Annotated in this window: 88 protein-coding genes and 1 tRNA gene (1 of these 89 running past the window's edge); 43 read left to right on the top strand and 46 right to left on the bottom strand. The window is 49.7% G+C overall.

Going from position 1 to position 115,343, the window contains the following annotated elements; all coding sequences use genetic code 11:
- Positions 1–601, bottom strand: partial view of a sensor histidine kinase gene (locus JMI88_RS29900; protein WP_201365685.1) — the beginning only. It extends 1,334 nt beyond the left edge of the window; only the first 601 of its 1,935 coding nucleotides appear in the window; its start codon is at positions 599–601; its stop codon lies off the left edge, out of view.
- Positions 602–1,050: 449 nt separating this feature from the next.
- On the opposite strand from JMI88_RS29900, the gene JMI88_RS29895 reads away from it, so the two are divergent.
- Positions 1,051–1,656 (top strand): hypothetical protein, encoded by a 606-nt coding sequence (locus JMI88_RS29895; protein ID WP_201365676.1) that lies wholly within the window; start codon positions 1,051–1,053, stop codon positions 1,654–1,656.
- 211 nt (positions 1,657–1,867) lie between these two features.
- Here the strand turns inward: JMI88_RS29895 and JMI88_RS29890 are convergent, their stop codons facing one another.
- From JMI88_RS29890 to JMI88_RS29875, 4 genes are all read right to left on the bottom strand, one after another.
- Positions 1,868–3,208, bottom strand: a complete 1,341-nt coding sequence (locus tag JMI88_RS29890) for a glycoside hydrolase family 3 protein (RefSeq protein ID WP_201365675.1) — start codon at positions 3,206–3,208, stop codon at positions 1,868–1,870.
- 780 nt (positions 3,209–3,988) lie between these two features.
- Complete coding sequence (locus JMI88_RS29885) at positions 3,989–5,128, bottom strand: FAD-dependent oxidoreductase (RefSeq protein WP_201365673.1); 1,140 nt, start codon at positions 5,126–5,128, stop codon at positions 3,989–3,991.
- Between the two features lie 38 nt (positions 5,129–5,166).
- The gene (locus tag JMI88_RS29880) at positions 5,167–5,886 is read right to left on the bottom strand and encodes a TetR/AcrR family transcriptional regulator (protein ID WP_201365671.1); all 720 of its coding nucleotides are present in this window, start codon (positions 5,884–5,886) and stop codon (positions 5,167–5,169) included.
- A 471-nt stretch (positions 5,887–6,357) separates the two neighbouring features.
- Positions 6,358–7,341 carry an NAD-dependent epimerase/dehydratase family protein gene (locus JMI88_RS29875; RefSeq protein WP_201365669.1) on the bottom strand — a complete coding sequence of 328 codons (984 nt, stop codon included), beginning with the start codon at positions 7,339–7,341 and terminating at the stop codon, positions 6,358–6,360.
- A 266-nt stretch (positions 7,342–7,607) separates the two neighbouring features.
- On the opposite strand from JMI88_RS29875, the gene JMI88_RS29870 reads away from it, so the two are divergent.
- Positions 7,608–8,240, top strand: coding sequence for a hypothetical protein (locus JMI88_RS29870; RefSeq protein WP_201365667.1), 633 nt, complete (start codon positions 7,608–7,610; stop codon positions 8,238–8,240).
- Positions 8,241–8,315: 75 nt separating this feature from the next.
- On the opposite strand, the gene JMI88_RS29865 is transcribed toward JMI88_RS29870, so the two are convergent.
- Positions 8,316–9,722: an MFS transporter gene (locus tag JMI88_RS29865; protein ID WP_201365665.1), complete on the bottom strand. Its 1,407-nt coding sequence runs from the start codon at positions 9,720–9,722 to the stop codon at positions 8,316–8,318.
- A 627-nt stretch (positions 9,723–10,349) separates the two neighbouring features.
- On the opposite strand from JMI88_RS29865, the gene JMI88_RS29860 reads away from it, so the two are divergent.
- Positions 10,350–11,567, top strand: a complete 1,218-nt coding sequence (locus tag JMI88_RS29860; RefSeq protein WP_201365663.1) for a S53 family peptidase — start codon at positions 10,350–10,352, stop codon at positions 11,565–11,567.
- An 85-nt stretch (positions 11,568–11,652) separates the two neighbouring features.
- Here the strand turns inward: JMI88_RS29860 and JMI88_RS29855 are convergent, their stop codons facing one another.
- Positions 11,653–13,476, bottom strand: coding sequence for an N-acetylmuramoyl-L-alanine amidase (locus JMI88_RS29855; protein ID WP_201365660.1), 1,824 nt, complete (start codon positions 13,474–13,476; stop codon positions 11,653–11,655).
- Positions 13,477–13,802: 326 nt separating this feature from the next.
- On the opposite strand from JMI88_RS29855, the gene JMI88_RS29850 reads away from it, so the two are divergent.
- From JMI88_RS29850 to JMI88_RS29800, 11 genes are all read left to right on the top strand, one after another.
- Positions 13,803–14,090 carry a hypothetical protein gene (locus JMI88_RS29850; protein WP_201365659.1) on the top strand — a complete coding sequence of 96 codons (288 nt, stop codon included), beginning with the start codon at positions 13,803–13,805 and terminating at the stop codon, positions 14,088–14,090.
- Positions 14,091–14,467: 377 nt separating this feature from the next.
- On the top strand, positions 14,468–15,826 hold the full coding sequence (locus JMI88_RS29845) for an MFS transporter (protein WP_201365657.1): 1,359 nt from the start codon (positions 14,468–14,470) through the stop codon (positions 15,824–15,826).
- A gap of 317 nt (positions 15,827–16,143) precedes the next feature.
- The gene (locus JMI88_RS29840) at positions 16,144–16,653 is read left to right on the top strand and encodes a pyridoxamine 5'-phosphate oxidase family protein (protein ID WP_201365655.1); all 510 of its coding nucleotides are present in this window, start codon (positions 16,144–16,146) and stop codon (positions 16,651–16,653) included.
- Between the two features lie 473 nt (positions 16,654–17,126).
- Positions 17,127–17,846, top strand: coding sequence for a GntR family transcriptional regulator (locus JMI88_RS29835; protein ID WP_201365653.1), 720 nt, complete (start codon positions 17,127–17,129; stop codon positions 17,844–17,846).
- Between the two features lie 22 nt (positions 17,847–17,868).
- Positions 17,869–18,699, top strand: coding sequence for an amidohydrolase family protein (locus tag JMI88_RS29830; RefSeq protein WP_201365651.1), 831 nt, complete (start codon positions 17,869–17,871; stop codon positions 18,697–18,699).
- Between the two features lie 161 nt (positions 18,700–18,860).
- Positions 18,861–20,231, top strand: coding sequence for an ABC transporter substrate-binding protein (locus tag JMI88_RS29825; protein ID WP_201365649.1), 1,371 nt, complete (start codon positions 18,861–18,863; stop codon positions 20,229–20,231).
- 125 nt (positions 20,232–20,356) lie between these two features.
- Complete coding sequence (locus JMI88_RS29820; RefSeq protein ID WP_201365648.1) at positions 20,357–21,331, top strand: carbohydrate ABC transporter permease; 975 nt, start codon at positions 20,357–20,359, stop codon at positions 21,329–21,331.
- Positions 21,328–22,197 (top strand): carbohydrate ABC transporter permease, encoded by an 870-nt coding sequence (locus tag JMI88_RS29815; protein ID WP_201365646.1) that lies wholly within the window; start codon positions 21,328–21,330, stop codon positions 22,195–22,197. Before JMI88_RS29820 ends, JMI88_RS29815 begins: the two co-directional genes overlap by 4 nt.
- A gap of 41 nt (positions 22,198–22,238) precedes the next feature.
- The gene (locus JMI88_RS29810; protein WP_201365644.1) at positions 22,239–23,336 is read left to right on the top strand and encodes a mandelate racemase/muconate lactonizing enzyme family protein; all 1,098 of its coding nucleotides are present in this window, start codon (positions 22,239–22,241) and stop codon (positions 23,334–23,336) included.
- A gap of 49 nt (positions 23,337–23,385) precedes the next feature.
- The gene (locus JMI88_RS29805; protein WP_201365642.1) at positions 23,386–24,393 is read left to right on the top strand and encodes a Gfo/Idh/MocA family protein; all 1,008 of its coding nucleotides are present in this window, start codon (positions 23,386–23,388) and stop codon (positions 24,391–24,393) included.
- Between the two features lie 21 nt (positions 24,394–24,414).
- Positions 24,415–26,502, top strand: coding sequence for a DUF6259 domain-containing protein (locus JMI88_RS29800; protein WP_201365640.1), 2,088 nt, complete (start codon positions 24,415–24,417; stop codon positions 26,500–26,502).
- Between the two features lie 347 nt (positions 26,503–26,849).
- Here the strand turns inward: JMI88_RS29800 and JMI88_RS29795 are convergent, their stop codons facing one another.
- The 3 genes from JMI88_RS29795 to JMI88_RS29785 all read right to left on the bottom strand — a co-directional run bounded on the left by JMI88_RS29795 (position 26,850) and on the right by JMI88_RS29785 (position 28,614).
- Entirely contained in the window at positions 26,850–27,800 is a 951-nt protein-coding gene (locus JMI88_RS29795) for an SDR family NAD(P)-dependent oxidoreductase (protein WP_201365638.1), read from the bottom strand.
- Between the two features lie 20 nt (positions 27,801–27,820).
- The gene (locus tag JMI88_RS29790) at positions 27,821–28,282 is read right to left on the bottom strand and encodes a MerR family transcriptional regulator (RefSeq protein WP_236023120.1); all 462 of its coding nucleotides are present in this window, start codon (positions 28,280–28,282) and stop codon (positions 27,821–27,823) included.
- 155 nt (positions 28,283–28,437) lie between these two features.
- On the bottom strand, positions 28,438–28,614 hold the full coding sequence (locus JMI88_RS29785; protein WP_201365636.1) for a DNA adenine methylase: 177 nt from the start codon (positions 28,612–28,614) through the stop codon (positions 28,438–28,440).
- A 192-nt stretch (positions 28,615–28,806) separates the two neighbouring features.
- Here JMI88_RS29785 and JMI88_RS29780 point away from each other — a divergent pair, with 192 nt between their 5' ends.
- Positions 28,807–29,025 carry a hypothetical protein gene (locus tag JMI88_RS29780; protein WP_201365634.1) on the top strand — a complete coding sequence of 73 codons (219 nt, stop codon included), beginning with the start codon at positions 28,807–28,809 and terminating at the stop codon, positions 29,023–29,025.
- A gap of 137 nt (positions 29,026–29,162) precedes the next feature.
- On the opposite strand, the gene JMI88_RS29775 is transcribed toward JMI88_RS29780, so the two are convergent.
- Positions 29,163–29,333, bottom strand: a complete 171-nt coding sequence (locus tag JMI88_RS29775; RefSeq protein WP_201365632.1) for a hypothetical protein — start codon at positions 29,331–29,333, stop codon at positions 29,163–29,165.
- Positions 29,334–29,400: 67 nt separating this feature from the next.
- On the opposite strand from JMI88_RS29775, the gene JMI88_RS29770 reads away from it, so the two are divergent.
- The 4 genes from JMI88_RS29770 (at position 29,401) to JMI88_RS29755 (ending at position 34,295) form a co-directional block, all read left to right on the top strand.
- Positions 29,401–32,601 (top strand): winged helix-turn-helix domain-containing protein, encoded by a 3,201-nt coding sequence (locus JMI88_RS29770; RefSeq protein WP_201365630.1) that lies wholly within the window; start codon positions 29,401–29,403, stop codon positions 32,599–32,601.
- 185 nt (positions 32,602–32,786) lie between these two features.
- Positions 32,787–33,002: a DUF8691 family protein gene (locus tag JMI88_RS29765; RefSeq protein WP_201365628.1), complete on the top strand. Its 216-nt coding sequence runs from the start codon at positions 32,787–32,789 to the stop codon at positions 33,000–33,002.
- 94 nt (positions 33,003–33,096) lie between these two features.
- Positions 33,097–33,633 (top strand): dihydrofolate reductase family protein, encoded by a 537-nt coding sequence (locus JMI88_RS29760; RefSeq protein ID WP_201365626.1) that lies wholly within the window; start codon positions 33,097–33,099, stop codon positions 33,631–33,633.
- A 215-nt stretch (positions 33,634–33,848) separates the two neighbouring features.
- Complete coding sequence (locus JMI88_RS29755) at positions 33,849–34,295, top strand: YdeI/OmpD-associated family protein (RefSeq protein ID WP_373323988.1); 447 nt, start codon at positions 33,849–33,851, stop codon at positions 34,293–34,295.
- A 51-nt stretch (positions 34,296–34,346) separates the two neighbouring features.
- Here the strand turns inward: JMI88_RS29755 and JMI88_RS29750 are convergent, their stop codons facing one another.
- The 14 genes from JMI88_RS29750 to JMI88_RS29685 form a co-directional block, all read right to left on the bottom strand.
- Positions 34,347–34,574, bottom strand: a complete 228-nt coding sequence (locus JMI88_RS29750; RefSeq protein ID WP_201365622.1) for a hypothetical protein — start codon at positions 34,572–34,574, stop codon at positions 34,347–34,349.
- A gap of 88 nt (positions 34,575–34,662) precedes the next feature.
- Positions 34,663–35,082: a cupredoxin domain-containing protein gene (locus JMI88_RS29745; RefSeq protein ID WP_201365620.1), complete on the bottom strand. Its 420-nt coding sequence runs from the start codon at positions 35,080–35,082 to the stop codon at positions 34,663–34,665.
- A gap of 75 nt (positions 35,083–35,157) precedes the next feature.
- Positions 35,158–35,592 (bottom strand): DUF6220 domain-containing protein, encoded by a 435-nt coding sequence (locus JMI88_RS29740; RefSeq protein ID WP_201365618.1) that lies wholly within the window; start codon positions 35,590–35,592, stop codon positions 35,158–35,160.
- Positions 35,593–35,818: 226 nt separating this feature from the next.
- On the bottom strand, positions 35,819–38,914 hold the full coding sequence (locus JMI88_RS29735; protein ID WP_201365616.1) for a winged helix-turn-helix domain-containing protein: 3,096 nt from the start codon (positions 38,912–38,914) through the stop codon (positions 35,819–35,821).
- Positions 38,915–39,664: 750 nt separating this feature from the next.
- Complete coding sequence (locus JMI88_RS29730; protein ID WP_201365615.1) at positions 39,665–43,444, bottom strand: NACHT domain-containing protein; 3,780 nt, start codon at positions 43,442–43,444, stop codon at positions 39,665–39,667.
- A 903-nt stretch (positions 43,445–44,347) separates the two neighbouring features.
- Complete coding sequence (locus tag JMI88_RS29725) at positions 44,348–44,980, bottom strand: tetratricopeptide repeat protein (protein ID WP_201365613.1); 633 nt, start codon at positions 44,978–44,980, stop codon at positions 44,348–44,350.
- 23 nt (positions 44,981–45,003) lie between these two features.
- Positions 45,004–46,215 carry an IS256 family transposase gene (locus tag JMI88_RS29720; RefSeq protein WP_201365611.1) on the bottom strand — a complete coding sequence of 404 codons (1,212 nt, stop codon included), beginning with the start codon at positions 46,213–46,215 and terminating at the stop codon, positions 45,004–45,006.
- Positions 46,216–46,400: 185 nt separating this feature from the next.
- Positions 46,401–49,160 (bottom strand): tetratricopeptide repeat protein, encoded by a 2,760-nt coding sequence (locus JMI88_RS29715; protein ID WP_201365609.1) that lies wholly within the window; start codon positions 49,158–49,160, stop codon positions 46,401–46,403.
- Between the two features lie 149 nt (positions 49,161–49,309).
- The gene (locus JMI88_RS29710) at positions 49,310–50,341 is read right to left on the bottom strand and encodes a CHAT domain-containing protein (RefSeq protein ID WP_201365607.1); all 1,032 of its coding nucleotides are present in this window, start codon (positions 50,339–50,341) and stop codon (positions 49,310–49,312) included.
- Between the two features lie 253 nt (positions 50,342–50,594).
- Complete coding sequence (locus JMI88_RS29705) at positions 50,595–50,963, bottom strand: helix-turn-helix domain-containing protein (protein WP_201365605.1); 369 nt, start codon at positions 50,961–50,963, stop codon at positions 50,595–50,597.
- Positions 50,964–51,091: 128 nt separating this feature from the next.
- Positions 51,092–52,252: a tyrosine-type recombinase/integrase gene (locus JMI88_RS29700; RefSeq protein WP_201365603.1), complete on the bottom strand. Its 1,161-nt coding sequence runs from the start codon at positions 52,250–52,252 to the stop codon at positions 51,092–51,094.
- A gap of 91 nt (positions 52,253–52,343) precedes the next feature.
- The gene (locus JMI88_RS29695) at positions 52,344–52,574 is read right to left on the bottom strand and encodes an excisionase family DNA-binding protein (RefSeq protein WP_201365601.1); all 231 of its coding nucleotides are present in this window, start codon (positions 52,572–52,574) and stop codon (positions 52,344–52,346) included.
- Between the two features lie 127 nt (positions 52,575–52,701).
- On the bottom strand, positions 52,702–53,322 hold the full coding sequence (locus JMI88_RS29690; RefSeq protein WP_236023119.1) for a 3'-5' exonuclease: 621 nt from the start codon (positions 53,320–53,322) through the stop codon (positions 52,702–52,704).
- Positions 53,323–53,885: 563 nt separating this feature from the next.
- Positions 53,886–54,755, bottom strand: coding sequence for a DNA adenine methylase (locus tag JMI88_RS29685; RefSeq protein WP_201365588.1), 870 nt, complete (start codon positions 54,753–54,755; stop codon positions 53,886–53,888).
- A 104-nt stretch (positions 54,756–54,859) separates the two neighbouring features.
- Between JMI88_RS29685 and JMI88_RS29680 the strand changes: the two genes are divergently transcribed.
- A complete protein-coding gene (locus JMI88_RS29680; protein ID WP_201365586.1) occupies positions 54,860–55,132 on the top strand; it encodes a hypothetical protein in 273 nt (90 codons plus the stop codon).
- Positions 55,133–55,213: 81 nt separating this feature from the next.
- Here JMI88_RS29680 and JMI88_RS29675 read toward each other — a convergent pair whose 3' ends face one another.
- The 13 genes from JMI88_RS29675 to JMI88_RS29615 form a co-directional block, all read right to left on the bottom strand.
- On the bottom strand, positions 55,214–55,648 hold the full coding sequence (locus JMI88_RS29675) for a tyrosine-type recombinase/integrase (protein WP_201365584.1): 435 nt from the start codon (positions 55,646–55,648) through the stop codon (positions 55,214–55,216).
- Positions 55,649–55,715: 67 nt separating this feature from the next.
- A complete protein-coding gene (locus JMI88_RS29670; RefSeq protein ID WP_201365583.1) occupies positions 55,716–58,073 on the bottom strand; it encodes a DNA polymerase in 2,358 nt (785 codons plus the stop codon).
- Entirely contained in the window at positions 58,070–60,874 is a 2,805-nt protein-coding gene (locus JMI88_RS29665) for a bifunctional DNA primase/polymerase (RefSeq protein WP_201365582.1), read from the bottom strand. Before JMI88_RS29665 ends, JMI88_RS29670 begins: the two co-directional genes overlap by 4 nt.
- Before the next feature lie 14 nt (positions 60,875–60,888).
- The gene (locus JMI88_RS29660) at positions 60,889–61,797 is read right to left on the bottom strand and encodes an adenine nucleotide alpha hydrolase family protein (protein WP_201365581.1); all 909 of its coding nucleotides are present in this window, start codon (positions 61,795–61,797) and stop codon (positions 60,889–60,891) included.
- A 120-nt stretch (positions 61,798–61,917) separates the two neighbouring features.
- The gene (locus JMI88_RS29655) at positions 61,918–62,313 is read right to left on the bottom strand and encodes a hypothetical protein (RefSeq protein ID WP_201365580.1); all 396 of its coding nucleotides are present in this window, start codon (positions 62,311–62,313) and stop codon (positions 61,918–61,920) included.
- Positions 62,310–62,705, bottom strand: a complete 396-nt coding sequence (locus tag JMI88_RS29650; RefSeq protein WP_201365579.1) for a DUF488 domain-containing protein — start codon at positions 62,703–62,705, stop codon at positions 62,310–62,312. The genes JMI88_RS29655 and JMI88_RS29650 overlap by 4 nt, the downstream gene beginning before the upstream one ends.
- Positions 62,706–62,749: 44 nt before the next feature.
- The gene (locus JMI88_RS29645) at positions 62,750–63,997 is read right to left on the bottom strand and encodes a hypothetical protein (RefSeq protein WP_201365578.1); all 1,248 of its coding nucleotides are present in this window, start codon (positions 63,995–63,997) and stop codon (positions 62,750–62,752) included.
- A gap of 106 nt (positions 63,998–64,103) precedes the next feature.
- Positions 64,104–65,714 carry an ATP-binding protein gene (locus JMI88_RS29640; protein ID WP_201365576.1) on the bottom strand — a complete coding sequence of 537 codons (1,611 nt, stop codon included), beginning with the start codon at positions 65,712–65,714 and terminating at the stop codon, positions 64,104–64,106.
- Positions 65,715–65,770: 56 nt separating this feature from the next.
- Positions 65,771–66,427: a hypothetical protein gene (locus tag JMI88_RS29635; RefSeq protein WP_201365574.1), complete on the bottom strand. Its 657-nt coding sequence runs from the start codon at positions 66,425–66,427 to the stop codon at positions 65,771–65,773.
- Positions 66,428–66,480: 53 nt separating this feature from the next.
- A complete protein-coding gene (locus JMI88_RS29630) occupies positions 66,481–66,684 on the bottom strand; it encodes a type II toxin-antitoxin system HicA family toxin (RefSeq protein ID WP_201365572.1) in 204 nt (67 codons plus the stop codon).
- A gap of 17 nt (positions 66,685–66,701) precedes the next feature.
- A complete protein-coding gene (locus JMI88_RS29625; RefSeq protein WP_201365570.1) occupies positions 66,702–66,944 on the bottom strand; it encodes a hypothetical protein in 243 nt (80 codons plus the stop codon).
- A 12-nt stretch (positions 66,945–66,956) separates the two neighbouring features.
- Positions 66,957–67,352, bottom strand: a complete 396-nt coding sequence (locus JMI88_RS29620) for a hypothetical protein (RefSeq protein WP_201365568.1) — start codon at positions 67,350–67,352, stop codon at positions 66,957–66,959.
- Positions 67,353–67,380: 28 nt separating this feature from the next.
- Complete coding sequence (locus JMI88_RS29615; protein WP_201365566.1) at positions 67,381–68,133, bottom strand: hypothetical protein; 753 nt, start codon at positions 68,131–68,133, stop codon at positions 67,381–67,383.
- Positions 68,134–68,548: 415 nt separating this feature from the next.
- Between JMI88_RS29615 and JMI88_RS29610 the strand changes: the two genes are divergently transcribed.
- Complete coding sequence (locus JMI88_RS29610) at positions 68,549–68,758, top strand: helix-turn-helix domain-containing protein (RefSeq protein ID WP_201365565.1); 210 nt, start codon at positions 68,549–68,551, stop codon at positions 68,756–68,758.
- Between the two features lie 70 nt (positions 68,759–68,828).
- Here the strand turns inward: JMI88_RS29610 and JMI88_RS29605 are convergent, their stop codons facing one another.
- A complete protein-coding gene (locus JMI88_RS29605) occupies positions 68,829–68,993 on the bottom strand; it encodes a hypothetical protein (protein WP_201365563.1) in 165 nt (54 codons plus the stop codon).
- 367 nt (positions 68,994–69,360) lie between these two features.
- Here JMI88_RS29605 and JMI88_RS29600 point away from each other — a divergent pair, with 367 nt between their 5' ends.
- A complete protein-coding gene (locus tag JMI88_RS29600; RefSeq protein WP_201365561.1) occupies positions 69,361–70,725 on the top strand; it encodes a helix-turn-helix domain-containing protein in 1,365 nt (454 codons plus the stop codon).
- Positions 70,726–70,755: 30 nt separating this feature from the next.
- Here the strand turns inward: JMI88_RS29600 and thiO are convergent, their stop codons facing one another.
- Positions 70,756–71,910, bottom strand: a complete 1,155-nt coding sequence (thiO, locus tag JMI88_RS29595; protein ID WP_201365559.1) for a glycine oxidase ThiO — start codon at positions 71,908–71,910, stop codon at positions 70,756–70,758.
- Between the two features lie 240 nt (positions 71,911–72,150).
- Here thiO and JMI88_RS29590 point away from each other — a divergent pair, with 240 nt between their 5' ends.
- A complete protein-coding gene (locus JMI88_RS29590) occupies positions 72,151–72,417 on the top strand; it encodes a hypothetical protein (protein WP_201365557.1) in 267 nt (88 codons plus the stop codon).
- A gap of 290 nt (positions 72,418–72,707) precedes the next feature.
- On the opposite strand, the gene JMI88_RS29585 is transcribed toward JMI88_RS29590, so the two are convergent.
- Positions 72,708–73,028 carry a hypothetical protein gene (locus JMI88_RS29585; protein WP_201365555.1) on the bottom strand — a complete coding sequence of 107 codons (321 nt, stop codon included), beginning with the start codon at positions 73,026–73,028 and terminating at the stop codon, positions 72,708–72,710.
- Between the two features lie 197 nt (positions 73,029–73,225).
- On the opposite strand from JMI88_RS29585, the gene JMI88_RS29580 reads away from it, so the two are divergent.
- The 14 genes from JMI88_RS29580 (at position 73,226) to JMI88_RS29515 (ending at position 101,350) form a co-directional block, all read left to right on the top strand.
- Positions 73,226–74,272: a hypothetical protein gene (locus JMI88_RS29580; protein WP_201365554.1), complete on the top strand. Its 1,047-nt coding sequence runs from the start codon at positions 73,226–73,228 to the stop codon at positions 74,270–74,272.
- A 462-nt stretch (positions 74,273–74,734) separates the two neighbouring features.
- Positions 74,735–78,244, top strand: a complete 3,510-nt coding sequence (locus tag JMI88_RS29575) for a helicase-related protein (RefSeq protein ID WP_201365553.1) — start codon at positions 74,735–74,737, stop codon at positions 78,242–78,244.
- On the top strand, positions 78,241–81,054 hold the full coding sequence (locus JMI88_RS29570) for a DUF1156 domain-containing protein (RefSeq protein ID WP_201365552.1): 2,814 nt from the start codon (positions 78,241–78,243) through the stop codon (positions 81,052–81,054). Before JMI88_RS29575 ends, JMI88_RS29570 begins: the two co-directional genes overlap by 4 nt.
- Before the next feature lie 46 nt (positions 81,055–81,100).
- Positions 81,101–84,496: a Swt1 family HEPN domain-containing protein gene (locus tag JMI88_RS29565; protein ID WP_201365551.1), complete on the top strand. Its 3,396-nt coding sequence runs from the start codon at positions 81,101–81,103 to the stop codon at positions 84,494–84,496.
- Positions 84,497–84,946: 450 nt separating this feature from the next.
- Positions 84,947–85,291 (top strand): hypothetical protein, encoded by a 345-nt coding sequence (locus tag JMI88_RS29560; protein ID WP_201365550.1) that lies wholly within the window; start codon positions 84,947–84,949, stop codon positions 85,289–85,291.
- A 153-nt stretch (positions 85,292–85,444) separates the two neighbouring features.
- Positions 85,445–86,989, top strand: a complete 1,545-nt coding sequence (locus JMI88_RS29555) for a hypothetical protein (protein WP_201365549.1) — start codon at positions 85,445–85,447, stop codon at positions 86,987–86,989.
- A gap of 110 nt (positions 86,990–87,099) precedes the next feature.
- On the top strand, positions 87,100–87,492 hold the full coding sequence (locus JMI88_RS29550) for a (deoxy)nucleoside triphosphate pyrophosphohydrolase (RefSeq protein WP_236023118.1): 393 nt from the start codon (positions 87,100–87,102) through the stop codon (positions 87,490–87,492).
- Between the two features lie 126 nt (positions 87,493–87,618).
- On the top strand, positions 87,619–89,487 hold the full coding sequence (locus tag JMI88_RS29545; protein ID WP_201365548.1) for a DNA/RNA helicase domain-containing protein: 1,869 nt from the start codon (positions 87,619–87,621) through the stop codon (positions 89,485–89,487).
- Between the two features lie 244 nt (positions 89,488–89,731).
- Positions 89,732–90,163, top strand: coding sequence for a hypothetical protein (locus JMI88_RS29540; RefSeq protein WP_201365547.1), 432 nt, complete (start codon positions 89,732–89,734; stop codon positions 90,161–90,163).
- Between the two features lie 2 nt (positions 90,164–90,165).
- Complete coding sequence (locus JMI88_RS29535) at positions 90,166–96,015, top strand: HEAT repeat domain-containing protein (protein WP_201365546.1); 5,850 nt, start codon at positions 90,166–90,168, stop codon at positions 96,013–96,015.
- Between the two features lie 274 nt (positions 96,016–96,289).
- A complete protein-coding gene (gene glgA, locus JMI88_RS29530; RefSeq protein ID WP_201365545.1) occupies positions 96,290–97,759 on the top strand; it encodes a glycogen synthase GlgA in 1,470 nt (489 codons plus the stop codon).
- Between the two features lie 685 nt (positions 97,760–98,444).
- Entirely contained in the window at positions 98,445–99,305 is an 861-nt protein-coding gene (locus tag JMI88_RS29525) for a sigma-70 family RNA polymerase sigma factor (protein ID WP_201365544.1), read from the top strand.
- A gap of 231 nt (positions 99,306–99,536) precedes the next feature.
- Entirely contained in the window at positions 99,537–100,763 is a 1,227-nt protein-coding gene (gene larC2, locus JMI88_RS29520; RefSeq protein ID WP_201365543.1) for a nickel pincer cofactor biosynthesis protein LarC2, read from the top strand.
- A 35-nt stretch (positions 100,764–100,798) separates the two neighbouring features.
- A complete protein-coding gene (locus tag JMI88_RS29515; RefSeq protein ID WP_201365542.1) occupies positions 100,799–101,350 on the top strand; it encodes a DnaJ family domain-containing protein in 552 nt (183 codons plus the stop codon).
- Positions 101,351–101,438: 88 nt separating this feature from the next.
- On the opposite strand, the gene JMI88_RS29510 is transcribed toward JMI88_RS29515, so the two are convergent.
- The gene (locus tag JMI88_RS29510; protein WP_201365541.1) at positions 101,439–101,816 is read right to left on the bottom strand and encodes a hypothetical protein; all 378 of its coding nucleotides are present in this window, start codon (positions 101,814–101,816) and stop codon (positions 101,439–101,441) included.
- 197 nt (positions 101,817–102,013) lie between these two features.
- Positions 102,014–102,715 carry a hypothetical protein gene (locus JMI88_RS29505; protein ID WP_201365540.1) on the bottom strand — a complete coding sequence of 234 codons (702 nt, stop codon included), beginning with the start codon at positions 102,713–102,715 and terminating at the stop codon, positions 102,014–102,016.
- A gap of 792 nt (positions 102,716–103,507) precedes the next feature.
- Between JMI88_RS29505 and JMI88_RS29500 the strand changes: the two genes are divergently transcribed.
- Positions 103,508–103,783 carry a hypothetical protein gene (locus tag JMI88_RS29500; RefSeq protein ID WP_201365539.1) on the top strand — a complete coding sequence of 92 codons (276 nt, stop codon included), beginning with the start codon at positions 103,508–103,510 and terminating at the stop codon, positions 103,781–103,783.
- A gap of 98 nt (positions 103,784–103,881) precedes the next feature.
- On the opposite strand, the gene JMI88_RS29495 is transcribed toward JMI88_RS29500, so the two are convergent.
- Positions 103,882–104,835: a hypothetical protein gene (locus tag JMI88_RS29495; RefSeq protein ID WP_201365538.1), complete on the bottom strand. Its 954-nt coding sequence runs from the start codon at positions 104,833–104,835 to the stop codon at positions 103,882–103,884.
- An 83-nt stretch (positions 104,836–104,918) separates the two neighbouring features.
- Complete coding sequence (locus JMI88_RS29490; RefSeq protein WP_201365537.1) at positions 104,919–105,566, bottom strand: Het-E N-terminal domain-containing protein; 648 nt, start codon at positions 105,564–105,566, stop codon at positions 104,919–104,921.
- A gap of 502 nt (positions 105,567–106,068) precedes the next feature.
- Between JMI88_RS29490 and JMI88_RS29485 the strand changes: the two genes are divergently transcribed.
- Positions 106,069–108,252 carry a PAS domain-containing sensor histidine kinase gene (locus tag JMI88_RS29485; RefSeq protein WP_201365536.1) on the top strand — a complete coding sequence of 728 codons (2,184 nt, stop codon included), beginning with the start codon at positions 106,069–106,071 and terminating at the stop codon, positions 108,250–108,252.
- A gap of 86 nt (positions 108,253–108,338) precedes the next feature.
- Here the strand turns inward: JMI88_RS29485 and JMI88_RS29480 are convergent.
- Positions 108,339–108,410, bottom strand: a tRNA-Thr gene (locus JMI88_RS29480).
- Between the two features lie 203 nt (positions 108,411–108,613).
- On the opposite strand from JMI88_RS29480, the gene JMI88_RS29475 reads away from it, so the two are divergent.
- The 4 genes from JMI88_RS29475 (at position 108,614) to JMI88_RS29460 (ending at position 115,270) form a co-directional block, all read left to right on the top strand.
- Positions 108,614–109,228: an XTP/dITP diphosphatase gene (locus JMI88_RS29475; protein ID WP_201365535.1), complete on the top strand. Its 615-nt coding sequence runs from the start codon at positions 108,614–108,616 to the stop codon at positions 109,226–109,228.
- A 56-nt stretch (positions 109,229–109,284) separates the two neighbouring features.
- Entirely contained in the window at positions 109,285–112,356 is a 3,072-nt protein-coding gene (locus tag JMI88_RS29470; RefSeq protein ID WP_201365534.1) for an exonuclease domain-containing protein, read from the top strand.
- 134 nt (positions 112,357–112,490) lie between these two features.
- Positions 112,491–114,674 carry a molybdopterin-containing oxidoreductase family protein gene (locus JMI88_RS29465; protein WP_201365533.1) on the top strand — a complete coding sequence of 728 codons (2,184 nt, stop codon included), beginning with the start codon at positions 112,491–112,493 and terminating at the stop codon, positions 114,672–114,674.
- Positions 114,675–114,913: 239 nt separating this feature from the next.
- Entirely contained in the window at positions 114,914–115,270 is a 357-nt protein-coding gene (locus tag JMI88_RS29460; RefSeq protein WP_126597574.1) for a hypothetical protein, read from the top strand.
- The last annotated feature ends 73 nt before the right edge of the window (positions 115,271–115,343 follow it).

Genomic DNA, 115,343 nt, shown 5'->3' with positions numbered 1-115,343 from the left:
CAAGGTTCTCAGGGAGGTGCGCAATGGCTTTGGTCATGGTCAGCACAGCCTCGTGGACGCGTTGGAGATGGCGGGCTTGCTGATCCCGCTGTGAGATTTCATGGAAAACCGCAACCATCCCCCTCACATGCTTCTGTGCATCAAGCACAGGTGAGCAGGATACGTTCATGGCAACTCTTCGCTTGGAAGGAGTCTGGAGCATGAGCGTTTGTTCTGGTGGACTGGATGTCGCTTCTTCACTGCTGGGGGTTCTGAGCCATGCTTCCGGGAAAATTGGTCGTTGCTGCTCGTTACACAGTGTATAGTACGCAAGGAAGTCCCGATAATCTCTTCCTCGATACCTGGCTTCAGAAGACACTTCAAAGAGCCTTAAGGCCGCGGCGTTGAGTCGGAGGATTTTTCCATCCTGGTCGCAAGCGACGACACCATCCGGCAAAACCGCAAAGATAGCCTCAAGCTGCCGGAACAGCACCGTCTCGTTTTGCGCAGCACGCGGTTTTGCCGTAACTTTCAACGGGGTCGATCGGATACCATGCTTCCTTGCAGATGTCACATCTGGTCGCTGCTTTCGCTGCACGACATGCCGCTGGCTTTTACCCATCGTGTTTTCCTTTAAAGAAGGCTCAACTGTTCTACAGGTGAAGAGAAACCACAAGACGACAGGGCTATTGTACACGGCGGCAGAAATGGATCGCAATCTCATCCCTCTAGCTGCGTACGAGGCACGACCGCCATGTTTGATGGGATTCCCTATCATTTTGCGATATTGATTCTTTAGAGACTATCCTGGCGAGATAATCAGTGTACATCCCAACAGTATCCTGTGGAGTGAGAGCAAAAAGCCCTAATGCAAGTTCAAGAAAGCCCTTGTGTAAGGAGGGCAAAACTGCTAATATGAGGTCTGACCAGGTCACCTCTCCGAGATTTGCTTGCGCTACTTATCAAGCAATAAGGAAGGCAAGAAGAAAAGGAAAAACGAACCTCGCGGTGGTTTTCTTGGGAGAGATCGTTGTTTTGCTCCAACTCATCTGCAAGAAAGGGATTTTGAGGATGTATGACCTCTCAGGGAAGAATGATCGTGCGATTCTCTTACCACATCTCCCCCAACCTGCTGGAGGTCCCCCTCTTATCGTCGCCAGTGATATTGAGCTTCGTTTTGCTTACCCCATTGTTGGGGATTTCTTCCAGAAAAACCAGCCTGGCGGGTTCTCAGAAGCAGAACCTGCCGACTCGTTTGTCGAGGTTGTCAGAAGCTCCCCTCCTCAGGGAGATGCCACTGAGATGTATGCTCTCTGGGACACAGGGATCTGTCCTGGGCATATCTTGAGGCATTACTCTCGGCAAGAAGACTTACGGGCACATCCGCTGGCCGAAAGAGGGATGTTTCCTTGCGGGGTGTTTGAGGTGAAACCGTCCGCCTGGCTCCAGCACTTGCAGAGCACCGAACCGGAGAATCTGCTCGCAGAAATCATCAGCGAGTATATCGCGCCACTGACGCCAATCGTGAAACATGTCAGATACCATCATCTGCTCTTTGCTTTCCATGGAACTACACTCGAATTGATTACCGATCGTCTCTCCTACGAACTCTTCCCAACGGTTGAGCAGGTGCGACAGGAGATTCAGAGGATCAAATGGGGCGCAGATATCTTCTAATCTGCCTCCTTACACAGAATAATTCTTGTTCAGAGATATTCATCACTACACTACACCATATGATATGACATCTACAGCCATATTTCTTCTGCTTCCCTGCCGGTATGTACTCCATTCTGCATGACCGGGCTGAAAAAATCACAATGATCGATGTTGATGCTCCCATTTATTATTAATGGGAGCATCAACATCGAGTAGGATAATCGAGGCGCTACGACAGCGAGATAAGTCCCATTCTCGCTTTGAGGGCGATGATGCGCTGCAACGACTGGTGCAGGCGATCCTGCGAGATGCGTCCGGATTGCACGGCCGAGGTAACGGCATTGACGACTGCCGCCTGGCGATCAGGTGCCATTGGACATTCAATGATGTCGTTGCCCGCGAGAATAGCCTGGACAGTTGCCTCGGCGATCGCCTGCGAGGGATTGCTATATCCCTGCTGCTGCATGAATTGGAGCAACCCTCCTGCCTCCATCTGGTCGGTAACGACGACGCCTTGATAGCCCAGCTGGCCGCGCAGAACCTGGTTTATCAGTACCGGTGAGAGCGAAGCCGGTTTATGTGAGTCATAAGCGGGGACCATGACGTGCGTTGTCATGATCATTCCAGGTTGATGCGACAACAGGGCGCGAAACGGTGCGAAGTCAACGGAGTTGAGCTGGGCCTGGCTGTGCGTGATGGACGACAACCCATTGTCAGGATTAACCGGAGCCGAGCCGATACCGGGCCAGTGCTTCAGCGTTCCCTGCACGCCGTTCTGCTGTAAGCCGTCCAGAAACGCTCCGGCATACTTGATGACGTCGCCAGGTGTCGAACCAAACATACGGCTCTGGTCTATGGCACCCCCTTGATAGACATCAACCAGCGGGGCTAAATTAGCGTTGATGCCATTGGCCAGCAAGCGCTGGGCGTTTTGACGCGCCTGGGCATACACTTGTTTGGTATCACTTTTCGCAGCCAGGCTACTGGGCGAAGGCGTGGAGCCGTAATACGGGGCAAGCCGATCGACGGTTCCCCCCTCTTCGTCTGTTGCCACGATCAACCGCTGATTGGCGTGTGCCTGAAGGTCATGTCCCAGTTGTGCCAATCCGCTCTGTGTACTCGGCATGAGCGCCCCGCCGTACTGGGTAAAGATGATGACGTTGGCGATATCCCATTGTTGCAACGGCTGATTCAACACGGAATTATAGCCGTTAGTATAGACGGGCAGCATGAGCAACTGACCAATCTTTTGCGTCTGCGTCATGTGGTCGATATACGCGTCGATACTCTGGTTCTGCCCGCTAGCCTGATTGGCTAGGGGAGCATATGGAGATGATGAGGATCGCGATGATTGTGTAGAAGTTGATTGATGAGCATACACAGCGCCCAGGGCAGGAGATATTGGCCGCTCGGACGTATTTGAGATATGCCATATCTGCCCAATAGTAAAAATGCAGGCGATGTGTACCGCAAGGACCAGGAGCATGGCGCTGAACAGGATGTGCTGTAAGCTCCTACCAGGAGCCCTTGACTGCTGTTGTTTATGCTCTAATGGAGAAGGATATATCATAAAGGAAGCCCTTCGTTTCCAGAAATCACTGTCTTTATCTCTATCTCTGCTACTTGTTTCGCTTTACAATGAGGGCACAGGCTTTCATTACCTTCAATACAGGGATACACACACAATCTCACCGGCTTGTCTGTAGCGAGCTCTTTCAAATCTCTATTTAAATGTGTGGAGCGTGAGGACGTATAATTCGTTACCTGTTGATTGGTAATGGGGCCAGGATCAATGCGACTTTTATAGTCACGTTGTCTCGCGCAAGGAGGCTGGTACATTACTGAGGTCCTACAGGATCGGGAATATCGGCATCCCCTGTCTTGCCATCGTCCAGGCACTGCCGCCAGCAAAGCCATGCACGTAGTTAAGCCATGATGGCAGCGCTAGCCGCATTACAGCCAGATTGACGATAGCTTATCAAGGGCCTGCTATAGATGATTCTCATTACGAGCAGGCCGCGTTGCCCACAATTATACTACAATAAATAGGTATATTGTCACCACTGTTGGATTGAACTGGAGTGTAGGAAATAGTTGTGATCCTCCTCAGGCAAGCGCATGAGATCGCCCCTGCCAGAAGGCATCAAAGGAGCCATTGCCCTTGATGACCGCTTCGCTAGATGATTTTCTCGGGATGAAGCACGACGATGACCCGATGTGGGTCATTGGCTATACTTTTGAGTATTTCCTCGCTCCGGGCTTCTGGCACGTACTTTTCAATGATGGGACGCGTCAACGCGGCGATGTTGTGCTCAATAATCTCCGCCCAGAGCGCGTACCCCCTCGTTGGTTATCCTTTCTGGGATGCATACTGAGTCATCAGATCAAGCATGCCTTGTGGTGCATCGGGTTGGAAGCTGATCATGAGGTTCCTCTGGGCTTCCGAGGCAGCAGCTTCACTTCGAGGAAACAATGCTGCTTCATAGGAATCGAGAGCTGTTTCCACATTGTCCGGGTTCGCCAGAAGGGCTTCTGCTAACTCCGCCCCATCAAGCATGGCGAGATTGGCCCCCTCACCAGCGAACGGCGACATCAAGTGAGCGGCATCGCCCAGCAAGGTCACCCCGGGGATGCGTTCCCAGCGATGCCCAATGGGGAGCGCATAGATGGGGCGAGGAATCAGTTCGGTCTCACTCTCGGCAATGAGGGCACGTAATTGGTCATTCCAATCGGGAAAATGGTTGAGCAGATGCCGTCTGGTCGCCTCGGGATCGCGAACGTCGATCCCACTAGCAGCTGCCCACGATTCAGGGGTCTTGAGCGCGATATAGACGGTGATGCGGTCATTGCCGTCACAGTGCGTCATAAGACCCTTTTCGTCGGCGAGGGCAAACATCGAACCGCGACCCACCAGGGCAGCGATCTCAGGATGGCGGATACTCGCCTCAAGCAGATGCGTTTCCATGAAGGAGATGCCTGAGTAGATGGGTTGCGCGTCTGAAACGAGCGGCCTGACTTTTGACCAAGCCCCATCCGCGCCAATCAAGAGGGCGGCGGTGAACGTTTCTCCACTTACCAGGGTGACCTGATGTCTTCCCTCTTCCAGCTTGACGACACTCCTCACTTTGCTTCCCCAATGAATGCAGTGGTCTGGCAGTGATTGGAGCAAGATTTGACGGAGCGCCCCGCGCTCAACCTCTGGTCGGGTATCGTCACCGCTGTCTTCCCAGCAAACCGTGCCGGCCTTGTCAAGAACCCGCATCTCGTCGCCCGCTGGGATCACCAACGTGCGAAAAGCCTCAAACAGTCCAGCCTTGCGTAAGGCAAGCTGACCGGACTCTTCGTGCATATCTAGAATGCTTCCCTGCTCACGAGCTGTAGGTGATGCCTCCAGCTCGTAAATCGTGGCATCAATTCCATGCCGATGCAACACGCTGGCAAGCGTGAGCCCACCCAGACCTGCGCCGATAATCGTTACCTGTGGTTCCAAGAAAGTGTTTCCTTTCTGTTCTTCGCGATCTACTGTTCCTATATGGCGTCTGTTTTCTCCTGTTCTGTGGCTGCACGAGGAGTGCTCAGTGCCCCAGAGAGGAGAACGTCGATGCCCCACGCGAAGCGATCAGGACCGCTGCCGGAAAAAAGCTCATTGCCGAGTTGTGCAATATGAGGGTATACACTCGCGTCAATGGTGGTAATCGCCGCAACGAGGACTGAGTCCTCGTCGGCGGCCACCGATGAGGACTGACGAGTGCTTTGCTCCACGGCAGTCGCTGTCGCATACAGAAGCAGCAGGTCGACCACCCACGCGGCCTCTCGGTCTGGCATCCCCCCCTCCTTCAAGAGAGCGAGAAGCTGCTCCAGCAACGCAAGATAGTTCGGACCGCTGGGATGCATGGTCAAGGTCATCCGAGCGATCTCTGGATAGTTGAAGAGGACAGAGGTGTAGCGCATGAGCACCTGTTTCAACCGGTCGCGCCATGTCCCCTCCACGGTGAGTGGTGAAGTTGCCGCAGCCAGGAGGGCGTCCAGAATCTGCACATGCAGATCGGTTGTATTGCGCACGTAGACATACAACGAGGCTGGCCCTGTATCCAGCGCTTCCGCAATACGACGCATGGTGACCTTGTGAAGTCCCTCCTCGCGCAGAATGGCGAGCGCGGCATCGATAATGCCCTGCCGGGTCAAGGCCGGTTTGGCCGGACGTTCGCGTCGGCTGCGAGGCGGTGAAAAACGTTTGTGCGTCATCATGGAAACAGTATAGCACGAACATGTTCGTTACGCAAGCATTCGTAACGAACATGTTCGTGCTATACTGTGCTCGGCACAGCATGCGCCCGCAACGCAGACACGTTTCCTGTAGACCCACATAGAGCGAAGCTGTCATCAAGGGCAGAGGAGACTGGCTGTGCTGCTGGTTTCACGCGCCACTCGTCCCCTCGCAATAATCACTCTCGTCTCCGCTGTAAATCCCCTTTTCCCTCGCTTGCCTACTCACAACTATTTCCCACACCCGAGCTGAGCCTATATTTATAGGCATAGCTAAAATATGCTTCATTTTGAGCTCATATGTCGATAAAGGTAGCTGGAACATAGCAGAATATTCAGTACCTATCACGAGCGTAATCTTTACCCCTGGTAAAGCAGAAAATAGCGGGAACTACAAATTTGCCTGCCCTCGTATGACAACGAGGGCAGGCAAAAAGCAGTTGGAAGGGCGATTTATCGCCTTTGGCCCGCGCTGCTCATGCTCTCTTGCTGGTCGAACACCGCAAGCGCCTGTTGGATGCCCTGCTGATAGGTTGGGGCAACCACTGGTTTCCAACCTAGCTCACGCGCCGCCTTCGCGTTGGAGACACGCATGGAGGTCGAGAAGAAGTCGGTCGCCAGGGGGGCGAGTGGACGCATCATCCAGCCTGGGAGTGAAAAGGGCATCGGGAGATGAGCCTGCTGGCAGAGGAACGTGAAGAAGTCTTTATTGTGTACCGGTTCGTCATCGACGATGTTATACGCTTCTCCTGCCTTGCCCCGTTCGAGGGCTGCGACCGTGGCGGCTGCCGCATCTTCCAGATAAATCCAGGAGGTGACCGCGCGGCCCCCATCAGGGAGAGGAAGGCTTCGGCGGCGCAGGTTCTCCAGGATAGGGACGAGAGACGCTGGCCCATAAAAGTATCCATAGCGTAGCGATATCCCCTCGATCCAGCCCGCCTGGGTCGCCTCCCAGATCTGCTGCTCCAATGAGCGGAACCCGGCCATGTGCCGTTCTAGTTGGGAAGAGCTTCCAGCAGGTGCGAACGGACAGTCTTCAGTGATGACCTTTTCGCCCCAGTCCCCGTAGCCGTAGCCCAGCGTCATCGACTCCGCTACGAACCTGCGTGCTCCTACCTCCCTGGCGGCCGCGAGCAGATTCGTGGTCCCACCATCGCGCAGCGCGTTGGTGGCATACATATCCTGATGACGCAGAGGCGTCTTCTTGAGCGCGGTCAGGGCATGAATGACTGCGTCGGCTTGCACCCCCTTGACAGCTCTGAGCAGGTCGTCGCGATCCATCACATTTGCCAGGATCGGGTGAGCGCCAAGGTGAGAGAGGTGATCCCTACTCTCAGGGGAACGGGCCAACCCAAGAACTTCGTGTCCTTTTGCGATGAGGGCACGGGTCAAGGGGGTGCCCAGAGCCCCACTCGCTCCAGCAATAAGCACTTTCATGATAGCCTCCCTTATGCTGACTAGCTACGAAACTATATACAGGAGTGGTCCCGTTTCCAACTTCCTTTCGTTTCCTGCAAAAGAGACGGGCAAGCCATGCGATATGTGACAGTGGCAAGGTCCAGCATCCTTTAATTTACCAGGTGTTTTTCATAGACAGAGAGACAAATATACTTTAATACTGATATACTGAGTGGTAACGTTGCATTGTCATAGTGGAGTGAGAAAACGATGGATACGCTCCTCCTCTGATGAAAGGAAAAAGAATGATTCTCCCCCCTGGCAACTGCCCTGCCTGTAAGCGCAATGACCATGTTCAGAAAGTCCCGGCTATTCATCGCAATAGCTACTCCACCAGGATGGGGACCCAGGTCACTACCTCTACTTCTGTCACCTATGACGACAAGGGAAATCCTACCTATACCTCTTTTCCTCAGACGACCACCGTTCCAGTCATTCGCCAGACGAAACTTGGCGCTTTGCTCGCTCCTCCTCGGCGGAAAACGTTTCCTCTTCCTGTCGGCGAGAAGATCATCCTCTGGCTTTGTCCTCTCCCTGCCATCGCTCTCTATCTCTCTCTATTGTTTTTCCCGTCCTTTATGGATGGCCTCCTTCCTGCCGATTCCAGCGTTGCTAGTATCCTCCTGGTCATCTTGAGCACATGCAGTCTCTCTATCGCCCTTCCTGTGCTCCTTGGGATTCTGACTCACAAAGTATTTTTCCGTCAAGCTAACAAGCGCCGCCGTGAGCTACAACAGCAGGAGCAGGAGCGCTGGTACGATCTTGTGCGCCAATGGGAGCAATTCTGTTATTGCCATCGGTGCGATTGCGTCTTCTCTGCCAATACCGAGGAAATGGCTGCACCTGCGCACATGCAGCAACTCTACCGTCGCTGCTGACTCAAGAGCAACTCAGGTAATAACGACAGGTCAAAGAAGGAGCGGTCGCTTTGCTCTCTGAGGGAGGGACTGCTTTTATGATTTGCCCGCTTTTACCTCAGAGACATTCCCCAGATACGAAGGGGAGATCTGCTCCAGTGATTGCTTATGCGTCTGGACACCGTAGAGCAGCATCACGAGAGCACCGATAAGCAGTGGCGCGCCAAAGATGACCAACTCGATTTGTGCGGAGACCCCTAGGCTGAGCAACACACCACCAAAGAGTGGGCCGATGAAGGAGCCGATGCGTGTAAAGCCAGCAGACCACCCGGCACCTGTGCCGCGTACCTCGGTGGGATAGACCTCCGCACTGTAGGGGGGGAAGATCCCCAGCAGGGTGGTGCCGAAAAAAAAGATGATCCCTCCAACCAGTACCAGGAGCACTGGTTGCGCGGCAATCTGGGGCAGAAAGCTACCAAGAATGAGCATGAAGACGCCTGCTACCAGTGGATAGATCGTCAGTACCAGTTTGGACCCGCCTTTGCGCAACAAGGAGAGAGCCAGGAAAACGGAGGGGATGGCAAAGAAATTGATCAACATGGGATAGTTGATGCTCTCTGCGTCAGAGTAGCCCAGGTTCTTCAGTGTGGTTGGTAACCAGATGATGAAGGCGAACTCGAAAAAGCCAATAAAGAAACCAAAGAACCAGTTGGCAATTGTGCGCTGTCGGTAGATGCTGCACCAAAGCAGACGCAACCCATCGATGGGCGACAACCGTTTATCTTCGATGGAGAGGTCTTCCCGCGCATCGTCGAGGGGATCGTAGTTCCCTCCTGTGTGGTGTCGAATCTCAGAAGCGACACGCAGGGCTTCGTCTTCCTTGCCCGCAGCCAGCAGATAGCGGGGAGATTCGGGGAACTTGAAGCGGACTACGACCACGAGCAATGCTGGGAGCGCTTGCACATAAAATAACGATTTCCAGCCAGCGACTGGTAAGAGAAAATGGGCACTGAGGGCTGCAAAAGCATAGCCAAGCACAATAGCCAGGATACCGAGCACCATTTCGGTGCGCGTGCGCAAGTGAGCGGGCAAGAACTCCGCGAGCAAGGTGAAGGCCAGTGGAATTTCTCCGCCAACGCCAATGCCCATGAAGAAGCAGGTGATGGTAAACTGCGGATAGCTCCAGGAATGCGTCTGGATCAGGTTTGTGATGGAAAATAACAAGATGGTATACATCAAGGCCTTTTGTCGTCCAATACGGTCGCCGATAATCCCCCACAAGATGGCACCAACACAGGTGCCAAGTAAGGCAGCGGTGGGCATATAGGAACCCTGAATGTAGTCGAGGTTCCACTCCATACGCATCATGGGCAGGATAAATGAGCAGGTGACCTGGTCCATGTTATCAAAAGCGGTGCCAAGGAAAATGATAAGAAGCAAGATTTTGTAGAAGTTGGACCAACGAAACGTTCCTGGCAGAGATTGGGAGCCGGTATTGTGCATATTGTCTGCCCTCTTCTTTCTCTTACGGCGCGAGAGGCGTCCTCCAGCACTCTCATTTTCTAGACGAGCTTGCTCTTCTCATAAGCATTTTATCTTTCATGAGGATACAATTCTCGCAGCCATATGTTATTCTCTTAAAATAACCAACTGCTTACTTATATAGTATGTGTTACCTTTTGCCAACATTGCTGGTAAATAAGATGAAAAGGATAGCTATTTTGATGGAAAAATATATCGTAATGAAGCCATTTCCCAAGCTGATTTAGCGTCTATGAAAACTTCTTTGGCAGCTAATTTGGCAGCTATCTTCCCTAGAGATAATCACTTTTCTCTCTTACTCCCATCGCGAAGCGATTAGCCTATTTGGGCTACATTTTGTTTTGTATCAACATGCATCAATTTAATTCATGTTATGCTTTCCACAACAATAAGCAAGCAGAGATTATACTGTTTTCTTCAAGAAGAAGCCAGGAACAGTAGATAGCTTATTGTGAGGGCGATTACAATCAGCCGAAAGTGTTGAGTGCTTGATGGATCCGCCCTATCCTTTTAGTTCTCCGAGCCATACGGACTTGGGATGGTTATAAGGGCAACGAGGAGTAGTATTAGTATGTACAAGAGGTTATCATGTTTTATTTACGTCAGGACAACCGGTTGACGAGGAAAAATCCCCAAACCGCTTACAATGCCGTTAGCCATAACATGTGTTCAGTACTGCAAGGGGGGAGCGGGCATATTTCCGCCCGGATCTTGCTACTTGCGCTGATTACTGTTGTGTTACTGAGCTCTACTTTTCTCTACTCCAGACTAAGCAGTAGAATTACTACCGATCCTGGTTTTAAGCATATGGCGTTCCCGGGTGGACCAGGTGGACCAGGGGGAGCTGGCTCATCCACTTATTTGACGCCACAGGATCTCTGGAAGCAATATAATTTACCTGGTGCGAATGGTGGCGCTGGACAACTTGTGGCTGTCGTTATTGATGGCGGCGTTCCCTCTATTGAGTCTGATCTTGCTGCATACAGTCGGAGATTCGGCCTTCCGCAATGTACAGTTGCCAGCGGCTGCTTGACCATTAAATACCAGGGTGGTCACCCCATTGCCCCGGGTTCTGACGAGGCTGAAGGAACCCTGGACATTGAGACGATCCATGCTGTAGCGCCAAAGGCCAAATTGTTGCTGTACAATGTACAGCAGAGTAGTGCTGGCCTGGCCACAGGACCATCGGAGATTATCAAAACTCCGGGACTTAAAGCTATCAACATGAGCTATGATTTTGGTAGCAATAATGTACAACAATATCAGGCGTTGTATGCTAATAATCCTAACCATGTTGCGCTCTTTGCTTCCAGTGGTGATAATGGGCATGGAGCAATTGCTTATCCTGCCATCTATCCAGGCGTAATTGCTGTTGGTGGAACCGTGCTTAATGGAGGTGTCGAGACAGCCTGGAGTGGTGCCGGTGGTGGACTAACGAGCTATCCGGAACCAGCCTACCAGAAAACCTTCGGTATTCCTCAGGCTAATGGTCAGCGTGGTGTACCTGATGTGGCAGCGGTCGCTGGAACGCACATGACCATTTATCTTCGAGGCCAATGGAACGGAATGGTTGGCACCAGCGTGGCCACCCCAATCTGGAGTGGTATCGCAGCCCTGGTGAACAAACCTATCACACCTGATCTGCTTTATACCGTAGCGAAGCAGCACCCAGACGCCTTCCGCGATATTACCAGCGGTACCAATGGCAGCTGTGGCTTCCTTTGTACGGCTCACCCAGGCTATGATTACATCACTGGTCTGGGAACACCCCAAAACTTTGTCAAAGATGTCAATGCTATACCATAAGGCATAAGCTGCGATAAAAAAAAGGTGCATAGCCCTGAGCTATGCACCTTTTTACCCTATTCTTTTGCCTGGTTTCTTTCGTCGTTTACTGCTTTACCGTTGAGGTATGTACGATCGTGACATCGCTGGCCGGGACGAAGGCCTGGCGATGACTGAAGTTGATCTCATACCACAGGGTCGTGCTGTTATCCTGAACAACTGTATATCCAGAGACGAAGACTGCGCCATTGGGCACGCCACCAAGGATATATCCGGAAATAGGATCTCCATCCACAAATATTGTAGCCGAACTGCTGTTGATGCTAACCAATGTGCCAGTGCCCTCGGTCACATCAGCATCAGGAGGCACCGCCAGCCAGACCAGTTTCGCGTCCTGGAATTGGCTGCTTGGATTGGAGTGAACCTGGTCATCCTCACCGTACCAGATCTCATACAGGGTATCTCCCGTCCCTGCCGGATCCTTGACTTTGGCCAGATACGCATAGCTTATATCTGCTTCGACATTATTCGTTTCATCGGTAATATCTGTGGGATTGCTATATTGCGGGATCAACCCGGACTTGGTGCTGGGACCATTATAGAGGTAGAAGAAATTGAAATCGGCAGGTGATTCGACACCTCCCTTGTCGAGATGTTTCTGGGTGTGCAGTTCGATGGTGCCTTTTGTACTCTCTTCCTGAGGATAGGGCACACCCTGGCTATGAATCAGGCCAAAGTAGTAGTCCCACAGCCAGTAGGGACCTGGATCGACATGGTTAGGGCCGTATGGATACAAAGGCGGAGGCACTGTACCGTGGGACACTATGTGATTGTGATCCAGGGGCAGATTATATTTCTTGAGCAGATAGGCAACCAACTTCGCTGAGCCAAGATACTGAGCCGCATTGTACCACTGGAAGCCGGTCGCGTCATAGCCCACATTCTCAATGCCAACCGAGTGCTGATTATACCAGTAGTTCCCGCAGTTATAGGTAAAATCAACATCATGTACCATCTGATAGACAGTACCATCAGAATCAACAATGTAGTTTGCTGCGGCACCAGCAGAGGTTTGAGGATCGGTGTTTTGGAAAGCATTGAGGGCATCTTGCAGCGAACCCTCAGTATCATGAATTACCACGTAGTCGACTGGCAGCGGATAGCCCGCACCGGAGCGCTCCTCATAGTTGCAGGGAGGATAGAGCGTTGGCGGAAGTGTGCAGTCAAAAGTGTTGGGATCGAGAAGGCAGTTTACTGCGGCAGGATAGTCGCCTGTTGGGGTAGCATTGCACCCGGCAGGAATCGTGAATGGGCTCTTGACCGCATTCGCTGTCCCAGTATTGGGCTTGACTGTTTGTGCCGCGAGAGTGATAGTTTCACCAGCATCACTCTGCGCGCTAAAGCCCGTGTTGAGGATATGGTAGAGGGCATCCGCGTACATGATCGCGGTGGGGCGAACTGTCGCATGACTATACTCGGCCACAGCGCCATACCAGTCAGCCAGGTTGCTGGGCACGGTATGTGTGCTGGAGAGCTGCAAGGCTTCCGCGCGCAGGACGGCAGCGCCGCCACGGATATTGGTGGCGATATCAGTCTTGAGCAGGTTGGCGTTCACATGTAGCAGGCCAGCGGCTTGATCCAGCGTATCTGCGTGCTTGTTCTTGACCAGGTGCATGCAGCCAAAACCATCATCAATGCTGGGGCTACCTCCGTGATTGCTTAAACGCCCCTCCATATAACACAACGCCTTGAGCAGAGAAGAGGGCACGCCAGATTCGCGACTGGCCTGATCAAAGGCGGAGCCAATTTTGTCATTACTGACAGTCTGGGCGTTCGCTGTGGGCGATGACCCCATTAGGCTCGCAAACAGGACTAGCAGGGTAAATATTGCCGAGAGAGAGAGACGCGAAAGAGACATACTTCGATGCATAAAATAGATATACCTCCATGTAATATAATTCCAGACGAAAGACATGGGAGGCCAGGAAACAAAAGACAGGGTAAAGTGAGATTGGCACATTTAGCTATAAACACAGCATTTACGCTGCTAAATATAACATATTTAATGCCTCGATGGAAGAGCTAATACTTCTGTCCAGAGCTTTCCAATTCTAATAAACGGAACAGTGGCCAGTGAGAATGAGATCAAGCGCTTGCTCCACATGGGCATTGGTCGAACGCTTCTCTTCAACTTCTCACCATCGGTTCCAATGTACAACCTGCTCCAACGGAACACGAGGGCCAGGGCGAAAATCGTTGCCAATCGTAGCCAGGCAGCGAGAGACGCTCCACATCCTCCGGAAGAGCCGTCATCCCTCGTGCGCGCATGTGCACATAGAGCAGACGATCTCGCTAGACGAGGCCGAAGCAACCGTTAACATGGAGGTCAAGACTTCACCCGAATCCACAGACCCTACACCACAGGCTCCGACTGATGCTTCCGCAGGCACACCACCAGCAAAACCCAAACGGACCAGGCGTGGCGGGGAACCAAAACCAAAGCGCTATCCAGTCGGGGAGAAAGATCCAGAACAAGGCATGTAGCGTCGCGCCGAGATTATGCTGAGCACGCATTGTAGATCAAGACGGGCCAGCTCCTATGTGGAATGACATTTGACAGATGGGAACATTCTGTGCTAAAATTCAAGCATATTTTCAAACAGCTAACAACAAAGGATCGTGATGCAGCCATGATGAAACCACTTCACCTCTCCCTGACCTGCCTCATACGCGTCCTTGCTCACTCTGTCGGTGTGTTCGCGCCGCATGCGGCGCGAATCGAGGAGTGAGCGGAGAGGCAAGCTCTCCCCATTGTTTCCCCTGTTGGGACCTATTCCCCTCTTTTTCGCATCGCACCCCCTCTTGAGACAAGCTTGAACTGATCTCGCATCTCAACGCTCTGTGCGTGTGAAAGGATTCCTATGTTTCCTCGCTTTTCCAAACGCCTGCCCTCCTGGCCAAGGCTCGCACTGCTCATCAATCGCAACTACACCTTGTTGTGGTTTGGTGGGACGATCTCGCAGATTGGCGATGTGCTGTTCACGACGATGCTCATCTTATGGGTCGGGACGCTGCTGCAGAACCAGAGGGCAGCCCCCCTTGCTGTCAGCGGCGTGGTGTTGGCCGCCACGCTCCCAGCCCTCCTGATCGGCCCATTCGCTGGCGTGTTTGTGGATCGCTGGCCCAAACAACGGACGATGCGCATCATGGATGCACTCCGGGCCGTGCTGGTGTGCTCCCTTTTGCCGATCAGTGGACCGCTCCCGCTGCCACTTGCTGTCAAGCTCACCATCATTTATCTTGTCGTGGCAGCCGTCAGTGGTCTGAGTCAGTTCTTCACTCCGGCGACCAAGGCGATCCTCAAAGAGGTAGTCCCGGAAGAGCAGCTTACCCGCGCTTCGGCGCTGACCGTCGGGGCCGGCGTGTTCGCCTGGACCATCGGGTCTGCCTGTGCCGGCATCTGCTACGTTTCCCTGGGAGCCGGGTGGGCGATTGCCTTGAATGCGGCCTCGTATGCCTGTTCCTGGATGTTGGTCGGGCGCATGCGCGTATCTGCGGCAGAAAGGCGCGCGTCACCCCAACCCACATCACTGCGGCGCGTCTTGACTGAACTGCGCGAGGGGTTGCGATTCATCCAGGGCCAGCTCCAGCTCCGCACTCTTCTGCTTACTGAGAGCCTGTTTTCCTTTGGATGGGGCATTGTGAGCGTCCTGGCCTTCTTCTACATCACCCAGAATATTCATGTGCCCATGAGCCTGTATGGCCTTTGGATGGCTGTTACAGCCATTGGAGGCATCTTGGGGACCTCGCTCGTTGATCGTGCGGCAGCCAAAAGAGGAGCGACCAGAGTCTATGCTCGCGCCCTCCTCTTTGTTGGGGTGATGGTCGTCGTCTCAACCGTCCCGAATCAGGCGATCATCGCCCTGGTGGGTTTCACGCTTAATGGCACCGCCACGGTGCAGGCCGAGGCGCTGGTTGGCCCCCTGGTCCTCTTGGCCACGCCAGAGCAGATGGTGGGCCGCGTCTTCTCCACCCTGGGAACCGTCACGACCCTGAGTTCATTGCTCGCCACGTTCCTCAGCGGGTATGTGAGCAGTACGCTGCTGCAAGGGGTCGTCGTCCATCTGCCCACAGGCGAACTGAACGCGACCAACCTGCTTCAGATCGGGGCTGGGGTTCTCATCTTTGTGGGGGGACTGCACGCCTCTCGCCAGTTCAGAAAACTTCAATCGCGTACCCACATGAGCAAGAAGGCGGGCCACCACCCAGGCACATTGTGAAGCCTATCCTGGCAGTAGATCTTTTAACGCAAAAGCGCCCGGCCCACGAGCCACCCTCACCCCAGCCAACTTGAGAAAATCGGCGCGGGGTGAGGGACTTTTCCACGGACGCTCCTCACAAGCCGACTCAGATGGGAGGAAATCTCCTATTTCGACCTAAACCCCCTTTGTGAAGTATATCGTGCCGCTCTCCTTGTGAAGGATATTATTCGGAATACTCCTCTTTGCCTTTCCAGTTTTCCTTCGTGCAAAGAGAATGGACTGGTATATTCTCGCTTCCTGTGAGAGGAACGGAACGATTGAAAGGAGTTCTTAGGTTGAACGAACCCATCACAACACGACACGGCGGACCAGACGGAGTGGTCACGCCATGGGAGGAGACGCGTCGGGTGCTGGAAACCGCCGAGCTGTTCTGGCTCTCAACAGTGCGGGCCGACGGTCGCCCTCACGTCACGCCGCTCGTGGCCGTGTGGCACGACGAGGCCATCCACTTTACCGCTACCGACACCGCACAGAAGACTGTCAACCTGCGTGAAAACGCGCACGTCATTCTGACGACCGGCTGCAACCAGAGAGAGGGACTCACCGTGGTGGTTGAGGGCGACGCCGTGCAGATCACCGACCAGGACGTGCTCGAACGTTTAGCCTCGGTGTGGGCGACCAAGTGGGATGGAAGTTGGCCATACCAGGTACGCAACGGTTATTTTTACCTCTACGATGAAGACGAACAAAGAGTTCTCACAGATTCGAACCTCGTGTTCTCCGTCAAACCCACCAAGGTCTTCGCATTCGCCATAGGCCTCAGCCAGACCCGCCACCAGTTCTAACTACTCGCGTGGTTACGCGACATGCATTGGCCGCGTTCTGTCTCAACCGATGGAACGCGGTGGTGTTCGAACCTTCACACCATGGCTCATCCGTGATCCCCAAAATGGATGAACCTTGGGCTTATGTACCACAAACTATCGCGGGAAAGTGGGAAAGAAGGTCTATTCCAAATAACATATATCGCGCTCGATTTTGCCACAATATGCTGCAAAATCACAATGACGCGAATTCACTTCCCCTTGCATGGTGATCATTCCTCATCTGCAAATGTCATTCATCTTGAAACTCTTGACGCGTTAAAGAGATTATGTGGTTTCTCTCTGCCTTTGCATATTGCTCACAAATACGGGAGTATGAATGGGCATAATTTGCATTCTCTGCATTGAGAGATGTGCGAGATATAAGGTTGACAAATAAAATCGTGCATGATATATAATACATGATACATGAAAGATAGGGGAGTCTGGATGCTATGGCTGAAGAAGAAAGCACACAGGTACGGCATAATCCTACCTTGAAGACCGCATCGCCTCTATTGCGACGTCCACCGAGTCGGAGCCTGCCTGACCTCGCATACGAAGCTATCGTACAGGCGATAGTTGATCGCCAATATGATCCTGGTTCTCGATTGAACATTGATGCGTTGGCTGCGCAGCTTGAAATGAGCAATACTCCTGTTCGCGAAGCGCTGACACGGGCAGCTATGCAGCGGCTCGTGTTGCAGGACAACAATCGTGGTTTTATTGTCGCTCCGTTACTGAATGAAAGGGAATATCACCAGCTTTTTGAGGTGCGTGCGTTGCTTGAATTGCATGCATTGCAGTCTTCTCTACCAGATCAAGATATCATGAAGCGGCTCACAGAGCTTGCAGAGATCATGCCATCAATGAAGCATGGCGCGATCTATCGCGATTTTAAGCAGTTTAATCAGGCGGATCGAGAGTTCCATTATCTGCTCATCTCAAGTTCGCGGAACTCTTTTCTTATTCGGGCCTGGAGCGACTTGCATTTCCATCTCCATGTAGGTCGTCTCTATGCAGGAGAAGGAATTATTGATTTCAGCCAGGCACTATTAGAGCACAGCGCAATTGTTGAAGCGCTTCAGAAAAACGATCGACAGGCTCTAGTAGAAGCTGCAAGTCAGCATATCCAGCATGCTGAAGTCAGGCTCAGTCATTTATTGCCATCTTGATGAGAGGAGTAAAGAGTTTTCTATGCAAAGACGCATTGACGCTCATCATCACTTTTGGGCGGTTGCACGAGGTGACTATCATTGGATGCCAGACTCAGGCATTTTGCGGCACGACTACCTGCCGAACGATTTGGCGCCTCACCTTAAGTCAGCAGATATAGAAGGAACAATCCTTGTGCAGGCGGCACAAACATTCGAGGAGACTGAATTTCTTCTGCATCTGTTGTCCCAGCCTGGGAGCACTGTCCTCGGTGTTACTGGTTGGGTGCAACTTGATAGTCCACAAGCGCTCGCGCAACTCGATAAGATCGCGCCTCATCCGAAGCTTGTAGCTATCAGGCCAATGCTACAGGATATTCAGGCTGATGATTGGGTTATGCAGCCTCAGGTTATCGAGCACATGAGGCGACTACCGCAGTATCATCTACGCTTCGAGGTTCTTACCTATCCACAACAGCTACCCTACGCGTTGCGCGCTATTGAGCGGGTACCAGAACTTGATATAGTCATCAATCATCTCTCCAAGCCACGCTACGGCACGACATTGCAAAAAGAGTGGCGGGATTGCATGAAGCAATTTGCTCAGAATCCTCATGCGTACTGTAAACTCTCGGGCATGGTTACTGAAGTGGGGAAAGGCTGGTCGATCGCTGATTTTCAAGCCCATGCCGAATATGCACTCGAACACTTTGGGCCCTATAGGGTTATGTTTGGCAGTGATTGGCCGGTCTGCTTGCAGTGCGCCACATATGAGGAGGTAGTAACGCTTGCAGAGCTTTTAACCTCGCAACTCAAAGAAGAGGAGCGCAATGCGTTCTGGGGGGCGAATGCCGCTCGTTTTTATGGTGTCTGAGCAGGAATTGCGACATGAATGCTGTTTTCATCTCATCTGGGAAAAGATTGAAGGTAAGATTGTGTCGCCAATCATCCGAGTTGGGGATAGATAACCAGTGCTGGTGAGCCTCTCTTTTTAAGTGATGGCTTTATCTTATTCTGAAGGAACAGGAGAATAGCATGAGCATTGAAGATCTCACAACTGGCACATTTCATGACAAAACCCAAAAAATGACCCGTCGAACCTTTGTTGGAGCCTCTCTAGGGGCGGTAGCGCTGGGATCGCTTCCACTGCTGCAGGGCTGTGGTAGTAGCTCATCATCTTCTACTGGAAAAGTCACGATTGAGATGTGGGTATGGGAGACGGAAACACAGTGGAAAGAGGTTGCCCAAAAAGCAGGCCTGGCAAAAAAGTTCCCTAATGTCATATTTAAATGGACTGCTCTGCCTTATGATCAACTTCATCAGAAAGCTCTCACCGCGCTAGGGGCTGGGCTTCCTCAAGGTCTGCCCTCAATTATTCGCACAGGAATGCCTTATTACCGTGCCTTTGCCAACACGGGCAGCATTGTTGATCTCACTGAACAGGTAGGTTCTTATCAGAACGACATCCTTCCCGCTGTGTGGCAAGGCACGCAAATTAATGGGAAAATTTATCAGGTGCCTGATGACACAGGTGTCATGCTGTTAGGGTATCGTGAAGACCTGATGCAAAAAGCTGGGCTTCCCACTGATCCTAACCAGGTTGCTGATGCGATTAAAAGCTATGACGACCTGATTACTGTAGGCCAGACCTTAAAGCGGAAGATTGGTGCAGGTTTATTCAACGAGTTGCCAGGAGATGTATTTAATAATCTCATCTTACAAGACTCAACCGGCTATTTTGATAAAGACGGAAACGTTATCTTTGACTCAGATTACCATGTAGAGGTAGCAAATATCTCAAAGAAAATCTGGAATTCTGGTCTTACTACACATTATGAGCAGGTGCCACAGCAATGGCAGGCATACAAGAACGCTCAACTGGCAATGATGTTCTACCCCAACTGGCAGGACTTCACGGTATTGGATAACGCACCTGATCTGAAAGGGAAATTGAAGGTAACAAAGCTGCCAGCGGTGAAACCTGGAGGGAAGCGCGCCACCGCCGCTGATGGAGTTTGCCTGACCATCCCCAGTAGTATTCCCGAAGATCAGAGGAACATAGCCATCGAAGTCGCAAAGTTTCTGAAGCTTACAAAGGATGCGACGGTTGCGCACATGCAAACCTTCTCAGGGGCGTTCGTCTCCTATACCCCGGGCATTGACGCCATGACAAACGCAGTTTCCCCCGTTTTGGATAGTCAAAAGACTTATCAAGTGTATTTGAATGCCGCACGTGAAGAGAGCATTCTTCCCTGGTATCGTACCAGTGTCTTCTTCTCCAACGCGACCGAGGCAGTCTCAAATGCACTCTTCAAAATTCTTAAACAGAATGCGCCGATTCAAGCAACCCTAAAGAACGCAGCCGACTCTATCCGCCAATTGCAGGCCTCGAAGGGAACCAAGTAGCGTCAGAATGCTATCTTTGGCGCCAGTCGTGGTCAGCAAGTTACCTGGCATGCTAGAAACAAATCAATATATGGGTATGCAAATAGAGTAATACCATGTGCGTATTATCTGAACTGGAGTTGCATATGGCCAAATCTGATCAAGTATTTCACACGACCCAGGTAGGGGACTTCTCACCGCCACCTGGTAAGCGCAGCGTGAGAGCACACACATCCTGGTGGCAAATACTTCTGGGCCCGAAAGGCGTGCCGTATTTCTTTATCGCGCCTTTTTTCATCCTATTCCTGGGTTTCTGGGTCTTTCCAGCCACCTGGTCACTTATTCTGAGTTTTCAACATTGGAGCGCAACGAAGACCGTCTGGGTAGGGACATCAAACTACCTCTACGTACTGGGGTTACCGGCGGTGCGGCAGGCTTTTGCCAATGTTATCTGGTACGTCATTGTCAACAATGTCTTCCAGATTGTCATTGCTCTTGCCCTAGCCCTGTTCCTGGATATACGTTCTATGAGGCGTTGGAGTGGCATCTTTCGGATTGCCTTTTTCATGCCGAACATTGTCTCTGGAGTTACTGTCGCCATTCTCTTTTCGATTATCCTGGGAACAAACGGTGTGATGGATCATATTCTATCGACTGTCAATATACACATTTCCTGGTTGCAGTCCCCTGAATGGTCAAAGCCGGCGGTTATTCTTGCGGGAGGATGGCGTTGGATTGGCTACTGGGTTGTGATGCTGATGGCAGGATTGCAAGGTATTCCGGATGAATATTACGAGGCCGCCATTCTGGATGGGGTTACCTTCTGGCAGCGCGTCCGGTATATTACCCTGCCGCTGTTGCGCCCAGTGTTGCTCTTTGTAATCATCATCAACACAATGGGTACCATGAACATCTTCGAAGAACCGCTCCTGCTATTCAGTAGTAGTAGTGGTGGACCATTGAATTCCGCGACAACGCCCGTCCTCGAACTCTACAAACTAGGCTTTCTGAATTTTGATTTGGGATCGGCCGCCGCTCTTGGCTGGTTACTGTCGATCTTGATCATTGCGGTCAGTGTCGCTCAATTTGCTTTAGCTCAACGGAGGGATTGGATAGAATGAAGCAGGCTCCATTACCAACAAGCCATGTTGGTAGTTTGAAACGAACACTCTCCCACTGGCCGCAATGGGTAATTCTGTTGATCGTAACGGCGGCGGCATTGATTTTCGTCATACCGCTGTGGTGGACCATTGTTTGGGGAAGCTGGCATACAGACACTATTTTCTCCTTTCCACCGCGCTTTCTACCGGGGCCATACATGCTAGACAATCTGAAAAAACTTGAAGCGCAGATTTCTGTCTGGCGTGCCTTCCTCAACTCAGTCATTGTTACTGGGGTTAGCCTGGCGGGAGCGCTCTTCTTCTGCTCCTTGGCAGGCTTTGCATTTGCAAAATATCGTTTTCGCTTCAAGAATGCGCTCTTCTATATCTTGCTTGCTACCATGGCGGTGCCGGGGCAGATTACAGCGATCCCTCTGTTTGTGATCATGCTCAAGCTGGGGTGGGTAAATACCTATCAAGGTATTATCATCCCGGGACTGGTGCCGGCGTTTGGAGTTTTTCTGATGCGCACAAGTATTCAACAGGCGATTCCGGATGAGATCCTGGAATCTGCTCGTATGGATGGAGCGAACGAAGTGCGTATTTTCTTTCAGATAGCCTTTCCCAATCTCTTACCGTATATCGCTGCATTGTCGGTCTTCCTTTTTGCAGGGAGCTGGGGTTCTCTATATTGGCCCATTATCATGCTGCGTAGCTCGGATATGTTCACACTACCGGTATCTCTGGCGTCGATCATTGGCTCCTATTCGCAGCCTTACGATGAACTTATGGTAGGTTCGCTACTTTCGGTGATACCACCGCTCTTGCTTTTGTTATTCTTGCAGCGTTTCTTTGTCAAATCTCTTGTCGCGGCTTCTTTCCGGTAATAGCAGAGGATGAATGCTCACTTATAGGATTGGAGACAGGAATGAAAATCACAAAGGTAGAGAGCTTTATCATACGGACGCCGATTCGGCGCGATATTGGTGACTCCACGCATATGTTTACGCACTGGAGCACCCCTGGATGCTGGATTACAACGGATGAAGGCTTGATAGGAACGGGCTACACTGGTCTGGAGGGAAATGGCGAGGAACTGATCAAGCAGGTGATTGACCAGTACTATGCGCCGAAGCTATTGGGTCGCGATCCTTTTGAAGTCAAGCGCATATGGGAAGAGCTTCAGTGGGGTCGCCTGCATTGGATAGGGCGGGCCGGTGTTACGCAGATGGCCCTTTCTGCTGTGGATATCGCGCTGTGGGATATTATGGCGCAGGCGGCTGGCGTGCCTCTCTGGAAGTTGCTAGGTGGTGATAAGCCACAAGCGATTAAGACCTATAATACGGATGGGGGCTGGCTCAATTGGACGCTGGATGAACTGGTTACAGACACCCGCCGCTTTGTGGAGCAAGGCTGGCCGGGAGTAAAGATCAAGATCGGTAGCGCTGATCCCTGGGATGATTATCGGCGCGTGAAGGCAGTGCGCGAGGCTATCGGCGATGACATCCTGTTGATGGTCGATGCGAATATGGTCTGGGATGTGAATACTGCGTGTTTATGGGGCAAACGCCTGGAGGAATTCCATATTCACTGGTTAGAAGAGCCGCTGCATCCCGATGATATTGCAGGTCACGCGCGGCTGGCACGTGAGTTGGTCACGCCGATTGCTTTGGGAGAAAATCTCTATCACCGCTATAGCTTCCGCGATTATATTACCACAGGCGCAGTAGAGGTTGTGCAAGCTGATGTAACACGTGTAGGTGGAATTACTGAATGGGTGCGCATTGCAAATCTGGCCGCCTGTTTTAATGTGCCAGTTGTGCCTCACGTGGGAGATATGATGCAGATTCAGCAACACCTGGTTGCTGCTACTCCGAATGCCCCTATGCTTGAATATATTCCTTGGATACTTGATCTGTTTGAGGATCCGGTGGTTGTGGAACGAGGTCATATTAAGGTACCAGATAGGCCCGGAGCTTCTACACGCATGCGAAGTGACAGTGTGGAGCGCTGGCGCGTCTCGTGAGGGGAGGAAGGGGAATCACCATTATTTATTGTGTGTAAGGAGGAGACTAATGATGGCTGAGGCCATTGGTATTGCTTTTGTTGGGGCGGGTACAGTTGCCCATTTGCATGCAAATGCAGTGGCGCAGAATGAAGGTGCTCATCTGGTTGGAGTATACGATGTGAGGACGGAGCAGGCGCAGTCTTTTGCTCAGAAGTATGGGGGCCGAGTTTATGGGGACATAGATGAGTTACTTGATGATGCTGAGGTGCAGGCTGTTGCGGTGCTCTCGCCGCTGGAATTTCATCGGGAATATGTTGTGCGGGCGCTGGATGCTCAAAAACATGTGCTGGTTGAGAAGCCAGTGGCGTCTACACTCGAGGATGTGCAGTATCTGGAGCGCAAAGCACGGGCCAGCGGAAAGGTGTGTATGCCGGCGCATAACTATATTTATGCTCCAGAGTTGAGGCGCGCCCGACAGCTGATTATCTCACATACATTTGGGAAAGTGGTGAGCGCCTGGATCATCTATACGCTGCACCATCCCCCCGAGGTAGCGGCAAAGTATCCGGGAGTTTTACGTCAGATCATTACCCATCATTTCTACTCGTTACTCTATCTCCTCGGTAGACCAACGTGTGTGACCGCTTTGGCTAGTGAGACACGATCTCCGCAGGAGAAACTGGATCGCGAGGATCAGGTAGCCTTGTTGCTGAAGATGCCGGGGGGCGCACTGATCAACCTATTTGCCGGATTTGCTGCCGACGACCAGACGAGCGAACCTTGGACTGTAACCTACAAGATTTTGGGTACCGAGGGGGGGAGTGTCTATAGCTGGCGTGATAACGTCGTGATGACGCCGCGTGCCGGACTATCCTGGCGCTATCTCGCATATGAAGAGAGCTTCATGCACGAGATGGATTACTTTATTCAACGTTGTATTCTCAATGGCGAGGACCCCCTCTCAACTATGCGCGACGCAGTGGACGCACAAATGCTCCTTGAGGCAACCGAGGAGGCATTGCAAAAGGGGACGACTATCAATCTTACATGGGAGAGGAATGACGGCCAGGTATAGCATAGTCAGAAAGGTAGATACATGCATAATATCGTACTGGATAATGGCAAAGTGCATATAGAGATTGAGCGAGCCAATGGGCGCATTGTGCGGTTCTCACACCTGCCATCGGGTATTGAACTGGTGCAGGAGGAACGCCTGGCAGAGAATTTCCGCCTATTGTTGCCGCTTCCTGACTGGCGCGGACATTACATCTTTGGCAAAGATCAATCGCTGGTCAATACGGAGGTTAGCGATACTACCTGTAATTTACACTGGCGGGATGTGCACTCGGCTCGTGGGACGTTTCCAATAAATGTAACTCTGACCATAGAGATCCAGGATGATGATGCTCACTTCCGTATGGCAGTGGAGAACCATTCACCTTATGAGATAGAAGAGATCTTCAATGTTGCTCTGGGTGGTATGGCAAACAGCGCAGAACGGAACGATTGGCGTGTACACTATGCCGACTGGGGAGGCAAAGGTCGAGAATGGGCTTTTTATGACACATTTCCTGGTTCCTACCTTGGCCCCGCCGCTCCCGTTTGGATAGGAGGGTACCATGGCGATATGAGCATGCCCTGGATCGATATTTACAACGAGAGAACACGCAAGGGCGTTTATATCGGTAATCATACTCTTGAGACGCGTCAGAGCGCTGTCTGGATGCAACTCAATCCTAGCACTATCTATCGAGGTCCAGCTGGTCCCCATGCGCAATACTGGCCAGATGCTGATATCGTTGGAGATACGCCGGTAGGGCTGACCCTGGCTTGGAACAGTTTCCCTTTTGTTCCCCCTGGAGAGACCTGGAGTGGTCCACCCATCGTCTTTCACTTTCATGATGGCACGTGGCGCGAGGCTTGTGCTTATTTCCGCGCCTGGTATGATCAGCACTGGATAATCGATAAGAGCGGCTCGTGGATGTATGAAGAGGATGCGTGGCAGTCAACAATTATAAGCTACCCTGAGAGCACCATCGGGTATCGATTTTGCGACCTGCCTGCTATGGCAAGGGATGCACTACAATATGGTATTCATGTCCTGCAAATTGATGGCTGGGATATCGGCGGAATTGACCGAGACTATCCACAGTATAGTCCTGATCCACGTTTGGGAACATGGGAGGAACTGAAGCAGGCGCTGGCAGAATGTCGAGAGATGGGCGTTTATGTGATGCTTTTCAGCAACCTGCAGTGGGTCAACATCGAAACAGAGTGGTTCAAAAAAGAATTACATCGCTATGTTGTGCGTGATCCTTATGGCAATATGCGTGGAGGTATGGGATGGGAATATAACACAACGCTTGGCCTGCGCAACCAGACGATTTATCGCATGGTGGCTGCGAACCCTTCGCGGCCAGAATATCGGCAGATCATTCTGGAGCAACTGCAGCATGTTGTCCAATTGGGAGCGCCTGGCACGCAGATAGACAAACTGGGTGCTATGGGTGAGTTCGACTATGCCGAAGATAATCCAGCCCCGCGAGATAAATCGGTTGTGGATGGAGCATTGACTACGCTTGAGGCATTCTATCAGCAGGCACGGCAGGCAAATCCTGAATTCCGTATTGCTTCAGAGGTGCATTGGGATCGAGCCATGCCCTTTGTGGATGCCTCATACTCGCGTTTTTTTAGCAACGATCACATCCCAACCTTTGGAGTTACCTTTCCAGAATACCGGCAAAGCTGCTGTATTACTGGAAATTGGGATTATGGGCTGGTCAATAATTGTCTGCGTTTTGGTCATATCATGAATATTGAAGCGAAATGTCTGCATGGTATCGCCTCTGATACGCCAGAATTGAGTCGTTATGTGTCCGAAGCGCTGCGTTTACGCCGCGAATTGCGCGATGTGCTCTGGCATAGTCGCCTCATCGAGCCAATCATGGTGACGGTGAAAAGTGAGCCGGGACTTCTGTATACATTGCATCAGAGCCTGCGACAAGAGCAGCAAGCGCTGGTCATGAACCATTTCGGGGTGCAATCCATGCAGGTCGAGGTTGCACGGACAGATGGAGTCAACAAAGCCTTGGTCTATCGGCCTTATTGTGATCCCGAAGCAATCACATTGCCAACTTCAGTCACTGTAGAGCGAAATGAATACACGATTATTGTCTTTCAATAGAGGAAGAGCGAGTATGCATGATGCAACGGACACGTGATTTTTTGAGCGGACGGGGGTTGCCGAGTGGAGATGCCTTGAACTTGCCCGATTCACCGCATCGTTTTTACGCGTCCTTGTTGTTATAAATCTGGGAATGAAATGGCTCATACGCAGGTTCTATGATGAAAAGCGTGTGTGGGCGAAACATGATGAGCCTGCGACCATCTGAAGCGTAGACCTGTTCACTTGCCTTGTCTCTCCGCCATTCTCGAGTCATAGAACCTGCGTATGAGCCATTTCATTTTGGAATGTACACCCATAGCAGATGAATGAGAACTATTTGCCTGACGTACTGGATGTCGTGAACGTCATTGCGCTTCGTTGAGCATATTCTGGGATATCTTCCATAATCTTCCAGCGTTCTCAGGGTCGATTGCATATGCTGCTACCCCTCGACGAATACCAGGCTGATGTGGCCCAGCTTCGTTACAGTCTTCAAAATAGCGACCGCTTACGCCCTCGACCAATGGTGAGGCGGCCAGCAAAACAGAGGTTGCTGCGCCTTGCTCGATGTTCTTGATCGACACCCCCGTGCTTGCCGGGCCTGATGCTGCGGGATTCGCTGGTGCATCTTTCGTGTAGCGTCCAAGATTGGTACTGGCGATTCGGCCAGGGTTCAGCGCATTAGCAACGATGCCATCACCTGCCCAACGTCTGGCTGCTTCTACTGCAAACAGGATGTTGGCCGTCTTGGATTGTCCATAGGCGACCCATGCGTCATAGGGGCGAGAGTGAAAGTCGATGTCGTCAAAATTAACCTCGCCATTGATATGACCCACTGAACTGACCGACACAATACGAGCATGGCCCGTCGCTGCCATCGCATCATGCAAACCAAGCGCCAGCGCAAAGTGGCCGAGATGATTCGTGGCGAATTGCATCTCGTGCCCTTGTGCAGCGACCTCCCGCTTTGGAATGCCCATGACACCGGCGTTGTTAACGAGGATATCAAGTGACCCCTCCCAGCCTCTCACAAACGCACATACTGAATTGAGGTCTGACAAGTCGAGCTGCTCGACACGAATATGCTGGTTGCCTGTCGCTTGCCTGATGTTTTCGGCTGTCTGTTCACCTGCATCAGTATTGCGGACGGCGAGTATCACTTGAGCACCGGCTTGTGCCAGAGCGCGAGCGGTTTCCACTCCGATCCCGCTTGAGCCACCTGTGACAATTGCTCGTTTTCCACGTAAATCAATCCCTTCAATGACTTCCATGGCGGTTGTTGTCGCACCGAACGGTGTTGTTACTAATCCTGCCATTTGCTTCCCACCTTTCCTGGTTATCGTAAATCTTTCACAATACTCTCGTACTCTTGAGCGATGCGCGCGGCTTCGTCCAGATCACCACGGGCTCGAGCATCCCAGTAGGCGACTTTCCACGAGAGGTAGCGTTGACGTATTTGCAACTGCGCAATCTGCTTCCCCACTTCTTCGGCGTGTGCCTGAAAAAGTTCTCGCTTTTCGACTGCCGTCTCGTCGCCCCGCTGGCGAAGTACTAGATAGGTACGCATCTCTTCTATGCTCATGCCAACGGCACGCAAGTTTGCCAGTGACTCTAGAATCTGGAGCGTGCCAGCACTATAGCGTCGATGACCACTGCTTGGATCACGCCAGACATCAGGCACAAGTCCTATCTCTTCGTAGTATCTGAGGGTCGGAATGCTCAACCCACTTCTTTGAGCCACTTCGTGAATGGTATAGGTTTCTTGAGGTTGAATAGATGATGTCTTATTCATATCCATAGTATAAAAAACCTCAAGTGCTTGAGGTCAAGAGCTGCATTGTTTCTCTGACCAAAAGAAAGGTATTCCAGTCCAGACATGGATTGTTTTCTGCACAGAAAAGATCTGGAGGGAAAGTTTCCATCTGGAAACAGCGACGAGAGGAACCGTAGAGGTCAATATCTAATATCAATATCATTGAAGATCTCAATCCGGCTAAGCGGCTTCCCGAATAGGAGCGCCCCCGAGCCGCCAAACACCTCGCAGTATACTTGATGCCCGGGCAAAAGCGACACAAGCAATGGGGTAAGCGCAGCCTTGCCTCCATACCAGGCAAATGGCTTCTTTTCCATATGTATATCCCCTGTAGATTGACTTAAAAGTTAGGGTGTTCATGTTGGGATTTATGGGGTGAGTAACAGAAAAAACATTGGTAGAGAAAAAGGTGTCAACAAAGAAACATTTCCATCGTGATTCTTGGAGTGAGGAAAGATATCTCACGAAATGTTACCTCGACAACGATTGGTTAGAAAGGGTTGAGCTTTATGCAAGAAACACAATCAACTAGTACCAGCAATACATTGTTCGATCTCATCAGCACGCTCTATCATGAATTGCAAGCAGAGCAGACATGTGAAGCCTATATGCTAGATGCCGACCAGGAAGGAAAATCAGAAATATCCTCATTTTTCGGCGAAGTAAAGCAGGATGCGCATAAGCATGCAGATCGTGCAAAGCAGTTGCTTGGAATATCATCAAAGTAGAGCTGCGTACCGTATTGAACAGAAAAAACACCTGAAAAAACATTTCAGGTGTTTTTTCTCGTGGTCAGCCCGAACTGTCCTTCCTCTCTTTTCCTTCCAGCAGTGGGGGTCTGGGCCAATCCGTGTTGTCGATCTCGTCAGCGCGGAGAGCAAGCATGACCGCAGTGGTGGTCACGTGATTGATGGCGTCCAGGAGCGCGAAAATCCATTCCCTGCTCACAGGCCAGTGTATGGATCGTACGCCACTGCTCATCTGAGAGCATGTTGTCCAACTGGGCCAGCTCCCCTGCTCTTTCGCTGTTCAGCACATGTGTGGTATACTCCTCTCGTGTTGGGGATGGGAGGCGAAATACCCAACGACGTCGGAAGGAAACGATGCCTAGACCATTAGTCCATGCGCTCATCTGGTTGCACGAGTACCAACACTATCAACTGTATAGCCACGGCCAACCCGAGCAATGTTTTCTTCCAGAAGACCAGCCAGCATTCACTCGCTGGTTGGGCGACCACACTGCTTTTGCCTTTGTCGGACGAGTGGGACGGCTCTCGGTCAGAAAGGAAGATAGGGGAAGCGGCAGAAGCTACTGGTATGCCTATCGCAGGCAGGATCGACGCCTCCGTAAGGGGTATCTCGGACCGTCAGCCTGCGTGACTTTTGCCCGTTTAGAGGAACAGGCTAGATTACTCACGAATGTGTCGTCCTTCCCACCTCTTGCTCGCGATCTCGCGACCCCCTCGTCCAGGCTCTCAATCCCGCTCCTGACCTCCAAGCTTGCTCCTCCTCGTTTACCGCTCTGGCTCGTGGAGCGCACACGTCTGCTCCGCGACCTGGATGCTGTCTGCACTCATCCCCTGACCCTCGTTTCTGCCTCTGCTGGCAGTGGGAAAACCACCCTGCTCTCGGTATGGGTAGCTGCCTCAAGGCTACAGACAAGCGGAGCGAAAGCCCTCCAGGCTCAACGGGCTGTTGCCTGGCTCTCTCTGGATCCACTGGACAATGATCCCATCCGCTTTTGGATATCATGCATTGTGTCTCTGCAGCATTGTCTACCTGCGCTTGGAGGAGAAGCGCTTGCCCTGCTGCACGCGCGAGAGGCTCTCCCACTCTCAACCATCCTGGTGGTCCTGCTCAACGAGATCGCGCAGCTTGACTGGGAAGTGATCCTGATCCTGGATGACTTCCACCTCATCTCTGAACAGGCCATTCATGATGGGCTGCACTTCGCCCTTGATCACCTGCCTGCCAACTTCCATCTGGTCCTCGCCACGCGCACGGACCCACTCCTCCCTCTCTCTCGGTTGCGTGCGCGCGGCCAGTTGCTTGAAATCCGCTCCAGTGAGTTGCGCTTTACGCAGGAAGAATCAACGACTTTTCTTTTGCAACAGATGGGCTTGCCTCTCTCGGAGGAAGACGTCATCACTCTGCACTCCCGTACCGAGGGCTGGATCACCGGGCTGCACCTGGCAGCGCTCTCCCTGCGTAAGCAGCAGGACCTCTCCAGATGGGTCTCGGACTTTGCTGGCAGCCACCGCTACCTGCTGGATTATGTGCAGCAGGACATCCTGGCAGGCTTGCCCGCTCCACTTCAGTCCTTTTTGCTCCAAACCTCGCTGCTGTCCAGGATGAATGCTGCTTTGTGTCAGGCTATTACCGCAGGGCCTTCGCAAAAGGAGAGCCAGCACATGCTGGAGGAGGCGGAGCAGGCCAACCTCTTTGTGATCCCGCTGGACTCCGAGCGGCAGTGGTACCGCTATCATGATCTGTTTCGCGAGGCGCTGCACACGCAGTTGCTCGCTTCTCAGCCAGAACTGGTGCCGCTCTTGCACAGACGAGCAGCACGCTGGTACGAGAAGCAGGGTGAGTGGCGAGAGGCCATTATCCACGCGCTGGCGGCACCTGACTATCCCCTGGCCGCCTCTTTGCTAGAGCAGGCGGCTCCTCACTTCTGGCTCAATGGGCAAGCCAGAGCTATCCAGGACTGGGTCCTCGCTTTGCCTGATCCGGTTCTGGGCGCCCATACACGCCTGGCCCTTAATGCTGCCTTGCGCTTCCTCAACTCCGTCCATATCAGCACCGAAACGGCCCATGCCAGCATGGCCGCCCAGGTGCAGCGAACCATCAGGCGGATGGAAGCGATTCTGCACGGCCAGGAAGTCCATTCGCTTTCAGAGGCAGAGATGGCCATGATCGAGCGGCGCCTGTGCCTGCTGCATGCCTTGATCGAGGTCAGAGCCGTTATGGGACGTGGCGATACGGAGCGTCTGCGTCTTCTGACGCATGAGCTAGAAGTGCTGCCCCCTGATGACGAGGTGAGCTGGAAGTTGATCCCGCTCTCCTTCGCTTTCTGGCTGGCGTTGTCGCTCCAGCAATCAAGTGCATTGCTAGTGGAAAGGCTCTGTGAGGCCCGGCAGTGGATCAGTGAGGCCGGAGACTCCCTGGTGACGTTCCGCGTGATGACCTGGCTGGCCACAGCGTATTTTGAAGCCGGACAGGTGCACCAGGCCCACCGGGAATGCCTCGCTGCCCTCACCCTGCTTGAGCAGATCAGCGGAGGGACGCCAGTAGCAGGCTATCTGCTTTTCGCCTTGTTCAATGTCTCCTACGCCTGGAATCGACTGGAAGAAGCATCAGATGTGTTGCACCGTTTGCTGCGTATCGCGCAGGACTGGCAACAGGTGGAGCTGCTGATGATCGGGGAACGCTCGATAGCGCGGCTGGCTCTCGCACGAGGGGATCTGAGGACGGCACAAGAGGCGTTGCAACGGGCGGAGGCGCTTTTTGAGCGGGAGGAGTTTGCCAACAATGTGCGCTGGATGGAAGAGATCCGCGTGCGGGTGTGGCTGGCCCAGGGCAATCTGGCTGAGGCCAGCACCTGGGCCTCACAGACGACTCTCTCCACAGGAAACTGGGACCCCTTGCGCAAATGGGAGGTGCTGCTGCTGGCACGGGTCGCTCTCGCACAGCACAAGCCGGCCCAGGCAGTCGAGACGCTTGAGCGCTTCAACTGGTGCCAGGATCAGCCAGCAGATATTGAGAAAACGCTCGAATGGATGGCGCTGTACGTAGTGGCTCTCTTTCATGCAGGCAGGGTTGCGCAGGCACGAACGGCTGCGGCTCGCCTGCTCGCCATGACCGAGCCGGAGGGCTACATCCGTGTCTATCTGGATGCCAGCTTGCTTATGAAACAGGCGCTCAAGAGGCTGTTGGAGGCATCACCAGAGAGTGATAGCTCTCCCACCGCTGTCTCTCCATCATATGTATTGCGCTTGCTGGCAACCTTTGAGAAGGAAGAAAGCCGACGTGCGCGCAGAAGTGAAATTCCCCCTCCCGCAACGAAGGCCCTGCCACATCCACCACAGAACACCCTGCAACGAGGACTCACCGAACCGCTCTCTCGACAGGAGCACCAGGTACTGCGCCTGCTGGTGGAAGGGAGCACCTATGCCGAGATGGCAGAAGCGCTGATTGTTTCTCCCAACACGATTAAGACCCAGGTCAGCAGTATTTATCGCAAGCTGGGAGTGAGCCGGCGCGCCGAGGCCATTGCACGAACGCAGCAACTGCATCTCCTCTAATCGATGAGGGACTAGGACATCCGCACCATGTGGGTAACTGGAATTACCCAGAGAGGCCCAAAGACCTTTCACAAAATCACCCGCCCGGTCACGAACACCGGTGATGTTTCTTCTCCATCCGAAAGCTATACTCTTCTTAAACGATCTTCGGGAGAGTCCATCACCGTAGGAGAGGCAGGTGACGCATGCAGGTTTTGATCCGTATTCAAGGGCATCTCGATCCCTCGTGGCAGGAGTGGCTTGAAAGATTAGAGATTGTGCATGAGGAGGGAGGCACCTCCCGGCTTTCTGGAACCCTTGCCGATCAGGCTGCCTTGTATGGAGTCCTCACCAAGATCGATCACTTGAGCTTAACCCTGCTCTCGCTCGAACGCAGCGAAACCAGTCCACAGGAGGGCTAGCCTTGCTTCTTGCCGCAGGCCCGTCAGAAGCAGAGCGCCTTCCCACAGACAAGATGCAGGGGAAGGAATCACCATGAGCAAAGGAGAAGAGAGCATGAAATTACGCGTGTCCGAGATTGTGTCCCTGGATGGGGTCATGGAAGCCCCCGATCACTGGGTGTTTCCTTACATGGACCAGGAAATCGGGGAGTATGTCATGAGCGTGCTTCAGGAGACCGACGCAATGCTTTTCGGACGCAAAACCTACCAGGAAATGGCTGCAGCCTGGCCGGAGCGCTCGGGCGCCATGGCTGATATCTTTAACGGCGTCCCCAAGTATGTGGTTTCCACCACCCTCTCGGAACTGGCCTGGAACAACTCCCGCCTCATTCCAGGCAACATTGTGGAAGAAGTGGCGAGGCTGAAAGCGCAGCCCGGTCGGGTCATGTTGATCAACGGAAGCGCTGAGCTGGTTCAACTACTCACCCAACATCACCTCATCGATGAGTACATCTTGACGGTTGCTCCCCTGGTCCTTTTGAAAGGGAAGCGTCTCTTTCAAGTGGGGATGGAAGGGCAACTGCACCTGCTGGATTCCAAAGCCTACAAGACGGGGATCGTTCGTCTAAACTATCAGCCAGTCAAGCAGTGAGAGAAGCAGTCACAGAGCCAGGAGAGAAGCTGGCTCTGTGGATATGCACTCACTCCCAAAAGAAAGTTCGTAGAGAATCATTCAATGGAAGAGGAGAGAAACACCTTTTATGCCACAGGTAACTTCAAAAGATAGGACCACCATCGCTTATGATCGGATTGGTCAGGGACCGGCGGTCGTGATTGTGGAAAGTTGTCCAAAGACAGGAGCATATGATGAAATTTCGTGCGAAAATAGAGCTTCACGGCAAGACTGCTACAGGTATCGTCGTTCCGCTCGAGGTCGTTGAGTCCCTCAACTCGGGCAAGCGCCCACCAGTCTGTGTCACGATCAACGGTCACACCTATCGCAGTACGGTGGCGCCCATGGCAGGTGAGTTCCGGCTTCCCATCAGCGCTGAACATCGCACCAGGAGCGGTGTCGAGGCCGGCGATGAGGTGGAGGTCGAGATCGAACCCGACAAAGAGCCTCGCGAGGTGGACGTGCCGCCTGATCTCCTGGAAGCGCTTGAGTGCGATGCGGATGCCAAACGATTCTTTGACGGGCTGTCCTCCAGTAACAAGCAGCGGATTGTCCTCTCGATCGAAGGAGCCAAGACCACCGAGACACGGCTTCGACGAATCACCAAAGCCATAAGCGAACTCCACGAGGGCCGAGCTTAGCGCAGTTTTCGATGTGCATTGGGCAACCGGCTCACCCCGGCACGCGACCAGTCACAGTCGGGTGCAAACCGGACCGGAGGGCTGGCTGGCGTGCATCGCCAGGTGCTGCTCTGGCTGTTCCAGGATCTTGTCCTTTGGCTGCTGCACACCTAGCAGGTCGAGTCCTTCCGCCCCAGAAGAAACTAACAAAGTAGTATTAGAGGAGACGGCAAACTGAGAGCTGCAGCACTGATCTGCCGTCTTCGTCAAACGTTCGCGAACCGCGCAGCTTTCTTGCATGGCGGCTGCGTGCGGCTAGAAGCACCAGCTTTGTTGCCGCCATGCGTAAGGAGTTCTGCGAACAGTCAGAACGACGTACTCATGGCGTTTATTGAGCAATGACGGTGAGATTCATTCCAGGATGAACAGTACAGTAGAGGTGGAACGTTCCGGCTGTAGTGAAAGGACCGATAGCCTGCGAACTGTTCCCGTTTACATTGACATCGTTCACCGTAGGCGCGCCTGACTCTTTACTCGCTTTAGGCGTGCTACCTTCCCAACTCCCATTAGTGATGACATGAGGTGGAGCGGTGTCAGCGACCAGCGTGATACTCTCGCCTTTGCGGATAGTGATACTAGATTGAAGAAAATCATTGTTGCCCATATGGACCACATTTTTGCCGGTGGGGGGATTGCCAGTTTGAGGACCGCTACTCTCCCCACAGGACGATAATGCGATAGCCAGGGTGCTCAATAGCACGATCAAGGTACTCACTAATAAGAGCGTTACCAGAAACTTTTTCGACATTGTTGTATCTCCTTGATTGATTGATAGATGATCATGGATAAAGCGTCATTGTCGCACGCATAGCCTTCCATAAAATCAGGTGTGCAGCAGGCGCCAGATGTGCCTGTTCACAAAGAGAGACAGAGTGAAAATCGCCAGAGCGTTCACCGTGTGCAAGCCCGCGAGGATCGCTATGGCGGATGCGCGTACGTAGATCAGGACTGGCTGTAACGCGACGAGGACGAACAGCAGCAGAGTTAGCCATTTGAGAGCGCCTGGCAAACGAGCGGCAAAGCTGAGTGCCAGCAGCACGATAGGCAGCAAAACGAGATTGCTCCCTAGCGCCGCGTGAGCAATCATCCATGAACCTGAGACCAGTATTCCGACTCCCGCGAAGAATACCTGAATGATGATGCAGAGGATGAACAACATACCGAAGCCAAAGTAGCTCCAGGCCGCCCAGCGGCGTATGGGACGTCGTTGCCGGTGCTGCACATCGCCTGCATCAGAATGTGTCAATGTTGAACGCATAGATAGAACCTTTCTCGAGTAGATTGAAAAGAACAAAGACATATAGTGCGGAAAAGCATGGCACAGGTGCATTTGACTTTTCCCTAACACAAGCAGTTTACGAGGCAACAAGGGACTGTGCCATCACCCAATGAGGCGATTATGGGGGTGAATTCAGAAATGGCAACCGGAGTAAGTGACGTGAGGGAGGATGCCTGTTTCCCCTTTGCCCAGCAAAGGGAGCAGCTTATAAAAGGCCCAGACGGCGAGCGGCATCGATGGCGGAGACACGGTTATTGACGTGCAGTTTGCGATAGATGCTTCTGATCTGTGTCTTGATCGTATTGACGGTGACAACCAGTTCGCGAGCCATCTCCTGGTTAGACCGGCCATCTGCCATCAAATGAAGAACATGCTGTTCCTGTACGCTCAGAAGACGCGAGGGAGGTGCAGAACTGCCGGCTATCGTGCCAGGTCCGGAGAAGGCGAGCACGAGGCTACGGGTATAGGTGTGCAGCGCGACATCGTTAATTGCAGGAAGCACAGCACGTAGCAAGGAGGCCATTTTTTCCCCTTCGTCCAGAAAGAGGCGCTGAAAAGCTTCGGGCTGTGCCAGTTCTAATGCTTTCAGGAGTAACTGCCTGGCCTGTAACCAGTGGTAATCGGGGCCGTTAGCCTGTATCATCTCTGCTTGCTCTGACGATGAGAGCTGAGCATGTGCCAGAGCTGACAGCACAAGTTGCTCCAGTTCGCCCCTGGAGAACTCTTCGCGCTGCCAGCTATCGAGCAAAGCTAATGCTTTGTGACACGCTCCTTGCGCGAGGAGCAGATGCGCTTTGAATAACATCTCCTGTTCGCGCTGTGCAAAAGGGATGAGCGTTCCTTCAGGCATACTGATAGGAATCCAGCACTGCGCTGTTGCCAGGAACCCGCGAGCGAGCGCGAGCTGAGCCTGACCCAGCAGTAGTTCACGCAGCAGTCTGGGTCTGTGTATCTGAGCCGCCAGTTCCTGAAGTAATTGCTGGGCTTGTTCTCCTTCGCCCTGAGCAAGTAGTATACGTGCCAGGGCGAGGGCCGACCCGGTCTGGAGAGACAGGTTTTTAAGCCGCCTACCAATGGTCAGTGCTCGCGATGCCTTCTGCCTGGCGCTCGTTATATTGTTCCGCTCATAGTCAAGACGGGCCAGGCCAAGCAAGGAGAAACCATGATCATCAAGCGTGTTGTCCTGACCCTCCGTCTCTACCAAAGCCTGACGATAGTAGTGCTCAGCCTGCCGTAACGCACCCTGCTCGGAGCACAGGTTCCCCAGAGCCAGGATAGCAGCGAGCATGAGGTAGATGTTGTCTGTGTTCGCACTGAGCGAACACGTTTCCGCCATGACCTGTCTGGCCGAGTTGAAACGTCCGGCAAACAGTTCCTCCATGCCGGCATTCGCCAGGCTCATACTACGCAATCTGATCTCGTGTTCAGGTAACAATGCGAGGGCCTGGCGGGCAGCGGCAAACGACTCCGCGTAATTATCCTGCCAGTAGGCGGCCAGAGAACGTACAGTGAAGACCGCTCCGAGTTTTGGTCGATCTTCCGCGGTGCACCAGCTCTGCTCAGCCTTTTGCAGCAACTCCTCAAGGAACACTCGTGTTTCTGGCGCATAGCGGTCTTTGACGAAGAGGTGTGCCATTGCATACAGGAAGCAGAGCATTGGATGTGTCCTGAGAATCTCTTCGGGCAGTTGGGCCAGCCAGCGATGGAGTGCGTAGTGCCATCTCTCGAATAGTTGGAGGCCAGCGTACCGCTCAAGAAGAGAAGCGGCGTATGCATACTCGCGAATGGCGAGCGCCGTTTCGATGGCCTCGTCAAGCATATCATGGGCTTCATACCAGCGGCAGGCCCGCAGCGACAGAGTGTGCAAGACTTCTTCTCCCAGGCGATGCCGCGCTTCATGCCGCAGGGCTTCCATGAACAGCTCGTGATAACGATACCACTGTCCCGGTTCGTTCAGCGGTTGCAAGAAAAGGCCTGCCCGCTCCACTTGTTCCAGGAGCAGGCTGCTATCCTGTCTTCCAGTTATCGCCTCACAAAGTGAACCGCTCAGACGGCTCAGCACGCTGGTCTGTAGCAGAAAGTGTTGGAATGGTTCCTTCTGTGCGGAGATCACTTCGTTCGTGAAGTAATCCAGAATGGGTCGATGGTTACGGGCCAGAAGCAAATGGGACTGTTCAACATCTGGTTGTGTCGCATGTCCCTGGAGTGTGAGCGTGAAAAGGCGCAGACCAGCTGCCCACCCCTCCAGTTGAGCATCCAGCCTCTGGAGAGTCTCCTCAGTGAGGGAAAACGCCAGCGTTTGCTGTAAAAACTCGGCTGTTTCTGCGGGAACGAAACGCAAATCGCCTGCCTGTATCTCCTGTAATGCTCCGCCAGCGCGCCAGCGTGCCAACGGGAGCGGAGGTTCGCTGCGAGAAAGCATGATGACATGTAGCGAGGCGGGCAGGTGATCAAGGAAAAAGGCCAGCGTCTCGTGAATAGATGGCTCCGTGATGACGTGATAATCTTCCAGCACGAGCAGACCACGGCAGGCATACATGGCCAGAGCATTCAGAAAGGGGGTGAGCACTCTTTCCTGGAAATGTTGCTCAAAAGAAAGATGTAACCCGCCAGAGAGTTGAGCGAGGACCATATGGTCCTCGCGAGCATGAAAGTTCTGACAGGCAGTGATGACGTAGCGCCAGAAGCGCACCGGGTCATTATCGCCTTTCTCCAGGGAGATCCAGGAGACCGGCGGCATCTGTTCATGCGCGCTGCGACTGCTGATCCATTGACCGGCCAGTGTCGTTTTGCCAAAACCGGCCGGGGCCACGAGCAGGGTCAGAGGGTGCGAATACGCGCCGTCGAGCAGCGTCAACAGTCGTTCGCGTTTGACCAGCGAGGCCGGCAGGCGCGGGGGCTGGAACTTGGCGAGCAGCAAAGGCACATCGGAAGAAGTGGCATCCTGCTTCTCCTGGTGTGAAGGCAAGGCTGATGGAGGAGAAGCAAGGGCTTGAGCCGTTGTTTCCAGACAGGCTGTGGTCAGTTGAGCGCTGCGCCCAACGTATTTTTTGATGATGCGTTTCCCCTGGCGTCGATAGGCATACCAGTACCCCTTGCTTCCTCGCGGACGCGTTTCTTTGTGGAGATTCAGGTGTCCGTGTCGCCCCTGAAAGGAAAAGGAGGTATGGGAAGCAAGCCAGCGAAACCAGGCCGGTTCGTCTCCTTGCAGCAGGGCATGATCATTGTTGCACCGTTCGTAGAGCATATAAGCATCTTGTTGCGCAGACCAGATCAACAGATAGGATGCGATTTTCGACATAATGGCTTGCCTTCTTCTCTCGATTTCTGCTTCTCCCTTGAGAACTTGACAGAGACGTTCTTCAACAGCAAAAGCCAGTAGTACTCCCTTAGCGTATACCCGCTGTCAAGGAGAGTTTTCCGTTCAAACGGAGAATTCTCCGCTTGTACCATATAACCCATATTATATGGTACGAACATCGAGAATGAGAGAAGTTGATTGGTTCTCAACCAGCTTCTCTGGCTCATTTCTCCTTCGCTGTTACGCAATGACGTCATTAGAGACTGTGTGTAAAGAAAGACACCAAATCGACTTGCGTTCTGTGTAATATGCTAGATTGGCTGAACTGCTGATGGAGATGCAAAGAGAAGACGAAGCGCAGCTACTGAAGGCAAGAGCACGAGCAATCAGGGAAAAGTTTGTTGAATAGCAACGCTCGATAATGACACTTAGATTTTATGAATGGCCTGGAGAAGTAGTTTTACATACCTGGAAAAGTCGAAAATTCTGGCGGCCAATTTGACATCCAATCGCACCGATTCAGACAGATTTCAGCTGACCTCAACAGACGAATCGTGGCGAGTTTTGAGCTCGTCTGGACCCGGTTACCTTCCGCCCTACCATATCAACATGCTATAATGGGGTACATATTCCCCCTCTTATGAACCAGCTTATCAAGCTGGTTCACCGCACATGATGATTCATTTGGCAGCCAATTTGGCAGCTATCTTCCCTTTTGAAGTGTCTTTTATACCTAGCTTAGAGCATTCTCTATGCTTGATCTAACCAAAATTCTTGTTTTGCGATTTGCCCTACTGGGATAATGTTAGATGCAACGAGTTCTCTGTACTTTGCTTCTGCTATCATGACTAAATTTCTTGGGTATTTTTCTGGCGTGTCTGTAATCTTTTTAGCTACATTTAGAGGTAAAGGATTATTCTCTCGTTCTAGACTACGTTCGAATATTATGTGTTCAAATACAAAACCTTTCGCGTAGTTTTTTTCAATAATTATGAGGGCTTGCTGCCAATAGGAGACATCTTTTTTTGCAAGATTTAGTATTATATCTTGACAAAACTCTAATATAGTAGGGTCGTCTCCCGAATAATTGGTTAAATGTTTAATATAAAGATTCTCTGCTGCACTTACATCTAAACGAAATCCTATTGCCACTTTGAGCCGATAGGACATGTCTGTATTTAATGTTTCAAGATTTAATGCAAAAGATGGTTTGTTGAAAAATAAGAAATAGCCTTCTATAGCGTCTGCTAGTACTGTCCATTGATGCTCATTAAGACTACAAAGTAAATTGTCAATCATAGTTGCTAGTTCAGCAACAATATTAGAAGTGGCCCAAGTGAGGAATAGTAGGCAGACAAACATTTTATCATTAGCAGTTGTTGCTGTTGTAAACTGTTTTTTCCACCAATCGGAGGATCTCCTTTTCGATTTGGCGTAGTATGCTCTCAGGCATAGTGGTTTAGTGTGGTCTAGCAAATCAGAAAATTGTTGGTATTCTTCTTTGGGCGCATTTACTTTATTTGCCATACATGCAATATGAAATATTGCCCATTGTTCTCCCCAAAGCTCACGTAAATGTTCTGTTATTTCAATCCAAGGTTCTAAACTGGTTTTCCACTGTTTGAGATTGATATTATCAAATTTGCCGAAAAATTCTATTGTTCTGTTGCATTTTTCTAATACGTTATTTAGTTCTGATCGTTCGGACAATTTTTTTCTGCTATTATGCGGAGAAAACTGGCGACTTAGCATATTTATACTATCGCGTTCAGAAGCTACAAATATATAGCGGTAAAGAGTAGGATGAATCGTCGTTCCAAATGAGCTAATAATTGACTCACCCATTTGTGGTAATGATTCGATATAACCATCAAATATACTTTGTATTATTATACTACAGCGAGATGCCGATTTCTGGCAGAAAACCCAATGTCTAGTTTTTAATAATACATCTAACCTATCTATATTATTAGGATCATCAGATAGCAGCATTCCCAAATCAGCTTGAGCTACTCGTTGTAGTATGCCCAAACGAAGTCCATATTTAAACCATTGAGTTCGTTTATCCCCTTGTGTATTTGATGTGTTTTCTATCCATTTGGGTGTTAAATTATCTGTTTCTATATTAGCTTGAATAAGAGATATTAGCTCGTTTGCAAAATCTTGGGCTGGTAACGTTTTTAGAATGTCGAAGCAGTGTTCAACTAATTCATCCCGACCACAATTTTTAGGTAATGTTAATACATCTTCGGGATTATAAGAGCGTTTACTTGTTATCATTATAGATCTTAAGCCGAGTCCATCAATAATAAGCTTTATCACATTCCTCATGGATTTTTGGTTTTGCGTAAAAACCCAATCGGATAGTAGCATTGCAGCTAAAAGTCGAGGATGACTTATATTGCGGTATCCATCTGCTTCTATAAGATTTTCTAAAGAATCAACTAAAGACGGTAATTCTCCTTTGCTGAAACATCCTGCGTAAAATCTAGCAACATTTAACCAATAAAAGTTTCTTGCAATGGCATCGAAACGATCAGGTTTAGTGCCTTTACGTTCATGTCCTGGCGGTGAATATGGTGCTGTTTCGTATAAAAAGCGTGCAGCAAAATATTCTCTTAGTGGCTGAACTTCAAACTCATAGGTTCCTTGTACACGGGATACTAGTGCAACAACCCTTTCGACCATGCCCGTAAATAATTGTTCTGTTAATGATGAATCGTGTCCTTCAGCAATCAAATATTCATTTAGAATTTGTTGCAACCTATCACTGCTGATGCTTCCTCTGTCTTTCCCTTGCTCTGCTTCTGAATGAAGAAGCCATGCTAAATATCTGTGAATGTCAATTAGAAGATCTCTGTAATCTCGAACTACAGAACTTTTATCAGATTCTCTATTAAAAAAAAGCTCTACATAGCTATCGTAAAGGGCTGTCCTCTTGTCTGGTAAAGAGGAACCACGTGCGTGAATAAGACTTAATAAGATAGCCAGTTGCATAGGATTTCTCGCAAGTTCGCGTAGATGTGGTTGATTTAATTTTTCTTTTAATATTTTTTTTACATCAAAACTGTCTCGTGAGCTTAATCTTCTTGCCGTAATCCATTTGTTTGCATACTCTGTAATTAAAGATGGGGTTATCGAGCGTAGTTCAAAATGGGGATATGAACTTTCGGGAAAACCAGGAGAATTAGCAAAAGCTGTCGGCCGACTTGTTATTAGTACTTGTAAAGAAATGCAACTTGTTCTAAGGCGGTTTACACCCGTTTTTACAACATCGACAATTTCTTGTCTTTTATTAATTTCTGCTACTTCGTCAAATCCATCTAAGACAAGTAATAATGCGCTCAATTTTGCTATAGAATGTAAGTCTGATACAGTAAAATCAAATCCGCCGGAAAAAGTTTTTACCTGGAATGCCAGGAAACTTTCAAGCGATTTTTGCCAGTTTTCAGGAACACTTTCATCAGAAGCAAATGGATCTTGTTTATTTAACCATGTGGCAAGATCCCTTAAATCAACCCTGAAAGGAATACGTACAGGGGAATTCTTATGTGCATTTGGCAGGGATGCGAGATCAGAAGTCTTTTGGAGGAGATGCATACGGTGAACTTGGCATATATATTGTGTTATTGTGGATTTCCCTTGACCAGGTGCACCTTCTAGGACAATTTGAGGAATCTTTTCTTGAATCATTTGATGTAGCATGAGAGTCGCGGCACCTACCGACCTTGGGCTATCCGCGTTTAATAGTGAGAGCTCTGAATCATTTATTGCTAATGAACTCCTGTGAACTTCTTCTATAGAAGAAATGGCGTGCTGTTGCCTTAATTCAATTTGACGTAAAATCGCATGATACTTGCGTTCTTCTCTTCCATGGCTAAAGCTCGCAGGAACGTCAATAAATAGGTCAAGCAGCTTGTTATGTAATTCAATTTGTTTAAATCGGACTTCTTGATCATGATCATATTGTTGTTGCAGAAATGACTTGATTGCATCAAGACGCTGTTCTTTATGTTCTGATAACCCATTTTCAAAGATGTAACGAAGCATATCCAATCCTGTCATTAATTCTGGATAGGACCATTTTAAGTTCCATGCTTCATCTAGGCGGCGGCTTAAATCGTCACGCCACCAACATTGAAATGGTATTTTTATCAAATTGCTAAATGTTTGATCTAATTTGTCTATTGATCCTGAATCAGGGTGTGCTGTACCTTGAATGTTTGTAAGTAGATAGTATTTAGCAGCTCCAAGAGGAATATACTTTTCGATTTTCAATGCTTCCTCTTCCATTATTTTAACTAGCCATTTATGAATATCTGCTTCTGCCTGAGGTTTTCTTACAAATTTGATTTGAAAGATTATAAAACTTTTCGAATTTTTTTCGTTTGAAATATAAGCAATAGCGTCTCTTCCACCATCGGGCTGTCCAACAGGGAAACATTGAGTATGAGGATGTTCTCTTGCTATAAGTGCTTGACAGAAGTGTTGAAATCTTTCCGGTCCAAGATTTTCATATTGGTAATCCATTGACTTCTTCTCCAAAACGCTTAAGTTATCAATATAATTTTGCGTTAATGAAAGGTTGCATAGTGATATTTGATAATAATAAATTTAATACAAATGAAAGTCAATATATTTATATGTCTGGTTTTCATTTGTGTAAGTGTAACATATGTTGCATTGGTTAGTATAAGTATGAAAGAGCCAGAAGAAGCAATCTAAAAGATTACTCCTCTGGTTTTAAAAAGATTTAGCGATTAAAAAGATTATCCATTTTATCTACCGCTTCTTGATGCATTGCTGGTAGTACATGGGAGTAAACGTTCATTACAGAGGAAGAAAAGCGGCAGCTTATTCAAGAGCTTCGACTCCTTCAACTGGACCCCAACGTTACTGAGGAATGCAAACAGCGTACCCAGGCCATCTTATTAGCAGTTCCCTTTTCTAGTTATGAAGACAAAGCGAGCGCCATCAAAGCGATAGCTTTCCTGCTTTCACAAGAAAAGGCAAAACGCTGTATTGCAGTCTATTGGCACTTACCAAAAAGGGAGATGGAAGAAGACGAGACACCCTTTTTAGCGGAGCTTACCCAGCAAGAACTCCTACCTATTGAGGTACGCGATAATCTCTATCAATTACTTCTCTCATCAGTGCCTCGCTTTCATTAGAGATTTTTCTTAAAATACCTGTCCTCTTGAGAGATGTTTTGACCTACCCTATCTTTAAATGGGGCTGTTATATAATATGGCGGTCCCATTTTGCGGACGAGTGGATCCGCGGTTACAAAGGCTCTTATTAGGAGTGGAGTGACGCTCTTGTTAACCAACATCTGCAATGCGACGTGCAAGGGTCCCCTATTTAACTCATTATTTGGCGCCAACAAAAGTGAAACATACCAATAGGGACCTTGGGTTATTGTTCTTTCGTTATTTAATCTTCTGCTGGAAAAATATCATAGTAATCCTCCTCGTATTGAATAGCTTTGAACGAATTCGGCCCAAAGCCTAGCCTTGAAAGGTGTATTGCGCGCTCAAATAACTTCTTCCCTTCTTCAAGCCTTGGCTCAGAATCTGAAAGTAACATCGCCCAGTCATGCAATGTGATAGCAACATCAGGATGTTCAGGACCCAACAATTGTTCTTTGATATGCAGTGAGCGCTTGTAGAGCGGTTCAACTTCGTCAATCGCCTTATTCTGCAATTGATAGATAGCCGCTAATGCGTCTAGTGTTCCTGCAATGAGTAGATCAATCGCTTCTGGAGAATCATACGTAGTGTTTGGCGCCTCTAATATGCTCAAGGAATGCAGTAGCGTTTGTTCTGCTTTGTTGTAATTTCCTTGTTGTCTATACAATTGTGCTAAGTTATGAAGCGTAATAGCTGTGCTAGGAGATCCGGTTTCTTGGATGTTGTCACTATGGTTAAGCACATGCAGGAACAGTTGTTCTGCCTCTTTTTCTTTTCCCTGACCTTGATATATTATTGCTAAGTTATTAAGTACAGTAATAGTAGTAAAATGTAATGGCCCAAGTATTCGCTCTATAATATTTAATGAGTCTGTCAAGTATTTTGTGTATGTAATTTCGTTTATTGAGGAAATCGATCCCCAAATTCAATGGCAAAACAGTTGAGTGCTGGAACCCAATTCCGAATGGGCATGGTCCACTTCTTAGCAATGTTGTGCATGGCCAGGTACACCACTTTGTAGACTGCCTCATCAGAGGGAAAAATGCGATGATTGCGCGTGACTTTGCGTAAGGACATATTCACCGACTCAATCGCATTGGTCGTGTAGATGACCTTGCGAATATCTTCGGGAAAGGCGAACAGCGGCATCACATGGCTCCAGTTGGCTCTCCACAGCTTGCTGATACTGCCATACTGCTGATCCCATTTTTCCGCGAACAGGTCCAGGTAGACCAGGGCCTCACTCTCTGTGGCAGCCGAATAGACGAGCTTTAAATCGGCGGCGACGGCTTTGCGATGTTTGTACGACACATATTTGAGCGAATGGCGTACCATGTGGACCATGCACAACTGCACCCGTGTCTGCGGATAGAGCGTCTCAATCGCTTCAGGAAGCCCTGTGAGCCCATCGACACAAGCAATAAAGATGTCCTTGAGCCCGCGATTATGCAGTTCAGTGAACACCGATAACCAGAACTTGGCGCCCTCATGATGACCCAGCCACATGCCAAGCAATTCTTTTTGCCCTTCCACATCCACGCCCAGAGCCAGGTAGAGCGCTCGGTTAATGATGCGCTGATTTTCGCGTACCTTGACCACCAAACAATCGACGTAGAGAATGGGATACACACTCTCCAGTGGCCGATTCTGCCACTGGTGTACTTCATCGAGCACCGCTTCAGTGACGTTAGAAATGAAGGTCGGTGAAATGTCCACGCCATAGAGCTCATGCACTTGGGCCTGAATATCGCGGGTGGTCATGCCACGAGCGTAAAGGGCCAGGATTTTCTCCTCGAAGCCTTCCAGGCGCGTTTGATGCTTGGGGATCAGGACGGGCTCAAAGCTGGCATCACGATCCCGTGGAATGTCAACGGTCACCTCTCCTTGTGACCCTTTGAGGGTCTTGCGGCTGCGTCCATTGCGGACGTTGGTGTGCTCTTCGTTGCGCTTGCCATGCTTGGGATAGCCCAGATGCTCTTCCATCTCCGCTTCCAAACAGCGTTCGATCAACGAGCCGGTGAGTTGTTTGAGAAATCCACCTTCAGTCAGCAACTGTTTCGGGTCGCTGCATTCTTTGAGCAGTTCATCAATGAGTTCACGTCGAATGGTCATATGTTTTTCTCCCTCTTCCATCTTCATCATCCTATTATACTTTACGTCTTACGTATCACGTATTGCGTATCATTTACACAAAACTTTGTACACACTCCATTGTGAGCTAGCAATCGAATTTGCGTAGAGGTTGATACTACTCTTGCTGCAACATTTTTTAAGAGACATTGAGAGTATAGACTTGTTCAAGAGAGTTCATCCCTCGGATATATCTCCCTGGACTTTGCTTGATTAGCATCTGTATGTGCTTGAATCTTCGCGACTTCTCTCTCTCGCTTCACTTTGAGAATATCGTTGGAACTCCAGCCTTTCTCAATGAGCTCAAGAGCACGGCAATAATATTGCTCTGCTATTTCGTGCTTTCCTTGATATTGATATAGCAATGCAAGCGTGTTGAGGCACTCTACTACTTCGGAGAAGAGAATGGGCCATGTCTCTTGCGCATGGAGTTCGATATCAAGTTGAGGCTGAAAGACAGCGAGGGCACGTTGCAAGATTGGTTCTGCTTGTTCGGATTTCCCTTGTTGATAGTACAGGATCGCCAATTCTTTGATAGCACTCCCTTTTTCTTGTGTATTTGAGACAACGCTTCGTTCATAAAGGTCAACTACACGTAGTAATAATGTCTCAGCTCGTTCATACTCGCCTTTTTCCCGATAGAGTACTCCAAGCCGTGTCATCGCTAACAGTGTCCAATAGTGATGATCATCACCAAATATCTCTTTATAAAGAACAAGGCTTTGCTGTAAACATAATTCGGCCTGCTGGTACTGACCTTGTTCTTGATACACTAATGAGAGGAAACCCAGACAGCCAGAGATATGATGTGCCTGCTGGTTTCCAGGTACTCCTTTGCAGATCGCAATGGCACGCTGCAAGAGTTGTTCGGCCTGTGCATAGTTGCCCAGATAAAAGGAGATTCTTGACCAGCCATAGAGGCTTTCTGCCACATCGGGATGGTCAGGACCAAAGAACTGTTCACGGATGGTCAGTGCCTTCTGCAGAATCTGTTCTGCCTGTTCATAGTTGCCTCGATACCCGTACAAGACAGCCAGATCATTGTAACATCTTGCTACCTCAGGACGGTTAGATCCAGGAGTCAGTTCATAGATAGCAATAGCACGTCGATAAAGTGACTCGGCCTGTTTTGCTTTCCCCTCTTGTTGGGTAAAGTAAAGCCAGCCTAACGTATTTAAACCACATGCCACATCGGGATGATTCGGACCCAAGAGTTGTTTGCAGATATCCAGTGCCTGTCGAATCAATCGTTCTGCACTGTTGTAGTGTGCTTGCTCCCTGAGAAAGCTCCCTGCTCTAAAAAGTAATTTGGCTACTTCAGGAAACAACAGCTTTTGCTGCTCAATTATATCCAGGCAGTAGTATACATGCGGCATATATGTCTGGCACTTAGGCCAGTCTGTGAGTTGCTGAGGGTCGGGAAATGCATGATTCACTAAGCGTATGGCTCGTTCCGCCCATACTTTTTGCATCTTCTGGTTCATACCATTTCGAATGACTATTTGTACTAATCGGTGAATATTGAGTACCTCCTTTTCGACGTCGCGCTTGAGCAGCGAATACCTCCGCAATTCTCCAATTGCCTTGTCTAGCGCGAATTCATCCTGCGCAACGGATTGTAATATTCGACCCAATTCGGATGCGCCCTGCTTAATCATAGACACAGGAATTGTATCTGGGTACAGAAAGGCACATAAGCGTAACAGATCGGCAGCAGCAGCAGAAGATTCCTGGACGCGTTGAAAGGAGAGTGACCATGCCGTATCAACCGTATATAAGTATTGTGTAGTAGCTGCGCTTTGCCATTTTAATATATCTATCTGCCGTTCTTGGTAAAGGGCTAGATAATGTATTAAACTGCAACCTGTCTCTTCGATATAGGCTCCTGCCTGCTCCAAGGCCAATGGCAGGCCATCCATCTTTTGAACGATGGCTTGAGCCTGCTCGCGCAGAGAAGTCTGTATAAATATAGAATTTAACTCTATCAATCTAGCTCGTCGTAGCAGTAGCAATGTCCCTTCTTCTATCTCCATATTCTCTACTGCAAGAGTATAAGCAATCCTGCCAACTGATTGTAAACGGGTTGTTAAGAGAACATGTCCACTGTCCCCAGTTGGCAAAAAATCACTAATCATGTTCACGTTATCAACGTTGTCGAAGATGAGTAGCCATTCTGTGTGGTGTGTGAACCATTGCTTGACTGCGCCAATGATCTGGCGTTGATCATGTATATACCACTCAGGAAGGCGTAAGGATTCCGCGACTGATACAAAGTCCGTGATGATCGTATCGCGGGAGGCTGCCCGTATCCACCAGACGAAACGGTAAGCTTCACGGTGACGGTACGCATACTCGATAGCTATTTGTGTCTTGCCCACACCCCCTAAGCCACTAAGCGCTTGTTTTGTCACATGTGCAATCATGAAATGTTCATAGATTGTTTTGAGGAGTGGTTCTTGCCCAGAAAAGAAGGGATTGCGTGAATAAGGCAGAGACCAGATACTCGGAGGTGTACTAGCAGCAGGCTGCATAGAAGGATTGAAAATGCTCTCTAACCGGTCAATCGAGAAATGAACTTTCCCAAGTTTCTCTAGGGCTTCATCATGCGCCAGTTGACGCCTTTGGTCTCTCTGCTTTTGGTCACGATGAGCTAGGTAGGCAAAGAGCGTGAGCCCTCCTGCCCCTAGAAGAGTAATGATTGCTAGATGAGGATGAGTCAGGAGCAGACGAACTACAACCCAGGTGCGAGGGTCGCTGAGTCCGCTAGTCCCGGTCATGGCAAAAGAAGTGATTACTGTTACTAGCAGACCACCAACAAGCACGCTACTCCAGATCCACCAAATTGCTTGCCAGAGCCAGACTCCTGCGTGGAGAATTCTTTTCCAAAAAACGAAAAGAGGTACGAGTGATTGTGGGTCATGATCCATAAGAAGCCACCTTCAGCAAAGCAAAAGCCTTTTCTACGAAATGATACAATTGCTGCTACTCATGAATTTTTGAGACACAAGATACATGTCGCAGGAAACGAACGGTTCTGTTACTCTACAACATGCCTCAAAAAAGGTCATATAAGAGATCACTCAAATAACATCTGATCTGTTTTCCGACAGTACCCGGACGGCAATAGACCATCCACCCATGGATCATCACCATAGTCGGTGATTAAAGTGGCAGGAAGAGTGTAAGGAATTCCCGCTGCTTTTGTTAGCTCTATAAGTATTTTGATGATACTTGATTTTGATTCATCCACTTCATCAAAAAAATGAATTAGAGAATTTTTCTCTATTCTTTCGATATGATCCAATTCATTGATAATTCCCACAACTAATCGTTGCATGGTTTCGGGTGTTACAAAGACTACAATCTTTTGTAAGGCTATCCGGCATTGTTTAAGTGAATCAAACATAGCTTTTACAGATAACTCGCTGTGCTGATCAGCAAAGATCGCCCGGCGGGAGCATAATGCTAATACTTGGCGAACCTGCTCGAACGATATATCTTCTGCTTTGCTCTTCTGAAGGAGATTGATTTGAGAGGCATCAAGGTTTTTTTTGACATAAAGTCTAGGTGCCTTCTCCTCCTCAAAACCTTCTAGAAGCAAAGCTGCTTTGCCTTGGTCGTAGGCATTCCGGATGGAACAACCAAATCCTATCGCCTGATAAAGAGAGGCAGCAAAAACAATTGCAGCTTGATCCCCAATTGCTTGGTTCGTCCCTATAACACAGTCAATGGTCTTAGAAATTGCGATAGCTTGTGGTTGGGTATAGCAAGCGTTGAAGACAACAAGGCGGATGTTATCCTTCAACACAGTGAATACTGTTTTAAGTGTACGGACACTGACGAACGCTCCGCCTTTATCTGAATCTGCAAAAAGTAGATTTCCATCTTTGCTTCCATGGCCACTAAAATGGACTATATGCGGCTTATGAATGTTAAGCAGTAGAAGGATATCTCGAGGCTGCACGGCCCAAGCAGAGAATAATTCTAATGTATCGCGAAATTCCGTGGCTCGAATTCTCTCTGTAATGGTTCGAACTTCCTCATCTAAATGTAAGTGTGGGGTCAGTATTGGATTAGCTGATAAGAATAATATTTTGATTTTGTTCATGCTATCTCTTTTTGCGTTGTATAGGTATCAATCATTTCTCTACCGAACGATTTTGAGGCAACTCACCAATGGGTCCCTGTTCAATCTGGCCCAATGATGAGATTCTGACGCGCGGTCTCTACCACTTCTTTTGTGACCGCCTGGAGCCGTTCGCGACTAAGATATGCTCTACCTGCGTCATCAGACGTTCAATCGGGCGAATATTTCCTTTCGTAATGTGTAGAATTGTGGCAATCGCTTCCTTGCCCGTGAATCATCTACGCATTGACGTTTCCATCCTTGTTCTTTGGCGATCTAGGCGACCTGACGATGAATAAGCAACCGCTGAACGTAGAGGCGTCTGTAAGGCCAACCCCTTCAACATGGTAACTGTTTGTTCTGGCAGGCGACGAGACTTGCCTTTATCGGAACGCTTCGCAGGCTTAGTGAGTCCAGCGAGTCCCTTTTCACGATACTGTTTGACCCAGAGTTGGACGGTGCTGGTAGCAAGATGATGGGTGCGTGCCACTTGCGCTTGAGAGAGCTCCTTTTCCACAGCTGGACGGATAATCTCGAAGCGTTCGAGGGCTTGTGTTCGTTGTTGTTCTGAAAGTGCGATGAGTGGCAATGCAGCTTCCGCCATGATTCATCATATCTTTCTTGAAAGAACCGAACAACACTACGTTCTCGTAGTATATCTCATCACCAGGATAATTGTACAGATTCCACGTTTAATTTTGGGATTTACACCCTTGATCAAGAATTACTATTCTAGTGCTGTTTCCCAAAAAGATTGTCCATTTTGTCTACTACTTCCTGATGCATTGCTGGCAGTACATGAGAATAGACGTTCATAGTCATCTTTATATCAGAGTGCCCAAGTATTTCTTGAACTACTTTCGCCGGAATACCCATGCAGAGCAAGAGTGTGGCTGCACTGTGCCTAAGATCATGAAAACGCATGTCTGGGAGACTAGCATCTTTCAGGAGCTTTTTGAAATGTTTATGCAAGGTTGAGGGATTTGTATAATTTCCGGTTGCATTGGGAAAGACCAGACCTTTTTCTTCCCATTGTGTGCCTGCTTGTAGGCGCTGTTCTAGCAGGGCTGCACGATGCTGTTTGAGAACGTCAATGACAAAGGCTGGTAGCATGATGGTGCGCTTACTGGAGTCTGTCTTTGGCTCGGTCTCAACATAGCCATATGATGTGAGGGGCATGACTGTATAGCGGACCTTGAGTCTTCGCGCTTCTAGATCGACATCTTTCCAGTGGAGCGCCAGGAGTTCGCCTTTCCGCATTCCTGTAGTAATGGCCATGGCTAGAAGGCACTCGAGTTGGGTTCTCTTTGCGGCTTCGAGAAGAGCTTGGGCTTGTTCCATTGTCAGATAGTGGATTTCTAGCGGTCTATTTCTTGGGAGTTCTACACCTTTGCAAGGATTTTTGCTGATATAGTTCCATTTGACGGCGTCATTAAGTGCCGCGTTTAACTGTCTATGTATGAGGCGTATAGATTGGGGAGATTGCCCCTCCTGTTGTTTTTTCGCTAACAATGCTTGTACGTGGTTTGGCCTTAGTTTCTGAAGTTGTATTTGCCCAACAGTGGGAATGATGTGTTTATTGAAGTTGCGCCGGTAAAGTGTATAAGAGGTCAGTTTGATGGCAACTTTATGAACATCTTCGAGCCAGTACTCTAGATACTGCTTGACAGTTTGGCGCGGCCCGGTGGCAAGAGTACCGTGTTTCTGGTCGTAAAGGGCCTTCTGTAGCAAATCGTTCGCTTCTTTTTCCGAGTCTGCCTGGATATACCTTCTTTTTCCTGTATCTTCTTCGACAAAGGTGGCCACCCAGGGGTGTTTTTTACGACCTTTCCGCTGATAAACGCTCCCTGTACCGTAGACTCTACGTCCTACTTGCTTCTTCGACCTGGGCATGAGTACCTTCTTTCTCTGCTGCTTATTCGAATGAAGAATAAAAAAAGCCTCAAGCCAGATGCCTTGGCTCGAGGCTCAAACTACCAAACTATTAAGCTACTGATGATTTCTCCTGTTTTTCCAGCCATCTCTTTAGCCCTTCCACGGGGACCCGTAGCATTTCGCGGCCTTCGCCCAGATCTATGACTGGTAGGCCTTTGAATTTGATGAGGTGATATATTTTATCTTTGCCCACACCTAGAGCATGCCCGGCCTCTTCGACTGAAAGAGCTAATGGCTGAATGGGTCGTTTGTCCGCGGGGACAGCAGTGCGTTTTCGCATGGCAAATCTCCTTGTTTTTCTTATAGTAAAAAACCCTGAGGTTTAAGAGTGTGGTTGATGGATGCTGTAATTGATGTAAAATTTTTAGATAGTTGAGGACTGTATGAATATGCTGACCAGAAGTATCCTAAAAAGGATGATCACTGCTATCGGTGAGGTCTGATCGATCTTGCTGCTGGGGGGCCGATTGAATGGGGGCTAGGTGGAGATCCAATGACCCATGTCGCCTGGCCAGTGCTCTGAGTACTTCAAGGGCGTTGAGCGCATCTGCAGTGGCGCGGTGGAATGATCCCTGTGGCGGGATGCCTAGACGCTGGCATGCTACGCTCAGCTTTTGCCAGGTGTATGATTGATAGTAGCTACTCCAGGCTCCGTGATACTGCGCGTATTGCTCCATCAGGCAATCCCATATGGCAGATGGCAATTTATACCCGTAGCGCTGTGCTGTGACTGAGAGAAGATGGCGATCAAAGGACGCGTTATAGACCAGCACGCGTCTGTATCGACGCAGAATGGCTTTGATTGTCGGCCAGACCTGAGGAAATGTTGGCGCATCCCTTAACATCGCTGGTGTGATGCCGTGTATGTGCGTCGCCAGATCGGGGCGATTGGGATCTTGCGGTTGGATTAACGAGGAAAACAAGATAGCTCCGGAAGAGCTCATGATGGCCAGCTCTATGACTTCATCGCCACTATCGAGCCCGGTCGTCTCGCTATCGAGCACTATCCACTCTGATGAACGGCGCATGTATTCATCGGCCCACTGGCAGATGCTCGCCTGTTTTTCCCTGTGTCTTATCTCTCTCCAGCAGCCCCGGCAATACCCCATCCGGACTTTCACTGCATATCTCCCCTTTCCGTGGCTCGAATCATAATAGCCGCAGGTTCTGCAAGTGTACGCTTGGACAAGGCCGGTGCGCATCTTTTGAATCGCCTCCTGTTGTTTTGGTGTTGGAACGCGTCGGCGAATGGCGGTATGGATGTTGTAGAGGTATCGCGTATACGGAGCTTTTCTGATGAAGTAGCAACCCTCTGGCCCTGTACCTGGTTTGAGCTTGAGTCTTCGCAGTTGGGTATACGTGTAAAGGTAATCTGGCCAGTTTCCGTAGATGTAATGCTGTACGCCCGGGCAAGGTGATTGAGGATAATGTTTCCATGTCCAGTGGCACACAGAGCATGTATAAGTACGATCCTCATTCTGGCTAATCTCATGAGCAGTAGATGTCATATAAGGCTCTTCTCCTTTGCGGGCTTGTCTGGATTTTTTCATTGAGAAATTGGCTCTGGTTGAGGGGGTGTTTTTATTCTGGTTTAGCTTACCTCCTCTTCGAAGAGAGATGGCTGTCTGGTGGCCATCTCTGACTTTTGTACACATAAAGGATTCCGCCATATACATTCAGTCCTCAATGTCTGTTGGATAGCTTCTTTCTGTCCGCGACGGCTTTCTGAAGAGCATAGGACCTCTACCTTCTGGCATTCCCAGCCGCTTAATGCATCCATGTAAAGTGGGTGATCATAGCCTGAGAGTATTGCCATTCCTTGAATCTGAGTCATGGTTTTTAAGAGGCGCTGGTGGTCGTGTGCACTCATCTCATGGAGGTAGCACTGTGATTTCTTTCTTGTTTCTGGTAAGTAGGGGGGATCCAGGTAAAACAATGTGTCGGGACTATCATAAGCCAGGATAACCTGTTCAAAGTCTCTATGGTCTATCTGCACCTGGGAGAGCCTTTGGACGAAGCCTGTTAATGACGCCGCGTGATTAGACCACTTTAGCGCAGGATTTGATCCAGGTTTCTTGGAGGAGCTCCACCCGGTCGATTTGACCGAACTATTCATGCTCTGCATAACGGCGCAATACCACCGGCGCGCTTTTTCTACAAGATCCTCTGCCTGGTGCCAGTGCCGGAGACATTCGTAGTATTCTTCGCGTGAGTAGGGGGTGAGCATCAAGAGTTGCTGTAGCGCTTCTGCTTGTTGAGGATCACGCAATACCCGGAAGAAGTTCACAACGCCGCTATCAATATCATTGAAGATCTCAATTCGACTGAGCGGTTTCCCAAATAGGAGCGCTCCCGAGCCGCCGAACACCTCGCAGTAGACTTGATGCCCAGGCAAAAGCGACACAAGCAATGGGGTAAGCGTGGCCTTTCCCCCGTACCAGGCAAATGGCTTCTTTTCCATATGTGTATCCTCCTGTAAGAATGGCTTAGGAGTTAAAGCGTTCAGTAAGGTAACTAGTCGATGAATAAGGGGAGCTTGGTTTTCTAGATAGAAGGAAAAGTGATATGAATAATGAATCATTGCCGCCCGACGGGGACAGCCGAGAAATACAGTGGCTTCATTTACCCATTAGAATCCCTGCAAATGTTGTTGAGGATGTAAAGAAAGCCTACCGTGAGCTTCAGCATATCCGTTATGGAGCCTCCATGGATGAGCCATTACCCGATGATAAGGCTGCGGGTGGCCTTATTTACTGGATATGTATCGAGGCCATCGGCGATTATATTAATTTGCCAGAGTTAGAGCGAAGGTTTAAGTCTAAAGCCGAGCCCTCCTGATAAAGGGGAACTATTTTTATGTGACTGTAAGCTTTAGATAACTTTGTGTGAGCTCCCAAGAGCTCACACAAATCTTGCATATCAGCGGGCAAAATGCTTATAAGCAAATGTGAGGCGGAACGTATGGGCAGATACTGTATTTCCTCCGAGATCTGCTCGCTCCTGCAACGCTGCGATAAATTTATGGATATCTCCAGGTGTAAGAGGATCACCACTTTGAGAGAGGAACATGTGATCCTCACCCTCTTTTGCTGTACGATAATGGCTGGTGTGTAGCCGTATTTGGTCGTGCACACCTGGGGGCAACTGGATGCGCCGTTTTTTATTGGTTTTCCCTTGAACATAGAGGAAATCGCCGCTGAAATCCTCGAGTGTTAAGCTACAGAGTTCCGAAACGCGAATGCCGGTGTGGAGCAGAATAAGAATGATCGTGTAATCTTTTTGACCCAGTGGTGTTGTGAGATCACACGCATTGAGCATAGCTTTGATCTGCTCATCTGTGAGAATTGCTGTCATATGTATTCTCCTCTGAGAAGTTGAGCGTTTTTATCGGCTGATGGAATGCTGATACGATGTGGACTCTTTAATCTTTTTGCCAGTATGTTCCCACAAGGACATCTGGCTCTGGGATATGGACAATTTTGAGGTAATCGCGACAGGCCTGGATCATGGCATCTTTGAGCAATCTCGAGGCTGCTTCAACCAGTGGTTCTGGGCACTCCATAACGATTTCGTCGTGGACGGTGAGAATCGTGTGTACCTTTTCAGGCAGGGTTTCGTATAGCAAAGTAAGCGCACGCTTGATGATATCCGCATTCGTACCCTGAATGGGATGGTTCTTTGCGGATCTCTCAAAGGATCCGCGGATAGATGGGTCGGCGATGTTCGTTGGGAATGGGCGCCTGCGCCCAGCCAGCGTCACTGCATATCCCTGTTTCATCGCCTGACGCGCGGAGGACCGCAGCCACCTGGAGACGCCGGAGTAGGTGGCAAAGTAGGTTCCCATCAACTCCTTGGCGGCGTCGGCTGAAACTCCGATCCGGTTTGCCAGCCCCTGGGCTCCCATGCCGTAAGCCAGGCCGAAGTTTATGGTTTTCGCGACGTCGCGCATCGAGACCTGGCCTTTATACACCTGTTTTTTCGTGTCGGCGTTTTCGGGTAAGCCGAACATCAACTTGGCCGTTTCGGCGTGCAGGTCCTTGCCTTCCGCAAATAGCCGCAGCATGGTGGCGTCTCCCGATACCTCTGCTAGGATGCGAAGCTCGATATTGCTTAGGTCCGCTTTGAGGATACGGTACCCTGGAGGGGCGATGAAACATGTTCGGATATTCTCCCCCTCGTTCTTTTCCCGAGCGGGCATTTGCTGTAAATTGGGGTTGCGGCAGATGATCCGTCCGGAGACCGCGCCTATTTGCCCGTAATCTGTCCTGAGGCGGCCATCTGGGCCAATCATTGCCAGAATGTTCTCGCCAAAGGCACTGCGGAACTTTTGGAGCTTCTTCCACTGGAGTATCTGCCCGACGATTGGGTAGTTGCCGGCAAACGGTTCGAGGGCCGCCTCCTGAGTCGAGTGAATGCGAATGCCTAGGGCGCTGAGGGCTGCTTGAAGTTGTGCTGAAGAACTTAAATTGATCTTCGCCTTTGGTAACGCGGGTTTTCGTATCGGCGGATGGCTTTCTACCCACCGATTCACCCCCTCCTGCCGAAATGCTGGCCACGTCTTCTGTTTCGTGGATGCTTGATATGCCTGCATCAGGAGCCGCTCCTCCTCGCGGAGGCCATTCTGGTAACGTTTATAGGTATCCATATCTTTTTCGTAGGCTTTCTGGCGCGAGTCTCGCAGGGCGCCTTCCAGGGTTGCCGTGATATCGCGCTCCAGTTCGAGTTGGCGATCGTACTTTTGCTGCAGGATGCTGCGCCACCTTTCTGTGTCAATTAGGACCCCTCTGAGCTCCATCTCGGCAATGGCAGGGAGCGCCTGGTTTTCCAACTGGATCACGTGATCCAGACTCTGGGCTTTGATCTTCGCCTGTTGTTGTTGGAAGATCTGGTAGGGGACCTCGATGTCCTGAACGATGTAGGCGAGCTGCTCGACTGGTAAAGGAGCCGACCATTCTTTGGAGCGCTGGTCCAGATTGGGAAACCATAAGCGCTGCTCTTTGCTCACAGGGATGCGGTAGCGCGCTGCGGTTGCCTGGAGGTTAACGGGTGTGCCTGCGTCGTGAAGTCCGGTGCCCAGTATGAGCTGCTCCCCCAACATGGTGTCGTAGACGCGCTGTAGGTGGATGCCGAAGTGGGTGGCCAGGAAGATCCAATCGAACTTGAGGTTGTGCCCAATCCAGAGGAAGTCCTTCTGGCCGAGGACCTCCCCCAATGCTCTCTTCCAGTGTGCCTGCCACTCGGCGTTGAGGCTGTAGTAGGGTCGCATGTCCAGCACCGAAACTCTTCCCGGACTGCCCAGGGCGATCGTGACGATTTTATCTCGATGGGCATCCAGGCCGGTCGTTTCCAGGTCCAGTGTCCTGGGTTCGGGCCTGTCGCTGATCTCGTTGAAAAGCTCGACGAGATCCTGCAGAAAAAAGCGCGCCTGGGTGACGCGCGTAAGAGAGGGAGAAGCTTGACACTGGGTGTGCGATTGCATATAGCGATGTCGTTTGCAAAAGATGTTTAGACCGTCATCGCTATACGCGTAGATTTCCGCCCCGCATTGAGAGCAGGCTTCCACGGATGCCGCTGGCGTTTCCTGCGGCTGCTGTGGATAGGCCTCTTTCTCTGCTGGAGGTGAGAGCAATTCCAAAAGGCCCTGCTTCTGCTCAACTATCTGCTGCCGCAGTGGCGCCGTGAGGACGTCTCTGGGCGCGTCGATGGTCAGGCGCTCGCCGGCGGCTGATAGTTGAATATTGAGCTCCTGCAAGTGATGGAGGAGTGCTGATGCGGTCATATTTCAAACACCTCTCTGTCATCGTTGTTTGCGGGGAGTTGCTCGTCGCATCCCGCAATTTGCTCGTTATCCTGTGATGAGAAAAGCGTGTTCGCGGCGCTTGTATAGTCTGATGAGGCAGTTTCACCGGTGATGGCTTGCGGGGAGTGCGGGAAGTGGTTTTGGCCGCTACTATATATATGTTCGTTTTCCTGGATGGTTTGGGGATTTTCGCTGCGCGTAAGAGGGGAAGCACTCCCCGCACTCCCCGCAAAAACTCTCCAAAGGCTCTTTTTGTTGTGCTTATCAAGGGTCTTTTCGAGATGCAGGTTTTCCCTTCCATAACATGTGTCCACGCGCTTATCAAGCGCCTTCCCGATGCGTATTTTGAAGCTGGCTGACTTCTCTTTGAGCGCGTACTGTAATGCATCTGGAAGAATATCTGCGAAACAACTCCCCGCAGCGTTTTCTCTATCGGTGATAGCTTCAACCAGTTCCGCGACGGTGATCCACTCGCTCCCGAATCGCTCGATCCATGTCTGGAGGAACGCTTCCCACTGAGCGTTGCCTTCATCGGCTTCCTCATAGAGCTGCTCCAAATTCGAGAGAAAGCCAGTAACGCCAGCATGCGTTAAGACGGAGCCGATTGTTTTCGCCCAACCGGTAAACGTTCCACCGACAGTTGGCAGCCCCGCTGCCTCCGGTTGCCCATCGGCGTACCACGCGCGGGCCAGGGTCAAAAGCGCTTCGATGAGTACCCCGCGGTGCTCTTGAACCCAGGTTGCCAGGTCCTCATGTTTGAAGTCTCGGCGCAACCAGGGGCGAGAGTCGTGGGGGTCGAAGCGAATCCGGTAGCATCGGCGGCCGAGATCACCTCCTAACCTGATGTTGTTCCCTGTAGCTATCCAGGTCGCCCGGTTGTGGACTTTGACCATGGTGGACTGGCCAAGTAGGCGGCCTTCGTGGATATCGGCTGTGAGCACGGCGTCTAACTTTGCCGATTGGAGGCGGCCAGCGATATTATCGATGCTGATAATCGTCCTGCCCTGTATGAGCATGGCCGTGATGCGCTTGTCCCACTCCTCCTCATTGTCTGTGGCTGTCAGAATTGAGGCGCTGCCTCCAGTTGCGATAATGGATACGACATCGGCAAACAGCCCTTTGCCCGTACCCGGTTTGGGCGCGTCGAGTAACGCCAAGGGGATGTGGCGTTTTATCGCTGGCCTGAGGATAGGCGTCAGGAGGAGGCCGAGGGCGTTAGCCCGATCGGCCTCGCCGACGTAGTAGAAATCCCCGATGGTATCCATGATGAGTGCCAGGGCTGCTTGCCGTTCTTCTCGCGTTGGATGGTCTGGGACCTTGCACTGGCCCAACTGGGGGTGTGGGGCGTAATACAGCCGTGTCGCCGCATCGTATCCTGGCTGGTCCAGGATTGAACCATCGGGCCGGATAACTGGTGTTTCTACGATGGCTTGGAGCGCCGGGAAAGGCAAGTATGGCCGCTGTGTTTGCCTGGCCAGGATCTGCTCCGCTATTTCCTTCGCCGGAGAGCAGGGGATCTTGGCGAACTCGCCATCTGAGTTGGGGATTTTTCTCAGCCGAAAGTAATTTGCAGAGTGTGTCAACACCTCCTTCACTTCAGTGATGCCCATCTGGGTGACTACGGGGCGCTTGACTTCATCGTGCCCGATTCGGACCAGGCGCGACGACTGCATGAACAGTGATGGGGCCAGTTTCTCGATGCGCGAGACCGCATCGATGGCCTGGTTAGTCAGGTCGCGGAGTTGGTCCGCTCCTAAAATGATCTCTGGAAGCTCCTGGTTATCCCCTTGCGCCACTGCTGTCCTGGCCATCCCCTTGCCGTTTCCCCCGGAAGATCCCGCCAGCGGTGACTGAACCACCCACGCCTCGCGGGCCTGCTCTCGATAGGCGCTGCTGAGGCTTGCCAGTGCTTCTTCTATGGTGTAGGGCTCAATTTTCCCTTTAGTATTTTCTGCAGGCACTTGCTCTATGTAGCTCTGCATGACCTTCTGAGCAGTTTGCTGCGGATAGTGATTATCACGGAGCTGGCAGGCCAGCCAGAAGCCCGCGTCATTGCGGCCCGACCCCTCTTTCCGTATCATGGTGAGAGCGCGGCGAACTAGTGTGTTTGCAATAGCAAGGGCTGGTTTATTATCTGATGGCTCGGGAGCCGATGTTCCGCTTTTGACCATGGAACTCTTTGACGCAGGCGCATGGAGGATGCCTAAGAAGGACCTTAAATCCTCCGGAAGTATGGTCAAATCTTCTGGTCGAGGATCACGTAGCCAGACATATGCTCCATTAGTGTTTCTTCCGCAGAAAGCAGCGTACCCTCCATCAGCGCGGATATCAAGGCCGGGCCATCGGCGCCCAAGTTCCTTTTGAGATTTGCTATTGAGTGTCTGTACAGACCAACCAGGATGCGCGAAGTAGACATGAGCGCCGCCAGATCCGGTAATGAGATGAGGCCGAAGGTTCAATCGCTGGCATGTCTCCTGCCCAGCAGCACCATCAAAATCTAGAATGATGATGTTGTTGATGGTGCCGGTAATAACAGCCCAGGCAGCCGGCGTGTAGATATCCTGCCAGTTCTGTATCTCTTGCACAGAGGGTTTGCGCGTTTGGAATGTCTTCCATCCCATGCGCTTTGGAGTTCCATTTGGATGAATGCCACCTGTTTGCAATGGTTTTTTGTCTTCATCGATCGGGAAGACGGACCAGTGAAATTGTTGACAAGCTTCCTGTGCAGTTTGATGTGGGGATTGAGTATTCCATGCCGTGGCAAGTGAGGTGATAGTCATTGTCGCCTCTCTTTCTACGAAAGCATGTCCTCTAGAGATCTTCCGTGCTGAATAGTGTGGCCAATGGTGCGTTCGATTTCTATTCCGCGTTCAATAATGGGGCGCCCTGCTTCACTTTGGTAGCTGGTGCGCATTTGATCTTCCGATTTGAGAAAGCACATGACGCAGCTCATGCGCGGGCCACCTTCGACGTCCTGGTCATACATATCCTGCTCGCTCATTCCCTGAGCTTTATAGCAGTAGTGTGGCTTGATCTGGTAGTCGCGCATTTTGCGGAAGACATCAATACGGCGGAAGCTAAGCACTGGCCGCCATTCTTGAATCCATTCCAGGCCTGGGCGATTGCGTAGCACAGGGAGGCGAGCACGACCCTTTGATTCCTTCCAGCGCTCTCCGAGTGCTAACAGTGGGTGAGGGCCAAGGAGATCTCGATGTGCACGTGCCCAGCGATTGAAGTTATCCCGCTTGAAGTAGGAGGTACAGAATCTGACATCCAGGCTGGGCCATTTTTCGCGCCACTTAACCAGATCTAGGACAGAGGATACCTGGGTTAAAAAGCGTGCATCTCTGCAGGAACATTTACGACAGTGAGGCTCTGGAGCGCTAGTTAAGTAGTGGTTATGGCACTGTAGGCATTCATATCCTTGATAAATGGCTTGTGTCGCATAGAGTGGAATCTGCAGCGCCTCGCAGACCTCATGACAATATTCGACGGTCCCTGGCCAATCTTCAAGGATAATCTGATGATGGGCCATAACCTGTTGCCGGTTGAACGTCTCTATTGCCATCAGCAGGGTTGCTATACTATCTTTACCTCCCGAAATGGAGACCACAACTGTGGCGTCAGCTGGCAATATGCTTTTTGCTGGCTCAAGCTCTGGAAAAAGAAGCGGTTGCTTGGTATTTGAGGATGAAAGAGGCATGGTGGGTCTCCTTCCCATTAGAAAGCCCCGCGTGCTAGAATGGACACACGGGGCATGAATAGAATACTTTCCTCGTCAGCGGCTGCTCTGGTCAGGTTCGAATTGAGTCAGAGAGCCGCATTATTGTATATCCGGATAGCCTTTGCACGGGCAGTTTTCCATGCGGCACATATGTGGTTCTAACCAGCGGATGGGTATGCCGCGTGCGTGAGCGTACCTGATTTCATTGGCTGTCGAGGGCCCGATATAATCATTGACGTTGAGCACCAGTATCTCGTCGGCAATATCAATTTTGCGTAAGTGGAGCACGTCGAGGCGCTGTTTGTCTGTATCCGACAATCCGAGCGCTTCATCACTTTTGAAATCACAGCCAATGCTCAACACTATTTTCCCCTTCAACGTTTCATTTAAGTTGGCTTGATGGAAAGCCTCAGAAAATCGTGTGCTGCCGCAAAGACAGACAATAGTTGGGAAATCTTCTCCGACAGCGAGCAGATAGGTTTCATAAGTGGTCATAGGTGCACCTCAACTTCTGGAAGAAGAGCTTTAAGACGCTCAACAATTACGCGGCGATGACACATATCATAATTTTTGCAAGCACAAAGCAGTACAATATCGGTCCCCGATTGGAGTAGCTGGGCGAGGTCCTGAATGGCTTGGTCTGGATCCAACAGTCGGATGGGTTTGTTTGAGTCTCGAAAGTGGATATTACCTAATTGCTTTTTGTGGAGGTATCGTTCGCCCCAACGTCCTTGTAATGTTGATTTATTCCATTGCGGCCTCCAGCGCGACTGGGGCACGAGCCGTATATCAACGAGAAGCACATCGGGACGTTGCATGATCGCCTCAAGTGTCGGTTCAGTATTGCTGTCAGCGTATCCTAATGGATAGATTGTTCCAGGTGGCACGTGGTTTAATCTCCTCTGGTAAGAAAAAGCGACTTACGAGATGGTTAGTTGTGTATCACTGTGTTATTTTCGTTTTCCTCCTTGTCCTCTTTCTGAACACCTAGCGCATCGCGTCTATAGCGTATGGCTGTGTTTCGAGAGACATCACAATATTTCTCAATTTCTGTAAGGGATGGAACATGCCCCTGTGTTAACTGTTCAGAGATGTACCGAGAAACGCGGATTTCAGCCGGTTCACTGTACGTGCGTTCGGGTAGTTCAGCCCTGACGCGTGATTGAGATGATTGAACTACTTTTGATGGTTCATTCTCGATGACTTTTGTGGAGCCTCTGGTTGCTCTCGGAGATGGTTCAGAAGCATGCGAAACCTGCCTGACGGTGCGCACCTCTGTGATGGTTGTGTGCATTTGATGTACTGATGCTGAAACCTCTTGTAGCCTCTCTGCAAGCTCTTGCAGTGCCGTGGTATTGTTCCCCTCTTCCAGCACCTGAACCATGGCTTGTACCTGTCCTTCAATCAGTGGCTGTACTTGTTCCGCAACCAGAAATTGAACCTCTTTTTGAACTGTCTCTGGTATCTGGTGAACTACTCCTATCAACTCTGATTGAACCGCCTCATGAATCTCTGAGACGATAGTGTTTATGTGCGCCTGTACTACCGAGTGAACTACCTGGGGGATATTTTCTTGAACCAGTTGTATTTGCTGTGCCACCTGATTAACTGTGGTTCCGAAATCATTCAAGTGGGTATAAACATCCGATGACTTGACCATTGATGACTGATCCATCTCTTCTTTGTGCATAGAATAAATGACATAGCCGTAGATGACAGCCATCACCGCCCGAGCGATTAGCAACAGTGCTTCAATAACCTGCACTACATTTTCTGGAATGTTGAATGACCGTTGGGAAGAGGAAAGAACCACATTAGCGATCATCAGCCCAATAAGTGTAAAGCCAACACGCCGAGCTGTGGTCGCTATTTCTGTCTCTCCATCATGCCGGGCTTGCTGAGCCAGTTTAGTGAGGCTCATGCCACCGATATCAAGTGCGAGCTGCTGCCCGATGAACATAAATGCATCCCAACCTGGAGTAGTGTGTACACCAGGCAGTAACTTTGCGCCGGAATAAAGAACTGATGCACAGAGGAATGGTTCAGCTGCTTTTCCTGCCAGGCCTAAAAACCAATTCCAGAGACCCGATACATAGTTGCTCCTGGCAAAATGATAGAAGAAGAGTGTGCGATCATTCCACCATCGTGGTGCTTTGTCTTGGTTTTGGCTATTATCCATTACTTTAGAATTCCTTTCAGAATATGCGAGAGAGGAAATTATGGGGGGAGGGTCCGTGCTCAAGTTTCCGTCTCTCGCTCACTCTCTCGCTCACTCTCACTCATGCTTACATGCTGTCTGAACCCAGTTCTTGTCTAATGCGAGCGTTCAAAACCTTCGCATGATGTTCTGAGAGATTGAAAACTGGCATTAAATCGCGATAGCCAGTAGATTTTCCTATTTTTCGGAGTTGGACGGCTGTAAGAAATTGGTCTTTACTAATGGCTACATCTTTGCCGAGAACAATGAGATCATCAGCTTCCTCTTCTTGATCCTCAATGTTGTTACCTGTCATGGACCGGTAGAGATCAACAAATGAAGCTTCTTCATCGGTCTGGGTCCGGTTCATTGCGCTCTTTAGAAGAAGAGATTTAGTGAAGTGCTGGTTTCCATAGCGGTTGAGCGCGGCTCCCAGATCTGGTGTAATGCCTCTGTGCTCGGAGCGGCGAGCATTGAAATGGGTGATGAACATTTCTCCGCTTTCGAAGACGATAAAGTCGCCTTTGCCAAAGGATTGGACCAGGCGCCGATCCAATTTTTGCTTGCCTCTTTCATCCTTGCCAATTAACTCTTCATATCGCTCCAAATCATTATTGAGTGACTGTCGGCCGAGAAAGTAAACTTCGGAGCCGGCGATAACTTCCTTTCGGATCTGGGCAATTCTTTGTGTGAATATGGCTGGAGTGAGACCCCGCTTTCGACCGCGCGCGTTAAGATCCATGAACGCTTTTAAAAGGGTACTGGCCGGCTCTTTAGCGATGTTTGATACGCTGGAGTCTTGCGGAAGAAAATGTTGAGCTTCATCCAATAAGATCAACGCCGGAACTCGCAGGCGTGGGTCTTGTTCATTAGCCCACGCGAACATGCCTTTGATGATCAAGTTCATCACACTGGCAGCCTCTTCCAGTGTTTCATAGGTACCAATTTCGAGCACCATCTGAACGCCATTCTCGAGGATGGCATAGCCCACGTCTTTTGCGTTGGCTACATCGACTTTCCAATAGTGGTCGTGGTGATGACGTTCATCCCAATCGGGATGGCCAGCGATGACGCAGCGTTCCAGCACCTCTGGAAGAGTGACGTAGTCTTCCTCATAGTCGAAGATGGCCATGGGAATAGGAAATTTCCCAATCTCTTCCATGAGAAGTGCGGCAACATTGGTTTTACCACTACCACGCATACCTACACAGAGGATGGCCCGGCCGAGAACTAAATTAAGTGGTGGCTGAAAATCCGGTGCCAGTTCCAGGTTGGTCGGATAGAACTTTTTTCCTGAGAATGCTACTGGACGCTGAGGTTTCATTGGCACTGTGGGAGCGTTGTACGGGGACGCATCAACAATGCGATCTTCTGGAATTAAAGGCATATTGGGTAGGGGGCGAACAATAGTTTGTTGCGCTTCCTCTTCTATCGTTTCGACCTCACGCGCGCGCCGATACCCAGATGGTGCCAGAAGATGGTCCATCCCTGATGGACTGCCCTGCAAAGAGCGTGCGATCTGGTGCTTAACTGCACCTCCTAGCATTGGGATGAGCACAACAATTCCGGCTGAGATAGCGATGGCATAGAAAATTCCGTCGACACCTAAATTAAAAGTGGTTGCGAAAAGGACGACACAGACAATGAAAAGAGTGAGGTAGATGGGATTGTTGAAGCGACGTAGATCGAAGCGGAACATATATGGCCTCCTTATGGAGAGGCTCTCCTGCTGAGGGCAAGAGAGCCGGGATACTTTTATTTGTGCCGCTTCTCTGTACGATATTTGTCATGGTAAGCCCAGTAGTCTTTAGAGTCTTCCCAGGCACCCCAGAGACGCGTGAAGCCATCGTACATGAGAAGAGTGCTACAACCTGTTAGACCAATTGTCCAGGAACCGACGAAGAAGGGTTGATGTGTATATAAGGTGGCGAACGTGACATCACCCGCGACGTCGCCAACCAGAGCCATCAGAAAGTAAATGGTGCCGATGGTGAGGACATTTTCCACTGATTGTTTGGCGTGCATGCTTTTCACATTGAAATTCTGAATGTGTCGCAAGCGAGCCCAGGTGGAAGACATTGATTGTCCATTTTTGTGTAAGAAACCCTGAATGGCGCCGGCGATGAAGAACGCCATCAGAAAAATGAAGGGAGACACATTAAAAAGTTCAGTTGGTTTCAGGTATTTGTAGTGATCACCCATGGCCAGCGAGAAGAAACCGTAGGTGGATGTAGTGACCTGGACGATGTTGGAGGCAATACCAAAAGTGGCTTCCATACCTCCAATAAGAAATTTTAAAATGGGTGGATGCTCGGCAGCAGCTTCAAATGCGCTATCGTCCAGATCCTCGAACTTGCGTGTTTTCTTTGGATCATCATAAAAAGTTGATGATCCTCTGAATGCTGATGACATGCGAGGCCTCTTTCTGTGTGGTGAGGGATGATATAAAGGTTTATAGATAGGAGCTATGAGAACGCACGACAGGGACGAGTGTGGCGCGGATAGACCGTCGCGACCTGATAGGGATGGGCATCATCATTGTCTGAACCATTGAGTATGATAGGTTTTTCTGGATGGGCTGGGTGGGTCCAGACTGTATGGCTGCCTTTCCCCCGGCGGACGTGGTACCCGCGTCTGCGTAAGATGGCTTTCAACTCACGTATTTTCATGGGTACTCCTCTACAAGTTATGCTTCTTCCCAGGCTTGATCCCAGTTAACGCTCTCGATAGGCTGGGATTGCGTAGCCGGTGAAACCGGACTAAAGACGTGAATATCGACCGATGCAGCCTCTGGTAAAAGCCGCAGCAAGCTTTGGGCAATCTTGCGTGTTTTAGCGATGTCATGTGGTGATACTGTTCCATTTAAGTGATCACCTGCAGCATTGCGGATAATGAGCGTATAATTGATGGATGCAAAACGTTTCCCCATGGCGAAATCTCCTCAGGCGCTTTGCTCCAGTGATCTTTTTTGGATGGACTGCGTACTCTGCCACTGTAGATGCCAATGAGAAGAGAGTGTTTGTGCAACCAGGTTTGCTGTGACTGGACATGCACCTGGATAGATCCACCACCGAGCGGCATGCTCGGGAAATGATTGGGTTGGCATTGGAGTATCCCGTCCGGACAGGAATATGATTTCTGTCCCTTTTCTATCGCGATAATGGTATTGGGCAGGAAGGCCTGGGGTACGCGGTGTTGCTGGAATAGCGCGCATTTGAAAAACGCGATCAAATCCCAGATCAATGAGAATATCTTCAACCTCCTCAATAGCCGGGCAAGTGCTTCCAAAGGCTTCGGCACCTTCGCTTTTATTGGTAAAAAAGGCATGTTGAACCATCGCAAGAGTCCCTTCTTGTTCAAAGAAATCACGCTACGGCAGTCAATTGTTCTGGTATGCCAATGTAGAGGTTCCAGACCGGTTGCTTGTTACGACGGTCAAATTCGCGCACCACATGTACAACCTGCTGCTGATGGGCGTAATGCCATTTTCGCGTTTGTTTGATGAGTGCGTGCCAGGCCTCGAGCAGGCTTAGCTCAATGTGTTTGAAGTTGTGCTGCATCTCGTGCTGCAGTGTATGTAGCGCCAGGCACAGCAAGCTTTGTTGAATAGTTGGAGCCCATATCTTTGGTGCAGCCATGGGGCAGACCTCTTCAATAGCTTTCTCAATTGCCTGACTACTAACTGAAATTGGCTCTGGTAGAGGTTCGAGCATAACCTGCTCTTCAATCTGTACGTTTTCCGATGGTGTGGTGAGGATGGCTGGTTTGACTTTTTCAGCATGGGCAAAAAGGATTGCTTGAATTTGCGCTGCGGATTTTTGTTCCATCCGGCAATCATAGGGCAGCGCATAGTAGAGCTGCTCTTCAGTTACAAAAATGGTGAGTGGACAGGACCTAAGATCCTCTGCAGTCGCGGCCACATATGCTTCATACATATCCGCATGTGGCAGGTGACGAAAGATGCTGAGGAAGCAAAGCCCATTGGAAGAAGTCTCTTCTCGTAAGCTCACGCTGTGCTCTTCATCTGAGCAAATCTCGTCAGATAATATGGTAGCTGGAGCGACACAAATCCAATGGAAACCGACTCGTTTCTGAAAAGTAGGCTGCGCGTTATTCATGAGGGTTTCTCCTCTTATGCTTGACGCCGGCCTCCCGATACAGGATACTGAAAAGGAGGACCTGGACGCGCTCTGATGGCAGAAGGGTACTCACGCTGGTTGTGTGGACCAGACACAACCAGCACACCCATGTTGTGTGGTACTGTAGCCAGAATATGGACCAGATATCCTGTCTACAAAGAAATCCTCCTCTTTGAGCACTGCTCACTATGTTTGCAAATAACTGCTAATTTTTGCTTATAATTGCTAATAGCGGCCGTTTCTCCTGAAAGTATACGGCCGGTGCCAATCAAAAGTCAAGGGTTTCCGCGCCATTTTTTGCAGAGACTCGCAACTATGAGCAATTATGTTGCTTTCACATCCGTTCTATGCTAGTATTGAGCGAGCAGTGCTTAATACTAAAGAGGGTAGCCGAATGACAAGTTTTGAAGAGACTCGTACTAATGCTGGTTTGACCATTACTCAACTATCCAAAGAGGCAGATGTTTCGCGCGCGACTATCGAGAAAATTGAAAAAGGCTTGCCCGTACGCGCGGCATTGGCTGCCCGGGTTTGTAATGCGTTGAGTAAGCACACCGACTCTCCAGTAACGTATCAACAGTTAGGTATTAAGACCGTTAAGTAGCATGAAAACTTTCTTTTAGATACCTCCCTTGTTCCCAGGCAGCAAATCTGCCTGGGTTAATGTACATTTCCTACTCAACTGGATGACTCCATTTTCTCAGGGCTAGTGCTTGTTGGCGGTAGTGTTTCAACAAACGTCTCTGTTTACGTCCAGCCAACCATGCTACACCTGCACCAGTTCCAAATGCGAGCAATGTCCAGGCAAAGCCTATGGCCGCTACAGTCAACGCGCTCATGCTAGCAACTCCTAATAACGATAGCGATTTGCGGCGATCCGACCACCAAAGAACATTCCTGTAACCAGCGAGACCAGGCACAGAGAAACAATAAACCAAAAGCTTACTGTGACAGCGATATCCATAATTGAAACCTCCTAAAAAATCATGTACTATAGTTACTGCTGTTTGTCCCGTCGCTCTGATACTAATAATATCCTTCTTCTATGATCGTTTCAGTAGCGTTTAGTATCGTTTTATGGTCGTTTCTAGTAGCGTTCTCGAGTGTCGTTTTAGTATCGTTTGGGTTCTGAAACGCTTCACCATAGCCGAAAAAACTTGTACTCCAGGATGCCCCATCTGTAGAATTTATTGAGAGTAGGATGCTATGAACGAGAAATTGCGGAATGCGAGGCATGATAGACGTTGGTCATTAGATGAAGCAGCTGATAAGGTAAAGGTTAGCCGCACTACTTATGTGCGGTGGGAACAGGGAACGCAACGACCTCATGGTTCTTCCCTGAATATGGTTTGCGAGGCATTTAAAATGACACCTGAGCAATTAGGTTTCAGGTCATTTGCAACAGTAGCTGTGAACAAGTTGCAGCTTGCGCCTCTTCAAACTTCAGAACCTGTTTCAGGTGCAGCTTCGGTCAATGTTTTAAACTTCGGTGTACTCGCTCTGCTTCTTGCTCAACAACAAAATGGATGGACATTGAATGAACTGGAGGAAGAAGTTATGCAGGAGATCAAGCGGCAGAACACCAGCACCGGTCCAAAAATAACTCGTAAACAGATGCTGTCATTTCTCATTGGTATGCCACTCGGGGTAGCTGGGCTGTTTCAGTCAGATAATAATCTAGATACTTCCCTCACTGAAGAGATGTTGCCGATTTATAGCACTGCTATCCCTGCGTGCTGGCGATCATACTTTACAGATGGAAATCCTGCTGAAATCGGGAAGGTGTTACCCTCTTATGTATCTCAGTTAATACCATTGGCTCAGAAGTCATCGAAATCACAGAAGCTCGCTGCAGGCTTAGTCTCGCAAATATATCAGCTTTCGTCTATGTTGGTGCTGCAGAAGGAAGATTTCAGGACTTCGCTGGAGCATTGTAACGATGCCTTCTTATACGCGAAAATTGCGGACGATCCCAATTTGCAGGCGGCCTCACTGATTCGTAAAGTGAATACGCTCTATTATCGCAAGCGTTTTAGCCAGATTTCTCAGACACTGCAAGAAGTCGGCCAGTATGTCAACCTGGTTTCTCCACTTTTACAGGGCCGTATCTACTCAGAGCTTGCTTCTGATGTCGCTTTAAAAAAGCAGGAACAAGAGGCCTTACGCTATATGGGATTGGCTCGTGATCTCTTTCCTGATCAACCTGAAGATGACCCAGGGTTTCTGTATACCCATACAACGCACTACATTCTGCAGCTCAATGAAGCTCTGGCATATCGCGATCTGGATCAACCAAAGAATGCCTGGATCGCCATAGAAAAAGCTGAGGCCTACGTACCAGATACTCTCAGTACCAGGCGCATAGAGTTAGTGACGCATCAGGCTATGATTGCTACTATCCTTGGCGACTTGGAAATGAGTTGCAGTAAGCTCGAATCTGCCATTCATGCATGCCAGGCTATAAACTCTGATTTGTGGTTAAGCGATGCGCGAGACATCTATGAGAAGATGGTGCTGAAGTGGCCGAGAGAACAAAAGGTAAAAAGGCTAGACATGCTCTTCCATACGTAAGCATGACCAGCCCTTTTTCAAGAACGCCTTTTAGTCTGCTACGGAACCTCGCCATTCTCCAAAACGATCGGGATCAAAGATGCTCAGATCCAGGTCAAAAGGAGTTACGTGCTGCTGTAACTGTTCAGCTATGAGGTGCCCAACTAACGGTCCAAGTAAGATACCATCTCTGTACAAACCGCTGGCTATCCATAGTCCATTGATGCTCTTACTTGGCCCAATAAGAGGTACATCATCGCGTGAACCAGGGCGTATGCCTGCCCAGGCGCGCTCAAAGCGTGCAGATCCCAAAGAAGGAGTGAGTTTCTGAACCGTTTCCGTGAGCCTCGTGATCCCTTCTACTGTGACCGATTTATCGAATATGCCAGTTTCCGAGGTTGACCCTACACAAATTGAGCCATCGGCCTTGGGAACGATGCAGCCCATCCCAGAATAATAAATAGTGTGGCGCAGATGTTGATGTGCTAAGGGGCTTAGAGCTATCATCTGCCCTTTCACCGGAAAAACCGGAGCTTGAGATGGCTGAGAATGCCATGCTGTCGTCCATGCTCCTGCAGCAAGAACTACAGATTCGGTTGCTATAGGCCCCTGGTTTGTTTCTATGCCTACAACCTTATTTTCACTCACGACCAATTTTCCAACATTTCTTCCCTCAAAGATACGAGTGCCATGTCTGCTTACAGCTTGCGCATAGGCTTGTGTTAGTTTTGGCGCCTGGACGTTGTGTTCCTGTGGCGAAATAAGAGCTCCTCGTATCTGGTCTGATAGGAGCGGCTCTGCTTGTAATGCCTCTTCACGATCCAACCACTGAAGGCCTGGCAGTACATGTTTATAGATATTCATTATTTTCTGCCATTTCACGGTTGTCTCATCATCAAAGGCCAGGCGCAGTGTCGGAGTGTGTGAATATCCAATATGGGTGTCCGAAAATTGTTGTATTTCTTGCTCTACATGCTCGTGGAATTGTAATGCTGTAAGATAGAACCGCTCAAGTGGCTGCGTGGGATCAGTATTTTCATCTCCCAGGGGCGCCAGCATGCCAGCAGCAGCACGCGAGGCTTCTTCTGCCACAGAACCCTTGTCAAGGAGCGCTACTTTTATCCCTGCCTTGGTTAGGTAGTATGCAGTTGCACAGCCTACAATCCCTGCACCAACAATAGCAACATCATATTTCTCAACTACCATGCCTTCCCTCTTTCGCACTGGAATGAATCTTATTGAACTATATGGATTCTCGAATTATGTGCTTCTTCTCTCTATAGAATATCATCTGTTTAGGGCAAGGTAACTTCTCGTTGTAACGAAGTAATTGCTCGTTAGATGTTTTACCAACAATTGATGCCTCTTATATCAATGGTTTCATATGTGTGATATATATTAAGTAGTAAATGTTGCGTTTTATCATGTTTTGAGAAAGGATTAAGTATGGCAGATCTTATTCGTACAAGATGCAAACAAGGCACATTGATTATTACCGATAATCAGATTAAAATTGAACTTGGGCAACTCCGACAACAAACTCTGGCTCGTTCTGCCCTCACAGGTGTTGATAGCAGTATGGGTGTCCCCTCGGTCTTTGGTTTGGGTGGTGGCACTAACCTTGTCTTCCACGGACAAGGAGCCGAGCGCCTCCATGCTGATCTAGTGAAGCCAAACGTTGCACGTGAGATTGTTAATCTCCTGGGCAAATAACTACGGGTGCAAGGATGTGTTAATGCATCCTTGCCTGTCGTCTCTGACCCTGTTCAGCTTTCTCGATCTTGCGCTTCACCTCTACGTCTTTGGCCTATCATTTGAACACTTAATTAGGGTGCCAATGGTGTTTGCGAATTGGAGGAAGCAATCACCTTCTATATTCTGATTCTCCATATGGATGTTACCAGCGGGTGAGCTATAAAGTGCTATTTGGTCACTTACTTGCTCCTTAAGACTCGACCCTTTGGCAAGAATGCGCTACATTCTTGTATGGATTGTGATAAACTCTAATTTGTCTGAGATGAATTGACGACATCAACACGGTACACAGTTCCATCAGTGTGTATAATTGCACCGATCTCTTCGTAGGGATTGCCATCTTTGCCATATATATTCCAGGTGTAGTCGTGATCCCCTGGGATGCTGTAATCGCCATATTTTCCAAAGAAATTACTTACTGATACGCCGAGTACTGCTGGGCCATGCTTCGCTCGTGGATACAATGGGGGACTCTGAGGCGCGGGCGCGTGCGTTGGGAACTGTGTGGGATGTGCAGTTGGTGCCTGAGTGTTGATATCTGAGTATAAAGTGCATGCTTCAGCAGCCATTTATGGTTCCCTTCTCCATTTTTACTTCAATTAGAGTATGAAAGATCTAACAGGCCAAATAGGATGATGTGTCTATTCTTGCAATTTCTTAGAAAAACTGATAATATATTTAAGATCAGTCAAAATTTTTATCAAATAATTTTTTTTATTAAAATAATTTTTTTATCAGTTAATTTTTTTAAAGAAAGTCTCATTCTATGCCTAAATTGCAATATAAGGCTTTACTCATTCTATGTTTTTTTTTGCTAAGTGCCTGCGGGAATCAAGGCCCATCATCTCCTGCCTTACCTCCAGAAGGATATCTCTCCACATCGCAGTCACCAAACGGCAATTTCGCCTCCTATATCCAATACACAGAGCATAACGGACAGTGGGTTGGAAACATACAGGAAGCCGTTCTTCCATCGGTTGACAACCCCAGTGTTTCCACTGGGAAAGTGACCTTTACTGGCGTTCACAATGGCAATAGCATCAGCCTCACGATTACTGATATCAATGCACCTATTAGCAATATATCAGGGACGCTCACTGGAACATTCTCAGAGTCAACTATTACTCTCAATCTTTCAGAGTCGGACGGCAGTATAAAAAGTTTTGTCTATAAAGGCGCGTCCATCAACCAGTATAATCAAGCGATAAGCAACCTCAAGAAGCTGGCTCAAAAAGCAGATGAAAAATATCGTGAGCAAACGGCAGTCACACAGGCCAATAATACGATGAATACTGACATTGGAACTCTCTCCGGCGATGAAGCGACCTTGAAATCCATTTCTTTCGATTCTGATCTTCAAGCACTCTCCCAAGATAACCAGACTATTCAACAAGATTATCAGCAAGAGCAAACAGATGCGAATACAAGCTGTACTGGAGTAGGCGCTGGGCAAGTACAGGTAGATTATGCCCAGGTTCAGGTAGGCATAAGCCAGATGCAGACAGATGTCAATACTACGCGCTCTGATAAAGCTCAGTATGAAAAAGAGAGCAAGGCGGTGCAAGATGACAAAAATACTATAAAGAATGATTGGGTTCAACTCCAGCAAGCAGTAAAGAATAACAGCTATAAAGACCCAAAACCTCTATATACCCAATCTGATGTTGATTCATTCATTCAGGGCGCACAAACCATTCTTGATAACGCAGCAAAAAACTGGAATAACGCACGAGGCGCCGGGAATACCTACCTTGCTCAAGCAAATTCGACAGCAAAATCTGCCTATATCCTTTCCACCCACTGCCAGCCATAGAATACACAACTATTGTGTTGTAGTGCAGCATAGGAATGAGCTGTCAGGATTGGTAGCTCATTCCTATGCTGCTTTCACCATGTCGTATGAGGCCTGTATTGCTGACTTTATCCTCAAAACTGTGTCAGAGCTAGATTATCTGCCAAACCACAACACGCTTCTAAGTTGAGCCCGCTTTTTCAAAAAAGCGAGCTAGAATCCTAACTCTTATAATCGGCTATTGTATTCAAGCTTCTTTTAAGCTCATATGGTTGAGATACCAATGCTGCATTACCAAAAATGCCAATCACCACCATCACGTTGACTGTTTTTACACAATACTTGATTGTCATTATTTATAAAACATATTCACTGTGTATTATGGCGCAGTTTATTTACTTTTCTTATGTATTGACACATGCAAATTTAATATGTTATTTTGCAAATATCTTCCTTTTTTCTTTTAGAAAGACGATAATCCCTATGCTGCTTCATGAAATTCGAGCAGGAATGCTCATAAAAGGTTTACTTCCTGGCAAAATTGTTACCATCATCAATGTTGTCTTTCATGGTTCCATTGGAGCAGAGGTTGCTTATAAGGATGCTAGTGGACAATTAGGCAGTGAACTTATTTATGCTGAGAGTGCTCAGGCTCTGGAAGTTGTCTCTGATCAACTCCCTTGGAGCTTTGATGCCGATGGCACACTCTTTCGGCTTGTCTCTGAGGCCTATCGTATCCATTTGGCTTACTTGTTTGACCCTTTGCTGGCGGTACACACCTCATTAATTGATCCCTTACCCCATCAAATCACAGCCGTGTATGAGGCGATGCTGCGTAAGCAGCCTTTGCGCTACCTGTTAGCCGACGACCCGGGTGCAGGCAAAACCATTATGACGGGTTTGCTTATTAAAGAGCTAATGATCCGCGGTGACCTGCATCGTTGTCTGATTGTTGCTCCGGGCAATCTGGTGGAGCAGTGGCAGGACGAACTTTGTGATAAATTTCATCTTGTCTTCGACACTCTGACTAATGATCGTATCGAGGCTTCGTCAACAGGTAATGTTTTTACAGACATACCTCTCTGTATCGCGCGCCTGGATAAGCTCTCTCGCGATGAACGTGTGCAGCACATACTTCAGCAAACTGAGTGGGATCTGGTGGTGGTAGATGAAGCACATAAGATGTCTGCGACTTTCTTTGGTGGCGAGATCAAGTACACAAAGCGCTATCAACTGGGCCAGTTACTGGGCAAGATTGCACGTCACTTTGTGCTGTTAACGGCAACTCCACACAATGGAAAAGAAGAGGATTTTCAGTTATTTTTGCGCCTTCTTGATGAGGATCGTTTTGAGGGTCGTTTCCGCACTGGGGTGCACAAAGTAGATGTTTCTGATTTGATGCGGCACCTGGTCAAGGAGCAGCTCTATAAGTTCGATGCAACGCCACTTTTTCCTGAGCGCCTGGCATATACCCTCAATTATCAACTCTCCGATATTGAAGAAGAGCTTTATCAAGAGGTGACGGACTATGTACGCCGCGAGTTTAATCGTGCCGATGCTCTGGGAAATAATGGACGCAAGGGAACTGTAGGCTTCGCCTTGACGACGTTGCAGCGCCGCCTTGCCTCTTCTCCGGAGGCGATTTATCAATCGCTCAGGCGCCGTCGCGAGCGCCTGGAGCAGCGTTTGCGTGAGGAACGTCAGTCTAAACACGATGATCATGCAAATATAGCCTTCGCGCATAATCTGCCTTTGCTAACCGAAGAAGAACTGGATGATCTGGATGATATGCCCGTTGCAGAGCTGGAAGCAACCGAAGACAGTGTGGTTGATCAAGCCTCGGCGGCTCGCACCATTGCTGAACTCCAGGCCGAGATCAACATCCTCAAACGCCTTGAAAGCCTGGCTCTGAGGGTGCGCCGAAGCGGTCTGGACCGCAAATGGGAGGAGCTGGCGAGCCTGCTGCAAAATAACGCTGAGATGTTTGATGCGCAGCATCATCGACTGAAATTGGTCATTTTCACTGAGCATCGGGATACCCTTAATTACCTTACCGAACGTATCAGCACAATGCTCGGACACGAAGGTGCAGTGGTCACGATTCACGGAGGGATGAAACGCGAAGAGCGCTCTCGGGTTCAGCAAGCTTTTACCCAGGATAAAGATGTCAGTGTGCTCATAGCGACTGATGCTGCTGGTGAGGGTATTAATCTGCAACGAGCTCACTTGATGGTCAATTATGATCTACCCTGGAATCCTAACCGCTTGGAACAGCGCTTCGGGCGTATCCATCGCATAGGACAGACTGAGGTGTGTCATCTCTGGAATCTTGTCGCAGCCCAGACACGGGAAGGTGAAGTTTTTCAGACATTGCTCAATAAGCTTGAGGAGGAACGGGAGGCTCTGGGTGGCCAGATTTTTGATGTTCTAGGTAAAGTGCTTTTTGACCAGCGACCCTTGCGCGACCTGATGGTAGAGGCTATTCGCTATGGAGATCGTCCGGATGTGCGTGCGCGCCTGCACCAGGCGGTCGATAACGCTCTGGATCGTCAGCATCTCCAGACTCTGCTAGAGGAGGAGGCGCTGGCACGCGAAGTGATGGATGTGGCGAGAGTGCACCAAATTCGCGCTGAGATGGAGCGAGCAGCTGCTCGCCGCCTCCAACCACACTTTATCAACTCTTTCTTCATCGATGCCCTCAAGCGCTTAGGAGGCAAATATTACAAGCGTGAAAATCAACGTTATGAGATTACGTATGTGCCACAAGTGCTGCGTAACAGCCGCTTGCTGAATGAGCGACGTGCCACGATTTTGCGCCACTATGAGCGGGTTGTGTTTGAAAAAGAGCTGATACACGTACCAGGTAAACCACATGCATCGCTCATTGCTCCGGGGCATCCCTTGTTAGATGCCACTATCGATGTAGTTCTGCAACAGTACCAGGATCTCTTAAAACAGGGTACGGTCCTGGTTGATCAGAAGGATATGGGTGAAACAACACGTGTGCTCTTCTACCTTGAACACACGATTCAAGATGCACGCATTGATGCCAATGGTCAGCGCCATCCGGTCTCGCGCCAACTTCAGTTTGTGGAACTCAATGAGCGAGGGGAGATCACTCCCGCCGGCTATGCACCTTTCCTGGATTATAGGCCTCCTAAAGATGAGGAACGTGAGTTCATCACTCAGCTCCGTCAGGCTTCCTGGTTGAACAGTTCTCTAGAGGAGCAGGCGCGCACCTATGCTATTGGTCATCTTGTGCCTCGTCACCTTGAAGAGGTTAAAGAGCGTCGTGAGGAACAGATCGATAAGACCGAGGCCGCGGTGCGTGAGCGCCTGGTTAAAGAGATCAGTTACTGGAGCAATCGCTCAGTGGAGCTACGGCTGAAAGAGGCTGCAGGAAAAACAAATACGCACCTCAATTCGCAAAAGGCGCGTCAAACTGCCGAGGAACTTTCCAATCGCCTGGAAAAGCGTTTGCAAGAGCTTCAGCAGGAACGAAGACTTTCACCTCTGCCTCCCAATGTCATTGGTGGGTTGCTTGTCGTTCCTCTTGGGTTACTTAATACGTTGCGTGGCCTCCAGCCAGAGGAACAGGAGTTGCTTCATGCGCACGAAACTGAGCGCGTGGAGCAACTAGCAATGCAGGCCGTTATGGACGCGGAACGTCGCCTGGGATATATATCGCGCGATGTTAGCGCCGACAAATGCGGCTATGACATCGAATCCAGCATACCCAACTCGGGTCGGTTGCGTTTCATTGAGGTCAAGGGACGGGCCAAGGGCGCTACGACCGTGACCATTACACGCAATGAGATTATGACCGGCCTCAATAAGCCAGAAGATTTCATCCTGGCCGTCGTCATCGTCGACGGCGAGCAGACTACTTCTTACTACATTACTCGACCTTTTCACTCCGAGCCAGACTTTAACGCCACCAGCGTTAACTACGACCTGTCCGGTTTACTCAACAAAGGAGTTATTCCTGAATGAGCAGCTCTTACCGTAAAAAATTAATTGAAGTTGCCCTTCCCTTGGATGTGATCAACTTCCAGTCTGCGCGCGAAAAATCGATTCGCCACGGTCACCCTTCAACGCTGCACCTCTGGTGGGCGCGCCGCCCTCTGGCGACCTGCCGTGCCGTGCTCTTCGCCTCACTGATTGATGACCCCTCTGAGCATCCCGAGCGTTTCCCTGGTGAGGAGGCACAAGAGGTCGAGCGCAAACGTCTCTTCTCACTCATTGAGGAGATGGTCAACTGGGACAATGCGAATAAAGAAGAGACTATGCATAAAGTACGTAAGGAGATCCTGGTGGCGACTGGAGGTAATCCTCCACCTGTGCTCGATCCCTTTGCCGGAGGAGGTTCCATCCCTCTAGAGGCACAGCGCTTGGGTCTAGAAGCACATGCCAGCGACCTGAATCCGGTTGCTGTATTGCTTAATAAGGCTTTAATTGAAATTCCGCCAAAATTTTCTAATAGGCCCCCTATCAATCCTGATGTCAGCAATGGTTCGTTACTTGAGCATAGCTGGAAAGGTGCACAGGGCCTGGCTGAGGATATCCGCTATTATGGCAAGTGGATGCGTGACGAGGCCGTGCGCCGCATCGGCTATCTCTACCCCAAAGTTTCTCTCCCCAAGGCATATGATGGCAAAGAGACAAATGTCATTGCGTGGATCTGGGCTAGAACTGTTACTTGCCCCAACCCTTCTTGCAGAGTACAGATGCCATTGGTTAGATCTTTCTGGCTTTCTAAAAAGAAAGGCAAAGAGGCATGGGTTCAGCCAGAAATAGATAAAAGCACAAAGCCTTTCTCTATTCATTTCGAGATTGCTACAGACAAAGAAGGCCCAGAGATCGAAGGAACTGTTAATCGTTTGGGTGGTACCTGCATTGCATGCAATAGCCCTGTCCCTTTTAATCATATTCGTAGCGCAGGTCAAGCTGGGCACTTAGGTCAGCAGCTCTTGGCTATTGTGGCCGATGGATTTAAAGGGCGTGCATATCTTGCTCCTAATGACGCTCACATTGCTAGGGCAACAGGGGCGAAACCTATCTGGCATCCTGAAGCTAATTTGCCACATAATCCACGAGATTTTAAGACTCCAAACTATGGAATACGCTCATTTGGTGATCTTTTCTCACAACGCCAACTCGTTGCTCTCACTACATTTAGTGATCTTGTTCAAGATGTCAGAGAAAAGATATTGGCTGATGCTCGGCTAGCCACTTTTCTCAAAGAGGATGAGCAAAAGTTTTATGCTGATGCTGTCGTTACATATCTGGCACTTGCTGTGGATAGACTGGCTGACAGAAATTCTACTATTTGTTCCTGGGATGTGAGTCGAGATAGTACTCGTAATACTTTTGCTCGCCAAGCCATTCCTATGGTCTGGGATTTTGCTGAAGCAAATCCTTTTAGCGATTCTACAGGTAACTTTTTAGGTGCAATAGATTGGATAGCAGAAACTGTCAAGCTTCTCCCTTGCTCTCTCCAGGGAGAAGCTAAACAAAGAGATGCTACTACTAGCGCTAATGGCATACATAACCCACTTATTTCTACTGATCCGCCCTACTACGATAACATCGGCTATGCTGACCTCTCAGACTTTTTCTATATTTGGCTACGTCGCTCACTGCATAGCATCTATCCAAATCTATTTCGCAGTATGCTTGTACCCAAAGCCCAGGAACTCGTTGCAACACCTTACCGTTTCAAAGGCAATAAACACGATGCTGAGGAATTCTTTGAGAGAGGCCTGGAGCAAGCCTTTGAGCGCATGCATGCCCTACACAATCCCGAATATCCGTTGACCGTCTACTACGCTTTCAAACAAGCCGAGGGAGAGGCAGATCAGGAAGAGCTAACACAAACAGGAAGAAATGGCAATAAGAAGGTAATAGCCTCGACCGGATGGGAAACTATGCTAGAGGGCCTGATCCGCTCTGGTTTCACCATTACTGGCACTTGGCCTATGCGTACAGAGATGGCTAACCGCAGTATAGGGCAAGGCGCAAATGCTTTGGCTTCCTCCATCGTATTGGTTTGTCGCCCGCGTGCGACCGATGCTCCCATTGCCTCGCGCCGCCAGTTCTTGACCATGCTGCGCACTGAATTGCCTGAAGCGCTGAGAAACTTGCAACATGGCGGTATAGCGCCGGTGGACCTGGCGCAGGCCAGCATCGGTCCTGGTATGGCGATTTATTCGCGCTATAGCAAGGTCCTTGAATCTGATGGTACCCCACTCAGTGTGCGTACAGGCCTACAACTCATCAACACAGTCCTCGATGATGTACTGGCGCATCAGGAGGGTGAATACGACCCCGAGACGCGCTGGGCTATTGCCTGGTTTGAGGAGTACGCGCTCAATGCGGGCGAGTATGGGCGTGCGGAGACGCTCTCGAAGGCTAAGAATACTACTGTGCAGACATTGATAGATGCGGGTATTCTGGAGGCGAAAGCTGGCAAGGTCCGCCTGTTTAAGCCAGAGGAACTTGCGCCCTGGAACCCTGATACGCAGAAGAGTTTGACCACGTGGGCGGCCATGCAGCATTTGCTCCACGCACTCGATAGCCGAGGTGAGGAGGGGGCTGCCGAACTACTCCATCGGTTTGGCGAGCAGGGTGAGTACGCGCGCGACCTGGCTTATCGGCTGTATACGGTCTGTGAGCGCAAAGGTTGGGCGCCGCAGGCTCAGATCTACAACGCTCTGGTTACTGCCTGGTCTGAGGTCAATCTGCATGCACAGAGTCAGCCACAGGCGAGTGCGCAGAGCCTTTGGGATACAACGGAATGGTAATCAGCCGCATCATATATAGAAGCAGTATTGAAGGGAACACGATGTTATGACTCAAAGCAATCGGGATCGCGTAGGGAGAGCGCTGGAGACGCTCAATGCAGGACTCCTCCCCTTTGTAGAACGTGAAATGCAAGCCAAATATGGATCTCGCTGGATGCAGATTGCAGCGGCCGGGCTACATGATTTTCAGGCCGCCAACCTGCATAAGGATGATGCGACACTTGACACCCAGGTTCTCCTCTCCATCATGTGGAACCAATGGAACTCCGTCTTCAGCACAGTATTGGGACGCGACGAGCGCTCCTGGGTCAGCGAACTACGCACGATGCGCAACCGTTGGGCACACCAGGAGGCTTTTAACACAGATGACACCTATCGGGTATTTGACAATATACAGCGTCTTCTCAACGCTGTTTCAGCCTTTGCAGAAGCCAGCGAGATAGATCGCCAGAAGCAGGAGCTTATGCGTATTCGCTATGAAGAGCAGGCTCGCAGCGAAAAGAGAAAACAGGGGACGGGACCCCTGGTTACTACTAGTAGTAGCCATAGTGGACTCAGTCCCTGGCGTGAAGTGATCTCACCTCATCCAGATGTGGCATCGGGCCGCTATAACATGGCTGAATTTGCTGCTAACCTTGCTCAGGTGCGCCGTGGAGGAGGCGAGGATGACTATCGTGATCCACGCACCTTTTTTACACGTACATTCCTTACTTATGGTCTACGTCATCTGCTCGCGAATGCGCTACGCCGCTTGTCAGGGCAGGACGGAGATCCCATTGTGCAGCTCCAGACCAACTTTGGTGGGGGCAAAACACACTCATTGCTCGCGCTTTATCACCTCTTCTCCGGCACGCCACTGGCAGATCTGGAAGGGATTGAAAGCATCTGCCAGGCTACTGGTATCTACAAGGCTCCTGATGTTCGACGTGCCGTGTTGATAGGCTATGAGCTTTCGCCGGCTATGAGTAATATGAATGATGACGGCATTGTTACAAATACTCTCTGGGGCGAGTTGGCTCGGCAATTACTCGGTTCAGAAGGCTATGCCATGGTTGCTGAGGCAGATCGCCGCGGCGTCAGCCCCGGCTCTGGTGTATTGCGCGAATTATTTCTGAAAGCTGGCCCTAGTCTTATTTTGATCGATGAATGGGTCGTATATGTGCGCCAGCTCTATAATAATTCGAACCTCCCAGCAGGCTCTTTTGATGCCAACTTGAGCTTTGCCCAGGCTCTCACTGAAGCTGTAAGAGAGTCACCACAAGTCCTTCTTGTTGCCTCTATCCCAGCTTCAGACACTGAATATGGCGGCGAGGGTGGTCACGAGGCTGTAGTACGCCTGAAAAATATTTTTGGTCGTATGGAGGCAACTTGGCGACCTGCCGATGCAGATGAAGGCTTCGAAATTGTGCGCCGCCGCCTCTTCCTGCCTATTGCGGATTCTCATCTCTATGCAGTTCGCGATGGAGTTGCCAAGACCTTTGCCGAATACTATCGCAGCCAACCTCAGGAATTCCCTGCAGCCTGCCGGGAAGCCGAGTATGAACGGCGTATCTGCGCTGCCTATCCTATCCATCCCGAGCTGTTTGACCGTCTCTACAACGATTGGTCAAGCGATGAGCGCTTCCAGCGCACACGTGGTGTACTGCGCCTTATGTCAGCTGTTATACACAACCTTTGGGAGCAAGAAGATAAAAGCCCGCTCATCCTACCCTCAAGTATGCCTCTTGGCAACGATACTGTTCGCCTTCATCTGATCAGGCATCTAGAAGATAACTGGACGCCAATTATTGAAAGGGATGTCGATGGGCCTAATTCACTGCCACTGAATCTGGACAATAGTAACGCCAATCTGGGGCGCTATTGGGCCTGTCGCCGCTCTGCGCGCACTATTTTTATGGGTACTGCTCCCAACTCGCGTAGCGCCAATAGGGGCATCAGTGCTAACCAGATCAAGTTGGGCTGTGCAATACCAGGCGAGAGCGTCGCGGTATTTGGAGATGCCCTACGCCACTTGAGTAATACGTTGACGCATCTTTATGTAGATGATCAGAAATATTGGTACTCTACAAACCCCAACGTGACACGTACAGCACAGGAACGTGCCGAAATCGTCAAGGAAGATGAGATACTTCTGGAGATCGAGCAACGCCTTCGATCTGAGATGCAGCCTAATCATCGCGGCGAGTTTGGCCGAGTGCATGTATGCCCCTCCTCCGGTGCAGATATTCCTGAAGATGATCAGGTACGGTTGGTGATCCTGAAGCCGCAATATACACATGGTGCTCGTGACCAAAAGAGCGATGCCTGGAAAGAATCTTTCAATATTCTCAACACGCGTGGCAATGCCAATCGCCATCTTCGCAATACGCTAGTTTTTCTGGCTGCAGATCGTACACGTTTGAATGATCTCAAGCAGACCGTGCGTCTGTACAAGGCATGGAAGTCCATTCATGAAGATGAAACCTTGAACCTGGATGCTTTCCAGCGCAAGCAGGCGCAGAGCAAATTTGCCGATGCACAGAAGCGCGTTGAAGCCCTTATTCCGGAGACATTTATTTGGCTGCTTTCCCCCTATCAGGAGGATCCTCAGCGGACAGATACCTTGACGCTTCAGGAAAGCAAACTGGCACCGCAGCCAGGGCCGATTTCTCCCAATGCCAGTCGTAAACTCGTGCGCGATGGAGGCTTGGTCACCACATTCGCGCCGGAATTATTGCGCTCTTCGATGGATGACATTCCGCTCTGGAGCGGAAATCACATCAACCTCAAAACTTTAGCTGATAATTTCGCACATTATATCTACTTACCTCGCCTTAAGAACAGTGATGTATTACTTCAAGCCGTACGTGAAGGTGTGCAAAATCCAACCAATGTTCGTGACACGTTCGCCTACGCCGAACGTTGGGATGAGTCGAATCACCGTTACCTGGGCTTGAAAATTCAGCAACCAATCACCCCACTTCTCAACTCCGAAGCGGTACTTGTCAAACCAGATGTCGCACTAGAACAGCTTCGCCAGGATGAAGAAAAGGAACGACAAGCCAAAAAAATCGCTGAAAAGAAGGCTCCTTATAGTGTTGGTAGCGGCCAGGGATCGGTGGATATCCCTGCACCTGAACATAGCAGGACTTCGACTGGTAGTGTAGAACGGCCAAAGCCTCCTTATCATGCACCAGTGCCACAGCCACCTATCGATACAAAACCCAAAGCACGACGTTTTCATGGCTCGGTAGATGTCCGCCCCTTGATGATGAGTATTGATGCTGGCACCATCATGGATGAGATAGTTACGCATCTGGCCCAGCTTGATCAGCAGGGCGTACGTGTCACCATCGAAATCCAAGCCAACATCGACAAAGGTATCCCTGACGACATCGTACGCGACATACTAGAGAATAGTCGCAACCTCAAATTCCAAAGCTATGGTTTCGAAGAGGATTAACTCATAGCTCACAAAGCCCCTACTCAGCGCATCTGCCATTAAATGGTACTGCTGCCTGAGTAGGGGCGCCACACCCTCATGAAAAGCCCAATGAGGATGCGTTAGACTATGTATTTGAAGACGTGCTAACACACTAAACTTAAGAGATGGACATTGAACTTTAACATTATCATATGGTAATATGTTAGATATACGGCATGGGCTCAGCCACTGTTATCTTTCGCATTGCCAAATATAGTGCTGGAAGGATAACACAACCTAACATGAACCAGAGTAAGGTCGAAACAACAACTTCCCAAACATTACCCGTTTATGCTTTCCTGTATTCTATTTGTGGCCTTCTAATGAGTTTGTCTTTTTCATGCTGGAAGGTTGGATATTAATTATCACAATAGTCACTGTCGCGTGGGCATGAGTCGTAGTTACGAAAATTCCAAAAAGGAGTTATAGATGGAATCATCGATCCTCTTCAATGGTAGTCACGGACATGATGATCCAGATTACCTTGCCTGGTTAGATGCTAACCCTGAGGGCTTTGTAGCCAACATACCTCATCCACACACACCTTATGATAATTTCCCGGTTGTTTTGCATCGGGCCTCGTGTCCACACGCACGCAATCCAGGAAATGGTGGCAAACTCACCTCAAATACTCAGTGGAAAGTATGTGATCTGTCTCTTGATACTGTGAAGCGGGGTGCGCTTCGCTATACACGGGTAGCATTAAAGTATTGCCAGAGTAATAGAACCGGTGGTTGCGGTAGATTCTGGACAGCAGAGGGCAATACACGCTAAGAAGATTTCTCCGTGCTTAGGTACGCTGGGATAATGTGGAAAAGGGATAGCAGAACAATCCAAAATTGGGAAAACTTTCTAATGAAGCGAAGATATTATTTTCAAGCAAAAAAGCTTTAAGGACGAATATTGGAATGATAGGAGATTTTGTTAATGGGCATCCCGCTTCGCTCAAATATTTTCAAAAACGGCACCTATGAACAAAGGTATTTTTCCCAATTTCCGGTACAGGTTGCTGTGCTTTTCTCTCCAAATGACCAGGATTTTGTGGAGGCCTTCAGAAGCATTTTTCTAGAACTTGATAGGTTCACTGGGAAAAATCTGGTTTTTTTTGCCGTACTTGATCCACCCCAGGATTGGCTCACAGAAGCGGAAACTAGACAGTGGTGGCGAGAATACACACAAAGGATTGGGCGTATCGGTTTCTCAATGGATGATCGCGTGTTAGTAAACGAAATTGCAAGGCTTTTTGGCATCGGTTGGGGGGAGTTGCCGCAGATAGTAGCTAGTACCAATTTATGGACTGGCGAATACTTGACGTTTCCTACTTCATCAATTCATATACAACGACAATTAGAGATACTCACGAACCTCGTACATGAGTTGGGACAACCAAATATCGACCATATTGCTGAGGACCTTAGTGAGACGTTGGGTATTGAGGCACAATATCACTCTCCAGATGATGCATTAAGGTATCGATTTAATCGAATGTATGACGTGCTTGATACTGCGGAAAGGTCATCTGGGGGGGAAACAGATTGGCATGCAAGGTTTCTGGATAATGATTTCCCCCAGGTAGAGGAAACTTTAAGGCGCTTCCGCCAGTGGGAAGATAATAGACAGATAGTAGATCGAGATGCCAATAATGTTTTCAATAATTCAGCAAAAGAAAAAATCATCGAGGATGCCGCAGGTAGACTTGTTGCCCCTGCGACCGTAGCAATGCGGATATCGCAACATTTCCATCGTGGACGAATGCTTGAATTGGCGGAATATCTTGAAGAAGAATCATTAATAATGGTCGAGACCGCGCTCACGATTGGGAACTTTCTTGAAAATCTTCAAAATGGCACTTTGCGAGGAATGCCTTTGTTGCATTTAGGTACAAGAGGAAGGCGTAAGGCAAAGTGGCAAACACTTGATATCGATTTTACTCCTGGTGCGCAAGGTGCCTGGAAAGCTTTTGAACTTGAGGTTAATCTTTCTCTTATTCAAGCCGCACGTGCTTCAATCTCTATTAACATGCCAGAATTTTTTGCAATTCATGATGATAAATTAAGCAAAGAAGATGGAAGAGTATATATCAGTAAAAGGAAAGCAGTAGATATTAATCAATTAGATTGGAGGAACAAAGCGACTGGAAAGCAAAGGTTTATTATGATGCATGATGCTTTAGAAGTGATTCGAAAACTGTCGGGAACGCCGAATTTTGAGGCAAAAATATCTATGTGCTTAGGGCATCAGTTACCAGACAGCCTATTCGATGCTTGGAAAGAAATTCATGAAATACGCAACAGAGGTTCTCATGTTGAGCCGCTTCAGTATAGAGACTACCAAAATATAATAGAAACGGTCCTTTCATCAAATGCTCTTGACCCATTAATAGGAATTAAGAGCAAACTTGCGAGAAGAAGAATAGTGTCTTCATCACCTCGGGGTGTTTCGACCAACCTCGGCGATATGAAAGAGACGTAAATCTTCAAACGTGAGGTTGAACTGAATTGGATACGTGCTGGCAACGTCGTCCTGATTTGATTGAGCCATAATTGTGTCTTTACTCATCTGTCTAGATGTAGCCATGTGGAGTGGAGAAAACATCAATGAAAACAGTCACCGCAGCTATTCTTATGTTGAATGGAAAAATCCTTATCGCCAGGCGAAAAAAGGGAGATGCACCGGAGCACAAATGGGAGTTCCCTGGAGGTAAAATCGAGCCTGGAGAGACGCCTGAACAATGCCTCAAGCGTGAAATGATGGAGGAATTTGGGGTCGAGGTCGAGGTAAAAGATTTTTTCTGTTCGGCGATCTATCGCTATCAACATATTGAGATTGAGCTTCTGGCTTATCACACAGTGTATCTTGAAGGTGAATTTCAGCTTAATGCCCATGCAGAGATAAAATGGATCACTCTCGAAGAGTTAAAAGACTACGATTTTGCTGAAGCAGATATCCCAATTGCTCATAAATTGTATGCGTGAGAGGCGGATATCTATATCTCAAGTACTTTTTGTGCTATTTTAACGCTTGAAAAAATCTGATTTTCTGATATTATTATCTCAAAAATTTATATGCATAATAAATACATATATTAGAAAGGTACTCTTATGACACAAATAGCTAGGAATGCTTGTGGTTGGCATGGTGCCATTAATACCTTTTTGAAAGTACTGGAACAAGACTGGTTACAGGATCTTAAGAATCATCACTTAGTTTGCATGAATATGGAGGCGGACGAGTCACAAATAAGAGCATGGAAGAATTGTTTTAATATCCTGCAGGTACAATTGGCCTCTGCTGTAAAGATGCGCGCAGATGTGGGCAACTGGACTATTATTTTCGAATATGAATTGCCTCGAGAACGTGGCCGGCGCCCTGATGTGATCATTCTTGCTAATGATACTATCCTTGTTCTCGAGTTCAAAGGTTTTGGCAGTATTCACCAGGCGCATATTGACCAGGTTTCTGCTTACGCTCGGGATTTACAGCACTATCATGCTGGCTCACATAATCGTTTGATCTATCCTCTTTTAGTTTTGACTCAATCAAAGGGAGCTGAGAAAACTCAAGATGGTGTTCTCATAACCTCTCCATTTGAACTACCCGATGTACTGCAATCATTGGTAGATACTACCGTGTCCAGCACTCCTATCGATCCACTTGAGTGGCTAGCTGCAGATTATGCTCCTCTGCCATCCCTTGTAAATGCCGCGCGTATCCTTTTTCAGCATGAGCCACTTCCTCATATTAAGCGCGCCAATAGCGCAAGGATCCCAGAGACCATAGCGGAACTTGTGCAGATCAGTCGACAAGCTCGCGCCAATAATGAACAACATTTAGCTCTTGTGACAGGTGTCCCTGGGGCAGGAAAGACGCTGGTTGGATTACAATTCGTCTACGAAAATCACTTTGGTGATATGGGTAGTAAGAGAAGTGCTGTGTTTTTGTCTGGAAATGGTCCATTGGTCAAAGTACTCCAACATGCACTGAAGAGCCCTGTTTTCGTCCAGGACGTGCATGGTTTCTTGAAACGCTATGGTGGTTCTCAACATTGGCTGCCAGAAGAACATATTTGGGTATACGACGAAGCTCAGCGAGCTTGGGATGCGGCAAAAGTTCAAGAAAAGCGAGGGCATGGAGCATCTGAACCTGAAGATTTCCTCCGCTTAGCCGAAAGAATGAATTCTTGGACTCTTATGGTAGGGCTGATTGGAGAAGGCCAGGAAATCCATTTAGGAGAGGAAGCTGGACTTGAACAGTGGAATGCAGCGATTAAGGCTATGAATAAGCCGTGGACCGTTCATTGCCCAACAAGGATTGCTTCTGTCTTTTCCTCAGCAGCACATATACAGACATCTGACCTGCTCGACCTTACTGCATCTCTACGATCGCATTTAGCTGAAGATGTACAGCTATGGGTGAAGCGGTTACTTGAAGGGAGCATAGAGAGCGCTGCAAAGACTGCCCAAGCAATTAGGGACCAGGGATTTGATATGTATGTCACGCGAGATCTTGAAAAGGCGAAACAGTATGTTCAAGAGCGCTACCTGGGCCAAGAAGAAAAACGTTATGGACTTCTTGCCTCATCGAAAGCAAGAAATTTGAGCAACTGGGGCATACGTAATGATTACAACTACACAAAGAACTTGCGTGAAGGCCCTTGGTATAACGATTCTCAAAATTCTGACCGCTCTTGCTGTAGATTACATGACGTTGCCACTGAGTTCGCATGTCAAGGGCTTGAACTGGACTTTCCTATAGTTGGTTGGGGAAATGATTTGCTGTGGCGAAACAATAAATGGGTAAGTCCTCCACAACCTCGATCCCAAGCCCATAATCCGCATCAACTGCGGCTCAATAGTTATCGAGTGTTGCTGTCACGTGGACGCGATGGTTTTGCCGTTTTTGTTCCGCCAGAAGTACAGATGGATTCTACCTATCAAGCACTTGTTAATGCTGGTTTTCACCAACTATAGTCAAAGATTTGGCGATTAGAGGGGAAACTAACTGAATTGTTATGAGAGAGTAAAGAAGCCTGCACGTTTAGCTAATTATTAATTGCTGCTTATGCAAGCTGTGATTGATTTCTAAATGAAGGTGCCTAGCGTTGCATTTACGATAGATAATCAAACTCTCATAGCTAATTCATATTGATGATGGTCATTTAAGATATTATATTAATTTATGGGTGTGGAATAAATTAGAGAGGCTGAAAGGTATATGACAGAAGATTGTAAGGTTATTCTGCAACTTTCTAATGAGGTACAAGTGCTTCTTGACGATCAAGGCGTAGATCTTTATCGAGAACTGCAGCAAGAGATTCCTACGCTGCGGGTTATCATGAGTGGTGATCCAGAGGCGCCTTCTGGAGCGCGTGATATTGTCCCCATCTTATATGCCTCGGCGGCAGTTATTGGTGCCCTTGCCCCGATTATCAAGAGCATCCTCGATCGCATTACCCCACCGAATCGCGCCAATGAATATGTTGTCGAGGAGATCGAGACTCGCCATCCAGACGGGACCGTCGTGATCCAGCGCAAAGGTGTGCGCTCGAAGAAAGAAGAGCGCCCCTGGATTGTACAACAGTCTTCTTCCGATCCCTCTTCCAATGATGCTCTATTGCCACCACCTAATGAAGCGAAAGATAAATAACTATGGAGCAGAAGAGATATGCCTATCTGGTGGGGGCAAATGGACCAACAATACAGGGAAAGACGCTGAAGTACGCCGAGCGAGATGCCCAACTGTTAGCTGAGGTGTGGAGAGATCCTCAGGGTCTCTGCAAATTTACCGCCGTTAAGGATATTGTGGCTGACTCGTATGCTACGATTGCTGCTGATTTTCTTGAGTTCATTCAGCAGTGTAATGAAGATGATGTGGTCATCTTTCATTTTGCTGGTCACGGTATTTTCTATAAGCAGCAACTCTATCTCGTGTGTAATGATACGAATATCAAGCGTTTTATGGCCACTTCAATCAAAGTCAATGACATTAAGGCCTACTTCCAAGAGTGCCGTTCCCGCTACAAAGTCTTGATCTTGGACTGTTGCCATGCTGCTGGCGCTCATAGCGGCGGTGTCTATGGAACTCGAGATGTGGAGGATGTACCAGGTGCAGTGCTTGAGAAAATGAAAGGGAGCGCTGATGTCATTCTTTCTGCTTGCTCTCAGAATGAAAAGGCACGCGAACTGGAGGCATTAGATGGTGGCTCCGGTTTTCTGTCCTGGGCCATTCGCGCCGCCTGTTCCACACGTTTTCACGAGCTAATAGAGGCATCTGCTACCCATGCTCTCTCTTTTCATCAGCTCTACAATTGGCTCCCTAAGGTGCAGGAAGAAGTGAATACCCTCTATAAAGTTCATCCTCCTCTGCCACTACCGCGCATCATCGAGGAGAAGAGCGGCTATGGTGAAATCTGGTTGACCGATCCGCCTCTGAAGCAGTCTTCGCGCCCAGATTTCGCTGTCGCGGCTCGCAGGCAATACCTGCAGTATATGGTGCAGAAGTATAGCCAGGTCACCTTGCCCATAGAAGGCGTTGCTGGTCCATTATCTCTCCAGGCCATTTTTCAGCCGTTAGAGCTAAAGTCCAACCCTTTGATCATCGAAAACCTTGGATATGGGCAGCGACGTCGTCTATTGGGAGAGCAAAAGGAAGAGAATATTCATTCATTCTCTTTTTCAAGTGTAGAGAGTCCCTCTCAGCACCCTGATGAGAATAGCGGCCGTCCAATTATTGCAAAGCATGGAGAAGAGGCGATCCAGTGGAGTCCACAGAGCCGCCTCGTTATTCTTGGCGGTCCTGGCACCGGCAAGACAACTACTCTCAAATACCTGGTGAAGCAGAGTGCTGAAAAAGCTTTAAGCGATGAAACAGAACCTTTGCCTGTCTTTCTCTCTCTGGCAGATCTTGCGCGTACCGAGAAAACGTTGCCCCAATATCTCAAAGACATGCTTGAGAACGGGGCCATTGAGCGCGAATATGCGGATATGCTATGGCAGGCTATCACAGGTGGAAAGGCCTTTATTGCACTTGACAGCCTGGATGAAGTGAGTCCCGATCTGCGCCCGAAAATCATCGAGCTTATTAATGATTGGGCTCGGATTCCTGGCAACACCTGGATTGTCGGTTCTCGCTTTACTGAGTATAAGGGAGGGCAATTTAAAGCTGGTAGCTTTGCCGAGTGGGAATTGCTTCCGATGAGCCGGGAACTACAAAATGTGCTAGCCGAAAAAATATTTGCCGTATTTCAAAATAACATAGACTTATTCTCATCTGCGATTTCAGCTTCAGCGTTTTTGACTACGTTAAGATCACATAGACACGCATCGGATTGGGGACAGAATCCTTTGTTACTGAGCCTAGCAGCTCTTATTTATGCGAGAACAGGTGATTTGCTGGCCAGTAGAGTCCTCCTCTATAAAGAGGTGGTCAATGCCATTGTTACGTTTCGGGCCAAAGATGAGATACATGGCAAACAGCTCCTGCATACCTTCTCAGCCTTGGCCTACTGGCTCTACCTGCAGCGCAAAGGCCGCACCTTTACCAAGGATGATATTCTGACCTTTTTAGACAAAGTACAGCGGCACTCCTGGCATGAAACATATGAGATTACCCGTGATCTTATTGCTTCCGGACTATTAGACGTTGTGGCCCATGAAACCTATAGTTTTCGCCACCAGACCTTTCAAGAATATCTTGTCGCGGTAGAATTGTCTAATATGATGATCAGCGATGACGCTCAAGAACAACAGGAAGGATGGGACCTTGCTTGGAGTAAGCGCATGTATAGTCGCTGGACAGAAATACTGTGCATGTTGGGGGAGTGCCTCTATCAATCCAGGAGGGTACGTAGCCAGGCCATGCTAGAAAAGTGGCTGCTTTCATTACTGCAACAAAGAGAAAGTAAAGAGGGAGACATTGGGGACTTAGGTCTTGTGCTCGCTATCCGCACCCTTGCTGAATTGAGTAGCATAATTGAGCAACCAGAAAATATGCTTATTAAGTTGGAGCACAATGTCGTGTTGTTATGGTTAAAAGAACTGTCTAATGTGAAAAACAATCGGTTACGTATCAGGTTAAAGAAGTTAATGATTCTGAGTAGTGAGATTGGTGCATTATACCATGGGTGGACACGCGATGTTGTAGAGCAGATACGTGAATATCTACAATCTCGAAATGGAGATGTTGTTAAGTATGCTCAGATAGCTCTAGAAGCCTTTGGACGATATGGTTCTTACGAATTATTGATGGAGTTGGTGTACGACCCTTCATTTGTTGTGCATAGTATATCTATAAAAGCGCTAGAAGAGCAGAGGGAGCGGGTGCCATTGGATGTCTGGATGAAGTTGGTGAACGCATCTTCGGCTAGTGTGCGGCGCGAAGCCGTAAAAGCGTTAGGAGGGCAAAAGGAGCGGGTGTCCTTGGATGTTTGGATAAAAATGGTGCGTGATAGATCTCTGGGAGTGCAAAGTGAAGTAGTTAGAATATTGAGCGCTTGGGAGGAGCAAATACCATTAGAGGTCTGGATGGATTTGATATATAATCCTGATCCTGGTATTAGACATACAGCAGCAGGGGAACTGCGAAAATATGGAGAACGCGTGCCAGTAAAAATATGGCAAGATTTAGCATTAGCACACGACACTCCTTGGATAGTGCGAAGTACAGCGGTAGAAGCTTTAAGGGAACGGCGAGAACAGGTGCCATTAGATGTTTGGATGGAGTTAATGTCTGACACTTCAAATAATGTGCGACTCGTAGTGGTAAAAGCTCTGGAAGAACAAGGTGAATTGGTGCCATTAGATCTCTGGATAAAGTTATTGCACTATGCAGACCGGCACGTGAGCAGTGTAACAGACGTGTACAGTGTAAAAGACATGTACAGTGCAATAGACGTGTACAGTGTAATAATAGAAGCTCTGAGTAGACAGAGAGAATTGATATCACCAGAATTATTGACGAGTTTATTAGATGGAGAAGATTGGAGTGTACGCAGTGCAATAGTTGAGGTTCTGGATAAGCAAGAAAAAATTTTGCCATTGAATGTCTGGATGGATTTATTGTATGACTTTGATGAAGACGTGAGAATTGCCGCCGTAAAAGCAGTGGGTAAGCGGATAAGTACTATCCCAGCCGATATATGGAAAAACTTATTAAATGATAAATCGTGGGAAGTTCGATATAACGTAGTGATTGCTCTTGAAGAGCAAGGACATCGTGTGCCATTAGAGGTATGGAGATCTTTAATATATGATGACTCATGGGATGCGCGAGATGTGGTGGCGGATGTATTAAAGGGAAAAAGTGATCTGGTACCTTTGGAACTATGGCTGGAATTGATAAATCATAATGATGTGATGGTTAAATTTCTAGCCGTGTTACAATTGTTACGGCAAGGAAGAGAAGTGCCATTAAGGATATTGAAGGATTCATTGCAATATAACGAAGAATATTTGGATGAGGCGGCGATCGAAATCTTAGGGGAAATAGAAGAACAAATATCAGCGGAGATATGGATAAAGTTACTGGATGAAGAAGATGCTGATATGAGGTGGAAAGTAATTAATGTCTTAAAAGAGCATAGAGATTGGCTGCCATTGGCAGAGTGGCAAGTATTAATTTGTGATCAATCAATCAGAGTGAGGAAATTAGCTTTAGCTTTTTTTGCTAACTTTTATACTATTGGCGATCTAGATTTGACAGGTCTTCAAAGTGTAGATTTAGAGACAAAAAAAGTGGCTCTGCATATATTGGCTGACGAAAATATTTCTTTATTCATTAATGATAAAAATCCTTTAGTGAGAAAAGCGGTAGTGGATGCTTGGAGAGAGCATAATGAAAGTGTGTCTTTGGATGTATGGTGGGGGTTGGCACATGATGATATTTGGGAAGTAAGGAGAGCCGCTCTGGATGCCTTATGGGAACGGGGAAGGGATGTGCCGATGGAAATGTGGAAAAAGCTGTTGCGCGAGGATGACTCAAATGTGAGGAGTGTCGTGGTAGAAGCTTTAGGGGAACGAGGAAAGCGCGTGCCAATGAAGATATGGCAAGAGTTGTTACACGATGAATCGTGGATGGTGCGGTGTGCTTCAGTGAAAGCGTTAAGGGGACAATGGGAACAGATACCCATGAATTTGTGCCAGGAACTGCTACATGATGAATCACGTGAAGTGAGAAGTGCTGTAATGGAAATTTTAGGAGAACAAGAAGAATATGTATCTATAGGCACTCTAATAGATATGTTGCATAAAGTGTATGACGAAACGTGTTATACAGCAAAAATAGCACTAGAGAATCTAGGGGTTAAAGTACCAATAAAAGTAGTAGAAGAGATGCTTGTAGATGAAGAAGAATATGTACGTGCTACAGCTGTAGAGATTTTAAGTAAGCATGGAGAGCAGGTGCCGCTAGATAATTGGCGAAAGTTGATGAATGATCCTTCAGAGGATGTGAGAAGCGCTGTGGTAAAGGTTTTAGAAGAGCGAAAAGAGCAAATGCCGCTGGAAGAATGGCGAAAGTTATTGAACGATCGTTCAGCATCTGTGAGAACTGCAGTTGTACAAGCTTTAGAAAAGCAGGGAGAGCAGATATCGCTGGAGGAATGGCGAGAAATATTGATGAATGATCCTTCAGAAAAAGTGAGAACTGCAGTTATACAAGCTTTAGAAAAGCAAGGAAAGCGGATATCACTGGAAGATTGGATGCATTTGATGCGTGATTTTTCAGAAAACGTAAGAAGAGCCGCGGTGTTTTGGGGAGGGGAGCAGGAAGGGTGGATATCTTTGGATATGTGGCGAGAAATATTGACGGGTGATTCCTCACAGTATGTGAGAGCCGCAGTGATAGACGTTTTGGGTAAGTGGCAAGATTGGGTGCCTTTGGAGGATTGGATGCATGCGTTGTATGATCATTCAGAAACTGTGAAAATGGCTCTTGTTCGAGCTTTAGAAGAACAAGGTGATCGGATACCTTTGGAGATATGGAAAGAGGTATTGCAAGATGATTCGGAAGCGATAAGAAGCTCTGCAATTGAAACTTTGGGTAGAAAGGGAGACATTGCTCCAAGAAGCACATTTATGGAAGCAATGCAAGATGATTCAACATTAGTGAGGATTAATACGATATATATATTAAAAAGAGTATATCCTGATACATTGGAGGAATTGCTACCTCAGGTTAGGGAAACAATGCAGACCGGTATATGTATTGGGGAAGTGTTGTGCACTCCTATGTATACCCAGGCTGCGAAAATATTGGGCGAACTGAAGTTAGCGGTCCCTACTGTACTTGATTACTTAAGTGATTTGCTTGATCATACGCACTGGCAGGTGCGCCTGGCCTCCATTAAGGCTCTGGGTGAAATACGTCGTAATATTCCAGACCGAGCCATTCGGCGGCTGATGGAAATTCGCCTGGATCCAGCTATGGGACGTGCTTGCGCAGTTGCGGATGATGCCTTGACTGAAATCCTTTCCTTAGAGAACGGCATCGAAGATGACTGATATGAAGTTGCTGAACTATCAAAGCTGCTTTGCATAGCATTAATGATGCCTGTTGTGGTGGCATATTGCTTGGCAAATCAGCTTTTCCAGCCTCTCAAAGCATAAAAATTCTGGCAGTCAATTGGCAGCAATCTGTACCGATTACAACAGATTTTGGCCGACCTCGACAGACGAATCGCGGCGGATTTTGAGCTCGCACGGACCCGGTTACCTTACGCCCTGCCATACCAACATGCTATAATGGGGTACATTTCGTGAGTGGGAGGGAACTTGTATGCAGTCTGAACAACCTCTCAAGGTTCTGATTCTTGCTGCTGAAATTGAGCCGTTTGTCAAAGTAGGTGGTATGGCTGAAATTGTTGGCGCATTACCTAAGGCTTTACAGTCCCTGGGGCATGATGTGCGCCTGGTTATGCCACGTTACCGCCAGGTTGATGAGCAGCATTTTCAGTTGACGACAATCCTTGATTCGATTTCTGTGCCAATGGGAAATTTTCAGATCTCCGCCAGTTTACGGCAGGCAGAAATTGGCAATCATATTCCGGTATATATGATTGATGCCCCCAGGTACTTTGATCGCGAAAATATTTACGGCTATACAGATGATGGTGAGCGTTTTATTTTATTTTGCCGGGCAGCTCTGGAGGCGATGCGGTCTTTAGGTTGGTCGCCCGATATTGTCCATTGTAATGATTGGCATACTGGCATTGTGCCTAACTGGCTCCATACTATTTATCGAGCCGATGACTTTTTTACTAATACTGCGTCGGTCTATACAATCCATAATCTGGCTTATCAGGGTATTTTTGGCTATCGTCTTCTTGAGGTTGCGGGCGTGGCTGCAAATGGTTTTGTTTACCCTCAGATTGCGGAACTGGCAAATGTGGTTGATATTATGGGGCGGGGAATCCTGTTTGCTGATGCGGTGACGACGGTGAGTGAGCGCTATGCGCAGGAGATCTTGACGCCGACCTTTGGCGAGAAACTGGATCATATGCTGCGTTCGCGGCGCGATCGGCTGTTTGGTATTTTGAATGGGGTGGATTATCAAGAGAATAATCCTACCACTAATAACTATATCCATACGCAGTATGACGCTGATGCGCTGGAGAAGCGTGCAGAGAATAAAGCGGCATTACAGGAGCAGGCGCACCTCCCGGTCAAGCCGGATGTGCCGCTGCTGGCGATGATTTCGCGCCTGGCCGATCAAAAGGGCTTTGACTTGCTGGCGCAGATTATTCATCCTTTGCTGGCTCAGGGTGTGCAATTTGTGCTACTGGGCGTCGGCGATCAGCATTATCATGAGATGTTCCAGAAGCTGGCCGCTCGCTATCCCGATCAGGTCGCGATTTTCTTGACCTTTAATACCGAGCTGGCACAGCGAATTTATGCTGGTAGCGATATGCTATTGATGCCTTCTCGTTTTGAGCCGTGCGGCACCAATCAGATGTATGCTATGCGCTATGGGTGCGTGCCGATCGTGCGCCACGTTGGTGGTCTGGCCGACACGGTGCAGGAGTATAATCCGCATAGTAGTGAGGGCAATGGCTTTGTCTTCCATAACTATGATGCCTGGGAGTTTTTTGCGGCCATCGTACGCGCCCTGGCCCTGTATCCATTTAAGGATATCTGGCGCACACTGCAATTGCGTGGCATGGCGGCCGACCATTCCTGGCACGCCTCAGCTCTGCGCTATGTGGAAGTATATCGGAACGCCCTGGCCTTCCATAAAACCGGCAAGTAGCTCTCTTTGAGAGCATTGTTTTATTTCTATGGCCATCAGGATATGGTGGCTAGCCTGGGGGCGCTGACGTCCCCACTCTTTTTTTAGGCATTGTTGCAGCAAGTGCGTCATGACGCACTTGCTGCAACAATGCCTAAAAGTGTGTCTGATACTTAGGTTCGCTGTGATATCTGCGCATGCGTTTTCGCACCTCCGATGCTCAAAACATTTTTTATGCAGTGGTGCACACAGGACGCCAGACGTCCTGTGTGCACCACTGCATAAAAACAACCTGACTCCATGCTCCCGCCTGCACAAGGGCGATCTGATTCCCTCCATAGCCACCTTCACTTTCCAAGAGTTTAAACACGGTTAGAGCTCAAATCATATTCTTAGTGTGTTGCAGAAAATGTGTGCAACACATTTTCTGCAACACACCACAAAAAAAGAGCTCGGGCGCGCATGCGCCCGTCCGCACAAAGACGATCGGCTTCCCTGTACACAGGGAAGCCGACCATTCAACCTTTCCGGTTTTCTTCGCGTTTTGGGTAATGTATATGAGAGGGAGTAAAGGTGTTAGAAGATATTGACGTTTTTTAGGCCATGTTGTATAGTAGCGCACACGAGATTTTTATTAGAAAGGATGCATAAGAAGTTTCTTTTTTGTTCTTTACGTTTAAATAGTTTTAGGGAATAGGTGGAAGTTGTGGGGGCATCCCGTAAAAAATATAGTATTGATATTGAGCAGCGGCATCTGCACATTATCAAAACATTTAATACTTTACCTGCGTATGGGTCATCAGAGTTTTGGCGTGTTGTGGAACGATCAGAGTTGCCGCGCGAAGTGCTTGTTAAGTCCTTACGTTTTGCTCGTCGCCAGAAAGATGAAGCTGGTAGCCAGCGTATTTCAGAAGTAATTATGGTCCGCACGCTGGCTAAAAATGAGCTCTGGGCCAATAGTGTGGCTCAGAAGTGCTATGGATTGGGATGGGATGAACAGCGTAATATGAGCCTGGATCTATGCTCAGATTTAAATGAGGCGATTTTAAAGGCTATCTTTGATCCCCAGCGCCCCTTTTGGGAGGAAAATTTTGTCCATTGTGTCCGCTATGAACGCATGCATGTCTATCGCTCTTTTATGCTGCGTGAAGGACGGCTCAGTACTGCCCAGATCGAGAAAGGCCGTCGTATTCCACGCCGCCTGATATTGAGTCTGGATCATGTGGCTCCGTGTACTGATTATATGCATAATCCGTTCGAAATTGAAGATGAGCAGGCATACCTGATGCTGCGCTCGATCGATTCCAGCGTGGTAATCGATGTGGTCAAACGTTTGCCTGAGCGGTTGCGGACCGTGGTTCTCTTGATCTATTGGGCGGATAAAACTGAAAAAGATACTGCTCAGGCGTTGGGGATTTCTGATCGTACCGTGCGTAATCGCTTGCATGATGCTATGCATAAATTATCTGCCTGCCTTGTTCATGAGCCAGATTGCGCCGCTTTTTTTCCTGCTATGAACGAGCTGAATGTTGAGGTCGCTGAGTTTAGCCTGCATGGGAATACATAATGAATTTTCTTATATTCTTGCATATAACTGGATGTATGCATCTGAATGGCCGAGTTAGCTGGCCATTCAGGTGGCCTTGCTTATAATTGACTGTTTCCCTTTGATGCAGGCAGGCTGCTCGCCAGGTACTAAATAGTAGCTTGCTGATAGCAGGTGGATATGTCATACTTTTAGCTGCTTGCATGTACAGGTCAGGTTGAATGCCTGTGCTTTGGGTAGAATGGATTTGCGATGGATACGATTGCTTATATTGATTGCTCAATGGGGGTGAGTGGCGATCTCTTGCTGAGTGCCTTGCTGGATGCTGGCCTCGCTATGGCCAGTGTGCAGAGCGCCCTGGCGCTGGCTGCTGCGCCCGGAACTTACCAGATCGAGTCGTCCAGGGCACAACGACAGGGACTTCACGGTACCCGTTTCTCAATAGTGGCTGCTGGGGATAGTGGGGCGCTGTATTCTCTGGCTGAGTGGGAGGCCCGCTTACAACCTGGTCGGCTGCGCGAGCCCGCACTGGCCTGTTTGCGCTGCCTGGTTGAGGCTGAAGCAGCTGTCTCTACAACCCCTATCGAGGCCATACGCGTGCCCCCTTCCACACTCTGTGAGATACTAGCCGTACTGGCGGGCCTGCATGAACTGGCTCCTGGTGGCGTGTTTGCCTCTTCTTTACCGCTCACCAGCGGCGTTGTGGAGAGGGGGCATCACTTTGTGCCTGTCCTCTCGCCTGTGACGTTGGAAATTCTGCGTCACCATCCCGTTATCTGGCAACCCGGCTTCTTGCCTGGCGAGCTGGTTACGCCGGTGGCAGCAGCCCTGCTAGCGACCTGCGCCCGCTTCGATCCTCCTCCCATGTCTATCGAGCGGACCGCCTATGGTCTGGGCGCGACTGACCACGATTGGCCCGGAGCGCTGCGTTTATGTCTTGGCCGGTCGTTGCAGATAGCCGGGACGGCCCCTGGTGTGGCCGCACCAGAGCAGGTTGCGGATACCGATTGGGTGGCTGTGATTGAAACGCATTTCGATACCATGACCGGCGAGCTGCTGGGGGGCCTGATGGAGCGGCTCTTCGCTGTTGGGGCGTTGGATGTGACCTATACCCCTATCCAGATGAAGAAGAATCGTCCGGCCACTCTGCTGACCGTTATTTGTCCGCTTGAGCTTGGTGAGCAGCTGGCCTTGCTCTTGCTGCGTGAAACGACGACGCTCGGCGTCCGGATACAGCACATTCGTCGTCTCAAGGCCCAGCGTGAGCAGGTGCGCATCGAGACTGAACTGGGCGCGATGCTGGTCAAGGTGAAGCGCCTGGGCGACCAGCTGATTCATGCCTCGCCCGAGTATGAGGAGTGCCAGCGCCTGGCGAAAGCACATGATATTCCGTTAGCTGCTGCCTATGAGGTTGCTCGTACTGCAATCAAAAACGCTATAATAGATAGAAAAGAAAGGAACGAAGACGTAGCTATATAGAAGACGTAGCTATATAAGGAATGCGAGAGTGCCAGATGAAATTTGTCGATTGGCGAAAGAAAGCAGAGAAGCCTGCAGTAGATACTGAGGAACAGCAACTCTCAACGTATCGTGGACGGCGCATGGGGGACTATGTGGAGGAGTTGATCCGCCAGGCGCAGGAGCGGGGGGACTTTGATAATTTACAGGGAATAGGTAAGCCGCTCCAACTGGATTCGTCTCCCAAAGATGATAACAGCATGGCCTATGGGCTGCTGAAGAATAATGGTTATGTGCCCTTTGAGATCGAATTGCAGAAACAGATCGATGCTGACCTGGAACGCGCCTCAAAGAAAGTTCAATACCTGATTTCACAGCATCAGCGCTTGACCAGCCGCAAGCTTGCACCTTTTGAAAGCGAGAAGCGTAGATTCAACGCCGCTGTAGAGAAGGCCGCCAACGAATACGACGAGGCCCTGCGACGTATCAACAGCAAAATTTTAACCCTCAACGTCTCAACGCCGTCTATGCTGCATAGACCTATCCTAAAAGTAGGAGAGCTCGTCGAAGATTTCCGGCAACGTTGTCCCCTGTTCGATCTCAAATAATCGATCTCAGAGCTGTAACTCAATTGATTTCGGTATGAGCTCTCGTGCGCTGCGCGAAGAATAAGGAACCTACGGTTCCTTATTCTTGTTAATCTACATCTTGTTTGCCGGAACCTTTTTTAGGGGCTGCTTCCTGTTTGCCTTGCAGGATGTCTGGCATCTGAGAAAGGGCCTTCACAAGTGCAGGGGCGAGCTCTTCCGCCAGGATCGGGGCGAGCGCTTCTGCAAGCACTGGAGCCAGTGCCTCTGCAAGTATGACTGTTTCCAGGGATGCTGTCGGCGTCTTTGCTTGTTCCGAAGGTTTAAGTAAGGCCATATATGCATCCACCAGGGCCGCCGTGATTTTATCTTCGCTGCGCGATGAAGACTTTTGATAGGAGGTGCTTCCAATCAGCTCTTTGATAAGTGCTTCGACTATCGGATCTACGGCACTCTGATCGGCCGATTGCCCGGGATTAGTTTTCACGATAATGCTTCCCTTTCATCTTCTTTGAATGTGTCAGACTTCCATGTTCTTTCGCCAGTTCTCTGTATGCGCTTTCGTATCTATGGTGCTCAAAACGAATTATGGATATATTTTGCAACACATGCACCGCAGTGCATGTGTTGCAAAATACCATACGAAAGAGATTGGGGCGTCGCGCCCTCGGCTGGCGCGCAGCACTATACGGTCTGCTTCTCCTGCTCACCACGGCGGGCCATCAAGGCTGCCAGCATGACGGGGCTGATGCCCTCTTCCTCGCGCTCCTCGCGACGAGACAGCAGGGTCGCCAGTACGACAGGGCTGATGCCCATTCCCTCTTCGCCCTTCTCCTGCTCACCACGGCGGGCCATCAAGGCTGCCAGTACGACGGGGCTGATGCCACCACCTCTGGTCTCTCGGCGGCGAGCCATCAGAGCTGCCAGCAACAATGGCTGCTGGATGCCTTCAACCTCTTCACCTTCCTTGCGACGAGCCATCAGAGCTGCCAGCATGATTGGGTTGATGCCTTCTCCATCTTCGCGCTCGCGGCGACGGGCCATTAGAGCTGCCAGCACGATTGGGTTGATGCCAAATCCCTCTTCGCGTTCGCCGCGGCGGGCTAACAAGGTTGCTAACAGCAATGGATGCTGGATGCCTTCAACCTCTTCACCTTCCTTGCGACGAGCCATCAGAGCTGCCAGCAGCAATGGCTGCTGGATGCCTTCAACCTCTTCACCTTCCTTGCGACGAGCCAGCAAGGTTGCTAACAGCAGTGGATGCTGGATGCCCTCACCCTCTTCGCGCTCCTCGCGGCGAGACATCAGGGCAGCTAATATAAGTGGCATGCCTTCTATGCCAGTCTCTTTGCCAGCTTGCTCACGAATTGCTTCACGTACAGCCATGAAAAAATTTCCTTTCAATATCGTTTTTCTCTATTTTGACAATCTCTTTGATTGCCTTCGCTTGTTGAGTGTACATTTATATGCGTAAAAGGAAGCTTCTATTTGTACACTCGTCGTCATTATAAAGTGCACGAAAAAGCCATATCTTTCGATTTTGTCATTGAATAATATCGCTATACGACGTGATTACTTAGCAATGTTATTACATTTTGGCAGGCATATCGATATCTTGTGGGATGATTGAATCATTGCGATCTTTTGCGCTATTATTCTCTTTATCGGCTTCTAGATGGCTTTTTAAATATAATCGAGGTCAGCTTTATCAGTTGCTGACAATGTTTGTTCCAAAAGTACCCGTTGGCGAAGGCTGAAGCATCTGAAACATATAAATTTCCCATTATGGAATGAGTGGCATGAATATCAAAGCACGCATCAAATAGCCAATTTTTGCTAGCTTGCTTCATTAATGAGAACAAAAGAAAGGGACCCTCGGGCCTGAGTATCGCGCCAATATAAGGCCGTGAGCTTGATGAATTGCCCGCACCTATACTTGCTATAATATTCAGAAGTATTGATTCTGCCCACGATTCCTTCCTTGTTAGTTACGGTATCGATATGTACAAGGGAATGCAGCTTTTGAGTAGCTTCCGGGAAGATCGCTGACAGGCAGACCTTTTGCTTTACCAGACAAGGTTGCCGACCTGGCTTCTCGTTACTGCATTTTAAATACATTGTTACTGGAGAGATTGATAGCATTATATATATATCCAAATGCGATCTGGAGGAAGATTAATGCAGGACAAAACTTTTCAACAAGCTATAGATGATTTACGGGACAGGCTTTCTAGCGATTTCCAGTCATCAATCAATCATATGCTTCTTCATCGTACCACCGCAAGCGATGCTACTCTCGACATCAAAGATGAAAATGTACGCATGGTGGTCACCGACGCGCTGATTGCTGGCCAGATCATGACCCTGTTGACGCTGATGAAGGACATGTGCCTGCTTGACGAGGCGCAGCACCGTGAGTTCACAACCTATCTTCTGCGCACCCTGACATCTTAAAGCCAGCTGCTGACCAGCTACAAAGGATTGCCTCATCCTGGACTGCATATCATATGCTCACAAACACTCAAAGCAGACTTACCGATGGTGATCATTTTCTAAAAGGATGCGCTCACTATCTTTTTTTTAGGATTTGCATGAGAGTTGTTCCGAACAAAGCGGGGAAGGGACTGTTCCGAACCTCTCAAGATATAGCTGGTGAGTACCTGTCCTTTTTTCTTTTCATCAGCCGGGTCAGTAGGCAGAGGCCAGCATAAAGCTTCGTACAGTTTATCCCTATAAAGATCAATGCTTGCCATCAGCAGATCACTATAGGACTTAGCGTTGAGGAGGGACCAACGGTAAGCATAGAACGCGACAATGAAGCTTATAGGGAGAATCCACCAGGCCAGGCCGATCCATAGGAGAAATAGAATACTCCATGTAAAAAGGCGGACTGCAGTATCAAGAGAAGCTCGTGCTTCTGTGAGATCTTGCCTCGCCTGGTCTGGCATCAACAGCCAGAGATGGGGCCAGCAGACGATAGTGTCTAAACCATATCTATCAGCATGACTCTCTGCTTTGCGCAAAGTATTGCCGAGCTGCGTTGGAAGGAGCATAGTACGACCAGGTATATATTGTAAATAATTCTCAAGATCTATATATTCCTCGCGCTCCTCTCGTGATAAATTATCCCATCCTTTCTGATAGAGCTTATTCCGTTGCTCTTCTTTCTGATCACATTGATCTGCCTTCCTGTCAATGAGGCGTCCACGTAGCTTCTCTATTCCTGGCCAACGCGGCCAGTATCCTTCGAGTAGACGAAGCATAAGAAAATCAAAGCGCTTTACTACCGCTGAGGAGATGACAACAGCTAACAAGGCACCAATGGACACAACTATCTGAACGGTAGGTGTAAGGGAAGTGAACCATTTTTCTAGGGGGCCCCAGCCAAACCTCCAGGCCCAGGCCAGAAGTCCACCTCCCCAGAATACAAAAGCTGGTGTCAGAAGAGTTACGACCCATTGGTCGGCTAGTTTGCTACCCAGGCTCTCTGCAATTTTTGTAGGCATGCTTGTGATCTCCCTGGTTTGTGATTGACACCAATCTTTTTCCCTTATCTGGGCCTGGTGCCACGCAAAAGGCTCCGGGCTATCTAATCCGGAACTAGCGGAGTTCCATCATGAGGGCATCTTGCTCCCTGGGCGAATTCGATAGAATAGAATGATGTGTTGAAATCGCCTTTAGGACAGTGATATTTTACTGGAGGGATATAGCCGTGATTCCCACCCAGGCGTTCATAGCTGGCTGACGTCGTGTGCGCCCCAGTTGGGGGTTTACAGCCGCACGCCGCGCACGCCCTGGTTGAGGGGGTATGGCCTCCTGGCGACTCACCCTGGTGGTCAAAATCGCCTCTTGCTCCTGGTGCATTTGAAGATCTTCTTTTTGTTTTAGTTTGTCTAAAATCTTTTTTTGCTGCACGTTTAGAACTTCTTGTTGAGCGTTTAACATTTCGATTAACAATCTCCCAGACGTTGCTATAGGCATGCTGGATCTCTGCATCGTGAGCTAAATTGGTTTCTGTTACTATCCTCCAGAAGGTTTCCTGCTTCTCAACGGAGCCTGGCTCAGTTTCAAAGCCTTCTAGCGCTTTGATTACCTCGCTGGAAAGGCCTGCCTTCTTTTTTATTGTGGCCTTGAAAGTATCATATGAGGTAGTTATGTCCATTTTTTGGGGATCGGGCAGATCAAGATCTCCATGAGCTACTTGTGCAGCAAAGCTTACTGGTTTTCTAATATCCATAGGAGCAACTCCTTTGGGTTAGAATATTTGAACGCACCTTTGCCTACGAGAGATAGTGAGCTCCTTGTTTAAACCAGTAGTCGATGAGTTGACATGCTTGACATTGTGATCTGAGAACTTAATTATTACTATAACATAAAATAAATAAAATTGTAATTTATCATTTTTTACTCGAGGTAAGGCTTATAAAGCTGAAAGTCATGCGGTTCGCGCCTTCGGCCCCTCACACTACGCTCCTGCGAAGCTCAAAACCGTTATAATGCATGGTGCAGAAAATGTGCACAGCACATTTTCTGCACCATGCATTATAACAGGAATCCAGGGATGCCACCGACGTACCACATTGACTCCAGACGGACGAGAGATTTCACTGGGAATACAATGGTACCGCTTGCTTGTTCTTTACATATATCAACCATTTCAGTGTATTTCTGTCTGTTAGAGCAAGGAAGAATCTTCGCCACCAGGGATTGGGGCATGTGAAAGGGATATCTACCATACTATGGCTCATATAAAGCAAATAGAGCGTGTCGATTGTCTCTCGCATGAGACACTCATAAACATTCTTGGGACGCTTCCTGGTGCCTTGTTTGTCATCGATAACGCCGGGACTATTGTGTATGCCAATGCGAGAGCGCAGGCCATCATCGGAGCACCTCCAGAGGAATTATATGGGAACACCTTCTGGCGTTGCGCTCCACATCTGGTGAGCAACTCGCTCTACCAGGCTGTCCAGAAGACCAAAAAGACCCGAGAACCAACCGAAGTGAAGTATGTGTCTTCCAGCAACAACATCTGGCTGCACGCCTCTCTCTCTCCTACAGATGAAGGCCTCGCACTCTTTTTCCATGAATATCTGGAACCACCGCACCTCCAGAGGGCCTTGAGCTGGAACGAACAGATGTATCGGGATCTCCTGGAGAGCTTCTCTGATGGAGTCACGATTTTGAGTCCCGATGGGATAGTCCTGGACATCAATCAGCGTCCTCTGGCAGATGCACACCTCCGGCGGGAGGACGTGGTAGGCAAACCATTCACTGACCTCCCTGCGTGGTCCTATGACCCTGCTGTTCAACAGCGGTTGCGCGCAGCCATTGCGCGAGCCAGCCGGGGAGAAACTGTGCGCTTTGAGGCCAGAATCCATCCACGAACCGACTTGTATCTGGACATTGTGCTGACAATTACCTCCCATCGTGACGCCAGCCAGCAGGTCGAGTATCTCATCTGTGCAGGTGGGGATATTACTGAACACAAGCATATCGAAGACGAACTGCGTACTCTGGTTGATGCTATTCCCCAGTTTGTCTGGATCACAGGACCCGATGGGAAGGTCATCTACAATAATCAACGCTTAATCGCCTATCTGGCGATGACCCTCGAACAGGTCGAAGGTGATGGCTGGCTGGCTGGTGTGCATCCTGATGACCAGCTACGGGTACGGCAGACGTGGCAGACCTCCATCCAGATGGGTGTGCCCTATGAAGTGGAACAACGCTTGCAAGATGGCACAAGCGGAGCGTATCGCTGGTTCCTGGCACGAGGCCTGCCAGTGCGCGATGAAACAGGCCAGATCGTCAAGTGGTTTGGCACCTGTACCGACATTGAGGACCAGAAGCGCATCGAGGAAGCCTTGCGCCAGAGCCAGGAGCAAGTTCGCGCCCTGATGGATTCCAGTATTATCGGGATTGCAATAGCCGAAGGTGAAGAGATCGTGGAAGCCAATGATACCTATTTGCGCATGACTGGTTATAGCCAGGAAGATCTGTCTCATCGAAGGATCAACGGGGTTCGCTTGACGCCTCCAGAGTATTTTGATATTACCCGGCAAGCGCATCAAGAGCTCGCCATCCATCAATTTATGACCCCGTATGAGAAAGAGTATCTCTGTAAAGATGGTAGCCGCCTTCCTGTGTTAACAGGCGGTGTCAACTTCTCCTTCAATCCAGCACGAAGTATCTACTTTGTGCTGGATAATTCCGCACGCAAAGCACTGGAACAACGCAAAGATGATTTTATCAATATGGCCAGCCATGAGCTCAGGATGCCGCTCACCTCGGTCAAGATGCAGACGCAACTGGTGAGAAGGCGCCTGGCCAGGCAAGGACTTCATGAAGCGGCGGCGGATCTTTTGCGGGTGGAAGAGCCTGTGAAGCAACTCGAACGTCTGACCGCAGAGTTACTGGATGTGTCCAAGATCCAGGCAGGCAAGCTCGAGTACGTCCAGGAGCAAGTGGACCTGGACGCATTGCTGCGAGAGATCGCAGACACTATGCAGCAAATCAATCCGAGCCATGCCATTGTGGTGCGTGGCGCGGTACAGGCCAGTCTGCTTGGGGATCGAGACCGGTTGGGGCAGGTCTTCACCAACCTGATCAGCAATGCCATTAAGTATTCTCCCCATGCAGCTACGGTCGAAATTGACCTGAGCGCCTCCCCAGAGACGGCCACGATCCGTGTTCGCGATTATGGCCTGGGTATCCCACGAGAGCTGCGTGACAAAATCTTTGAGCGCTTCTATCGGGTCGCCGGCTTGAAGCAGAAAGCCATTCCCGGCCTGGGAATAGGGTTGTACATTGTGGCGGAGATCGTCAAGCGTCATGGGGGAACCATCATGGTGGATAGCGCCGTCGGAAAAGGATCAACCTTTACGGTGACCTTTCCCCTCACGAGGGATATTCTTGTTTAAGCAGTTCTACGTGATCCTGGTTTGCCATAAGACCACCATAAAGCCTCACTAGAAGCGGCTTTATGGTGGTCTTGGACAAAAAAAAGAGCCGATGGTCGGATTTGAACCGACGACCGACGCTTTACGAAAGCGTTGCTCTACCCCTGAGCTACATCGGCTGGGTATTGTTATTGAGAACCAGACCCTGCGAGGAGCCTTGCGGTTTATTCTCTTAACACTGCGGATTATACATGTAAACCCGTACTATGTCAAGCATTTTTGCACAGGATTTTCCGCTTCCTAAATTTTTTGCCTCGACAACTCTACTATCATATGGTAGAATGTTTCCAATGTTTCGGTTCCGCCTAGTTTGGAGTCTTATATGCGCGACCTATTGGTAGCAACCACTAATCGTCATAAGTTGGAAGAGTATCAAGCAATCTTTGCGAACCTACCGTATCAATTGCTTTCGCTCAACGATCTTCAACTCGATTTTGATGTTGAGGAAACCGGAACGACTTTTCAAGAAAATGCAGAATTAAAGGCCCTGGCATACGCGCGTGCTTCGGGGAAACTCTCTCTCGCTGATGACTCTGGTTTAGAAATCGATGCACTTGGAGGGGCGCCAGGTGTGTACTCAGCACGTTTTGCTGGCGTGGATACCCCTTACGAGGAACGTTTTCCTATTCTCTTTGATCGCTTGCATGGTGTGCCACCGGAGAAGCGTACAGCTCGCTTTAAATGTGTGATTGCCATCGCTGAACCTTCGGGCTATCATCAGAGTGTTGAAGGGTCGATCGAAGGTCTCATTACTGACCCCCCTCGTGGTACGAATGGCTTTGGCTATGATCCTATCTTCCTGGTTCCTGAATTAGGAAAGACAACCGCCGAAATTGCGCCAGAGCATAAAAATAGAATCAGCCATCGTGGGCAGGCCGCTCTGAAAGCTCGGGCCCTGCTCGAACACTGGCCACCATCCCCCTCCTCTCCCAAATAGTGCCGGGGATGACGTTTGTTGAAAGTAGTCGAGAGAGACGTGAGGACAGATAATCTATGGCGAAACGATCTGCCATTCGTGTTGCCCTTGATCTAGAAACGACTGGCTTACATCCCGAGCAAGATGCAATTCTTGAGATTGCCGCCGTGAAGTTTCAGGGGACCGAAATAATTGATACATTAGAAACATTTGTGGCCCCTGGTCGTTCGATTCCTTACCGGGTACAACGTTTAACCGGTATCAAGCCTGAACATCTGATCGGCGCTCCTCCTTTTTCTGCTGTGGCAAACAAATTGCAGCATTTCCTCGGCGATTTCCCCATTGTAGGACATAGCATTCCATTTGATGCTGGCTTTCTGCGTATGCGGGGCATTGCGCGTTCTAATCCGCTTATCGATACTTTTGAACTGGCAACTGTACTTTTGCCGTCACTGGTCAGCTATAATCTGGGCCAGGTGGCCGAAGCTCTTGGGGTGCGCGTGCCGCACGATCGACATCGCGCGATGGTTGATACCGTGCTGGCGATGGAGGTTTTCAATGCCTTGCATCAGCGCCTGCAGGCTGTGGACCTGGATGTGTTGAATGATCTGGCTAATCTGGATGCGCCGCGCTCGTGGCCGCTGCTGCATTTTTTTCGCCAGGAGTTGCGCGATCGGCAGGAGCGTGAGGGCGTGATGGGCAGGCTCTCACGCGGTAGCCTGGGTGATCGTTTCGCCTCTCAGCTGGGAATGGATCCGCGTGTGCTCTCTTTTGCGGTTGGACGCCAGCAGGATGCGGGGCCTTCTTCTCACGGGCCCGCTGCCGCCGTGGCGCCGGTCGCTGATGTACCCGCTGAGACACCGCTCGTGCGCGGTAATGAGGTTGCCCGGCAGGCTATCCTTACTTCGTTGGAGCAGCGTGATCCGCTGCTGCTGGAGCTGACGTTAGGAGGCCATGATTATACAGCTGCCCTGCTCGCGGTTCTGGAGTGGCTGGCCGAGAATCCTTCCTCTGAAGATGAGCCGCAGGCGGGTCCGCGCCGTCTCGTTATTGCCTGCGCCAATCAGCAGAGCGCGCGGCGCCTGATCGATACGACCCTACCCCTGTTGCAACAGAAGATGAGATCCGATCTTTCGGTTGCTTACCTGGCGGAACATGGAGGATATTTATGCACCCATCGCTGGTTCGGGGCCGCGATGAGGCGCACCAGTGGAGAGCTAACGGCCGAGCAGGCACGTGGATTGGCCAAGTTGCGCCTGTGGACGCATGAAACCCTGCAAGGTGATCGTAGCGAGCTGACGCTGCTGCAGCAAGAAATTACGGCCTGGGATCGCATTTCCTCTGGCTTTGAGCAGAAGCGGTCGGTCGATGAACGCTTTGAGAAAACGTATCAGCGCTGTACGTATCGCCGTAAGGGATACTGTTTTGTGAGCCTGGCCGAAGAGCGAGTGCGGGAGGCCCGCATCGTGGTGACAACGCATGCTGGCCTGTTTGATGATCTTTCACTGAAGCAGCCGTTGCTGGCTTCCATTGATCGGCGCTTGATTCTGGATGCCGATCTGATCGAGGAGGAGAATATTCGCTGGGGTGGCTCTGAGTTCGATCAACTCCAGGTGCTGCGGGTGCTGAATACCATTGGTGCTGAGCTGGCGGATGGCCGCTATCAAGGTCTGCTGGCTCTGGCGGCTCCTTCGCTGCGCGATAATGGACCTGGTGGCCTATCTACGACGCCGACAGTTCCTAAATCTGAGCTGGACCAGCGGCTGCTGCAGTGGTTTCAGGTGCTGCGCCAGGCGCGTATGGCGGTGGGCCGCCTGTTCCTGGCTTTTACCAGCCTGGTCGATGAGGCCGCACAGCAGAATGGACGCGACAAGGGGCGCTCGGATGGCGCGCATCGCGCCCATGGGCGTGGCCATGAACGTGTGGATCAGCCGTTGCGCCTGACAAGCCATATGCGCCAGCTGAGCGTCTGGAATGAGGTGGAGCAGGCCTGGCAGCAGGCGTCGCAGCGCTTACGCTCGGTAATCGAGCTGGCCAATGATGCTGAGAGGCGCATCCTCTCCAAACAGAATAATCGCCGCCGTCAGGATCAGGGAAGCGGAGAGGATACTTCGGTGGCCTCCGAGCTGGTGGCAGCCGCTTATCAGCTGACCGAGTACCTGCAGATGGTGCAGCAGGCGATATCCCTGGACGAGAGCGACTCTGTCTACTGGCTGCGTATGCCGCCAGCACCTCCCACGGCGGCCCAGCAGCATGGAGCCAGAAAGGTCTCGGAGCCCGGCTCCAGTGCGATTTCTATTGAGCCTGCCCCGATCTTATATTCACAGCTTATCCATACATCTGGTATGCTGAAGCAATTGCTGCTCAAGGAGCGTGCCAGCACTATTTTCGCGGGTACGGCCTTTTCGGTGGACGGTTCGTTTTCCTTTGCTCGTCAGCGCCTGGGTCTTGATCAGGATTCCGTGGCTGTGTGCTCGGCCGTGTCTGAACATCAAGAACAGACGCTGCTGTACCTGCCGAACGATGTGCCCGAGCCCAATGCTCCACAATATCAGCGCCATCTGGATGAAGCCCTGGTGAATCTTGCTACGGCCCTGGAGGGACAGGTGGTGGCCCTCTTTACTTCCCATGCTGCCCTGCGCAGTACCTATACCGCCATCAAGCCTATCCTGGAGGCGCGCAACATCCTCGTCCTGGGACAGGGGGCCGATGGCTCGCCGCGCCAACTGTGGCAGGTCTTCCAGTCGCAGGAGCGGGTGGTGATCCTGGGAACGGGAAGCTTCTGGGATAATGCCGATGAGATTGTGCGTTCCCCTGCCTGTCTTTTCATTGCCCGCTTGCCTATGCCGGTGTTGAATGATCCACCAATCGCGGCGCGGGCGGAACAATATTCTGATCAGTTGCGCCAGCTGACTGTGCCTATGGCTACATTGCGGGTGAATCGGGCAATCGATCGCTTTATGTGGGGCGAAGGTAAGCGTAACGCAGTGGTCCTGTTCGACCGGCGCGTGACTTCAAAAGAGTATGGATCGACGGTCTTACATAGCCTGCCTCGCTGTTCACAGCGCCATGCTGCGGTCTCGTTGATGCCTGATGCTATACTGGATTGGTTGACTGGCGAGGGGGTCTGGGAAACAGATTGCCCTTGATGATTTATGCGCCGAGCGCACCTACGCGTGCGGCGAGGTTGGAAGCGCCCGCAAGGGGCGCACCTACGCGTGAGGCGAGGTTGGAAGCGCCCGCAAGGGCCGCGCCTACGGTTGTTTGAAAGGATACCGGATCTATGTCGTTGAAACCGCCCATCCAAAACGACGGACGTCGCAATACAAATCTACGTGTGGTGTATGGCGCCTGCCCCCACGATTGTCCTGATACATGTGCGCTCGAGACACATGTGGATGAGCATGGGCGCGCTGTGAGTGTGCGCGGACGCTCCAACCATCCTGTGACACGTGGTTGGCTATGCGCCAAGGTCAACCGCTACCTGGAGCGCGTCTATCATCCAGAGCGTGTGCTGTATCCTTTGCGCCGCAGTGGTCCCAAGGGGAGTGGCCAGTTTAGTCGTATTTCCTGGGATGAAGCGATCGCTGAGATCGCCGAGCGCTGGCAGCAGATCAGCGCGCAGCATGGTGCGGAATGTATTTTACCCTATAGCTATGCGGGGACGCTGGGCCTGGTGCAGGGGGGTGTGACCGATAGCCGTTTCTGGAATCGCCTGGGTGCCTGCCAGCTTGTGCGCTCTATCTGTGGCTATGCTGCTGAAGAGGCCGTTATGCTGACGGTGGGGGGACGCCTGGCCCCGGCTCCCGAGGATCTAATCCACAGTAAATTGATCTTGATCTGGGGCAGCAATCCCGCCAGCACTGCTCCTCATGTGATGCCTTTTCTGCGCGAGGCGCAGCGCAACGGCACGCGCATCGTGGTCATTGATCCTATTCGTACCCTGACTGCCCGCTCGGCGGATCAGCATATTCAGCCTTTGCCTGGTACGGATGCGGCCCTGGCCCTTTCGATGATGCATGTGATGGTAACCGAAGGCCTGCATGATGCCGCGTGGATTGAGCAGCATAGCGTTGGCTGGGAGCAGTTGCGGGAGCGCATTATGCAGTATCCGCCTGAGCGTGGGGCGACTATCACTGGCCTGGCTCGCGAGACGATCGTGGATCTGGCCCGTGCCTATGCCACGACCAGCCCGGCCTTGTTGCGTATCTCTGATGGCATCAATCGACATACCAATGGCGGTCAGACGGTGCGCACTCTGGTGTGCCTGCCGGCTGTGGTGGGACAATATGGTGTGAGGGGTGGAGGCCTGATGTATAGTACTAGCGATTGGTTGAAGTGGAATAAGGCGGCCGTTGGCCATAGCCACGAGGCGGCCTGCCCACCACCGACTCGTAGCCTGAATATGAACCGCCTGGGCGCGATTCTGACCGGCGAGGCCGATCCCCCAATCTACTCTTTATATGTCTACAATGCCAATCCCGCAGCATCAACTCCTAACTCTAGCAAAGTGGTTGAGGGCCTGCAGCGCGAGGACCTCTTTACGGTAGTTCACGAGTTGTTTGAGACCGATACGGCGCGCTATGCCGATATTATTCTGCCGGCGACCAGCCAGCTGGAGCAGGTAGACCTCCACAAGCCGTATGGGCACCTGTCCCTGCAATATAATACGCCCGCCATTGAGCCGCTGGGTGAGGCGCGCAGTAACTGGGATGTGATGCGTGCGCTGTCGACTGCCATGGGTTTTGAGGAGCCCTGGCTGCATCAGGATGCCGAGTCCGTGATCCAGGAGGTGTTGGCGGCGACCGCTGCACAACAACCTACCCTGCAAGGTCTGACGCTGGAGCGCTTTCAAACTGAAGGCTCGATTCCGCTGGCCATTCCTGAGCATGAGCGCGTACCGTTCCAGGATGGTGTGTTCCGCACCCCTTCGAAGAAAGTCGAGTTCTATTCGGAGCAGGCAATCGCCAAAGGCTATGATCCCGTTCCCGATTGGGTACCGGAGGTCGAGGCGCGCCGGGATTCATCGCGGCTCGCGACCAGGGATGAGCTACTGCCCCTGCTCTGTCCGGCAGCCCACCACTTTATCAGCTCAACCTTTGGGAATCAGCAGACCCTGATCTCTAAGGAGCGCACACCTACCCTGCGTATCCATGCTGAAGACGCCAGGGTACGCGGTATCCGCAGCGGGCAACTGGTGCGGGTCAGCAATGAACGTGGCTGGTGCCACCTGGTGGCCGAAGTATCGGAGGATGTGCGCCCCGGCGTGCTGGCCACCACGTCCGTCTGGTGGCCAAAGTTTAGTCCAGATCAGCGCAACGTCAACTGGACCACTTCTGATCGGCTGGCCGACTTCAACGGTGGTAGCACCTTCTATACCAATCTTGTCTCCGTACAAGCGGTAGAGACAGACGAAACCGCCACCTCCGCCCCAAACGAAGCCCTCGGCGTCTTCGTCCAACAATAACCCCATAGGTTCGGAGCTTGCCTCCGATTATCTCTCTGCCGAGAAATAACAATCGGAGGCATGGTCGTGTCTCCGATTATTGCCCTCCGCCGGCCGAGGAACGACAATCGGAAGCGAGCTCCGAACCTATGTTTTGTGTGTTGCCTTTTGTCCCTTTAATTTGACGGGTTTTATGCTCTATGTTACCATAATCCTATGCGGATTTTTTGAGGTCTGCCATTTTTGAGGGGAGTGTCAACATGAACTTATATGAGCAGTTATTGGTAGTAAGAGAGCGGCTCGAAGGTATTGGGGCGCATGATGATAGCATGGACCTGGTTGAGAAATTGTTGAAGAAGGCTGAAGCTGCTAGAAATGACCGAACGAGTATTTCTCAAGTACAAGTTTTGCGTCACATGTTGCGCATGCCTGAAACGCTGGATAACTATAATGTCTATAATGATCTGCAGGAGCTAATTAGTGAGCGCGACGAAACCGAAATCGCGGCGCGCGAGGATGCTGCCCCGGCTGCATATATAGATACAGAGCGTCGTCCAAAGCCGAAATCTTACTATAGAGATAAGGCACGTAAGGAAAAAGAGCAGAAGAAGGGCTAGACTACATTTCAGTAGCTGGCCCTTTAATTTGCTTGTGTTGAGTACCTGGACCTTCGAGTTGCAGTTGTTGTTT

The sequence above is a fragment of the Dictyobacter formicarum genome, assembly GCF_016587435.1.
The sequence above is the reverse complement of the archived record's forward strand: the minus strand, read 5'-3'. Positions and strand labels throughout refer to the sequence as shown.

Bases quoted from the DNA above. Each gene is read 5' to 3' on its own strand.
- JMI88_RS29895 (WP_201365676.1), top strand. From the start codon at position 1,051: ATGTATGACCTCTCAGGGAAGAATGATCGTGCGATTCTCTTACCACAT.
- JMI88_RS29890 (WP_201365675.1), bottom strand. From the start codon at position 3,208: ATGATATATCCTTCTCCATTAGAGCATAAACAACAGCAGTCAAGGGCT.
- JMI88_RS29880 (WP_201365671.1), bottom strand. From the start codon at position 5,886: ATGATGACGCACAAACGTTTTTCACCGCCTCGCAGCCGACGCGAACGT.
- JMI88_RS29875 (WP_201365669.1), bottom strand. From the start codon at position 7,341: ATGAAAGTGCTTATTGCTGGAGCGAGTGGGGCTCTGGGCACCCCCTTG.
- JMI88_RS29870 (WP_201365667.1), top strand. From the start codon at position 7,608: ATGATTCTCCCCCCTGGCAACTGCCCTGCCTGTAAGCGCAATGACCAT.
- JMI88_RS29865 (WP_201365665.1), bottom strand. From the start codon at position 9,722: ATGCACAATACCGGCTCCCAATCTCTGCCAGGAACGTTTCGTTGGTCC.
- JMI88_RS29860 (WP_201365663.1), top strand. From the start codon at position 10,350: ATGTTTTATTTACGTCAGGACAACCGGTTGACGAGGAAAAATCCCCAA.
- JMI88_RS29855 (WP_201365660.1), bottom strand. From the start codon at position 13,476: ATGCATCGAAGTATGTCTCTTTCGCGTCTCTCTCTCTCGGCAATATTT.
- JMI88_RS29845 (WP_201365657.1), top strand. From the start codon at position 14,468: ATGTTTCCTCGCTTTTCCAAACGCCTGCCCTCCTGGCCAAGGCTCGCA.
- JMI88_RS29835 (WP_201365653.1), top strand. From the start codon at position 17,127: ATGGCTGAAGAAGAAAGCACACAGGTACGGCATAATCCTACCTTGAAG.
- JMI88_RS29830 (WP_201365651.1), top strand. From the start codon at position 17,869: ATGCAAAGACGCATTGACGCTCATCATCACTTTTGGGCGGTTGCACGA.
- JMI88_RS29825 (WP_201365649.1), top strand. From the start codon at position 18,861: ATGAGCATTGAAGATCTCACAACTGGCACATTTCATGACAAAACCCAA.
- JMI88_RS29820 (WP_201365648.1), top strand. From the start codon at position 20,357: ATGGCCAAATCTGATCAAGTATTTCACACGACCCAGGTAGGGGACTTC.
- JMI88_RS29815 (WP_201365646.1), top strand. From the start codon at position 21,328: ATGAAGCAGGCTCCATTACCAACAAGCCATGTTGGTAGTTTGAAACGA.
- JMI88_RS29810 (WP_201365644.1), top strand. From the start codon at position 22,239: ATGAAAATCACAAAGGTAGAGAGCTTTATCATACGGACGCCGATTCGG.
- JMI88_RS29805 (WP_201365642.1), top strand. From the start codon at position 23,386: ATGATGGCTGAGGCCATTGGTATTGCTTTTGTTGGGGCGGGTACAGTT.
- JMI88_RS29800 (WP_201365640.1), top strand. From the start codon at position 24,415: ATGCATAATATCGTACTGGATAATGGCAAAGTGCATATAGAGATTGAG.
- JMI88_RS29795 (WP_201365638.1), bottom strand. From the start codon at position 27,800: ATGGCAGGATTAGTAACAACACCGTTCGGTGCGACAACAACCGCCATG.
- JMI88_RS29790 (WP_236023120.1), bottom strand. From the start codon at position 28,282: ATGGATATGAATAAGACATCATCTATTCAACCTCAAGAAACCTATACC.
- JMI88_RS29785 (WP_201365636.1), bottom strand. From the start codon at position 28,614: ATGGAAAAGAAGCCATTTGCCTGGTATGGAGGCAAGGCTGCGCTTACC.
- JMI88_RS29780 (WP_201365634.1), top strand. From the start codon at position 28,807: ATGCAAGAAACACAATCAACTAGTACCAGCAATACATTGTTCGATCTC.
- JMI88_RS29770 (WP_201365630.1), top strand. From the start codon at position 29,401: ATGCCTAGACCATTAGTCCATGCGCTCATCTGGTTGCACGAGTACCAA.
- JMI88_RS29765 (WP_201365628.1), top strand. From the start codon at position 32,787: ATGCAGGTTTTGATCCGTATTCAAGGGCATCTCGATCCCTCGTGGCAG.
- JMI88_RS29760 (WP_201365626.1), top strand. From the start codon at position 33,097: ATGAAATTACGCGTGTCCGAGATTGTGTCCCTGGATGGGGTCATGGAA.
- JMI88_RS29755 (WP_373323988.1), top strand. From the start codon at position 33,849: ATGAAATTTCGTGCGAAAATAGAGCTTCACGGCAAGACTGCTACAGGT.
- JMI88_RS29750 (WP_201365622.1), bottom strand. From the start codon at position 34,574: ATGCAAGAAAGCTGCGCGGTTCGCGAACGTTTGACGAAGACGGCAGAT.
- JMI88_RS29745 (WP_201365620.1), bottom strand. From the start codon at position 35,082: ATGTCGAAAAAGTTTCTGGTAACGCTCTTATTAGTGAGTACCTTGATC.
- JMI88_RS29740 (WP_201365618.1), bottom strand. From the start codon at position 35,592: ATGCGTTCAACATTGACACATTCTGATGCAGGCGATGTGCAGCACCGG.
- JMI88_RS29735 (WP_201365616.1), bottom strand. From the start codon at position 38,914: ATGTCGAAAATCGCATCCTATCTGTTGATCTGGTCTGCGCAACAAGAT.
- JMI88_RS29730 (WP_201365615.1), bottom strand. From the start codon at position 43,444: ATGGATTACCAATATGAAAATCTTGGACCGGAAAGATTTCAACACTTC.
- JMI88_RS29720 (WP_201365611.1), bottom strand. From the start codon at position 46,215: ATGACCATTCGACGTGAACTCATTGATGAACTGCTCAAAGAATGCAGC.
- JMI88_RS29715 (WP_201365609.1), bottom strand. From the start codon at position 49,160: ATGGATCATGACCCACAATCACTCGTACCTCTTTTCGTTTTTTGGAAA.
- JMI88_RS29710 (WP_201365607.1), bottom strand. From the start codon at position 50,341: ATGAACAAAATCAAAATATTATTCTTATCAGCTAATCCAATACTGACC.
- JMI88_RS29705 (WP_201365605.1), bottom strand. From the start codon at position 50,963: ATGGCGGAAGCTGCATTGCCACTCATCGCACTTTCAGAACAACAACGA.
- JMI88_RS29700 (WP_201365603.1), bottom strand. From the start codon at position 52,252: ATGCCCAGGTCGAAGAAGCAAGTAGGACGTAGAGTCTACGGTACAGGG.
- JMI88_RS29695 (WP_201365601.1), bottom strand. From the start codon at position 52,574: ATGCGAAAACGCACTGCTGTCCCCGCGGACAAACGACCCATTCAGCCA.
- JMI88_RS29690 (WP_236023119.1), bottom strand. From the start codon at position 53,322: ATGCGCCGTTCATCAGAGTGGATAGTGCTCGATAGCGAGACGACCGGG.
- JMI88_RS29685 (WP_201365588.1), bottom strand. From the start codon at position 54,755: ATGGAAAAGAAGCCATTTGCCTGGTACGGGGGAAAGGCCACGCTTACC.
- JMI88_RS29680 (WP_201365586.1), top strand. From the start codon at position 54,860: ATGAATAATGAATCATTGCCGCCCGACGGGGACAGCCGAGAAATACAG.
- JMI88_RS29675 (WP_201365584.1), bottom strand. From the start codon at position 55,648: ATGACAGCAATTCTCACAGATGAGCAGATCAAAGCTATGCTCAATGCG.
- JMI88_RS29670 (WP_201365583.1), bottom strand. From the start codon at position 58,073: ATGACCGCATCAGCACTCCTCCATCACTTGCAGGAGCTCAATATTCAA.
- JMI88_RS29665 (WP_201365582.1), bottom strand. From the start codon at position 60,874: ATGACTATCACCTCACTTGCCACGGCATGGAATACTCAATCCCCACAT.
- JMI88_RS29660 (WP_201365581.1), bottom strand. From the start codon at position 61,797: ATGCCTCTTTCATCCTCAAATACCAAGCAACCGCTTCTTTTTCCAGAG.
- JMI88_RS29655 (WP_201365580.1), bottom strand. From the start codon at position 62,313: ATGACCACTTATGAAACCTATCTGCTCGCTGTCGGAGAAGATTTCCCA.
- JMI88_RS29645 (WP_201365578.1), bottom strand. From the start codon at position 63,997: ATGGATAATAGCCAAAACCAAGACAAAGCACCACGATGGTGGAATGAT.
- JMI88_RS29640 (WP_201365576.1), bottom strand. From the start codon at position 65,714: ATGTTCCGCTTCGATCTACGTCGCTTCAACAATCCCATCTACCTCACT.
- JMI88_RS29635 (WP_201365574.1), bottom strand. From the start codon at position 66,427: ATGTCATCAGCATTCAGAGGATCATCAACTTTTTATGATGATCCAAAG.
- JMI88_RS29630 (WP_201365572.1), bottom strand. From the start codon at position 66,684: ATGAAAATACGTGAGTTGAAAGCCATCTTACGCAGACGCGGGTACCAC.
- JMI88_RS29625 (WP_201365570.1), bottom strand. From the start codon at position 66,944: ATGGGGAAACGTTTTGCATCCATCAATTATACGCTCATTATCCGCAAT.
- JMI88_RS29620 (WP_201365568.1), bottom strand. From the start codon at position 67,352: ATGGTTCAACATGCCTTTTTTACCAATAAAAGCGAAGGTGCCGAAGCC.
- JMI88_RS29615 (WP_201365566.1), bottom strand. From the start codon at position 68,133: ATGAATAACGCGCAGCCTACTTTTCAGAAACGAGTCGGTTTCCATTGG.
- JMI88_RS29610 (WP_201365565.1), top strand. From the start codon at position 68,549: ATGACAAGTTTTGAAGAGACTCGTACTAATGCTGGTTTGACCATTACT.
- JMI88_RS29605 (WP_201365563.1), bottom strand. From the start codon at position 68,993: ATGAGCGCGTTGACTGTAGCGGCCATAGGCTTTGCCTGGACATTGCTC.
- JMI88_RS29600 (WP_201365561.1), top strand. From the start codon at position 69,361: ATGAACGAGAAATTGCGGAATGCGAGGCATGATAGACGTTGGTCATTA.
- thiO (WP_201365559.1), bottom strand. From the start codon at position 71,910: ATGGTAGTTGAGAAATATGATGTTGCTATTGTTGGTGCAGGGATTGTA.
- JMI88_RS29590 (WP_201365557.1), top strand. From the start codon at position 72,151: ATGGCAGATCTTATTCGTACAAGATGCAAACAAGGCACATTGATTATT.
- JMI88_RS29585 (WP_201365555.1), bottom strand. From the start codon at position 73,028: ATGGCTGCTGAAGCATGCACTTTATACTCAGATATCAACACTCAGGCA.
- JMI88_RS29580 (WP_201365554.1), top strand. From the start codon at position 73,226: ATGCCTAAATTGCAATATAAGGCTTTACTCATTCTATGTTTTTTTTTG.
- JMI88_RS29575 (WP_201365553.1), top strand. From the start codon at position 74,735: ATGCTGCTTCATGAAATTCGAGCAGGAATGCTCATAAAAGGTTTACTT.
- JMI88_RS29570 (WP_201365552.1), top strand. From the start codon at position 78,241: ATGAGCAGCTCTTACCGTAAAAAATTAATTGAAGTTGCCCTTCCCTTG.
- JMI88_RS29565 (WP_201365551.1), top strand. From the start codon at position 81,101: ATGACTCAAAGCAATCGGGATCGCGTAGGGAGAGCGCTGGAGACGCTC.
- JMI88_RS29560 (WP_201365550.1), top strand. From the start codon at position 84,947: ATGGAATCATCGATCCTCTTCAATGGTAGTCACGGACATGATGATCCA.
- JMI88_RS29555 (WP_201365549.1), top strand. From the start codon at position 85,445: ATGGGCATCCCGCTTCGCTCAAATATTTTCAAAAACGGCACCTATGAA.
- JMI88_RS29545 (WP_201365548.1), top strand. From the start codon at position 87,619: ATGACACAAATAGCTAGGAATGCTTGTGGTTGGCATGGTGCCATTAAT.
- JMI88_RS29540 (WP_201365547.1), top strand. From the start codon at position 89,732: ATGACAGAAGATTGTAAGGTTATTCTGCAACTTTCTAATGAGGTACAA.
- JMI88_RS29535 (WP_201365546.1), top strand. From the start codon at position 90,166: ATGGAGCAGAAGAGATATGCCTATCTGGTGGGGGCAAATGGACCAACA.
- glgA (WP_201365545.1), top strand. From the start codon at position 96,290: ATGCAGTCTGAACAACCTCTCAAGGTTCTGATTCTTGCTGCTGAAATT.
- larC2 (WP_201365543.1), top strand. From the start codon at position 99,537: ATGGATACGATTGCTTATATTGATTGCTCAATGGGGGTGAGTGGCGAT.
- JMI88_RS29515 (WP_201365542.1), top strand. From the start codon at position 100,799: ATGAAATTTGTCGATTGGCGAAAGAAAGCAGAGAAGCCTGCAGTAGAT.
- JMI88_RS29505 (WP_201365540.1), bottom strand. From the start codon at position 102,715: ATGGCTGTACGTGAAGCAATTCGTGAGCAAGCTGGCAAAGAGACTGGC.
- JMI88_RS29500 (WP_201365539.1), top strand. From the start codon at position 103,508: ATGCAGGACAAAACTTTTCAACAAGCTATAGATGATTTACGGGACAGG.
- JMI88_RS29495 (WP_201365538.1), bottom strand. From the start codon at position 104,835: ATGCCTACAAAAATTGCAGAGAGCCTGGGTAGCAAACTAGCCGACCAA.
- JMI88_RS29490 (WP_201365537.1), bottom strand. From the start codon at position 105,566: ATGGATATTAGAAAACCAGTAAGCTTTGCTGCACAAGTAGCTCATGGA.
- JMI88_RS29485 (WP_201365536.1), top strand. From the start codon at position 106,069: ATGGCTCATATAAAGCAAATAGAGCGTGTCGATTGTCTCTCGCATGAG.
- JMI88_RS29475 (WP_201365535.1), top strand. From the start codon at position 108,614: ATGCGCGACCTATTGGTAGCAACCACTAATCGTCATAAGTTGGAAGAG.
- JMI88_RS29470 (WP_201365534.1), top strand. From the start codon at position 109,285: ATGGCGAAACGATCTGCCATTCGTGTTGCCCTTGATCTAGAAACGACT.
- JMI88_RS29465 (WP_201365533.1), top strand. From the start codon at position 112,491: ATGTCGTTGAAACCGCCCATCCAAAACGACGGACGTCGCAATACAAAT.
- JMI88_RS29460 (WP_126597574.1), top strand. From the start codon at position 114,914: ATGAACTTATATGAGCAGTTATTGGTAGTAAGAGAGCGGCTCGAAGGT.